This is a genomic window from Proteus sp. G2675, from assembly GCF_963886535.1.
Classification (GTDB): Bacteria; Pseudomonadota; Gammaproteobacteria; order Enterobacterales; family Enterobacteriaceae; genus Proteus; species Proteus mirabilis.
This window is the reverse complement of the sequence record NZ_CAWPCB010000040.1, coordinates 1-115,343: the sequence shown is the minus strand read 5'-3', so window position 1 is coordinate 115,343 and position 115,343 is coordinate 1. Positions and strand designations below refer to the sequence as shown.

The following is a 115,343-nucleotide window of genomic DNA, read 5'->3' as shown; positions in this document are numbered from 1 at the left end:
AATTTGAAAAAAGTGTCGATACCATCATGATTTAACGAGCTATTACCATTATACTAACCAAGCCCTTACCCTATTGATACAAAGGATATGAAGATGGAAGACAAACTACAACAAAGTGCATTGGATTTTCATGAATTCCCTAATCCTGGCAAAATCACAGTGACACCAACTAAACCACTAATAACACAACGTGACTTAGCATTAGCTTATTCACCGGGGGTTGCGGCTCCTTGCCTTGAAATTGCGGCTAATCCTTTAGCTGCGTATCGCTTTACAGCGAAAGGTAACTTGGTTGCCGTTATCTCTAATGGTACGGCTGTTTTAGGACTTGGTAATATTGGCGCCTTAGCAGGAAAACCTGTGATGGAAGGTAAAGGCGTATTATTTAAAAAATTCTCCGGCATTGATGTATTTGATATTGAAGTGAATGAAACCGATCCTGATAAATTGGTTGATATTATCGCTTCATTAGAACCGACTTTTGGTGGGATCAATTTAGAAGATATTAAAGCACCGGAATGCTTCTATATTGAACAAAAACTGCGTGAGAGAATGAATATCCCTGTCTTTCATGATGATCAGCATGGTACGGCAATTATTTCTACGGCCGCTATTATCAACGGGTTACGTATTGTTCGTAAAAATATTGATAAAGTTCGCTTAGTGGTTTCAGGTGCCGGTGCTGCTTCTATCGCGTGTATGAACCTTCTTGTCGCTTTAGGGTTAAAGCGTGAAAATATTGTTGTTTGTGACTCAAAAGGGGTTATTTATCAAGGCCGCGAAGCCAATATGGCAGAAACTAAAGCGGCTTATGCGATTAAAGATAACGGCAGTCGCACACTTGATGATGTGATCAACGATGCCGATATTTTCTTAGGGTGCTCAGGGCCGGGGGTACTGACCCAAGAGATGGTGAAAAAAATGGCACGCGACCCGCTGATCCTTGCGCTAGCAAATCCGGAGCCAGAAATTTTACCACCGTTAGTCAAAGCGGTACGATCAGATGCGATTATTTGTACCGGACGCTCTGATTTTCCTAATCAGGTCAATAATGTTCTCTGTTTCCCGTTCATTTTCCGTGGTGCGCTGGATGTGGGGGCAACCGCTATCAATGAAGAGATGAAACTTGCCTGTGTACATGCAATTGCTGAATTGGCACTGGCAGAACAAAATGAAGAGGTTGCTAGCGCATATGGCGATCAAGAACTGTCATTTGGCCCAGAATACATTATTCCAAAACCTTTTGATCCACGTTTAATTGTTAAAATTGCGCCTGCCGTTGCAAAAGCTGCAATGGATTCAGGTGTGGCAACCCGTCCAATTGAAGATTTCGCCGCTTATATCGAACACCTCAATGAATTCGTTTATAAAACGAATTTATTTATGAAACCTATCTTTGCTCAAGCGAAAAAAGAGAAAAAACGCATTGTATTGGCGGAAGGGGAAGATAACCGCGTTCTGCATGCGACTCAAGAATTAGTCACTTTAGGACTTGCTGAGCCGATCCTAATTGGTCGTCCTAGTGTGATTGAAATGCGTATTCAGAAATTAGGCTTACATATTCAAGCGGGTAGAGATTTTGAAGTTGTAAACAATGAAAACGATCCGCGTTTTAAAGAATATTGGCAAGAATATTATCAAATAATGAAACGTCGCGGTGTTTCGCAAGAACAAGCTCGTCGAGCCGTTATTGGTAATCCAACACTGATTGGCGCAATTATGGTACGTAGAGGGGAAGCAGACGGCTTGATCTGTGGAACCGTGGGAAGTTATTCGGAACATTTTGAAATATATAAAAATGTTTTTGGTTTACGTGAAGGATCTAATACTGCAGGGGCGATGAATGCACTATTACTGCCGAGTGGTAACACCTTTATTACTGATACCTATGTAAATGAAGATCCTACCGCTGAGCAACTTGCTGATATCACTATAATGGCGGCAGATACTATTCGTCGCTTTGGTATTGAGCCAAAAGCAGCATTAGTATCCCGCTCAAGTTTTGGCTCTTTTGACAGCCCATCATCTATAAAATTAAGAAAAGCGTTAGAACTTATTAAACAACGCGCCCCAGAATTAGAAATTGATGGTGAAATGCATGCTGATGCTGCTTTAGTTGAGTCAATTCGTCGTGATATTATGCCAGACAGCCCACTAAAAGGTTCAGCTAATCTGTTAGTGATGCCAACAATGGAAGCGGCGCGCATTAGCTATAACTTATTACGTGTCACTAGCTCCGATGGGGTAACGGTAGGTCCAGTGTTAATGGGAGTTGCTAAGCCTGCCCATATTTTAACGCCAATTGCATCTGTTCGTCGCATTGTTAATATGGTGGCATTAGCTGTGGTTGAAGCACAAACACAATCTCAACGCTAATCGCTAAACTGATTAAAATAACCACTTTAAGCAAAGCGCCTTTTTTAATAAAAGGCGTTTTTATTTTACGGTATCAATCCGTCAACATTAAATACAAATAATTATAACAATGATATTGATAATTATTCTTATTAATATTAATCTAAGCCTATATTAAAAATAAGTAAATATAACTATAAGGTTAATATGTTTTTTTCAATATCTAAATGGTTCTTGTTATTAGTTTCACTTATTACTGTCTGCGCATGTAGTACAGTAGAAAAAAACACCGTACCTAGTACAACTCCCGCTATTATTACATCAGCCAATATTATTGATACGCGTACAGGAAAGACAATCACAGCTAATGCGCTATTAACTCAATTAGCCAGCCAATCGCGGGTGATTGTTGGCGAAAAACATGACAATCAATATCACCATGAGATTGAGTATTGGTTAATGACACAACTTCCCAATAAACGTCCTCAAGGTGCGGTTTTATTAGAGATGTTGACGCCAGATCAGCAAAACTTAGTTGATAATACGAAAAAACGTTACTCTAGCTCACAATATTTACGTGATGAACGTTTAATGTCTGTACTCAATTGGAATAAAGGCTGGTCTTGGAAAGGGTATGGCAATCTGATTAAAGAAGGGCTACAAGCAGATTATCCATTGTTAGCGGCTAATATCGATCGCAGTGATATTACAAATGCATATAAAAACCCACCTAATATTGAAGGTGAATATTCAACGCAACCTGCTGTTCGTCAGCTTATTAGTAAAACTATTGAGCTTTCTCATGGTGGTGCACTTGATAAAACACAAATTGAAAAAATGACCGTGATCCAACAACTGCGTGATCGTGCAATGGCAAAAAGTTTATTAAATGCCCCTATGCCCGCACTGTTGATTGCCGGCTCATTTCATGCCACTAAATTAATGGGTGTACCTTTACATATTAAAGATTTAGCCCCTAATGAAACAGTCACGGTACTTATTATGGCAGAAGAAGGTAGCGATATTACCTTTGAACATGCCGATTATTTGTGGATAACTCCTGCAGCCCATCCTTGATTATTGATAATACGCATATGTTGATCTCTTCTTCCGTTAACCAAATGGCGCAATTACAGCCTTGTCGATATTCGAGCTTTATTTTATCAATAGTATTTCATTTTACTTTAGTCATTAGTTATTTCTATATCACGCAACAACGCCCGGTGATAATCCATCAACCTGCACCGGCTGTTATGCTTAGCTTAAGTGAAAACGTCCAAGCGGTGAATAAAGAAAAACAGATTGTCGGTGTTGATCAGCAAATGGCTGTCGCCAGCCAAAAAAAACAGCAACAAGAGATTGCGGAGAAACAACCCAATCTTATTATTAATGAAAATGCAGATATTTTGCTTGAAAAGCCGAAAAAAGTGCTACAAAACCAGACTTCAGTTAAGGTTGCCCCTTCAATTGCACCAACCAAACCTTCACCTATTGTCAGTGAAAATGTATCGAGCCTATCCGCGCCCTCAACAAGCCATTCTGTTGCGAAACAACAGGCTAACGATGTTTCTGCAAATTATGATAGTGATGCAAATAAAGAAGCAGATGCCTTGGCATTATGGCAAGCTAAAGCCAAAGGTCATTTAAATCGTTATAAAGCTTATCCTGAAGAAGCGAAAAGAAAAGGGCGTACGGGAGCACCTAAAGTGCGTTTTATTGTTGATGGACAAGGTTATGTCATAGCCTGCGAATTGATTAATAGCAGTGGTGTCCGCTCACTAGATAAAGAGGCACAAAGTGTTATTAAGCGTGCTCAGCCATTACCAAAGCCCCCAGAAGAACTGCTTTTTAATGGTCAAATAACAATTGAAATGGCAATTGAATTTTCCACATTGACTTTATAATCCTAACATAACAAGGAATTAAACATGTTATCCGCGACAAGAAAAACGGTGACGCAGGGATTAACAGGTGCCATGATGGCAATCTTGATCACCGCAACACCGACAATGGCTCAAACAGAGAAGGACGTTATTATGATGCCACCGAAAGCGAATAAAATCCCCCATGTGATGACAGAACATGGTGACACTCGTACTGATAATTATTATTGGCTTAGGGATGATGCACGCAAAGATAAACAAGTTATTGACTATCTTAAGGCTGAAAATGCTTATACTGAGTCAGTAATGGCAGCGGGCAAAACACTAGAAAATACGCTCTATAATGAGATGGTTGAGCGTATGGCACAAAATGATGCCTCAGTGCCTTATGACTATAATGGCTATACTTACCAAACCATTTACCAAGAAGGTAAAGACTTTCCTATTTATCAACGTAAACCAATAGGAAGTGATGGAGAATGGGAAATTCTTGTTGATGGTAATGAACGAGCTAAAGGACATGAGTTTTATCAATTAGGTGATTTAGCCATTAGTCCAGATAACAAACGTATTGCTATTGCTGAAGATAAAGAAGGACGTCGTAACTATACAGTTGCTTATAAAGATCTGACAGATAAAACATGGCAAGAGAATGTCTTAACCAATATTTCAGCGAATTTAGTATGGGCAAATGATAGCCAAACACTGTTCTATGTAGATAAAGATCCGCAAACTTTATTGCCATACCAGATTTATCGCCATCAATACGGTAGTGATAGAAAACAAGACGTGAAAATCTTTGAAGAGAATGATGATCGTTTTTATACCTGGATGGAAAAAAGCAAATCAGAAGATTATATTCTAGTCACTATTGCAAGCTCTACAACTTCTGAATATCGTTTAATTGATGCCAATGCACCAGAAAAACCCATGGTGGTTTTTTCTCCTCGCCAAGAAGGGCGAGAATATTATATCGATCATTTTAAAGGTGAATTTTATATTCGCTCTAATCATGAAAGTGAGCTATATGGTCTTTATAAAACGGCCTCTATCGATGCACCTTGGCAAACCGTAATTGCTCCTCAGCCAGAAGTAGACTTGGAAAGCTTCGAACTGTTTAATCGTTGGTTAGTGCTTGAAGAGCGCAAACAAGGTTTAGTGTCATTACGCCAAATTGATTGGAAAACAGGACAATCAACAAATATTATTTTTGATGATCCTGTCTATATGGCATGGCTAAGTGTCAATCCACAAGCTGATAGCGAAGAGTTACGTTTTGGTTATACCTCAATGACTACGCCTTCTTCTACCTATCAATGGAATATGCAAACCAAAGAAAAACAATTGCTTAAACAGCAGGAAGTGAAAGGCTTTAAGCATGATTTGTATGAAAGTGAACGTATTTGGGTAAAAGCACAAGATGGTGTCGAGGTGCCTGTATCGCTGGTTTATCGTAAAGACTTATTTAAGAAAGGCGAAAATCCAATCTTAATTTACGGTTATGGCTCTTACGGCAGCAGTATCGACCCCTCGTTTAGCTCTGCCCGTTTAAGTTTATTAGATAGAGGTTTTGTATATGCCATTGTCCATGTCAGAGGTGGCGGTGAATTAGGTAAACGCTGGTATAACCAAGGGAAAATGGAGCATAAAGTCAACTCCTTTACTGACTTTATCGACGCCACAAAATACCTTATTAACCAAGGTTATGGTGCACCCAAACATGTCTACGCGATGGGCGGTAGTGCTGGTGGATTACTTATGGGAGCCGTTATCAATATGGCACCTGAACTCTACCGTGGTGTTGTGGCCCAGGTACCATTTGTAGATGTTTTGACAACCATGCTGGATGCTTCTATTCCGCTAACAACAGGTGAATATGAAGAGTGGGGTGATCCTGCAGATAAAGACGTTTATTTCCGTTTAAAATCTTATAGCCCTTACGATAATGTTGAGGCTAAAGCCTATCCTCATTTATTGGTCACTACAGGTTTACATGATTCTCAAGTTCAATATTGGGAGCCGGCAAAATGGGTGGCTAAATTACGTGAATTAAAAACAGATAATAATTTACTTCTGCTTGAAACAGATATGAGTGCAGGACATGGAGGTAAATCCGGTCGTTTTAATCGTCTACGTGATACTGCGAGAGAATATGCCTTTATTTTAATGTTAGAGCAGCCTGATATTTATTTTAAGACACAAAATATCAAGTAATTAAACCAAGCCTTTTAAATTTTTAATGATTAACCTGTCTCTCTTTAATGAGAGACAGGGTTAATGCTATTAATTTTTATCTTATAAAACAATAATAACAATATCGTTATTTATTAAATTAAATAACTTTTAGCTTATAGAAAGCAAAGTGAGCCTATTTAAATAAAACAAAGAATAGGTTTATTATGAAAACTCAATTAACAAGGAACATACTTGGCTCTTGTATTTTATTTTCTGGTATTCATTCTCTGGTGTTTGCGGCTGAAACGGAAAAAACAGTTCAATTTAGTAGTTTAAAAGTCTCATCGGCACAAAAACAAACACCAGAGCAAAAAGCGTTAGCTAAGCCGGGGGCTTATAGCGCTATTGGTGAAATCAATAATCTTAGCTCGGTAGAACAAGCATTACGATCTACACCGGGAACTTACACCCAAATGGATGCCAGTCAGCCGGGTGTTGGGGTTAATATCCGGGGATTAAGTGGTTTTGGTCGAGTCAATATGATGATTGATGGGGTGACACAAACGATGTATAGCACGTCACCTAGCCAATATGCGCATGGTGGACAACCATACAACCAGTTTAATAGCATGATCGATCCTAACTTTATTGTGCAAATTGATATTTCTCGTGGTCAACAAGATGGTGAAAATAGTATTAATGCGTTAGCGGGGAGTGCTAATTTTAAAACAATAGGTATTGATGATGTTTTATTTTCTAATCATCGTTGGGGAATAAGAAGTAAAGCGGCTCGAGGGACTAATGGATTAGGTTATAACGGTATGGTTGCGATTGCAGGAAAACAGCCGATATTTAATCATGATGGTTATATTGGCGCTATGTTTGCCATAAGTGGACATAATATTGAATCTTCTTATAAAAATGGGGCAGGTTTTAATAGTCATGAGTTTGCAACCACTAAAGACTTTAACCAAAAGCCACATTCTGAATTAGCAAAAATATCGTTTAAACCCAATGATTCTCATGAAATAGAATTAAGCGGTCGGTTTTATAATAATAAATTTAATCGAAGAACCATAGAGAGCCAAGATTATTATGCTAAATATCGTTATACCCCGCTAAACGATCTTTTTGATAGTGAAATATTATTGAGTAGAAGCCAAGCTTCGCAAAAATTTGCCGGTGACTCTTTAATGTCATTACGCAATGGGCATGCGAAAAATATTTCCAATGCACTTGTCGCTAAAAATACCAGTCGATTTAATTATCATGAGCTGGATATGGCACTAACATTAGGCACTAAACTGATGTCGATTGATTATAATCGAGAAGTGACAGCTCCTTCGAGCGATCCATGGCAATCACAAAATATGATTGAATACAATGTATTTGCTCCGCAAGGAAAAAACGACATCAGCAGTCTTTTTTCACAAATGAAATTTGAATACGATATTTATACCCTCGCATTAAATTTAAACTATACGGATTATCATATTAAAGGATATAAACCCGCTTGTGATCCCAAAGCAGCGTGTTTCCCTGAAGGTGCGATGAATGTTAATCGCCACGAAAAAGCGTGGGAGCCGGGAGCACTCTTTTCTGCACAAATTATCCCTGAATTTGAACCATTTATCAGTTATGCCCATACGACAAGGGCACCAAACCCACAGGAAATTTTCTTTGCTAATGAAGGTGGGGCATCGATGAACCCCTTTTTAAGAAGTGAGAAAGCGGATACTTTCCAAATAGGTTTTAATAGCTATCGCCCTGATTTAATTGTTGCCGGAGACAGCTTTCGCTTAAAAGCACTTTGGTATCATACTAAAGTTAAAAACTATATTTCCAGTGATTCTTATAATGTTTGTAAAGGGGGTAAACGTTGTAAAATCGATGGCACTTTTACTGACGATGACTACAGTGGCATGGAATACGATGGAAATATCTATTTATACACAAATAGCCTTGATCCTGTCACGATGAGAGGCTATGAACTACAAGTAAACTATGATGCTGATGTATTTTATACCACACTTTCTTATAGCAATGAGCGTACCTCACAACCCACTTCTCTTGCGATGGGGGATTTTGGGCAAAGTCCTGCATCAGAGCTTCCCAAATACTACGCAACGATTGATGCTGGTGTGAGGTTATTCGATGACCGATCTCTCGAATTAGGCACCATCATTCAAATTACCGGTAAAAGTCGTAAAGCTTCAGCTGAAGGGTTTGATTTTGATACAGGCACTATTCCCATGGTCGAACAAGAAAAAATCCCTACCGTGATCAACGCGTACGCTAACTATCAAATGAATAAAAATGTGTCATTAAAATTTGCGGTACATAATCTCATGAATAAAAATTATTCAAATGCACTTGATAGAAGTAATTCAGCGCCAATTATGGATGAACAGGGACAAAATAAACAAACGGCTAGAGGCAGAAGTTTCCTGTTTGGTGGAGAAATTCGTTTTTAATATAAACGATAATATACCCTGAAAGCAGGGCGAAAGCGTTTTCTGCTATCCATCGTTACCAAGTAACACAAACGGCATCATTAAGATGCCGTTGTTATGGTTGCCATGTATGGTTTAAATGGATGACTTACTCTTGGGGGATGGTTTACGTTTAACAGATATTTTTTGTGTATTTATCACTTCACTGGTGATCCAGCCATCTTCAACACGCGTTTTTAGCGTATCACCTTTTTTAACTTGTTTCGTATTTTTCAGTACGTCACCTGAAGCAACTTCACTAATACTGTAACCACGAGAAAGGGTTGCGAGAGGACTCACACTTTCTAAACGTGAACAGCTAATTGCAAATTGTTCACGTTGACGAGCAAGCTGTTGTGAAATACTTTCTCTCATACGATAAATTAGCTGTTGTTGTTGGCGCAGTAGTGCTTGTATTTGAGGGCTTGGCTCTTGGTAATTAAGGCGTTTTTGTAGCTGAGTATGTTGATTCTGTTTTGTTTGTAGGAGGCGCTGAAAACTGGTCACTAAACGCTGTTTAGTTGCAGCCAATACATTTTGTTGGCGAGCAAGCCGTAAGTGCGGATGCTGTTGTTGTAAGCGATGATGAAGTTGTGTTAGTGCGCGTAATTTTTTTGCTAGATAATAATCCATTGCCATTTCAAGACGTTGTTGCTGTGACTGCAATTGGCGTAATAGCTCGAGTTTGTTGCGACTAATTAACTCAGCAGCGGCAGAAGGGGTTGGTGCTCTAAGATCGGCAATAAAATCAGCAATAGTCACATCGGTTTCATGACCCACGGCACTGACAATAGGAATATCACTAGCAAAAATAGCACGGGCTACGCGTTCATCGTTAAATGCCCAGAGATCTTCCAATGAGCCGCCACCTCGGCCGACAATTAGCACATCACATTCTTTACGACGGTTAGCCAACTCAATGGCATGGACTATCTGCATTGGTGCTTCCGCACCTTGAACGGCTGTGGGATAAATAATAATAGGTAATGAGGGATCACGACGACGTAGAATATTTAAAATATCGTGTAAGGCTGCGCCAGTTGAAGAGGTGATCACCCCAATTTGTTTAGCAGGTGTTGGTAGTGGTTTTTTATGAAGAGCATCAAATAAACCTTCAGCACTTAGTTTTTGTTTTAAAAGCTCAAATTGTTGCTGTAATAATCCATCACCCGCTGGTTGCATGCTTTCGACAATCAGTTGGTAATCACCACGGGGTTCGTACAGTGTGATAGTCGCACGTACTAATACTTGCTGACCATGTTGAGGGCGAAAAGTGACTTTTGTGTTTTGACCGCGAAACATCGCCGCTCTAATTTGAGCATGGGTATCTTTTAACGTGAAATACCAATGACCAGAAGCAGGTTGAGTAAAATTGGAAATTTCAGCACTGATCCAAATGCGACCCATTTCCATTTCTAATAACTGGCGAACGGTCTTATTTAGACGGCTAACAGTAAAAATATTATTGTTTATCGGTAGAGTCATGTGAGCCAGATCAAATTTTAAAACAAAGACTTAATTGACTGATACTACCTAAGTTAGCCAGAGGATCAATAAAAATTTTCAAAAAAAGCTAGAAGCAACCGATTACGGTGTGTATAATGCCGCGGCAATATTTTCCATTTCTTAAAAGCCGCCTTGGTGAGATATTGCTATGTTACGAATTAAAAAAGAAGCACTTACATTTGATGATGTTTTGTTAGTTCCTGCACACTCGACTGTCCTTCCTAATACTGCTGATTTATCTACTCAACTGACTGAAACAATTCGCTTAAATGTGCCTATGCTTTCTGCTGCAATGGATACTGTGACTGAAGCATCTTTAGCTATTGCATTAGCTCAAGAAGGTGGAATTGGTTTTATCCACAAAAACATGCCTATCGAACGCCAAGCTGAAGAAGTTCGTCGTGTTAAAAAACATGAAAGCGGTGTTGTGACGGATCCTATCACGGTAACACCAGAAACTTCTTTACGCGAAGTCCAAGCAATGACAGAACGTAATGGTTTTGCTGGCTATCCGGTAGTGACTAAAGACAATGAATTAGTGGGTATTATTACTGGTCGCGATGTTCGCTTTGTCACTGATTTAGATCAACCTGTCACTGCGGTAATGACGCCAAAAGAGCGTTTAGTTACCGTTAAAGAAGGTGAAGCGCGTGATGTTGTTATGCAAAAAATGCATGAGAAGCGCGTAGAAAAAGCCTTAGTAGTCGATGATCATTTCCACTTAAAAGGCATGATCACCGTTAAAGATTTCAAAAAAGCAGAACGCAAGCCTAATGCATGTAAAGATGAGCATGGTCGTTTACGTGTAGGTGCTGCGGTTGGCGCTGGTGCAGGTAACGAAGAGCGTATCGCCGCATTAGTGGCAGCTGGTGTTGATGTTCTTCTTATCGACTCCTCACATGGTCATTCCGAAGGGGTATTACAGCGTATTCGTGAAACTCGCGCTTTATATCCAAACTTACCTATTATTGGGGGGAATGTGGCAACCGCAGAAGGGGCTTTAGCGCTGGCGGATGCAGGTGTGAGTGCTGTTAAAGTGGGTATTGGCCCTGGCTCTATTTGTACCACTCGTATCGTAACAGGTGTTGGGGTTCCACAAATCACTGCGATTGCTGATGCTGTTGAAGCACTGAAAGATCGCAATATTCCGGTGATTGCTGATGGTGGTATTCGTTTCTCTGGTGATATTGCTAAAGCATTAGCCGCTGGAGCAGCATGTGTAATGGTTGGCTCTATGTTTGCAGGCACAGAAGAATCTCCGGGTGAAATCGAGCTATTCCAAGGTCGCTCTTATAAATCTTACCGTGGTATGGGCTCTTTAGGCGCAATGTCTAAAGGTTCATCAGATCGTTATTTCCAAACTGATAATGCAGCAGACAAATTAGTACCAGAAGGTATTGAAGGTCGTGTGGCATATAAAGGCTTACTGAAAAATATCGTTCACCAACAAATGGGTGGCTTACGTTCATGTATGGGCTTAACAGGCTGTGCAACCATCAAAGAATTAAATACCAAAGCTGAATTTGTTCGCATCAGTGGTGCGGGTATTCAGGAAAGCCATGTTCATGATGTGACTATCACGAAAGAATCGCCTAACTATCGTTTAGGTATGTAATTATTCGAGAAAGGCTTGAAAACAGAAAATGTTAACAAGCCTTTCAATTTAATGACTTTTTATTTGTTTTGGAATTCACCACAAATGACAGCAAATATCCATAATCATCGCATTCTTATCCTTGATTTCGGTTCGCAATATACACAGCTTATTGCTCGCCGTATTCGCGAAATCGGCGTTTATTGTGAACTCTGGGCATGGGATGTTACCGAAGAACAAATTCGTCAATTTAACCCCAATGGTATTATTCTGTCTGGTGGCCCTGAAAGTACTACAGAAGACAATAGCCCACGCGCTCCGGAATACGTCTTTAATGCGGGTGTGCCGGTATTAGGCATCTGCTATGGCATGCAAACTATGTCTATGCAATTAGGCGGTGATGTTGAAGTCTCAGGTGAGCGTGAATTTGGTTATTCACAAGTTGAGATCCGCGAAACCTGCGAACTGTTCCGTGATATTCAAGACTCCGTAAGTGAAGATGGCAAACCTTTATTAGATGTATGGATGAGCCACGGTGATAAAGTTACGGCTATTCCTGCTGATTTTGTCACTATTGCTAGCACTGAAACTTGCCCATTTGCGATTATGGCAAATGAAGAGAAACGTTTCTATGGTGTACAGTTCCACCCAGAAGTTACTCATACCCATCAAGGTTTAGCCATTTTAAAACGCTTTGTGTTAGATATCTGTGGTTGTGACGCATTATGGACATCCGCGGCGATTATTGAAGATACTGTTGCTCGTTTAAAACAACAAATTGGCGACGATCACGTTATTCTCGCGCTATCGGGTGGTGTAGACTCTTCTGTTACCGCATTATTATTAAATCGTGCCATTGGTAAACGCTTAACCTGTGTATTTGTTGATAATGGCTTATTACGCCTTAACGAAGCCGAACAAGTTATGGCGATGTTTAAAGGCAAATTTGACCTCAATATTATCCATGTTGAAGCTGAAGATCGTTTCTTAACTGCGTTAAAAGGTGAAAACGATCCGGAGAAAAAACGCAAAATTATCGGTCATACCTTCATTGAAATCTTTGATGAAGAAGCGGTTAAATTACCGCAAGTCAAATGGCTAGCACAAGGCACAATCTATCCTGATGTGATTGAATCAGCCGCATCTGCAACAGGTAAAGCGCATGTGATCAAATCACACCATAACGTAGGTGGCTTACCTGAAGATATGAAGTTAGGTTTAGTGGAGCCATTAAAAGAACTATTTAAAGATGAAGTGCGTAAAATCGGACTTGAGTTAGGTTTACCTTACGACATGCTATACCGTCATCCATTCCCAGGACCAGGTTTAGGGGTGCGTGTATTGGGTGAAATCAAGAAAGAGTATTGTGATTTACTACGTCGTGCTGACGCTATCTTTATTGAAGAGCTACATAAAGCCGATTTATACAATAAAGTCAGCCAAGCATTTACAGTATTCCTACCTGTCCGTTCAGTGGGTGTTATGGGCGATGGCCGTAAATACGATTGGGTAGTTTCATTACGTGCTGTAGAAACCGTAGACTTTATGACTGCACATTGGGCACACTTACCTTACGATTTCTTAGGCCGTGTTTCTAATCGCATTATCAATGAAGTAAATGGTATTTCTCGCGTGGTTTATGATATCAGCGGAAAACCACCAGCAACGATTGAGTGGGAATAAAATACCGTTTATCAGCACTAGTTGATAAAGGTTAAAAAACCAAGAGCCATCAGTATGTTACTGGTGGCTTTTTTGTTTTCTATGGTTGCTAATGGTTGACAAGAACCGAAAAAAATGACGGTATAGGAGACGGTATCAAAAAATAAATTATAAAATTAAGATACTAAAGTAGTTATGTTGCTATTGTTAGCTCTAGTCATCATCATAATTGGCAACATTATTAAATTTAAGAGTTGTAAGGAAATACCGAGTAACATCATCATGCATAATCAGATATTAAAAAAACTGCCACAAATAGAGCAAATGCATCAAATAAAACTACTTTATGTTGCTGAAAGTGGAAGCCGTGCTTGGGGCTTCGCATCAACGAATAGTGACTATGATGTACGAGGTATTTTTATACGGCCTCGCAATGCATATCTTTCAATTGATAAACCTAAAGAAACATTTGAGTGGATAGAAAATAATTGGTTTGATGTAGGAGCTTGGGATATTACGAAAGCATTGCATCTATTACGTAAGTCAAATGCTATCTTATTTGAGTGGTTACAATCACCTATTGTTTATCAACAATATGCTGGTATCCAAAAAGAATTATTTGAGTTGGCACAATTATATTATCAACCCCAAATCATTGTTCATCATTATAGAGGGATCGCAAAAGCCGTTAGTAGACATCATTTTGAAGAGAGTCATGCAAGTAAAGCGATAGATGAGCCCATAAAATTAAAAAAATATTTCTATCTCTTACGTTCACTTTTAGCTGCTTATTGGACAGTAAAAACGGGGAATATCCCACCGATGGAACTTAATCAGCTAATAAATATATTAACTACAGATGAGCAAATAATTATTCGAGAGTTAGTGAGCTTTAAAGCAGATAAAGATGAACACTTTACTTGGCTACCAACCGATAATATACAAAAACTGATCACTTTTTTATGGCAAGAAACAGCAACTCAATTAGCGAAACGCACCGTACCAGATAGTGAAATATTAAATAATTGGTTTAGGAAAATACTTGATGAAACTGACCATTGACAATATAAAGCCTTACCTTTTATTTGAAACAATTTCAGGTAGTCGTTCACAAAATTTGGCAACAGATAGTTCAGATACTGATATTAAAGGTGTTTTTTATCTACCTAAAGAGATGTTTTATTGCTCTGATTATGTGCCACAAGTAAGTAATAAAACTAATGATATCGTTTATTATGAATTAGGGCGATTTGTTGAATTACTGTGTGCGTCTAATCCTAATATTTTAGAATTATTAAATGCACCAGAGCATGTTGTTATTTATCGTCATCCATTATTTATGCAATTTAACCCAGAATGGTTTTTATCAAAGGAATGCGTACAGACTTTTGTGCATTATGCTCAAGGGCAAATAAAAAAAGCGCAAGGGTTAAATAAGAAGATCATGGATCCTATAGATAAAGAGTTAAAAACAATCCTTGATTTCTGTTATATCATTGAAGATGGAAAAAGCCTATTACTGAATAATTGGCTTAAAAAACGTTGTTGGGAGCAGCAAAATATTGGGTTGGTTAAAATCAATCATGCACAAAATCTTTATGCAGTTTTTTATGATCCAAATAGTGATTATCAAGGCGTAATAAAAAAAGATAATGCCACCGATGTTTTACTAAGCAGTGTCTCTGAAACAGCTATATTACAAGCCTATCTTAGTTTTAATAAAGACGGCTACAGTACCTATTGCAAGCAGTATCATGCTTATTGGCAATGGGTTGAGGAGCGTAATGAAGCCCGCTATCAGCAAAATATTGAACATGGACGAAGTTACGATAGTAAAAATATGATGCACACTTTTAGGTTGCTTTATATTGCATTAGGAATTGCTACTGAAAAAAAAGTCAAAGTTTGGTGTGATAACAGGGATGAATTGTTAGAAATTAAATCTGGCGCTTTAAGTTATGAAACATTATTTGAGCGAAGTAAAATATTAATAGAAAAAATTGAGCAAGCTTTTCAACAAAGTCAATTACCAGAAAAAATCAATCCCGAATTAATTAAACAAGTATTAGTGAATATTCGTAAAGAATTATATCAATAATAGAATACTATTATCCCTTACAAGGTTGTAAGGGATAAACTATTAGTTATAAATAATAAAATAAAAGTTATTTATAATCTAACATTAGGCATAAGTAATTAACTTACTAGAAGATAATCTGGATAAGCATCGGTTAATTTCATATAAATACGCTTATTTTGCGCATTTTTTCTGAAATCTTGTTTTAAACAGATCCGAGTTGCATTTTTTAACTCTGCGGGAAGATTATCACTTTCTGTAGGCGTAATAATGGAAAAACGCACTTTCTTTTTAGACCGACTTAAATTATAAGGTAAACCTAAAATACGTCTTGCGACTCTGTTTGTTTTCACAACTCACTCCTTTTTTACATGTAATATAGAGAAAGCTCGTTAATTATAACAGAAAATAACTAGGGTAAGATATCGGTTAAATTTATTCTTTAGGATAATAACCTATAAAAACCAGTTTGTTGTTTTTTTATTTTTTCGTTTGCTCATTAGCGTTTTATTGTTCATTTCTTTGACTTATAAAAAATTAATAATAATTTATTGTTTATATTTTTTCTGTGAATATAAAAATAATCTCAAAAAGAAAAGTCTTTAAAAAAGATTTAGCAGTTAAATAGTAATTAGCCTTAATATTTTACTTTGTTTATTTGTCTCATTATTGAGATTGTAAGTATTGTTTTATTTACAAAATTCTATCATTTTTATCACAAATAAGATGAAATAGCATGATAATGCAATGAAATAATCATTAATTTAGGCTTTGATGTATCCATTCTAGATAACCATGAAACCCATTTTCTATAGGGACAATAATGACTTCTGGTGTATCGTAAGGGTGCATTTTTACTAGTGTATCAATCAAAATCTGTTGTTTTGAACTCTCGCTTTTGATCATCATAAGTACCTCATTATCTTCAACAATTTCATTATTCCAATGATAGATAGATTTGATATTGGGAAGGACGTTAATACAAGCTGCAAGCTTCGCCTGTATAAGATGGTGAGCTATTTCATGGGCGACAGTTTCATTAGGAGCTGTTGAATAAGCGATAATCATATTTTTCCTCTGTATTAATGAGTCTATGGTTAATTTGTTATAGGGTAATTAACTTTAATATCATCAAAATAAAACTTTTTAAAACTTAACGCTAAGATTTCTCTTTTTAACCGAATAAAAACATATTTTCAAAAAAAACTTTCTCGATATGAGATAATTACGGCATTATTAAATGGATTTTACATATTTTCAGTTTCTTTTTGTAAAGAAAAACACCCATTTGCCGATATTAGTAGTTGTTAAATGAAATGTATCTAATTGTGTTATAAGAACATATTCAACAAAAATTGTTATTACCTTCTGCAATATCGTAAATATAAAATAAATTAATTATTAATAAGATTTATAAAAAATAGTGGGGTTTAAAATGGATAATAATTCGCTAAAAAATGCGAGTTTATTTGATAATGATCCCGTTCTTTATGCTGCATGGCTTTACTATCAGGACGGACTCAGTCAAAGTGAAGTTGCAAATATTATGAGCGTTTCTCGAGTGACTGTTGTGAAGTATTTACATCTCGCGAGAGAAAAAGGTTTCGTTAATATAAGCTTGGATTCATCAGTATTTTCTACGATTGATTATTCAATCAGAATAAAAGCAAAATTTAATCTTAATAATGTGCTTATTTTACCTGATGAAGAAAAGAATAAATCGCAACAAACATCAAATATGAATCGAGAAAGATTAGCTAAAGCAGGGGCTATGTATCTTTCTCAGATAATCAGCAATGATGATATTTTAGGTGTAGCTTGGGGAAGAACAATCCATAAACTAGGGCACTATCTCCCCACTAAAACACTAGAAAATGTCACCGTGTTACAAATGATTGGGGCTGTAGCCCCACAACCTGATTTTACTACTGCGGAATCTGCCGCTTTGATCGCCAATAAGTTTTCAGGTTGCAGTATTAATTTGCATGTACCGGCTGTAGTGTCAAATGCACGTTTGGCAATGGAGCTACAAGCAGAACCCATAATACGGCGTAATTTCTCTGCTTTAAATCAATGTAATAAAGCTTTGTTTGTAGTGGGTAATACTCAAGATGACAATCCTTTGATTACAACAGGCGTACTCACCACAAATGAGATGGCACAATATCGCGATTTAGGTGCTGTTGGTGTCATTTGTGGTCGATTCTATGATGCACAAGGTAATCCTCTGCTTTCTGATATCGACCTTAGAATTATGGGAATTAGTCTTGCACAGTTAAGACAGATCCCACAGCGTATTTTTATTGCTGGAGGCGTTGAAAATGTTGCTGCAACCATAGGCGCAATAAAAGGGGGATATGCTACAGATATTGTCATCGATGAAGTGACGGCATTAGCATTATTGGAGTTGAGTATTTAATAGTGAGATCCTCGTTTAAACGAGGATTTGTTATTAATATCGCTGTTATTTTTCATCTAGATCGCTTATCAAAATATGAGTGATTATGTATTTTTATTCTAGGTACAGAGTGATAAAAATATCTTAATAAATAAATTAGAGATGAAAAGTAAAATGATAGCTTGCTAGCACTTTGCTGTTTTTTTCTTACTAAGATCTTGCCTTAATTTCTCATACCTATCATTATATAAAAAATTATATAACGATATTGTGTTTGAGGATGTTATGAAACGCCAAGTTTTGGTAGGTTTAGGTTTTGCACTAGGATTATTTTGCCATAATAGCTTTGCTGTAGAGCTTCATCTTTATGCTGGCGCAGGATTAAAACAGCCTGTAGAGCAAGTTGTTGGTCTATTTGAAAAAGAAACCGGCAATACAGTGACTATCGAATATGGTGGTTCAGGCCAAATTCTTACACGCTTTAATCTCACTCAACAAGGTGATCTGTTTTTTCCCGGCTCTCAAGAGTATGTAGAGAAGTTAGCGAAACAAAATCAGGTGGTTAGCCAATATCCTATTGTGCGTCATATTCCTGTTATTGCTGTCAGAAAAGATAAAATCGGTGAGATCAAAACTATCACAGATCTTGCAAATAGTTCATTGAAATTAGGTATGGGAGATGCAAAAGCAATTGCATTAGGTAAAAGCGGTGAACAATTAATCGAAGCGTCAGGCCAAGGTGAGCAGTTACGAAATAAAGTGGTTGTTCGTACAGCAACCATTAAACAGTTACTTATGTATTTATTAAATGGTGAGGTTGATGCTGCCATTATTGGTTACGCTGATGCAATGAAAAACCAAGATAAATTAGTTTTATTACCCATACCTGAAGGAAGCCCCGAAGAAATTGCGACATTAGCGGTATTAAAAACTTCAACAAATCCCACACAAGCACAACAATTGGCTGATTATTTTTCTCGTCCCGAAGGAATAAAGGCTTTTACTGATTATGGTTTTCTACCTGTTATTTCAAAACCATAGATTTTTCTCACATTATTTGTATTTTTGCCACCGGCTCACAGGTGGCTTTTTTCATTTTTACAATAAATGTCATTAGTAGATTAAGAGAAGGCTTCACTGTGTATCGTTGGGCACTAATACCACTTTTATTATTATTATTTTTGATATTGGGATCACTTATTGCATTAATTTGCCAACTCTCTTATCACGAACTCACCATGGTTATTACTGATGCTGAATTTCATTTTGCCGTATTGATGTCACTGAGCACCGCGTTAACATCATTGTGTTTAGCCGTGCTCTTAGCTGTACCTGCAGCTTGGGTGATGGCAAGATCGTCATTTAAAGGACAGCGTTTTATTGATGCGTTACTCGATTTACCCTTAGTCACGCCTCCTTTGGTAATAGGTATTGGATTATTATTATTGTTAGGTCATCAAGGACCTTTAACAGGGGTTTTCCCTCAATTATCTCGTGCCCTTTTTTCTCCCTTGGGGATTATTATTGCTCAAACATATGTTGCAAGTGCAATCATTATGCGTAATAGCCTTGCGGCGTTTAAAGCTATTGATCCTGCTTATATTCAAACCGCACAGAATTTAGGATTAACACCAACAAAAACGCTTATTTTGGTTGAGATCCCACTTTGTTGGTCTGTATTAATCAGTGGTTGTATTGTGGCTTTTTCTCGAGCATTAGGGGAGTTTGGAGCAACATTAATGTTGGCAGGGGCCACACGATTAAAAACAGAAACCTTACCAATGGCAATCTATTTAAATATAGCGAGTGGTGATTTCTCGCTTGCGATAGGTTGCGCTTTAGTACTGATAGCAATTGCAATTACTCTATTGTTTGCTTTACACCGTTTACAGCGTGATAGGAAATTAGCATGTTAACCATTCACTCGTTGACTACCGGTATTTTAACCGAGGTTTCATTACACCTAGAGCAAGGGTGTTGTTTAGGGATCAGTGGCTCATCAGGTAGCGGCAAAACAACGTTACTCAATGCTATTGCGGGTTATACCGGCTATACAGGGGATATTGTTTTAGCTAACCAAAATATGAATAAATTACCTGTTTGGCAGCGCCCCTGTCGTTATTTAAATCAGCGTCTTTATTTATTCCCTTTTCTCACTGTAAAGCAAAATTTATGGCTGGCACAATATGCGGCTAAGCAAAAGCGCAGTAAAGAAAAAGAGATAGCGTTACTTGAACAGATGGGAATTGCTCATTTAGCAACACGTTATCCATCTCAAATATCAGGGGGAGAGCAGCAACGAGTTGCATTAGCAAGAGCACTCATTAGCCAACCCAAACTGTTATTAATGGATGAACCCTTTTCAAGTTTGGATTGGGAAACACGTTATCAGCTGTGGGAGCTTATTATCTCATTAAAAAAACAGCAGATAACGATGATAATAGTCACTCATGAGCCTCGTGAATTGCAAGCATTAGCAGATAAAACGCTGTTATTATCTAATGGGAAAATTGTGCAAGAAAGTAAAAACTAAAATAAAAATATGCAGATGATCACCAAGCCATCACAGACCAGTGAATAACGCGTCCCATAATTTTAACGGAGTCAATTTCTGCAAATTCATCAGGAAATTCATCTTTATTGTAGCTACGAATAATTAATTTTCCGCCTGGCTGACGGTAGAGCAATTTTATTCTAAATAATGAATCTTGTTCGATAGCATAAATACCGCCATCCACAATCCGCGTATTACCTGTATCAACGGTCACTGTTGAACCATTTGGAATAACCGGAGACATACTATCACCATAGACGGAAAAACAGATCACATTTTGTGGTGAAGCGCCATAGCGGCGTAGTGTGCTTTTGGAGAATCTCAATTTATAACCATTATGATCTTCGTTAGTACAGCAGCCATCACCAGCGGCAAGTTCAATACTTTTAAAATAACGGATCTCGACTTCATCAGCATTGAGAGGGGTATCGTTATCCCATTCACTGACTGAATGCCATTCATCTTGGGGAGGTATTTCAGAAGCGTGTGTTTGTTTATTATCCCCTTCGAGCAACCACGATAATTCACAATTTAACGCTTTTGCTAATTCAGGTAAAAAACGAGGGCGTTTGGTTTTGCCACTCTCAAGTTGTTCAATTGATTGTTGCGTTGTACCCGCCAAGGTAGCAAGCTCAGACTGTGTTAAACCTAACGCAATACGTTTGTCTTTGGTGCGTTTTGCAATAGACATGAGTGACTCCTAATACGTGTCCTTACATATTTTAAGTATAAAGAGTATACCGTAACTAGAAAACAAATTAAATTGTATTTTGTGGGGTGTTCAACGAAAAAGGGTGATTATTTTAATTGAAAGACATCATCGGCGCTATTTGGCGGTGTTAGGTATGGATTTTCATCGGTCACTTCGGGATCACGTAATACTTCACCACAAAAAATATAGAGATCGGGTCTTTTCTTTTTGAGATAGTTTAAGCGAATAGTACATTCATCCTTGGTATAAATGGTTTCTGTTACTGGAACCGCATCACAAGAATCATGCCCGCATGGACTGACTAATAAAACATAACCGACCAGCATGAGCTGTGAAGTAAACATAGCATACCCTTTTAACTATTCATGTTTGGTCATTGAAATCAGATGGCTAGATTACCTATTCATGATCCAAAATGCAGTTTCTATTTATCTTAAATTGACTTAATGGTGTAAAAAGGCGCATTGTGTCACAAAATTTCTAGTCTTTATTTGTATTTTACACCGAAATGTTATAGGTCTACTTAGAAAATCGTGTTGTCATATCATGATTAAATATTAAAAAACAAATAGATTTGTTTTATTGAGATAAACGTTATTGTAATTTTGTATCACTATCGTAACTGATTTTGCAACATACTGTCTTTGTGTGTTTTAAAATAAGCTTTGTCAATGATATGGCATTTTACCTATTTTGCTAACAGATAACTATTTTTATTGAATCTGTTAATGGCGACAGCGTGATGCGTTGCCGATCCTCTTTTTTCGAGATAAAAATACAAAAATAGAACATAAAAAAGTTTTATATGGTAATAATGTTTCTGCTCACTTTTAGATTCATTATATATTCAATATTTTTTTATAAATATAGATAGAAATATTTTACTCGATTGTTGGGAGGAATTTTTCAAATATTTTTTACTAGGATTATTCTATATTAAAAAAAATTTATGACGAAACCTATTAATGTCACGTATAATTCCGCGATAGAAAAGTTATTTTTCTATTGCACAAACATAGTTTATAAATAAATTAGTGTGTTGTATGAGATGGTTTTCCTTTTTATATAAGATGCTTATTGTATTAAATTAAATATTTATGGTGATGGTGAATTTATGTTAAAGAAAATGATGGGATTTATGTTTCTTGCGGTGGCAATGATGACATTATCTGCATGTGGTGATAAACAAGACGAAGCAGGAAAAGCCGCGGTTGAATTTATTGAAGCTGTCGCTTCCGGTGATGGTGATAAGGCTGTGTCATTAATGTATTTTGGTGATTTAGAAAAAGATCCAATGGCAGAGCAAATTACCGGCAAATTTAAAATGATCGTTGCCGAAGCGGGCAAAAAAATTAAAGAGCAAGGTGGCTTGGGTAAGGTTGAAGTAGCAAAAGTTGAATACAGCGAAGATAAAAATAAAGCCGTTGTCACACTCAAAACAGTGTTGAAAAATGGTGAAGAAAAAACAGAAAATCAAAATATGATCAAAGTTGATGGCAAATGGAAAGTTGAAGTTAAGTGATAATACGCTTTACTCTTGCATTAACTTTATACTTAGCGAGCACATTGACTGTGCTCGCTTTGCCTCATCAGTTAAAAAGTGGTGATCTGGTTTTTCGCGATGGTGATGAAGTTATTAGCGACATAATAAAGCAAGTTGATAACAGCGGGTTCAGCCACGTAGGAATGTTGTGGATAACTGAGCAAGGTATACAGGTTGTTCACTCAACACCCAGTGAACATGCTGATAGTAAAGATGGTGTTACTATCGATAGTTTGGATTTCTTTATCAGCCGTGCTAAGCCTAATTCTGTACGCTTTTACCAAGTGCGTGGAAGTGAACAAGCACGACAACAAGCGTTAGAAGCTGTTTTAAATCGAGTAGGGGAAAACTTCAGTATTCAGCAAGATAAAGGTGTTTATTGTACAGAGCTGGTGGCTGATGCATGGTTAAAAGCAGGAGTTTCTATTTCAACGGGCACACGTACATTACATATGCCGTTTATTTCTGAAAGAGCACTTATTTTTCCTGATAATATTATCCATTCCGAAAATGTTATTTTGATTGAATAAAATAAGGATAAAAGCCTTCTTCCCAAAGAATAAGTATAAATAAACCGCAAAATTTGGAAAGAAGGTTATCTTAACGGTATGGACGACAGTGAACGGCTTTAGCCTTTTCCACCTTGAAATGAAGGATAAAGTGTCATACCGCCATCAATGAAAATAGTTTGTCCAGTAATATAAGTAGATTGCTCCGATGCTAACCAAGCAGCAACATTAGCCACTGCTTCAGGCTCTGCGGCATATTTCATTGGGATCATCTCTTCTAATTCTTTGCGTAACGCATCATCTTGCATTTTTTCTTTATTTATTGGGGTATTAATAGCACCAGGGCCAATGGCGTTAATACGAATACCATAGTGTGCATATTCAAGAGCCAGTGATTGCGTTAACATTCTCACGCCACCTTTACTGGCAGCGTAACTAGCAAAAGTCGGCCATGGGATCACTTCATGAACTGAAGACATATTAATAATATTGCCTTTGATCTTATTCTCAACGAAATATTTCAATGCGGAGCGAGCCGTTAGAAAATAACTGGTTAAATTTATATCAATAATTTTACGCCAATCTTCTAAATTCACTGCATGGGAAGGGGTTTGTGTCTCAATTCCCGCATTATTGATCAGAAGATCGAGCTGACCAAAGTGGTCAATCGCTTTATAAATAAAGTTATGAGCAATTTTTTCATCACTAATGTCACCGCCAAAAATAATCGCTTTACCTTTACCATGTTTATTTAAGCTATCGGCTAATGCTTGAGCTTCATTTTCATCAGAGTGATAGTTGATAACAACGTTCATTCCTTCTTGAGCTAATCTCGTCACTACTGCTGCACCAATTCCTCGTGACGAACCTGTTACTACAGCAACTTTTCCTTGAAGATCGTGATACATACTACCTCCCATGTGCAATATCGTTATGTAAACAGCGACTGAGGATTAAGATATTTATCATTATTTAAGTATAAATACCCATAGAGTGACATTATTAGCGTTGTCACCCTATTAAGGATAGATGAACAATCATCATGGAGTGTTAAATAACGAAAAAAATTGAGAGAAAATGAATAATAAATATAAACATTTTTTTCTAGTGCTATCTTGATAATACAGGTAGTATGTTAAAAATTATTTCTTTTGTTATTTTTGAGTTATTAGGTTGTGGTTATGTAATACGCATTAAGGCACTGAAGATAAATAGTGCAAATACAGATAAATATACTCACTGAATTTTAATATAAATTTAGTAGGGTTCCTGTTACTTAATGAGTATAACACAATGAATAATCAATCAAAAAAATATGACAGAACATATCACTATCCTTTTTCACCAGGCACAACAAGCGATGATCGTATTAATGCCAATTGGTGGCAAGATATCTGCAAAATAAAGCATCTTATTCATACTGAAAAATTAGATGGTGAAAATAATTGCTTAAATCGAATGGGGGTTTTTGCTCGCTCTCATGCGACTCCGACACAATCTGCATGGACAGTACAACTACGCCAGCGTTGGCAATCCATCAGAAATGATTTAGGTAATTTAGATATTTTTGGTGAAAATCTTTATGCCATTCATTCTATTGAATACCAACATTTGGAAGAGTATTTCTATGTTTTTGCCATACGTTGTCAGGATAAATGGCTAAGTTGGGAAGAAGTGCAATTTTATGCCACTTTATTTGATTTACCCACCGTACCGGAAATCTCGCTACCAAAATCGGAAAATAAAATAGAGTTTGAAAAGAATATTATTTTACACGCACAAAAGCATAGCTCTTTTCAATCACGAGATGTGTTAACCAAGAAACCAAGTGCGATGGAAGGCATTGTCACACGAGATGCTCAAGCATTTTCATTAGATGAATTTTCACATCGGGTGTTTAAATATGTGAGAAAAGATCATGTTAAAACAGATGTGCATTGGAAACGTAATTGGAAAAGAGCGCCACTAATTTGGGAAAAAACACAGGAGTCTCATGATGCTTCATAAAAAATTACATAGCGAAATGTCATGGGAACAACTTGGTGAGTACTATAATGAAATTAGTGATATGTCCGGTGTTAGGCAAGATCCGATCCACCATGCTGAAGGTGATGTAGCTATTCATACACAGCAGGTGATCCACGCTATAAAATCACTCCCTGAATACCAAGAGCTGTCAGAAAGAGAGCAACAAATTCTATGGATTGCAGCACTTTTACATGATGTAGAAAAACGTTCAACTACCCGTGAAGAGAATGGGCGAATTATTTCGCCAGGCCATGCTCGTAAAGGAGAATTAACGACAAGACGTTTTTTATATGAAAAAGTGCCGGTTAGCTTTATTGATAGAGAACAGATTGCGGCATTAGTACGCTATCACGGATTACCTTTATGGTTAATGGATAAGCCCGATCCTAAAAAAGCCTTATTAGCGGCTTCGTTAAGAGTAGATTGCTATTTATTGGCATTGCTGGCTAAGGCGGATGTTCTGGGACGAAGCTGTGAAGATAAGCCCGCTTTATTGGATAAAATAGCGTTATTTACACTTTACTGTGAAGAATTAAATTGTTGGAGAACACCCGCACGATTTATTTCTGATGGCGCTCGATTTCACTATTTTCATAGTGAAAATAGTGTCGATCCTCACTATGAACCTTATCCTGAGCAAGGAAGTGAAGTTATTGTGCTTTGTGGACTACCGGGAATGGGCAAAGATAGTTATATTCGCCAATATTGTGCAGATATGCCTGTAGTAAGTTTAGATGTATTACGTCAGCAGCATAATATAAAACCAGATGATCGTGATGCGAATGGATGGATTGCACAACTTGCCAAAGAGCAAGCGAGAATATATTTAAGAGAGCATAAGTCTTTTGTTTGGAATGCAACAAATATTACTAAACAAATGCGTAATCAACTTATTGCTCTGTTTTATCGTTATCAAGCTAAAGTGACATTGGTATATATTGAAGTACCTTATTTGCAATGGAAAAAACAAAACAGCGCAAGAAAGGAAGCGGTTCCCGATAAAGTGATGGAAAGAATGTTGAGCAAACTGGAAGTCCCAACACCAGAAGAAGCGCTTAACGTGATTTATTGGGTTGATGGGGAAGCTCAAAATTTGATTTAAGGCTAGTTATATTAAGGTCATACAACTAAAAAAAGGGCTATTTTACTTACCATAAAATAGCCCTTAATTATTTATAACAGGTGAAACAACGTATTATGATTATTTCTTAACGTGATGAATAATATCAAAATAAACAGTATTATCCCCTTCAGTTGGGTAAATACGATAGGTATACTCATCATTATTGATGGTGATATTTTCTACATCACGAGTAAATAGTGTTTTTCCTTGTGCATCTTTGGCAACTAATGTACGCGTTTTTCCATCATTAGACATTGACCAATCCCCTTGCATTTTTTGTTTACCTTCAGGGGTAAACATAATAAAAGTGCCATTAGGATAATATTCTGCTAGGCCAAAATAATTACTGACTTGTGGATTATTAGCGTCAACTTTATTGCCTTTCTCGTCAATGGCTTGTGTGGTAACCCAAACTTTTTCTACCATGACTTTTTCATAATCATTGAGATCTTTTTGTGCTTGAGTTACGCCCTGAACTTGTTGTGTTGTGCTGGTGCTTTCAGCGGCAAAAAGAGAAGCACTAACACTTAATAATGAAATAGCAATAAGTGATTTTATTTTCATAGGTATATCCTTATGTCTTTACGTTGTGTATTTATCAGATTATTGGTGCTCAATTTATATTTATAATCTTAGACACTAAGTTTAAACATCGCTAGAAAATAAATGTGTCGGAATATGTCTGATAAATAGGTTGTTTTACAATCTATTTAGGTATTAGATATTTTAGAACACATTATTGCTGATTTTATCTTCTTGAATTTTGTGATTTTTAGTTTTTATATCTAAGTTTTTGTTTTTTGTTGGAGTTATATTTTGTATCAGTGAGTTGCTGTTAGTGCTTTAGTATTCTCAGCTATTTACAAAATAAGCCAAAGATTGACGAGTAAAAAAATAAATCAATAAATAAAGCAAGATTTTTACTTACTTTGCCTACTTAAAATAGGTTATTTATACTTAGTTTGTTCAATGACTGTTGTTATTAATGTTATCTACCTCACAAAATGAGACAATAAAAACTGCTTCTATTTTAATCATTGTGTCTGTATTTCTAATTATAAGTTGACATGATTAATTTACATTATCATTGGCTATACATTTGAATGGTAAGAAGAATTGTACTAATTTATGAACTATAAAAATGGATGATTAATTTATTTTAAGCTTTGTTCGATTCACTAAAATAGTTGGTTATTTAAACATAGTGATGATTATTTTTATTTTTGATTATTCTAATAACTCTAAATTATTATAAAATAAGGTTTTTATTTTTTATTGTTTTTTAAGTTAATTATTTAAGTTTTAAAAAACAAATAATTAATATTAGATTGTTTTATAATCAATATAGTGTTTGTTATTTTATTATTTGATTTTATTTGTGTTTTAATGAGAGGGGAGATGGCTTCTATATATTAAGTAATCTTATTACTATCATTATTTATTTCTGCTTTTTTTTGTTTTTTATTTTTGTGTTTCTGCTTTTTTTTGCTTTTAATAAATAACATATGATTGTAATCACAATCCCATAACAACTAATAAATTAAAGTTGTTGCCATAGAGGTAACATTAAATGAAAGCAGAGCGTCATAAAAAAATTGTTAATCTGATCAAAGGTCATGGTGCAGTAAAAGTTTCTGTTTTAGCAAAAGAGCTTAGTGTTACCAAAGAAACCATACGATCAGATTTAAATACATTGGCTGAGAAAGGAATAATTAAAAGATGCCATGGTGGGGCCTTTATTGAATTTGAAACATTAGACAAAGTTGCCAAAAAAGAAATCATACAATTTTTAGAATGTAATGATCAAATTGATAAAATTAATTTAGCGGGGCAGCCGGCAGTAAATAAAGTATGTGTATTAGGTTCATTTAATGTTGATATGATTAGTTATTTGCCCAGACTGCCAGAAACCGGGGAATCTTTATTGGCGAATAAATTTATCTTCTCACCAGGAGGTAAAGGATGTAATCAAGCATTAGCGGCAAGTTATGCTGATGCACAGGTGCATTTTATCACCAAAATCGGTACTGATCAGTTTAGTGATTATGCAGTAAATTTTATATCGTCATCAAGAATAAAAACATCAACGATATATCAAACTGAAAATCATCAAACTGGAACAGCATCAATCTTTGTGTCAGAAGAGAGTGGTGAAAATATTATTTCTATTTATTCAGGGGCTAATATGGATATTTCTTCTGATGAGGTAAAAATACAAAAAGATAAAATTATAGATGCCGATATAATTTTATTGCAATTAGAAACTAATATTGAAGCATTAAAGGAAATTATTTCAATCGGAAATGAAAATAATATTCCTATTATTTTAAATCCTGCACCTTACAATAAAATTATTGATAAGTTATTGCCAATGTTAGATATATTAACACCTAATGAAACAGAAGCCAGCTTATTATCAGGTATTGAAGTTGTTGATTTAGTATCTGCTAAAAATGCAGCCAATGCTATTTATCAAAAAGGTGTTAATAAAGTTGTCATTACTTTAGGTAGTAAAGGTTCATTAGCTTATGACGGTTATAAATATATTTACTCACCAGCTTATCCTGCGGTGGTAAAAAATACAGCGGGCGCTGGTGATGCTTTTAATGGTGCACTAGCAGCCTCATTAGCAAAAGGAAAGCAGTTTTCTTACGCGTTACGCTATGCATCAGCTTTTGCATCACTAGCTGTTGAGACGAGTAATGCTTCAGAAATGCCTGAAGATATTAATGTCATGCATCGCATCAATCAAACAACATATTCACAGATTGTCACTCAATCCCCTGAATAAATAATCTTTTTGAAAGAGGAAAAAAAATGAAAATCTTATTTATTGGTGAGTCATGGCACATTCATATGATCCACTCAAAAGGCTACGACAGTTTCACTTCTAGTAAATATGAGGAAGGTGCCACTTTTTTATTAAATTGTTTAAGGGAAAAAGGGGTAGCAGTTGATTATATGCCTGCACATACCGTTCAGGTCGCATTTCCTCAGACTGATGAAGAATTAGCAAAATATGATGTCATCGTGATCAGTGATATTGGTGCTAATACTTTCCTCTTGCAAAACGATACTTTCTACAACATGAAAGTACTTCCAAATGCATTAGGGCTAATTAAACAGTTTGTTGCTAATGGTGGTGGCTTATTAATGATTGGCGGCTATCTATCATTTATGGGTATTGAAGCGAAAGCAAACTATAAAAATACCTTATTGGCACAAGTGTTACCTGTTGAAATGTTAGAGGGTGACGATCGTGTGGAAGCCCCAGAAGGAGTATTCGCAACTCCAGTTAATGCAGAGCATGCCACGATAAAAGGTTTTAGTGAATGGCCGATGTTCCTTGGTTATAACAAAGTGTTCGCTAAACATAACACTGAAACGGTTTTGAATATTGGCGAAGATCCACTACTGGTGTTTGGTCAATTTGAAAAAGGAAAAACAGCTTGTTTTATGAGTGACTGTTCACCGCATTGGGGGAGCAAAGAGTTTTTAGCATGGCCACATTATGCTGATATGTGGGTCAATATTCTAAAGCAAATCGCACGTTAGTTCTTAATAACAATAGCAGTAAGAAAAGTAAAAAAGCGCGGAGATACACTCTGCGCTAATAACAAAATAACCGATTACTTGAAAAATAAAAAAGAAATCACTCATAGTCAATAATCCAAAAGGAACATCTTATGAGTACAAAAAATTTATCAACACCCTTGCTGATGGTAGCAACTGTGTTAGCAGGGATGCTATCACCAATGCAGTCTGCGGTGAATGGGCAACTGGGACATGTATTAAAAGACGGTAATGCTAGTGCAGTTATCTCTTTTGCCAGTGGTTTAGTGGTCATGTTTTTTATCATTATGTCCAAAAAACAATATCGTCAGCAATTTGCTTCTATTCCGACATTAATTAAAACACGTAAAATTCCATTATGGAACTGGTTTGCTGGCCTCTGTGGCGCAATGGTGGTTTTTTCTGAAGGAGCATCAGCCAGTGCATTAGGAATAGCTACATTCCAAACAGCATTAATTTCAGCACTGTTATTATCAGGTTTATTATGTGACCGCTTTGGTATAGGTGTGGATGAGAAGAAATACTTCACCCCATATCGTGTATTAGGTGCCGTATTAGCTGTTGTTGCTACTCTTTTTGTCGTTTCTCCACAGTGGCATTCAACCTCTTTTATTTACTTAGCTATTCTACCTTTTTTAGCGGGTTTATTAGCGGGATGGCAACCAGCAGGTAATTCAAAAGTGGCTGAAGCAACAGGTTCGATGATGGTTTCTATTACTTGGAACTTTATTGTTGGATTTACTGTTTTAACGATTGCGTTAGTAGTACGTATGGCATTAGGGCATATAACACTGGAGCTTCCTGCTACATGGTGGATGTATTTAGGTGGGCCTTTAGGGTTAATGTCTATTGCATTAATGGCTATTTTAGTACGAGGCTTAGGGTTACTGATGTTAGGTGTTGCATCAACTGCGGGCCAATTACTGGGTTCAGTATTAATTGACCTCTTATTACCTTCGTTAGGAAATACTGTTTATTTAGTCACAATCATCGGTACGTTATTTGCCTTAGTCGGCGCCATTGTTACTACCATTCCTGAGTTTAAAGCGACTAAATCAGTAAAAAGAGCAGGGGCATAATCATGAAAGGTTATATTCAAACGGTAACGGGTCCGGTTAAAAAAGCGGATATGGGGCTGACACTACCTCACGAACATTTATTTAATGATTTATCTGGCGTTGTTGATGAACCTTTTTATGAATTCTCACACGTTTTAGTAGATAAAAAAGTCAGTGCAGATATTCAGTGGGGACTAAAATACGATCCATATTGTTGTTGCGATAATATGGATAAAAAACCCATTGAAGACGTTATTTTTGAATTAAATAATTTTAAAGAGCTTGGGGGCAAAACGATTGTTGATGCTACAGGTTCATCGTCAATTGGTCGTGATATTAGAAAATTAAAACAAGTTGCAGAATTAACGGGGATTAATGTCGTTGCTTCTTCCGGCCTTTATATTGAGAAATTTGAAGGAAAACGCCTAGCTGATGATATTGATGCGATGGCAAAAATGATCGATGATGAATTAAATATCGGCATTGACGGTACAGATATTCGTGCTGGTATGATTGGCGAAATTGGTGTATCTCCTTTCTTTACAGATGGTGAAAAAAATAGTTTACGTGCCGCTGCACTGGCTCAAAATAATAACCCTTATGCCTCAATGAATATTCATATGCCAGGTTGGCAACGCCGTGGTGATGAAGTATTAGATATTCTTTTAACAGAAATGGGGTGTGATCCAGCCAAAATATCGTTAGCCCATTCAGATCCTTCTGGTAAAGATATCGATTATCAATGCAAAATGCTTGATCGAGGTGTTTGGCTTGAATTTGACATGATAGGTCTTGATATTTCTTTCCCTAAAGAAGGCGCCGCACCCAGTGTGATGGATACGGTTGAAGCTGTCGCAACCTTAATAGAAAGAGGATATGGTAACCAAATTGTATTAAGTCATGATGTGTTTTTAAAACAGATGTGGGCAAAAAATGGCGGAAATGGTTGGGGGTTTGTGCCTAATGTTTTTCTTTCATTATTAGCACAGCGTGGCATTGATAAGGCGATAATAGATAAGCTGTGTATTGATAATCCAGCTAATTTATTAGCATGAATTAATTATAACTATAAATACCCCTTGAATACATTTTGCGACACGTAAGCCCGTGTCGCTTTTTTAGTTGTTATTCTCGTGTTAGCGTAAATGATAATTTTCGATATAACGTAATGAGTGTGTGGAGCCATTAATCACTAACGAGTGTGTACGCAAATAATCGCTTTGTTCAGTGACACCGGATAATAGGTCACCGGCAGTAATTGCGGTTGCTGCAAACATAACATCCTGATGGCGCACCAATATTTCAAGTGGCAATGTAATATTAACATCAGTTCCCATGTTATGGCATCGAGAGATTTCTTGTGCTGCAATTTCTCTGTTTGTTGCATTATTACCTTTAGCAATATCGCGGGTAATAAGGCGCGCTTGCATATCACCACCTAAAGCTTTAGCAATAGCGGCACTAATTACACCTTCTGGCGCGCCACCAATGCCGTACATAACATCAATAGGATTATTAGGCATTGTGGCATATAAAGAAGCAAGTACATCGCCATCCGGCAAAGTGATGACATTAATACCTCTATTACGCAAATCAATGATAATATCGTGATGGCGCGGTTTATCTAAAATAGCTAGTGTTAACTGGCTTAATGATTTATTTAATGTTTGTGCAATAGCATCAAGGTTATATTCAAGGCAATGGTTAAGGTCGATCACACCTGCTGCTTTTTTACCGACAACCAGTTTTTCCATGTACATATCGGGTGCTTGTAAAAAACTACCTTCAAAACCTGCAGCTAAAATAGCCAAAGAATTATTTTCACCGGTAGCGACCATGCGAGTTCCATCGATAGGATCAACGGCAATTTCTATTTTTTCACCTTGGCCGTTGCCTACTGGTTCGCCAATATAGAGCATAGGTGCTTCATCAATTTCACCTTCACCAATAACAATTTGGCCATTGATATTAAGGCTATTAAGGCGCTCTCGCATGGCGGCAACTGCGGCAGCATCTGCCGCATTTTTATCTTGTTTACCTACCCATGGCATAGCCGCAATAGCAGCGGCTTCTGTGACTGATGCGATAGAATTAGTTAATTCATCATTTAATTTCATAGGGTTAATATACTTTGCAAGGTCTGTTATATTGAATAGTAGCCTTTGATGATACCCTTTTTTCAAATTTAAGTGTTAGGCTTAAATCAATTGTTTTCGCCTTCTTTTACGCTTAAAAACAAATAGAAAAAATAAAGGGTTATCGTATATTTGATAATACTATTATAACGATATTTTGTTATTAACTAGTGGTTTTTTGTTATAACTAATTAATTAACAAAGATAATTAGAAATAATAGCACAGTCTGCACACTAAACGCATTTCTTCTATAATAGATAAATAAATGTCAATGATTAGCAAATGGATGGAAAATAATGAATGTAATTGATGCAGTAAAAAACCGTCGTGCAACAAAACAGTTTGATGCTGATTTCAAAATACCACAAGAAGAGAAAAAAGCCTTACTTGAAGATGCGTTACAATATACGCCAAGTGCATTTAATCTGCAGCATTGGCGTCTTTTGGTTGTTGATGATGTTAAGCAACGTCAAGCATTAAGAAAAGTGGGTTGGGATCAGCCTCAAATAACAGACTCTGCTATGCTGATTGTTTTATGTGCAGATCTCAATGTTTGGGAGAGTGAAGTTAAAACAATTTGGCAAGATGCTACCCCGGAAGTCAGAGATATTATGTGCAGTGCTGTTGATAGTTATTATCGCAATAAACCACAAGTGCAACGGGATGAGATTATGCGTAGTGCGGGTTTGTTTGCTCAAACACTGATGCTATTAGCACAAGAGCGCGGTTTTGATTCTTGTCCTATGGATGGGTTTGATTTTGCAGAGGTAGCAAAAACGATTAACTTGCCTGAGCACTATGCTATCTGTTTAATGATTGCCATTGGTAAAGGTAAAGGAAAACCTTTTCCACGATTAGGTAAATTATCTTTTGATAAAGCGGTGACATTTGATCATTTTTAAAGTACTAAAGTGCTTCTTATATTTTATATAGGAAGTACTTTATTCTTATAATTAATTATTATTATATGTTATTAGCTTTATTTTATATTCTTTATAAATGTGTGTATGATTTTAATACATTATTAATTAATGCGGTAAGAATAATAATTTATTTATAATATCATTGTTGCGTGAATAAAAAATAAAAATATGGAAATTCTAACGATATTATAATAGCATTTGTCATTATAAATTTTATTGCCTTGATTTATTTTTAATTTTATTAAATATTTTTAAGGATTGATATCGTTGATAAATACTCTAGTAATCAGTCAAGTTGAAATATTTAGTTTAGGTATAGAAAAATTACTTTGCCAGATTAAAAAAATTAACATTCGTAAGATTATGAATGATGAAAGTGAAGCTTTTCGTTATTGCAGACAATATTCTGTCAATCTTATTATTTTTTATTCTTTACCTACTGTCTCTTTAATAGATGTAATAAAAAGAATTAAACGTTTTTCTCCCATTATAAAAATAGTGGTTATTTCGCCTAAAATAGACTCAATACTTTCCGTCACATTGCTACAGTTAGGTATTGAAGGGTTTATCGTTATAGATTCCTCTGCTGCGAATGTGCTTCAGGCCATTCGACAAATTTGTATTGGCCAACGTTATATTAGTCCAGAAATTGCTATGGATATTGCATTAACGAAAGTTCAAGCAGACTTAAATCCGCTACATCATCTTTCTGAAAGAGAGTTACAGATAATGTCGATGATTATAAGAGGGAAAAAAATAGCACAAATTGCACAAGAGCTGAATATCAGCACTAAAACAGTAAATAGCTATCGTTATCGAATGTTTAGTAAACTTAAAATCTCAGGTGATGTAGAATTAACTCATATAGCAGTTCGTTATGGGTTAATCGAGATAGAGAGTTACTTACAAAGTGGAAAACATATTTGATGCTAAAGCATTTCTAAGTCGAGTAACGAGTCAACCGGGTGTGTATCGAATGTATGACGCCTCAGGCACCGTTATTTATGTTGGAAAAGCAAAAGATCTGAAAAAACGATTATCAAGCTACTTTCGTGCTCAGGTAAATAGTCGTAAAACAGAAGCATTAGTAAAATGTATTGCCAATATTGATGTTACCGTGACACATACGGAGACAGAAGCGCTACTTTTAGAGCATAGCTATATTCAGCGTTATCAGCCTCGCTATAATGTGTTACTACGAGATGATAAGTCCTATCCGTATATTTATTTAAGTGCAGACAAACACCCAAGATTGGCGAGTTATCGTGGTGCTAAACATGCTAAAGGGGAATACTTTGGCCCTTTCCCTAACTCTTTGGCGGTGAGAGAAACATTAGCTTTAATGCAAAAATTATTTCCTATTCGTCAATGTGAAGATAGTGTTTACCGCAATCGCTCACGCCCTTGTTTGCAATATCAAATAGGCCGTTGTCTCGCCCCTTGTGTAAAAGGTTATGTCTCTGATGAAGAGTATGCACAGCAAGTCAATTATGTGCGTCTTTTTTTATCCGGCGATGACAGCCAAGTGATTGAAGGCTTAATTAAACGGATGGAAGAGGCAAGCCAAGCGTTACGCTTTGAAGAGGCTGCGCGTATTCGTGACCAAATTCACGCGGTAAGACAAGTCACTGAAAAACAGTTTGTGGCTAATATTGGCGATGATCTCGATGTGATTAGCGTGGCATTTAATGGTGCTATTGCTTGTGTGTATGTGCTCTTTTTCCGTCAAGGTAAAGTGCTTGGTAGTCGTAGTTATTTTCCTAAAGTACCGGCAAATACATCATTAGACGAAGTGGTACAAACCTTTATTGGACAATTTTATTTACAAGGCAGTGCGATCCGCACTTTACCGACAGAAATTTTGCTCGATTTTAATCTTGAAGATAAAACGATTTTAGCGGAGTCAATTTCTTCGATAGCAGGACGTAAGATCCATATCCAAACTAAACCCCGTGGTGATAGAGCACGCTATTTAAAACTAGCACGAACTAATGCAGCTACGGCATTAGCCACTAAGCAAGTTGAACAATCAACCATTTCTCAACGTTATAACTCGTTAATGTCACTTTTAGAGATGAAAGAGATAAAACGAATGGAATGTTTTGATATTAGTCACACTATGGGAGAGCAAACTGTGGCTTCATGTGTCGTATTTGACATGAATGGCCCATTAAAATCGGAATACAGGCGCTATAATATTAGTGGGATCACTCCGGGGGATGATTATGCCGCGATGAATCAAGTTTTGACTCGTCGTTATGGCAAGTCATTAGAAGAGAGTAAAATACCTGATATTATTTTTATCGATGGTGGTAAAGGGCAATTAGCACAAGCCATTGACGTATTTCAATCACTTGATGTCGATTGGGATAAATCACACCCTAAATTAATTGGTGTCGCGAAGGGGAGTGATCGTAAAGCGGGGTTAGAGACACTATTTTTTAAACCAGAAGGCGAAGGTGTGGCACTTCCTTCTGATTCACCCGCGTTACATTTGATCCAACATATTCGTGATGAGTCGCATCGTCACGCAATAACGGGGCATCGTCAGCGTCGTGCTAAGGTTAAAAACACCAGTTCTCTAGAATCGATTGAGGGGGTGGGACCAAAACGACGTCAAATGCTATTGAAGTATATGGGTGGTTTACAAGCTTTACGTGATGCAAGCGTTGAAGAAATTGCGAAAGTTCCCACAATTTCGACCGCGTTAGCAGAAAAAATTTTTAATGCGTTGAAACACTAAGTGTATTGATGCACCATATTAATAACTCTCACTTTTCTAGGTCGTGTAGAACGCTATGCAACTAAATATTCCAACTTGGCTAACTTTATTTCGTGTCGCTTTAATTCCATTCTTTGTTTTGGTGTTTTATTTACCATTTAAAGATGCTCCCCTTATTTGTGCCATTATTTTTATGGTAGCTGCCGCCACTGACTGGTTTGACGGTTTTTTAGCCCGCCGTTGGAAGCAAACCACTCGCTTTGGGGCTTTCCTTGATCCAGTTGCGGATAAGGTAATGGTTGCTACAGCATTAGTATTAATTACTGAACACTATCATGTATGGTGGATCACTTTACCGGCAGCGACCATGATCGCACGTGAAATTATCATCTCATCACTAAGAGAATGGATGGCTGAATTAGGTAAACGTAATAGTGTGGCAGTTTCTTGGATTGGAAAAGTGAAGACTACCGCACAAATGGGTGCACTTGTTGTGCTATTATGGCGTCCGACTATTGAAGCTGAGTGGTTCGGATTTGTATTGTTATACATTGCGACGGTATTAACATTCTGGTCTATGTTCCAATATTTGAGTGCTGCATGGTCAGATTTGCGTGAAGCTTGATCGAAATGACTGAAAATTCACCGAACAGTCAAAAAGATGCAAATATAGTGTTGACTAGATTCAGGAAATCAGTAGAATGCAACGCATCGAAAGGCACAACGGTTTACAGAAATAAATAAGTAAATCAGCAAGTTCGGTAAAGCGGGAATAGCTCAGTTGGTAGAGCACAACCTTGCCAAGGTTGGGGTCGCGAGTTCGAGTCTCGTTTCCCGCTCCAATCTCTTAAGAGATTGAGCAGTTGAGGCGCGTTGGCAGAGTGGTCATGCAGCGGATTGCAAATCCGTGTACCTCGGTTCGATTCCGGGACGCGCCTCCATAAATGCCCAGGTGGTGAAATCGGTAGACACAAGGGATTTAAAATCCCTCGGCCTTTAGGCTGTGCGGGTTCAAGTCCCGCCCTGGGCACCACTCCTAATTGAGAGAGTGGTGTAAAAAGACCATAAATAATGGCATTGGGTAGTAGTTAGTCGTCCTTACCAGTAAAAATTAGTTATAATTTTACGGACGCACCACAGAATTTAGCCCAGGTGGTGAAATCGGTAGACACAAGGGATTTAAAATCCCTCGGCCTTTAGGCTGTGCGGGTTCAAGTCCCGCCCTGGGCACCATATAAAATACGGACCTTAATTTAGGTCCGTTTTTTCTTCTAACCACAACGCTGATGGTTGGTATAGGAAAAGTAGTTTTAGCGTAATAAATATTGTTATTAGCTACATAAAGTTAAAACAAAAAAATGATTTAAGTTTATTTATTATGTACTTAACTAATAAATAAGTGCCAAAAATAAATAAATACAATTTAGCCCAGGTGGTGAAATCGGTAGACACAAGGGATTTAAAATCCCTCGGCCTCTAGGCTGTGCGGGTTCAAGTCCCGCCCTGGGCACCATATAAAACTTTACTACTACTTTAGTAAGTTAAAAATACTAAGCCACCCAATAGGGTGGCTTTTTGCTTTCTAAACACCTCGCTTTCACTAAACCAAGTTATAACACACCTAGAATAATTTCATAAAATGACTATCATTTTATAAAACCGTGATGTTATATTATAACAAAATGTCATGGATAGTTTTGTTTATGTGGATAGTTAATTTTAAAAATTTCTCTTGGCGAGCAGTTTCGATATTGATGTCTTTCTTTTTATTGATGACTACACCAAAAGTTTTAGCACATCCTCATAGCTTTATTGATATGCAAACAACTTTTAATACACAAGATGATAAGTTAATTGGATTAACTTTTTCTTGGGTTATGGATCCGATAACCTCAATGGATATTCTGTACGATATATATAATGCGCAACCAGAAAGTGATATTTGGAAAAAACAGGCGGCGAGATTAATGAGCAATATATTATCTCAGAACTATTTTTCCGAGTTTTATATGGATGGGAAAAAACAAAAGTTCCGTCGTATACCAAGCCATTACACTCTTATAAAAGAGAAGTTACAGGTGAAGTTTAGCTTTGATGTGCTATTTATTACCCCATTACCATTTGCTAAACATCATTTTGAACTTTTAACTTATGATCCCACTTTTTATGTCAGCATGACCTATCGTGACAATACACAGATCATATTGCCTTTAGAAATGATCGCTGATTGTAAACACAAACTGATTGAACCTTTTGCTGATGAAAGTTTAAAAGAATATGCACAATCATTAGATATCAATGGCTCTGCTGATAGTGATTTAAATTTAGGGCTCTCTTTTACACAACGAGTACAAGTATTATGCCAATAAATATAACGAAGGAAAGGGGACTACTAATTAGCTTACTCACAGTGATAGTCAGTTGTTTGTTATTGATTGCTTATTATTGGTCTGAACTAACTTATTTTAATGTTCAATGGCAAAAAGTTATCAATAGCTATCTTGCAGAATTAATGCAAGATATTAGCGAAAATAATTGGCAAGTAGGTTTTATATTAATAGGTGTTAGTTTTTTGTATGGGTTACTGCATGCTGTTGGCCCTGGGCATGGAAAAGTCATTATTAGTACTTATATTGCTACTCACCCGACCAAATTAAAACAAAGTGCGTGGTTAAGTGTCCTTGCTTCATTGCTACAAGGTACAGTTGCCATAGTTATCATTACTGTTATATTAATAATATTAAACCTATCAAGCTCTCATTTAAAAATAGCAAGCCATTACATTGAAAATAGTAGCTATTTATTAATTTCATTATCTGGCATTATTATTTTTATCCAGTCTATTCGTCGTTTATTGTCAGACTATAAAAAGCGTGCTTTTTATATTAAACAGGCAACACCTATCATCAAGCGATCTAGATATCTCTATAAACATAAAAGCAACCAAACCATCTCACAAACATCATGTTGTGGTCATAAACATGTGGTGACTTCCAATGAATTACAAGGGAATTGGTCAGCACAATTGTTGGTACTATTCGCTATTGGCAGCCGCCCTTGCTCTGGCGCATTGTTAGTATTGTTATTTTCTTATGCATTAAATATCTATCTTTGGGGAATAGCGGCTGTCATTGCAATGGCAATAGGAACGGCTTTAACCATTACTGCAATTGCATTAACAGTTTATTATATGCGAAATGTTGCTTATCGGTTTTCGGTAAAAAATACTAACTTATCTTTTAGGTATATGGCGGAGTTACTACGTCTATTAGCAGGAATATTGTTTATATTTTTAGGTATAGTTATGTTTAATAGTGCAATAACGTTAAATAGAGAAGATATAATGCCGTTATTTCGTTAATAGTTACAGGTTAATGACATGGCAATGTAAGAAAACGCAGACTTTCCTTAATAGAACGCCTGCGTTTCAAATATTAGTTATTTTGCATATTGGTATTATTTTTTTCTAACCATTTTTGCATTTGTTCAATTTCAGGGCCTTGTGCATCAATAATAGCTTGTGCTAATTTGCGCATTTCAGGATCAGTACCATACTTTAGCTCGATTTTTGCCATATCAATTGCTCCCAAATGGTGAGCGATCATTCCCTGCGCAAATGCAACATCTGCATTATCACTATTCATTCCTTTTGCCATATTTTCATGCATTTTATTCATTGAATCCATGAGCTCTTGGTTCATAGGAGAGTTACTCTGTACCACATTAGTACTCATATTCATATGTGAATTATTGGCTATTGCACCAAAAGAGAGTGAACCCATTAAAACGATGGCGATAGGTAAAACTTTTTTCATCAGTGTTCCCTTTATATTGTATGAATTATCTTTATTCTAAAGATTCCCCTTAGGGGAAGGTCAAGGTTACAACTAAAAGTTTAGAATACTTTACTTTTAATGACGTTTTATCTTATAAAGTATTATCAATATGCTTGAATAAATAATCGTTTTAATGGCTATAATGAAAACCAGATATACTTGCGATAAATCTTATTTTTAACGCATATCCAAATAATAATTAAAATCAGAATTTAAGTATAATAACTTAACAATATTTAAATTATAATAATAAATTATTTCTTATGCCAATAGGGCTACCTGTCTGCGTAATAAAATGTAAAAAATAAAAAGAATTGTAATCAATATTGAATATGAATGGCTTTAATTATATACAGATACAAAGATGATTAGTGATGTGGGGGCTTTCATGAAACAAATAATTATTATTGCAGGAGGAATTATATCATTGACTATTATGATTGCTATTTTTGTTGCAATCTTAGTTGTTTCTGTATTTAAAGAAGATACCGTTGCTGCTTGGAATAATAGCCGTAATGTTATTGAAAACTCCTCAACACAAATCAACGATATGTTTTCTTTTGTCAAAGGTAAGCGTGATGATGTCATGGCACGTTATCAATCATTAGAAAACAGTGAAAGTTGTAATCAACTCGTGTCTAAATTAGACAGTGTTGAAAAAGCACTAGCGGAAGGTAGTTTGTTACTTCCTCGGTCATCAATTGAGCAAATTTTTGCTATTAAAAATAGCCTTAATGATAGCTCATCTCCAGCCCAAAGCTTTGCCTGTGAGCAAGCTATTCAATTTATAGACAGAATTAATCCATAAGTATTAAGCTACTGTATAGTTATTCTCTTTATTTTTATAATATAGACTCTCTATTATTAGACTAACTGCAACAATAAGCCCGTGAAGATCTATTTATAATAGCATGAAATGGTTATCATTTTTTATTAATAAAAATGTGATTCAGTAACGCTATTTTTCCTTGCCGATCTCCCTTTTGCGATCCAAATAAAATGTTAACGTTAAAAAGAAGCCAATGTAGGGATTTAATTTAGCGTTATGCCTATGCTAACATAATAGGCTGATTCGTTTTAGTCAGATGTTTTTCTATTCATTAGTTTGTTTTTATCTTTACTTATCGCTTTATAAAACACACTTTATTATCTATTCTATTTAGATGTTATAAAATATAACGATGGGTATTTGCGCTTCTTTTTATGAAATTCACTGGCAGTAGTACATAAGTATCTTTTATCTATTTATAAAATTCACTGAAAAGTATTTAAACAATTATGAATATCACTACACCCAATAGCGTTAATGAAGTAAGCCGTAAAACAGCGTGGATCAGGGTAATTATTCTATCATTTGCTGCTTTCGTATTTAATACGACAGAGTTTGTACCTGTTGCATTGTTAAGTAATATTTCTGAAAGTTTTGCCATGGTGCCGGCTCAAACAGGGTTGATGATCACTATTTATGCTTGGGTTGTTGCCCTAATGTCTTTGCCATTAATGATAATGACCAGCAAAGTAGAGCGACGTAAGCTACTGATTATTTTGTTTATTGTATTTATTCTAAGCCATGTCTTATCTGGCGTGGCATGGGATTTTAATTCGCTAATTGTAGGTCGGGTTGGAGTCGCTTTTGCTCATGCTGTTTTTTGGTCGATTACTGCCTCATTAGCAATAAGAATGGCACCCCATGGTAAAAAAGCACAAGCATTAAGTTTATTAGCAACCGGTGTTGCACTAGCTACCGTGCTGGGTTTACCTCTGGGAAGGGTGGTTGGACAATGGTTAGGATGGCGAGCTACCTTTTTGGGTATAGGTGTACTGGCGCTGATAACCATGCTTGCTTTAATGCGCTATTTACCTTTATTACCAAGTGAACATTCCGGCTCGTTAAAAAGTGTCCCAATATTGCTAAAACGAGCACCATTAGTGGGTATTTTCTTACTAACGGTGATCGCAGTAACCGCTCATTTTACTGCTTATAGTTATATTGAGCCTTTTGTTATTGATATTGCAAAATTAGATGAAAATTTTGCCACTATTGTATTACTGATTTTTGGCGGTGCAGGAATTTTGGGGAGTGTGTTATTTAGTCGCTATAGTACCAAAATGCCAACCTCATTCTTATTCTTTGCACTTATTCTCTTAACCGTATGCTTAAGTACGCTGATGATGAGTAGCCAACATACACTCACATTTATTGCCTTAATCATCTTTTGGGGGATAGGCTTTATGTGTATTGCGTTAGGATTGCAGGTTAAAGTGATTGACTTAGCACCTGATGCAACAGATATCGCCATGTCGATCTACTCAGGTATCTTTAATATCGGTATTGGGGCAGGGGCTTTGTTAGGTAATCAAGTAATATTGCACGCGGGAATGCCAAATATCGGCTATGCAGGAACAGCCTTAAGTATTATTGCACTAGCGTGGTGTGGCTTTATTTTTACCCGTTATCGTGTTGCGATGGGAGGCAAACCTCGCGAAAAAAACCGGCTCCATTAAACAAAATCTATAAATAGCATTTTAAGGCATCTATTGCGCTGAATAGATGCCTTTTTTGTTGTTCTAAAATAGATATCACAGAAATATCTTGTGATAGAATTCACAAAATTGAATTTGGATCTTAGTAGGGCGAAGAAATGAATGGATTAACTTACCTAATATTAGCCATTATATCTGAAGTTATTGCAACAACGGTGTTAAAAGCATCCGATGGCTTTAGTCGATTATATCCATCTATTGTCGTCGTGGTGGGGTATTGTTTTTCTTTTTGGGCGCTATCTCAAGTTGTGAAAGTCATGCCACTGGGCATTGCATATGCAATTTGGAGCGGATTAGGTATTGTTTTAGTTTCTGTTGCGGCTGTTTTTGTCTATCAACAAAAACTCGATTTACCCGCCATCGTCGGTATGACATTAATTATTGCCGGCGTCTTAGTGATTAACTTACTTTCCAATAGCACCTCACACTAATCAGAGATAACAGAGATAATTTAGGTGTTTTTATAATGCAAAGAAAAATGAAAGCAACGTGTTTTTTGTTGATGTTGACCAGCTTTGCGTTGCTTACTGGCTGTAGTCAATCTAAACAAGCACAAAATACCACCGCTCAAGTGATTAATAGCAATAAAACGATAGCGACCACACCTTCTATTCCTTTAGAGGAACCAGCAAAAGAGACCTGTATATTTTCTGGCGGAGTGCCTGCGTTAACTTATGAATTACACGGTGGTCAAACACCCGTTTGTCAATTTGCTAATGGTAAACGTTGTAGTGAACAAGCGTTGATTGATGGTGCCTGTATTCCAGGTTAATACGCTTGGGGATATGCATAAATAAATGATAATTAGAAAAATAGGCGCTTAATGTCTGATTAAGCGCCTATTTTTGTGATGATAATAATTTATCTGCGCTCTATCTTTCTATAGCTAACAGTAGCGTATGTTAGTCTTTTTTGGAAAAAGAAGAGGTGACTTGGCTGATTAATACTAATAAACCAACAATAAAATAAGCAGAAAAGATAATTAACATCCATTGTGGCATTTCTAATGACAAGAACCGCCATTGGCTAACAGAACAATCCCCCGATGCTTGGAATACGGCAGGGAACCAATCTTGCAATGCAAACCAAGAAGGCAAGGTAACAAAGAAATCACAAGTTGCAAAAGGTGATGGATTAAGAATAAGTTGCGTATGTTCCCAAGCCAGTTCAATACCGCGGTATGAGGCATAAAGCCATAAAAAACTACCCGCCATGCGCATTAGTGTCAGTTTTGGCGAAGAAAAACCAATTAATGCGGCAACTAAGATCCCTAATACAGCAATGCGCTGATAAACACACATCACACAAGGCATTAATTCCATTCCGTACTGAAAATACAATGCCGCACCTTCAAGACCAATTGCCGTTAATGCCAGCAGTAACCATGAAAAACGACTTTGTGACCAGTGACGAAGAGCACTCAACATAACAATGTCCATGATAATATTGAAATAAGTTGTTATTCTGCCTAAAAACTAGACTAAAAAAAAGGTAAAATCTCTTATTTCACAAATATTTACATTAATAGGTGTTTTTATGAAAAAATAGGGCTTTTAAACATTAAAAGCCCTAAAAAATACTCATTTCATGATGGTTTTTTATGGAATAGCGATTAAGCCAATTTCATATAACCAATGTGTCATAGGCACGAGCCAGAATTCTACAGCCAGTAATCCTAACAGTGTCATAACGATGGTATAAGGAAGTGCCATCATCACCATACGTCCATAAGATAAGCGGATCAGCGGGGATAATGCAGAAGTTAATAAGAATAAGAAAGCCGCTTGTCCGTTTGGCGTTGCCACTGACGGTAAGTTAGTCCCAGTATTAATTGCGACACCAATATGTTCATATTGAGATTGGCTAATTAATCCTTCTTGCAATGCGCTTAATGCTTCACTGATATAGACCGTACCCACAAATACATTATCTGAAATGGCAGAAAGTAGGCCATTAAAGAGATAAAAGAGTGACAGTTGTGAAGATTCTGATGCCTGTAGAACAAATTGAATAATAGGACCAAATAGCTGTTGATCAATAATCACGGCAACAACGGAGAAGAATACTGTAAGTAATGCGGTGAAAGGCAGTGCTTCTTCAAAAGCTTTACCTAAAGCGTGCTCTTCAGTGATACCACAGAAAGTGGTGGCTAAGATAATAACAGAAAGACCAATAATACCGACCTCAGCAAGGTGTAAGGCCAGTGCAACAATTAACCAAATACCAATTAATGCTTGGATTAATAACTGGGCTTTTTCTTGTTGAGTTCGTTTTTCACTGTTCTTTTTATCGTAATCAGTGAGAACTTTACGCACTAATTCAGGTAGCTCGGCACCATAACCAAACAACTTAAAGCGCTCAACCAAATAACATACTGCAAGTCCAGCAAAGAAAACGGGAATAGTAACGGGTGACATCCTGATAAAGAAGGTGACAAAATCCCATTCTAGGTGTTTTGCAATGATCAAGTTTTGTGGCTCACCAACCATCGTCATCACACCACCTAATGCTGTACCAACACCGGCATGCATCATTAAGCTACGTAAGAAAGCACGGAATTGTTCTAAGGTCTGTTTTTTCTCTGTGCTATCAATAAAGCCATCATTGCTTAACTCTGCATCAGCCTGGTTAGAGGCAAAGTTATGGTAGATGGAATAGAAGCCTAAAGAAACACTGATCACCACGGCAATCACGGTTAAAGCATCTAAAAAAGCAGATAAAAAGGCACTAGCAAAACAGAATGCTAATGATAATAAGCGTTTAGATCGAATAGAGAGGAGTAATTTTGTAAAAGCAAATAGAAGTAATTGCTTCATAAAATAAATACCCGCAACCATAAAGACCAGTAATAAAATGACTTCAAGGTTGTTGGCTATTTCATGACCTATTTGTTTCGGCGTTGTCATACCAATAATGACGGCCTCAATAGCAAGTAATCCCCCTGGTTGTAGCGGATAACATTTTAATGCCATGGCTAAAGTGAAGATAAACTCAACAACGAGTAACCAGCCAGCAATGAAAGGGTCAACAAAGAAAAAAATCAGTGGGTTGATGATTAAAAAAGTAATAATAGCAAGCTTATACCAATCAGGGGAGTTCCCCATGAAATTTTTCAGTAATGCTTGTCTTATACTCATATCCATTATGTTTTTTATCCTCCGAATAGAGATTTTAGGCGCCTAAAATGCGCAATCTAGTCATAATACGCTCTAATCGCTGTGAAATTAAGCGTATTCGTAAATAATAAATTGATAAAACAGTGTCATGTTTTATGATGCCATTCACTATTTAGCGATGGTTGAGCTATATCAAAATTAAGCATTCTGATATTATCTTTTCTATTATTAGCAGAAAAAACGCTTCGGAAGAAATAAAAATATGGTTATTAAGGCTCAAAGCCCCGCAGGTTTTGCGGAAGAGTACATTGTTGAAAGTATTTGGAACAACCGTTTTCCACCAGGTTCTATTCTGCCCGCAGAACGTGAGCTTTCCGAATTAATTGGTGTGACAAGAACGACATTGAGAGAGGTTTTGCAACGTTTAGCTCGTGATGGTTGGTTAACTATCCAGCATGGAAAACCAACCAAAGTGAATAACTTTTGGGAAACGTCAGGTCTTAATATTCTTGAAACTGTCGCGCGTCTTGATCATGATCGCGTGCCACAATTAATCGATAATTTATTAGCCGTAAGAACGAATATCTCAGCAATTTTTATTCGCACGGCATTTAAAAATAATCCAGAAAAATCCCTAGAAGTACTGACTCATCAACTAACGACTGAAAATAGTGCTGATGAGTTTAGTGAGTTGGACTATAACATTTTCCGTGGTTTGGCATTTGCCAGCGGTAATCCTATTTATGGATTGATCTTAAACGGACTTAAGGGATTATATACCCGTGTAGGGCGTTATTATTTCTCTAATGTTCAGGCGAAAGAGTTGGCGCTATCATTTTATAAAAAATTGGCGTTGCTATGTGAACAAAAAGATACTGAGCATGTTATGGACTGCGTTCGCCAATACGGAAAAGAGAGTGGCATTATTTGGCATGAGCTTCAATCGCCACTACCTAGTGACTTAGAAGAAGTAAAACGTTAATTCATCGCGTTTATCCTGTCTTAACATCAGCATTGGATCTTATTGATCCAGTGCTGATTTTTTATTATCCAGAAAATGGTAGTAATAGAAATATGATGACTATTATTGGAGAAGTGAAAGAATAGCGGGCTAAAAACAGCAAGCCTAGTTTAACCATCCATTTTTAGGTGATACTTTAATTTGGCTATTTTTAGTAAAAAAAATTTGAAACATATCTCATCTTAATATTATATTCTGATAATGATAAGTTTTTTGGTTTTTCATAAAAATCGCATGATGGGTTTTTATTGGCTTATTTAATTTATATTTGAATAATATATTTATGTATTATTTTTATAAAAAGCGCTAAATACTCTATCAACTTGATTTTTAAATAGAATTAATAATTGCTCTGCAAAACTAACACTGTTATTACTAATTAAATGTGATTTGACTCTAAAATTTGCTTTTTTGTGGTGCTAGATGATTATTCTGTGCTGGCTTTTTGTGTATGGAATATTATTCTTATGTTATATCAATGTAAATTATTTGGAGTCTAGCCATGAAAGTGATCATCTTAGGTGGCGGCGTTATTGGTGTAACAAGTGCGTGGTACTTAGTACAACAAGGGCATGAAGTCATTGTTGTCGATAGGCAAAGTAGTGCGGCAGAAGAAACGAGTGCAGGTAATGCAGGGCAAATATCTCCGGGTTATGCAACACCTTGGGGTGCTCCGGGTATTCCATTAAAAGCAGTAAAATGGATGTTTCAAAAACATGCACCTTTAGCGATCCGACCTGATGGCTCACTGTTCCAATTACGCTGGATGTGGCAAATGCTACGTAATTGTGATGCTTCTCATTATGCGATGAATAAGAGTCGTATGGTGCGTATTGCTGAGTATAGTCGTGATTGTATCCGTCAATTACGCCAAGATACCGGTATTGAATACGAAGGACGCCAAGGGGGAACGTTACAGCTATTTCGTGATCAAAAACAATTTGATAATGCCGCTAATGATATTGCTGTATTAAAGCAAGAAGGTGTGGCTTATGAACTGCTAACAGCCGAGCAACTAAAATCAGCAGAACCCGCTTTAGAGCATGTGAGTCATAAACTTACCGGAGGATTACGTCTTCCTAATGATGAAACGGGTGATTGCCAAATCTTTACTAAGAAGCTGGCTAAAATGGCTGAAGAGGCCGGGGTTACTTTCTTATTTAATAAAGAAATAAAACACCTACTTTTTGATGGTGATAAAGTCACCGGTGTGCAATGCCATGATGGTTTATTGACCGCAGATCACTATGTTGTCGCCATGGGATCGTACTCGACTGAATTTTTGAAAAACAAAATCACAATTCCGGTTTATCCTTTAAAAGGCTATTCATTAACCATGCCTATTATTGATGCAAGCAGAGCACCAACATCCACTATTTTAGATGAAACATATAAGATTGCGGTGACTCGCTTTGATAATCGCATTCGTGTGGGCGGTATGGCGGAAGTGGTAGGTTTTAATTTGAATATTTTAAAATCACGTTGTGAAACGCTCAAAATGGTTGTTCAAGATCTCTATGAGGGTGGTGGTGATATCAGTAAAGCGACATTCTGGACAGGCTTAAGGCCAATGACGCCAGATGGTACACCGATAGTTGGGCCAACCGCATATCGTAATTTATCCCTAAATACGGGGCATGGTACATTAGGATGGACGATGGCATGTGGCTCAGGACAACTGTTAGCTGATTTAATATCAGGTAATAAAACGGCAATTGCTGCAGATGATCTCTCCGTGTTCCGTTATATCGATGGATTTAATACTAAATTGCTCCGTCCAGGGCAAAAACTTGACGCTGTTTATTAATTAAGGAGAGACGATGTCCAGACCTGCCAAAATTAGCATAAATTTAGATGCGCTGAGTCATAATCTTTCGGTGATCAAATCGAAAGCGCAGGGAAGTAAAGTATGGTCAGTGGTTAAAGCTGATGCTTATGGACATGGTCTTTCTTGTGTTTGGCCCGCATTAAGTCATACCGATGGTTTTGCCTTAATTGAATTAGATAAAGCAATTATGCTAAGAGAGCAAGGATGGGTAGGCCCCATTCTTTTGCTTGAAGGTTTTTTCAAACCAGATGATGTGTATTTATTAGAGCGTTATTCATTAACGACGGTTGTGCATGCTGATTGGCAATTTGAAGCCATTGAGCAAGCGCAATTAGAGCGGCCTATCAATATTTATCTGAAACTCAATAGTGGCATGAATCGGTTAGGTTACCGACCAGAAGACTATCAGCAAGCCATACAAAGAGCAAAACGCATAACTAATATTGGCTCTATTGTACAAATGTCCCATTTTGCCAATGCTGATACAGGGCTGAATATGGCGACACAAAAACAGATTATTGATAGCTCAATGGTAAATGATTTACCGCGCTGTTTAGCCAATTCTGCGGCTATTTTATTTGAACCACAAACCCATCATTCATGGGTTCGTCCCGGTATTATTTTATATGGTGTATCCCCCTCTGGGGTGTGGCAAGATATTGCTGATTTTGATTTGCAACCTGTGATGACCTTTAACAGTGAAGTATTAGCTATTCAGTCAGTAAAAAAAGGTGAGCAAATTGGTTATGGTAGCCGATATACCGCACAACGTGATATGAGAATTGCTGTTGTCGCTTGTGGTTATGCTGATGGTTATCCAAGGCATGCCCCAGATGGTACACCCGTTATCGTTAAAGGACATAAAACACAATTAGTTGGGCGTATTTCAATGGATATGCTTACTATTGATGTAACCGATTTGCCGGATGTTGAACATGGAAGCCCTGTTGAGTTATGGGGAAATCAATTACCGGTTGATGAAGTTGCACTGGCTTGTGGCACTATTGGTTATGAATTACTGTGCGCTATTGCACCGCGAGTGGCGGTTGAGGTGACGATAAATGTAGCAAACTCTACTTTTTCTGATCTAAATGAAAGTTGTTAATAATCACTAAACTAGAATAAGCTTAAACTTATTTTGATTTGGTGATCCTATGAGTAACGGCATTACATTGCGTGTGAAAGGAAAGGTTCAAGGTGTTGGCTTTCGCCCCTTTGTTTGGCAATTAGCACATCATTTTGGTTTATTAGGGCAGGTGAGTAATGATAGCTTAGGAGTATTGATACACTTAACATTATCGCCGCAAAATCAACACTTTATTAATGCATTAACGGCTCAATGTCCTCCTCTTGCACGCATTGAACGTATTGAACAAACACCTTATCAATGGGAGCAACTCCCCACGAACTTTACTATTGTAAAAAGTGGTGGTGGAGAAATGGATACACAAGTTGTACCTGATGCAGCGACTTGTCAGGCTTGTATTGATGAGTTGTTTGATCCACAAAATCGTCGTTATCATTATCCTTTTATAAACTGCACCCATTGCGGCCCCCGTTTTACTATTATAAAAAAAATGCCTTACGACAGGCCTTTTACCTCTATGTCTGCGTTTCCATTTTGTCCGATTTGCCAACATGAATATCAAGATCCCGCAGATAGACGTTTTCATGCACAACCTAATGCCTGTCCTGTCTGTGGACCTCATATTTGGTTGGCAGATCATCAAGGGCAACAACTTGCAATAAAAGAGCGGGCATTAACGCAAGCTTGTCAGGCGCTATTAGCGGGAAAAATTGTTGCTGTAAAAGGCATTGGTGGCTTTCATTTAGTCTGTGACGCACGCAATAGTGAAAGTGTTGCGCGTTTAAGAGCGCGTAAACATCGTCCAGCCAAACCACTTGCGGTGATGTTAACCGGGATTGAGCAGCTCCAAAAACCGGACGATAATGCCGAGTTTTACTCAAAAGTGATAGAAACATTAACCAGTACCGCAGCACCTATCGTACTTATTCCTAAAGAAATCGCCCCTATTTCATTAAGTGAACTGATTGCACCTGGATTAACAGAAGTAGGTGTTATGTTACCAGCTAATCCTTTGCAACATCTTCTCGCACATGAAACACAAATTCCATTAGTCATGACCTCTGGTAATGCGACGGGACACACTCCTGCATTAACCAATGAAGAGGCGTTAAATCAGCTTGGTGATATTGCAGAATTATTTCTAATGCATAATAGGGAGATTATACAAAGAGCGGACGATTCATTAGTGCGTATTGAAGATGATCAGTGTGTGATGATCCGCCGTTCACGGGGTTATGTACCAGATGCTATCGCATTGCCAACCACTTTTGATGCACAACCTGCAATTTTGGCTTTAGGAGGGGATCTGAAAAATGTGTTTTGTCTCTTAAAAGAGCACCAAGCTATTATGGGGCCGCATTTAGGTGATTTAGATGATTTAAGTGTGAGGCAACAATTACTGAAATCGCTCACGCTGTTTCAACAGATCTATCGTTTTACGCCCAAAGCGATTGCCATTGATGCTCATCCTAATTATATCAGCCATCAAATAGGTAAACAGCTAGCTGAACAGCAACATATTCCTGTTATAGAAGTTCCCCATCACCATGCACATATTGTCTCTTGTTTAGCAGAGCATGGACATACACAGCAACAAGGCGCAGTAATTGGTATAGCCCTTGATGGTTTAGGGTATGGACAAGATGGCTCTTTATGGGGAGGCGAGTGTTTGCTGGTGGATTATAAAAAATCCCAACGTATTGGCGGGCTACCTGCGGTTGCTATGCCGGGAGGAAATTTAGCTTCAATACAGCCTTGGCGAAATTGGTTCGCACATTTAGCTACTTTTACAAAAGATTGGCAAGGTAGTGTTATCACCCAAGCAATTCCGCTCACTGAGTTACAGATTTTGAGTAAGGCAGTGGCTCGTGGTTTAAATTCACCGCTAGCATCATCTTGTGGACGATTATTTGACGCAGTTGCTTGCTCTTTGGGATTATCACCTAAACAAATAAGCTGGGAAGGCGAAGCGGCATGCTACTTACAAAGCGCTGCGTTACAGTGTCACGTAGATCGGTATGCTGATATCATCAAGCAATATGGACATTTAATGCCTGTAAAAGATAAGCATGTTGATTTGTCCATTTTCTGGTCACAATGGGAAAGCATCACATTGAATACCAGTGAGAAGGCTTGGTTATTTCACTATTTATTAGCCGAAAGTTTGGGTGATATTGCTCTGCAAGCTGCGCAAGAACATCAGATTGATACTATTGTTTTAACAGGAGGGGTATTCAATAATATCTTACTTAAGGATCTGTTTAAGCAAAAATTAAACAATAAAAAGGTATTAACCCCTATGATATTGCCATCTGGTGATGGTGGAATTGCATTAGGACAAGCACTTATTGCCAGTCATTTTATGTAAAAAATAAAATGATTGTAATCTATTAGCTAACTTTTAGTGCACCATAACAACAGTCGTTTTTTGGTCACTGTTTTATCAAAGACAATATGGAAAATCATCGTGAGTAAAAAGAAAATTGTTATTTCTTTAGCCATAATCGCTGGATTGAGTACACCGACAGCCTTCGCGGGAGAATGGTCAATAGGGGGTTCTGTATTATCACAAGTAACACCTTATAAGGGTGCTAAATCTAAAGACTATTTATTACCTGTACCTTTGGTTAATTATCAATCTGAAAATTTCTATTTTGCGACATTAGCCGCAGGATATTATTTATGGAATTCACCGAAAGATCAGCTGTCTGTCGATGTTCACTATTACCCACAAGCATTTAAACCAAGTGACTCTGATGATGAGCAGATGAAAAAACTTAATCGTCGCCGTGATACCGTCATGGGTGGATTTACCTATAAACATCATGAGTCATGGGGAAGTTTACGAGGGATTATTTCTGGTGATCTTTTAGGTAAAAGTAATGGCATTATTGCTGATGCTGCTTACCTTTATCCTTTTGAACTAGGCAATTGGTCACTTCAACCGGGAATTGGTGCTGTTTGGGAAAATAAAAAGCAGAATCGTTACGCATATGGGATTAGTCAGGGAGAATCTCAGCGTAGTGGTTTAGCTGAATATCGACCAAATGATAGCTGGAGACCTTATGTTGAAATCTCAGCTAACTATAAGCTTGCTGAAAACTGGGATTTCTTCGCGATGGGACGAGTGGATCGCTTACCCAGCGAAGTTAAAGATAGCCCGATGGTAAATAAATCGGTAACGGCTATTTTATGGACAGGTGTCACTTATACTTTCTAACGGTAAAACGGTAAGTTAAGTTGCTTTCGATAACTAAAAGCTTCGAATTTGTTCGAAGCTTTTTTCGTTCGACAAAGTAGAGTGGCAAACTATTTTTCAGCAATATTTTTGCGTACACGTATCACAGCAGATAAACGCCCAGGATGAACATTATCCGGCTTAAGTGGACGATGAATACGAGCTGTTTCAACACATGCCATTTTACGGTAACCACCTGAGCTCATATCTTTCATTGAACTGGCGAGTTCTGCACCCGGATTCCAACAAACGACATCACTGTGATGATAATGGTGAACCTCAATAGTACGATCCCAACCATCATCATGAATAAGATTAAAATCTTCAGGTTCAGTATAAAGTCTGTCAGTACGGCCGTTAAAGCGTAGGGCTGTTTCGTCGGTATAAACTTCTTTATCCGCTACTGTGTCAATATAGTGACCACCAAGGCCTGTAATGGAAACTTTATCGATATCACTGACATTAAAATAGGAGTGTAGCGCCGCAGTGGCTTCATAGTCACCGTATGACTCTAATTCAATTTCACAGGTATCACCTAATTTAAATCGAGCAATAACAGTAAATTCATGAGGCCAATACTTTTGAGTTTGTGCACTTTCTTTGAGTGTCATGGTGATAAGCACTCCGTCTTCTTGTTCAGAATGAGCACTAAATTCCCAAGGTAAGATACGTGCAAATCCATGGCTTGGGGTTCCCGCTGAGGCAAACCAAGGCCAACAAATAGGGATACCACCACGAATAGCAACACCGGGAGTAAATAAGGCATCTTCACTGAGCCACAAAACGGGATGCGTTTGTGCGGGTTGCCATGCGATAAGATGGGCACCTTGAAGACTAATAGCCGCACGTACTTTGGGGTGAGAGATCACCAGAATAGGGAGTTCACCTAATTGGCGTCGACTTAAGTAAGGTGATATTTGTTCAATAACCGGCAAAGAAAAAATTTTCTCATTCATTATTTTATAACCTTATGTCGCGGACTATTTGAATACAATAAACTGCCGAGTAAAAAAATAAAAGAGCCACCGAAAGGGTGGCTCTAAAATCAATCTTGGCTTTCTAAACTCTAATTATTTAGAGATATGAGAAATCAGATCTAGAACTTTGTTTGAATAACCAACTTCGTTATCGTACCAAGAAACTAATTTAACAAAGTTGTCATTCAGCGCGATACCTGCTTTAGCATCGAATACTGAAGTTAATACTTCACCGTTGAAGTCAGTTGAAACAACTGCATCTTCAGTGTAACCCAGAACGCCTTTCAGTTCGCCTTCGGCAGCTTCTTTGATTGCTTCACAGATTTGAGCATAAGTTGCTGGTTTTTCCAGACGTGCAGTTAAGTCAACAACAGAAACGTTAGGAGTAGGAACACGGAAAGACATACCAGTCAGTTTGCCGTTCAGTTCAGGAATAACTTTACCTACTGCTTTAGCAGCACCAGTTGATGAAGGGATGATGTTTTGAGAAGCACCACGACCACCACGCCAGTCTTTCATTGAAGGACCATCAACAGTACGTTGAGTTGCAGTTGTTGCGTGAACAGTTGTCATCAGACCTTCAACGATACCGAATTTGTCGTTGATAACTTTTGCTAAAGGCGCTAAGCAGTTAGTTGTACAAGATGCGTTAGAAACGATATCTTGACCTGCATATGATTTGTGGTTTACACCCATAACGAACATAGGTGTGCTGTCTTTTGAAGGACCAGTCAGAACAACTTTTTTCGCACCAGCTTGGATGTGTTTACGTGCAGTTTCGTCAGTTAAGAACAGACCAGTTGCTTCAGCAACAACATCAACACCAATTTCGTTCCATTTCAGGTTTGCTGGATCTCTTTCTGATGTTACGCGGATGGTTTTACCATTAACAACGAGGTGGCCATCTTTTACTTCAACAGTACCGTTGAAACGACCATGAGTTGAATCGTATTTCAGCATGTATGCCATGTATTCTGCGTCTAACAGATCGTTAATACCTACGATTTCGATATCTGAACGTTCTTGTGCAGCACGGAAAACGATGCGGCCGATACGACCAAAACCATTAATACCTACTTTGATAGTCATATGTATTCCACCAGCTTTATTAGTGAATTAAAAAGTTGCTTCTAAAGTTACCAAAACCGCGCCAGTCGTCAAGCGGAATCGTGTCAATAATTGCAAAAAATCAATTAAAAAAACACTTTTTGCTTAAGGATTGGTCGTTTTAGATAAATATTACGCTGTGTATTATCGGGATCATTGCCGATAAATGAAGTTACCTTTGCTCCGTTATGTGAAATGTATCACATTTCAAAAACTAAAGATTACTCTCATTGATTTTAGACTATATTTTCCAGATTTGTTGTTAAATCTTTGTTATTATTTGCTGTTGTTTTAAAAAACATTTTTGTCAGTGTGAGGTGTTTATGAGCAATAATGAAAAAAAAGTGCATATTTCAAGTGATAACAATCACATTGATTTATCAAACCTCAATGAAATGCAGCATTATGTGACGCAACAGCGGGGTACTGAACCGCCGTTTAGTGGTAAATTATTACATAATAGAGAAACAGGTATTTATCATTGCTTATGTTGTTCTGCGCCTTTGTTTTATTCGGAAACTAAATTTGATGCAGGATGTGGCTGGCCAAGTTTTTATCAACCTGTAAGTGATGATGCAATTCTTTATCTTGATGATTTTTCGCATAATATGAAAAGAACAGAGATCCGCTGTCATCAATGTGGTGCTCATTTAGGGCATGTATTTAATGATGGCCCAGCACCGACAGGACAACGTTATTGTGTTAATTCTGCCTCTTTGGCATTTAGCAATACAGAAACAGGTGAAGTGCAAAAGGGCTAAACAGTTACTATTAACAATAAATTAACAAATAAAAAAACGATTCAGCTTTTGCGTGGTAATTTGATATATGGAGCAATCAATGGAAGTTAATGATTTAATTTCAATGGTCACACCTGAGATTTATCAACGTCTTTCTACCGCAGTTGAGCTAGGTAAATGGCCAGACGGCGTTGCACTCACGGCAGAGCAAAAAGAGCATTGCATGCAAATTGTTCTCTTATGGCAAGCGCAGAATAACCATAATCCGGAACATATGACGGTTGGCACAAACGGACAAATTACGATGAAAAGCAAACAAGAGCTAAAAGCGCAATTTCAAGCTGAACGTTTAGCCACATTAACACCAATGGATGATGATTAAGACGTTTTTAAATTTAAATAATGAAAGTTAGCGTAACGGTGGTGATTTATTAGTTTATTATTTTGATAAATCACCACTTTTTAGTTCTACTATTCATACAAGTAGAGAATGATAATTGCTAATCATGTTGTTTATATTATTTGTCACTTTTAAGCACTGTTACTGAATCAACTAAAACTGCCCCATGTTGTTGCATTTGATTAAATGCGAGCTGGCTATCATCTGGTTGAATATTGACACCTCGACAACCATCCATAACCACTGATACTTGATAACCCAATTGTAATGCATCTAACACGGTAAATTTAACGCAATAATCAGTTGCTATCCCTAAAATGGTGAGATGCTCGATCTGCATGCTTTGTAAAAGAGTATGCAATCCTGTTTGATATTCATGGTCATTATCAAAAAAAGCACTATAACTATCGATAAGTCGATTTTGGCCTTTATAAATAATATGACTAATTAAATCATCCCTTAATAAGGGATGAAAATCAGCGCCATGGCTATTTTGTACACAATGCACTGGCCACCAAACTTGTGGACGGCCATTTAATTGGCCAATTTCGCCAACAACAGTACCTGAATTTTTTGCAAAGCTGAGATGATCTGCGGGATGCCAATCTTTGCTCGCAATAATAGGACGCTGATGGCGTTGAAAATAATCAATAAGCCGATTTGCCGTATCTATGACAGTATCACTTTCCTTAACAGCCAATGCGCCACCGGTACAGAAATCATTTTGTAGATCAACTAATAATAACGCTGAATTTTTCACAGGAGTTACCTTTGATTAGACCTAGTCGTCATCGTTTAATGTCATTTCACCACGGAGATTTTGTTGCATTAAACGGCAGATCTCAGTATAGCTATATTGTTGACTAAGTAGATAGTGGAGTTTAGTTAACGCTGCTTCAAAAGTCATATCATAACCACTGATCACCCCAACATCGGCGAGTGCTTGTCCTGTTGCATAGCCCCCCATATTGACACGACCAGAAATACATTGTGTTAGGTTAACGACGACAATACCGCGCTCAGTTGCTTCGCGTAGCGTTGATAACAAGGCGGGATGAGAAGGGGCATTACCCACACCATAAGAGCGCAAAATAAGTGCCTTAACGGGTTGCATTAAGATATTTTTCACCACCTCATCAGAAAGTCCCGGATATATTGTTACCACACCAATTGGTTGAGGGGTAATATGATGAGCAATAAACTCACCTTTTGGCTTAGGTAATGGGTTTATTTTAAACGTTTTAATATTAATGCCTGCTTCTAATAAAGGTGCACTATTAGGAGAAGCAAAAGCATTGAAGCCATCTGCATGTGCTTTTATCGCACGATTACCACGATACAGAGTATTGTTGAAAAACAGTGCAACTTCATTAATCGGATGATGTGCAGCAATATAGAGAGCATTTAATAGGTTAGTTTGTCCATCTGAGCGTAAAGCTTCTAATGGAATTTGAGAGCCGGTGACGATAACCGGTTTTGCCAGCCCCTCAAACATAAAGGAAAGTGCAGAAGCGGTAAATGCCATGGTATCGGTACCATGCAAGATGACAAAACCATCATAGTGGCAATAATTCTCGCTAATATCATCAGCGATAGATTGCCAATCTTCAGGTGTAATATTTGATGAATCAATTAAAGGAAGGTGCTCTTTGATTGTGAAGTTGGGCATCTCTTCACGATGGAATTCGGGCATCTTAGCTAATTGGCGTTGTAAATGTCCTGATACAGGTATATAGCCGTGATCAGAATGTTGCATACCGATAGTTCCACCAGTATACACAACGTAAATGGATTTTTTTTGCATCAGACCTAACACTCTTATGAATTAAGCGATAAGAAAGAGTTGATTATAGGGGGTTTGCAGAATAAAAAAAGAAAGGGGAGACAAAAAGCACAATTGAAATACAGTAATTGATGTTTTAAATCATTATTTACACCATTTAGCAAAATAACTAAAAAATAATCAAAGGCTAAGATAATCCCGCTCATATTGAGCGGGAGCACACTTATTTATTGAATATCACCACAAGATAAACAATACGCATAGCGGTTTTGCGGATCGTTCATATTACGATAAAACTCAGTTTGTGTTTTAACTTCTTTAAATACCGGTGCAGGTAAATAGGCTTGTAATGGATCAGGAATAATGGCTTTTGCATTGGCCGATAAGCTCATTAATATTTGCTCTGATAAGCTTAATTCCGGTTTCATCCAATCAATGACTGGTTGTTTGATTTTTGCCATGGTTGCTGCTGCATTAATAGCATCATCGAAATCACCAAATTCATCAACTAATCCTACTTGTTTAGCATCAACGCCAACCCAAACACGACCTTGCGCAATACGATCAACTTGTGCCGGTGTTTTATTACGTGATTCAGCTACTAATTTCAGGAATGTTTTATAGCCACTTTCAATATTAAGTTGGAATAGCTCTGAAAAATCTTCAGGTAATTTATTGGTTACCGAAAGCCCTGCAAGAGGTGATGTACTCACGCCATCACTATGCACACCTATTGATTCTAAGCTATTTTCAAAGGTATTGATGACACCAAATATACCAATAGAGCCTGTTAATGTTGAAGGGCTAGCGATAATTTTACTCGCAGGTGTAGAGATCCAATATCCCCCTGATGCAGCCATTCCGCCCATTGAAACCACGACATGTTTTTTCTCTTGTTTAAAGGCGGCTATTTCACTGCGGATCTGCTCAGATGCAGACACACTACCACCGGGGCTATTAACTCGTAATACTAATGCTCTAATATTAGGATTTAAACGCGCTTGACGGATTTGATTAGCAATGGTTGAACCACCTGCGGAGCCAGGAATGCTTTCACCATCAATAATTGCGCCTTGAACGACCACAACCGCAATATTGCCGTCTTCGTTTTCTGGGGCGAATGCGGTGAGGTTATCAGCATAATCATAAATACTAATATTGTTAAACTGCTTAGCTTCATGATCCCATTGAAAGGTCTCTTTCATATCCGCTTCAAATTGGGCATAAGAGCTAACAGTATCGACCAATTTGCGATTAAGTGCATAAGTAGCATTATCGCCATCGGCTTTACGCAGCTCAACTATCATCTCTTTTGCACCAGGGAAAACATCTTCCTTGGTAATACTACGATTTTCTGCAACTTGCGTTAAATAATTAGACCAGAGTACGGAAACTAATCGACTAGATGCGGCTCGGGCTTCATCAGACATATTATCGCGCATCAGCGGTTCAACAGCTGATTTATAGGTTCCCACACGGAATATATGGGTATTAACTTTAAGTTTTTCTAATAGCGATTTGTAATAGAGATTACTAAAACCTAAACCATAAATACCCACAGCACCTTGTGATGCTAAATAAATTTTATCTGCATAAGAGGCTAAGTAATATTGCGGTTGGCTATAATAACCACTAATCGCATAGATAGGTTTACCTGTTTTTTTAAATTCAGTTAGCGCTTTACCAACATAATTGAGTGAAGGTTGGTCTGCCCCAGCAAATTCGTCAAGTTTTAGTACCATCCCTTTAATTTTGGGGTCAGTCGCTGCTTTGCGTAAGGTATCAACGACTTCGAATAACGAATTTTCTTGTAACTGGCTACCCGAAACACCCAAAAGCTCTCGGCTCATTTGCCCTAAAGGATTTTGGTTAGCTGTTTGGTCAACAATAACTCCTTTTAAATCAACCAGTAATGCACCTTGGTAATCGGTAGGTTTTTGCGTTTCTTGGACGATGAAATAGAGTCCTACACCCATAAAAAGTAGAAAGAAGAAAATAACGTTTAAGATTAGTTTCCTGATAAAGTTAATCGCCTGCCAACTAAATCGAAAAATAGTACCGATTAACTCCATAATTTTACTCATATTATCTCCACATCATGTAAAGCTAAAAATTAATCCTAAACAGTTATGCTAGAATTGATGGTAAAGGTTTAAGTTTCTATTATTAAAGTATTTATTTCAATATTGAGCGACTCAAGAAATTAGCTGTATAGCCACAACATACCTTATTTACATGAGAGTATGCCTTGCAGGTGAACAATAGACAGCAAAGGTCACGGCTATTTTTAGAATAAAAAACGCTAATATTCCCTACATCTCACTTCGATCCTTTAATAACAAAACTCGATTGACTACTTAGACTGCAAATATTTAAACACCATTCTAATATAGCGACTAGCGAAAGTCTGTCACGTATTTTATTGCGCTTGGGCAGTGTATTACACCTAAAAGCTAACACATTCATATTTTGAACAAACGCTCAATATTGGCTTAAGTACAATCCTATTTTAGCTAAAAATATCCGCTTAAATTTCTCGGTGGTGGTAATATAACATTTTGTTATACTGCGAATTGATAACAACTGTCTATCCCTGCTCTTAAGGGATTTTGCTACAATAATACTGACAGGAGAATACAAAAATGGATGCATTAACACTGCTTTTAAATCGACGTTCAGCGTCTCGACTGACTACTCCAGCCCCAAATAACCAACAGCTTGAAGCTATTTTACAAGCAGGTATGAGAGCCCCCGATCATGGCGCCCTTAAACCTTGGCACTTTGTCGTGATGAAAGAGGATGGTATTGAGCGTTTTAGTCAATTATTACATAAAGCGGCGGTGGTGAGTCAACTAGGTGCTGAGGTAGAAGAAAAAGCAAAAAACGCACCTTTTCGTGCACCTTTAATTATTACCGTGATTGCCAAAGTTAAAGCGCATCCTAAAGTTCCTGAATGGGAGCAAATTGTTGCGGCAGGCTGTTGTGTTCAGGCGATGCAAATGGCTGCAGTGGCACAAGGTTATAGTGGTATTTGGCGTTCAGGCTCTTGGACTCATGATCCAGTGGTAAGAGCGGGATTAGGTTGTGGAGAGCACGACCATATTGTTGGTTTCTTATATCTTGGTACTCCCGCATTGAAAGCACCTACAACGGTTTCTCCTGCTGATTTAACTGATTTTGTGACTTATTTTTAAAAGGATGACATGTTATGTCTGAAGCAATTCGTTTAACACAATACAGTCATGGTGCCGGATGTGGCTGCAAAATTTCACCAAAAGTTTTGGAAACGATTTTACATAGTGAACAGGCTAAGTTTCACGATCCCCATTTATTGGTTGGTAATGAAACGAAAGATGATGCCGCTGTTTATGATTTAGGTAATGGCACTGGAATTATCAGTACCACTGATTTTTTTATGCCAATTGTTGATAACCCCTATGACTTTGGGCGTATTGCGGCGACTAATGCGATTAGTGATATTTTCGCTATGGGGGGTAAACCTATTATGGCAATAGCAATTTTAGGTTGGCCAATTGATAAACTTGCGCCTGAAATTGCTCGTGAAGTTATCGAAGGTGGGCGAGCCGCCTGTCAAGAAGCGGGGATTTCCCTTGCTGGTGGGCATTCGATTGATGCCCCTGAGCCTATTTTTGGTTTAGCGGTAACGGGCGTTGTACCGGTGAGTAAAATTAAGAAAAACAGTGCTGCTAAAGCAGGATGCCAACTTTTTTTAACTAAACCTTTAGGTATTGGGGTATTAACTACCGCAGAGAAAAAAGGCTTATTAAAACCTGAGCATCAGGGCCTAGCTACTGAAATTATGTGCCGTATGAATAAAGCCGGTACTGATTTTTCTGATATTGAAGGGGTCACGGCAATGACCGATGTGACAGGTTTTGGTCTATTAGGTCACCTTAGCGAGATTTGTGAAGGCTCTGGATTACAAGCCACTATTCACTTTTCACAAGTACCACGATTACCTGAAGTAGAAGCGTATATAGAGCAAGGATGTGTACCGGGCGGTACTGGACGTAATTTTGAAAGTTATGGCCATTTGATTGGTAATATCAGCGAAATGCAACGTAAATTATTATGTGATCCGCAAACTTCAGGTGGCTTATTACTGGCAGTACAGCCAGAAGCCGTTGAGCAAGTAAAAGAAGTTGCTAAACGCTTTAATATTGATTTGACCTCGATCGGTGAATTAACAGAGCCGAAAGCAGGAAGAGCGTTAATCGAAGTGACAAACTAACGTAATGAGATTATTTATTGCAGAAAAACCCAGCCTTGCTCGAGCTATTGCTGATGTATTACCAAAACCGCATAAACGTGGTGATGGTTTTATTGTTTGTGGTGATAACCAGTATGTGACGTGGTGTGTTGGTCATTTACTTGAGCAGGCTGAGCCGGATGCATATGATCCGCGCTATGCGCGTTGGTCGTTAGATGATTTGCCCATTATTCCGAATAAATGGCAACTCAAACCGCGCGCTGATGTGAAAAAACAGCTAGATACGATCAACACATTACTAAAACAAGCCGATGAAGTGATCCACGCAGGAGACCCCGATCGCGAAGGGCAACTGTTAGTAGATGAAGTACTTAATTACCTTAATATTAGTGATGCTCAAAGAAAACAGGCACGTCGCTGCCTGATTAACGATTTAAACCCCGCCGCGGTATCTCGAGCAATTGATAAGCTCCGCTACAATCATGAATTTATTCCATTATGTGTTTCTGCCTTAGCAAGAGCGAGGGCGGATTGGCTATATGGCATTAACATGACACGCGCTTACACGTTATTAGGACAGCGCAATGGTTACCAAGGCGTACTTTCTGTTGGGCGAGTACAAACCCCGGTGCTGGGTTTAGTCGTACGCCGTGATGAAGAAATTGAAAACTTTGTACCGAAAGATTTTTTTGAAGTCAAAGCGCATATCGTTACTCCTGCAGATGAGCGATTTACCGCTATTTGGCAGCCGAGTGAACACTGTGAGCCTTGGCAAGATGAAGAAGGGCGTTTATTACATCGCAAATTAGCAGAGCATGTTGTTGATAGAATAGCTGGCAAGCCTGCTAATGTTACCGATTATCAAGATAAACAAGAGTCTGAAATAGCACCTTTGCCTTTTTCATTATCTGCTTTACAAATTGAAGCGGCGAAACGCTTTGGTTTAAGTGCTCAACAAGTATTAGACACATGTCAACGCTTATATGAAACGCATAAACTTATTACTTATCCACGCTCCGATAGTCGCTATCTGCCTGATGAACACTTTGCTGGGCGTCATGCGGTGATGAATGCCATTAGTGTGCATGATAATAGTCTTTTACCACAAGAAACATTAGATATTGATAAAAAGAACCGTTGCTGGGATGACAAGAAAGTAGATGCGCACCATGCCATTATTCCTACTGCGAAAACAGGTAATATTTCATTAAGTGAAAATGAAAAAAATATTTACTATTTGATCGCCCGACAATATCTAATGCAATTTATGCCAGATGCGGTGTACCGCAAATGTGTGATTGAACTCGATATTGAGAATGGAAAGTTTATTGCTAAGGCACGATTTTTAGCACAAGCCGGCTGGCGTACCTTATTAGGTAGTAAAGAGCAAGATGCGGAAAATGATGGTAGCGCCTTACCTATTGTGGCTAAAGGTGATGAGTTACTTTGTGAAAAAGGCGAAATTGTTGCCAAGCAGACCCAACCACCAAGACCTTTTACAGATGCTACGCTACTTTCGGCTATGACCGGTATTGCACGTTTTGTGCAAGACAAAGAGCTAAAGAAAATCCTAAGAGCGACGGATGGGCTAGGTACTGAAGCGACTAGGGCTGGTATTATTGAATTACTGTTTAAACGCGGCTTTCTGCAAAAGAAAGGGCGAGCTATCAACTCGACACCAGCAGGAAGAGCATTAATTCATGTTTTGCCAGATATGGCGACATTACCCGATATGACCGCTCATTGGGAATCAATATTAACGCAAATTAGTGAGAAGCAATTTAAGTATCAAGATTTTATGATGCCATTAAGTAACACACTATTTGAATTAATTACTCAAGCTAAACGTCGTCCTAATATTCAAGCGTTTAGAAACCTGCCTGCGCCTGCGCAGAATAAAAAACGTAAAGGTGCGACGAAAAAAAGTGCACAAGGGAAAAGTCGTTCAGCGCAGTCTCAATCTACGAATCGCAATATAAAGAGTGATGCTTAGTTGATTGTGTAAGACGCTAACTAATATATAAATAAACCCCACTTTTAATCTATTTAAAGTGGGGTTTATCAATAAGGGGGGAGAGGGAATTAAAGCTTAAACTCGGCCCAAACAGGTGCGTGATCGGAAGGTTTTTCCATCGCACGAATATCGTAGTCAATGCCGGTTGAAATACAATTATCTGCTAAGCAACGACTTGCTAGCAGTAAATCGATACGTAAGCCTCGGTTATCATCAAAGCCTTTTGAGCGATAATCAAACCAAGAAAATTGGTCTTCGACTTCAGGATGTTGGGCGCGGTAAGTATCGGTTAATCCCCAACCCATAAGCGTTGCTAACCACTCTCGCTCTTCCGGTAAAAATGAACATTTACCCATTTTTAGCCAACGTTTCATATTATTTTCGCCGATACCGATATCTTTATCGGTTGGGCTAATATTTAAATCCCCCATAATCAGTACGGGAGAGGAAGGCGTTAAGCTGGTGGTCAGATACTGCTGTAGATCAGCATAGAATTTTGCTTTAGCAGGGAATTTTGTCTCATGATCACGACTTTCACCTTGAGGGAAATAACCATTCATTACCGTTAATAATCCAGCGGGGGTTTCAATGTCCGCCATGATCATACGACGCTGAGCTTCTTCACCATCACCAGGGAATCCTTTACGTACCGCGACAGGTTTCGCCTTAGTTAACAAAGCCACACCATAATGGCCTTTCTGTCCATGATAAAAAACGTGGTAGCCCAAGGCACTGACAGTTTCTAATGGAAACATATCATCATGAACTTTTGTTTCTTGCAGTCCAATAACATCGGGTTGGTGTTTTTCTACAATGGCTTCGAGCTGATGAGGGCGAGCACGTAATCCATTAATATTGAATGAGACAAATTTCATGTGACTATAACCATTTATAGATTGAATAATAGGATAACTTATACTAACAGGATAATGAAATAAATGTAAGTCAGTTACATACCAATGTTAATACCTGTCATCGAGATATAATCGCGTGATATAGATAAATCGTAGCCAAATAGCAAAATGTATGGCAACTAATAATATTAATAAGTTTATGCCTAACAAAAAATATTAATTAAATAAAGTAGAAACATAAACTATTCTTTGATAGAAGAATATAAGTATTATCATTTTTTATATGTAAAGCAAAATGACAGAATAAAAATATCAATTGAATTATAAATTATATTTATAGGAGGTGAAGATAATTAAAAATAATATTTATTTCGCATGGATTTCTTTCAGTTAATATGTGTTTTATTTATATTAATAAAATTAATTTAATTGTTTTGTTTAACACAGCAAAGGAATGGTGGATTATGTTTTTTTCTCGTAAATTAGAGGCCTTTATGGCCGTCGTTGAAAATGGATCCTTAAGTAAAGCTGCTCGTGTGATGAACCGAACGACACCACCTGTAGCGAAATCAATCAAAGATTTTGAAGCCGTGCTAGGGAAGCGCTTGTTTAAGCGGGAAAAGTTTGGTATGAGTTTAACGCAAGAAGGGTTAGAACTCTATAATGATTTAAAATCACTTTATCTGCAAGAAAAAGAGATAACAAAAAAACACACATCGGGCATTATTAATAATAGCATTCATGTTTATTATGATTGGGGTAAAAGTCAATATTTAACAGCACTCTATCAAGCAGCCAATAAGAATTGTTCACATATAAATATGATGAGATTTTCGAAAGATAATTTTGAAGAGATACCAGATTATGATGGAAACACGTTAATCTTAAGCTCAGATAAAATTATTAGTGAAAAGTTTAGCTTAATACATCAAGTTAAAAATAAATATCTAGGAATATGTTGCCAACAAATGTTAGCACAAAAAGCACAAGAGAATATCAATACATTGCTAAAAGAAAATATTTGGTTATGTGATCCCGCTTTATATAAAACAGCAAAAATAAAGAAATTAGAAAATGAAATAGCGGATCAGGGTAAACCTATCAGTATTAGATTGATGGATGATTTAAACTGTTGTTTAAACTTTATTCAAACTCACCATTCGCTATTATTTACTGATGAAAACCCGATTAAAAGTGAGGATGAAAAGCAACTGTGCTTTATACCTTTAACACAAACGGAACTGATTTATAATTGTTATATCTATAAATCTAAATATCACTCGAGTATATTGAACAGGTTTGTTGATTTAATAAAAGAATTGGAATGAAAAAATAGTGAAGAGTATTGAAGATGGTGGTGGGAGAAGGATTCGAACCTTCGAAGTCTGTGACGGCAGATTTACAGTCTGCTCCCTTTGGCCGCTTGGGTATCCCACCAACATTAAATTGTCTTGCTGTCCGTGACAGCGGGCGCAATAATACCAAATACCTGAGATGTGTAAAGTGCTATTTTAAGAAAAAGCGATCAACTGCTGTAAAAATATCCGCTTTGCTTAACTGTTGTGCTATATCGTATTGATTTTAGATAGAAAGCTATAGTGATTGATTTGGATGTGTAACAAAAAATAAAAAGAGCCTGTGATAAAATAACTATCTCAGGCTCTTGTTACTTTAGGCTTGTGTCGTAGTTACACTAATTTAAAACGGGTAAGCCTACAAAATAATTGTTCTGTTGCCATAGACAAAAACACGTTGCGAGAGCACCCAATAGAGGGCGTGGCTTAGTACGTTTTTTTCTACATCCCGTCCTGCGCGCATCATATCTTCTGCTGAAAAAGTGTGGTCTACGTTTATTACATTTTGAGTAATAATAGGACCTTCATCTAAATTATCATTTACATAGTGAGCTGTGGCGCCAATAATTTTTACACCACGTTCATAGGCTTGATGATATGGGCGGGCGCCAATAAATGCCGGTAAGAAAGAGTGATGAATATTAATAATTTGATTTGGGTAATGTTGTACAAATGCGGGGGTTAATACACGCATATATTTAGCTAATACCACATAATCAGGTTTGTATTGGTCAATTTGTGCTATCAGTTTTTCATCATGCTGATCACGGGTTAACCCTTCATGACTAATGAGATGGAAAGGGATCCCAAATTGCTCAACAAGGTGTTTTAGCGTGTCGTGATTACCAATAACTGCTGCAATTTCAACATCCAGATCACCAAAAGCGCTTTTCATTAAGAGGTCACCAATACAATGGGCTTCTTTAGTGACCATAATGACGATACGGCGGCGACCGGCAGTATTAAGCTCTCGCTGTGAGCCTTGTGGAAGTGCATCATCTAAATCGGCTAAAAAGGTTTCATCATTAAAAATGCCTTCTAGCTCAGTGCGCATAAAAAAGCGGCCAGTGCGATGATCAACAAACTCATTATTTTGAACAATATTGAGCTGATGTTTATAACAAATATTAGTAATTTTTGCGATAAGCCCTTTCGCATCTGGACAAATAGTACGTAGTATTTTCTTTTGAGTATTTTGGTGTTGCATGTATGGATAAATCCTTTAATTTACTTCTGTGTTTGCAATTATTTTCTGTTGTGTTCACAACATTTTTTGTATTTACGGCCTGAGCCACAAGGACAGGGATCGTTTCGTCCTACTTTAGGCTGTACACCATCAATATAAAACCAGCAGTCGTCTATTTTTAGAAAACGAGAGCGTTCATGTAGATACTGCTTATCATCAGCATTTATTTCAATAAAGCAAGCTGAGAATTCAACAAAGGCTTCGTTATCACGAGGGTTTTCTTGTGCCGATATAATATGTAACCCTAGCCATTGTGTATTGGGAAACGTGGCGATTAACTCATCCCGTAAAGAAGGTGTACGACACGAAGGGTGCCATGTTTTGATTAGGTGATCTGCATTATGAGTCACAAAAGCACTATAGCGAGAGCGCATTAACGCTTGAGCTGTAGGGGCATTTTTTGTCCCTAATAAGTAAGGCTCACAGCACTCACTATAAGGCAATTGGCTATTGCAGGGGCATAAATTTGACAAGGTAATGTCCTGATCCATTTTTATACGACGATCCCCATCAGAAAAATAGCGATTAGGAATAATAAACGTCAATGTTGAACTAAACTAATAATGTAACGCTAAATAAACTGCAAGTGAAATGATAGTTATGGGTATTACTAATGAATAAAGCCTTAGTCGGTAAAAAAATTCTCATTATTGATGATGAGGTTGTATTTCGCACAATGCTCACTGAGTATTTTTCACACGAAAAGGCTTGCGTTTATGCGACTGACAATGGTAGCCAAGCATTGTTGTTACTTGAAGAGGGACTAAGACCTGATCTTATTTTATGTGATATCAGAATGCCTGTTATGAATGGGCCGACTTTTTTATGTCATCTAGAGCAGCGTCACTGGTCTTTTCCTGTTATTGCTATTTCATGTACTGACAACATGGCTGAAATTGATGATATGTTGCGCTTTGGCGCTCAGGACGTTTTTCTTAAGCCCGTAACTAATTTAGCTAAGTTAAAACAGAAGGTCATTGAAGTATTATGTCCAGGTTTTTTTGAGTCTGAATTAATTGCAAGGGGACAACTTGGACCTCTTTGGAATAACTTACGAGAACAGCCTCATTATATTCAATCCTTTGTTAAACAGATGCAACCGCAAGTTAAACAAATTGTCGCAGGATATAATGTTAATTATCGTCAATTAAATGATGCATCCCAAATGGGGTTGTTATTTGATATAGCGACTTTATCAAAAGATCAAATCATTTTTTACTGTGTTGACGTCTCTAATGATGAAGAAAATGGGTTACTCGTTGCGCTGCTTTTAAGGGTGGTTTTTAATCGTTTCCTAAAAGCTACTGAGAAAAGACGCTTCTTACCTAGTATGTATAACATATTGAATAAAATCAATAAAATGCTTGAGGATATGGGGGTGAGAGGATCATTCCCGCTGATTTTAGGTTATTACCACACCAAGGAAAAAAATATATTATTAGCGTCAGCAGGACTACGAGCTGAAATAAAAACAGAGAATAAAAAATATGTTTTAAATAGTGGTATACCTTTAGGAACACTACACTCTTTATATATTAACCAAATAAAGTGTGTGGGAATAGATTGGCAATGTAAAATTTGGAATCAGCACCATAAAATTAATTTAATGTTCTCACCTATACATAAACGTTAAATTTAGATTAAATAAAATCTGTTATTGCACATATATTAAACATAAATGAAGAACAATCTCAATTAAGCGATGATGCTCTGTTTATCCGTAGATATTAGCTGGTATACTCTGGCGATTATTTTTTTATATGTACCATAACATCATAGGAATATCATGGTACTTAATTTGTAGGAGAAGAGTAATGTCATCAGTGGTGCGTAAAGTAAGAAAAGCGGTGATCCCTGTTGCAGGGCTAGGAACAAGAATGTTGCCTGCCACCAAGGCTATCCCAAAAGAGATGCTACCTGTTGTTGATAAACCTTTAATTCAATATGTTGTTAATGAATGTATTGCAGCTGGCATCAATGAAATTGTGCTAGTTACACACTCTTCAAAAAATTCTATTGAAAACCATTTTGATACCAGTTTTGAATTAGAAGCTATTTTAGAAAAACGAGTTAAACGTCAGTTGTTGGAAGAAGTACAAGGTATTTGTCCAAGTCACGTTACTATTATGCAAACTCGCCAAGGAATAGCAAAAGGGTTAGGCCATGCCATTTTATGTGCAAAACCTTTGGTGGGTGATGAGCCTTTCGCTGTTATCTTGCCGGATGTTATTTTAGACCGATATAGTGCTGATCTGACTAAGGTTAATTTAAAAGAGATGCTTTCTCATTTTGAACAATCTGGCGCAAGTCAAATTTTAGTAGAGCCTGTTCCTGAAGAGGAAGTATCTAACTACGGGATTGTTGACTGCATGGGAGAACATTTACAGCCTGGCGACAGTAAACCCATTACTCGTGTGGTAGAAAAACCGAAGAAAGAAGAAGCACCTTCAAATTTATCTATTGTTGGTCGTTATGTGTTGTCTGAAAACATTTGGCCTTTATTAGCCAAAACCGCACCAGGAGCAGGGGATGAAATTCAATTAACTGACGCGATTGCAATGTTAATTGAAAAAGAGCCTGTAGAAGCTTATCACCTACAAGGGAAAAGCCACGATTGTGGTAATAAATTAGGCTATATGAAAGCTTTTGTTGAATATGGTTTACAGCACGAAGAGTTTGGCGAAGAGTTCACGAAATGGATAAAATCACTGCAAGCTTAATGTGTTGAGTAACAAAATTTAACGATTTATCTTGTTAATAGTGTCGCACTGTCATTTTAATTTTATAATGTGGTGCGGCATTTATTTATGGCTTAAAGCTTAAAAGTACTGCTATAAAAGATGATAAATTACAGTGCTAATATTGATATATATATCGGCATTGACAAGGTTAAGCGTTATGATGTTAATTGAGGTGATATTAAGCATGATAGCGTTTAGCGCAGAAATCAATTAATTGGGTTATTTGAGTATAATATGAAAATATTAGTAACAGGTGCAGCAGGATTTATTGGCTATCATTTAAGCCAGCGTTTGATAGAAATGGGTTATCATGTTATCGGGATAGATAATCTCAATGATTATTATGATGTGCGCTTAAAAGAAGCACGATTAGCTAAACTTAATCAGTTGGATAACTTCCAATTTGAGAAAATTGATATTACAGATTCAGTGAGTATTACGCAATTATTTGCTGATCACCGTTTTGATCGAGTTATTCACTTGGCGGCTCAGCCTGGCGTTCGTTATTCAATTGAAAACCCAATGGCATATATCGATGCTAATATTGTAGGCCATATTAATATATTAGAAGGTTGTCGCCATCATAACGTTGGGCATTTGATTTATTCGTCATCAAGCTCGGTATATGGTTTAAATCAAAAGCAACCTTTCTCTACAGAAGATAGTGTTGATCATCCGGTATCACTTTATGCTGCGACGAAAAAAGCCAACGAATTAATGTCTCATAGCTATTCTCATTTATATCAGCTACCCACAACAGGACTGCGATTTTTTACCGTATATGGTCCTTGGGGGCGTCCTGATATGGCACTATTTAAATTTACTAAAGCTATGTTAGCGGGTGAGCCTATCGATGTTTATAATGGCGGAAATATGACCCGTGATTTCACTTATGTCGATGATATTGTCAGTTCTGTGGTACGTTTAATTAATATTATTCCTCAACCCAACCCAAATTGGACCGTAGAGCAGGGGGAAACTTCATCAAGTTCTGCACCTTATAAAATATATAATGTGGGTAATGGGCAACCTACAAAGTTAATGGATTTTATTACAGCAATAGAAAAATCACTCAATATTAAAGCTAAATTGAACTTAATGCCGATGCAAGATGGTGATGTACTTTCAACCTGTGCTGATTGTAGCGATTTAGCTCAGACAACAGGTTTTTCACCCAACACTGCAGTAGAGTATGGTGTGAAGCAGTTTGTGGATTGGTATGTAGATTATTACCAGCAATAATCAGAGCATAGATATAATGCACAAGACAAAAAGGAGCCTTAAAGCTCCTTTTTTATTATAAAATTAACTAATTAATTTTATCAATACATTCACTATATTTGTAAAGCCCTTTTTATTTAAAAGCTTCATCAGCCTATTAAAGTTAAACGCTCGTTTAATAAAAATGACTAAACAAGAAAAATACCCTTTTAATTTTTAAAAGGGTATTTTAAATAGAGTATGCATTAAATTAGATGAGGAAATCTTCTAAAGATTTGCCTTCTTCTTCAATTGCACGTTTGATTACAGCTGGTGTACGGCCTTGGCCTGTCCAAGTTTTAGTTTCACCATTATCATCAACGTATGAATATTTAGCAGGACGTGCTGCACGTTTAGCACGACCAGTTTTGCTTGCGCCAGCAGCTTCAAGCAGGTCAGTTGGATCAATACCATCGGCAATTAATAGCTCACGGTATTTTTGTAATTTTTGCTGACGTTCTTCAATTTCAGCTTGCATTGCTTGTTCTTCTTCGCGGCGTTCATTAACAACGACTTCAAGTTTCTCAAGCATTTCTTCTAAAGTTTCTAAAGAAGTTTCTCTTGCCTGTGCACGAAGAGTACGGATGTTATTTAATATTTTTAAAGATTCGCTCATTTTCCTGGTCTCAAATAAATGTTGTTGGCTGATGTAATACTAATAATAGATTGCTATTTAAAATTCTGCAATAGCTAAATACAAACCAAACGTAAATTTTCTTTTTTTAAAACGAATATCTTTACAAAAAAATATTAAAAGTTGGGGCATCTTTCGCCAATAAAGGAAATATTAGTAATGATATACATCTTTTAACTGGTGATAGCGCTAATGTAAAAGAATAGAAAACGTTGTCTACTTTTTTATAATAACGGATTTTTTTCTAAAAATGCGCTTAGAGTAACTTTCATAGTTTAATAACTGTATATCAAAGGCGGGGTTAATATGTTAAGTACCTATTAAGGCTATTTATTTTTTAAACAAAAAATTTGCCTCATCAGTGATCCTGCGCTTTTTTCGCTATATCTTTTATAGAAATAAAGGCTATAAATAGTTGTCGTTGATAACTTCTCGTTTGTTTATGTTAAACTGCTTCCCGCGATAATACACACTATTTAAGGAGAGAGCTGATGGCTCAGCTTTACTTTTATTATTCAGCTATGAATGCCGGAAAATCAACATCTTTATTGCAGTCTTCTTATAACTATAATGAGCGAGGAATGCGAACTTTGATTTTTACGGCAGCGATAGACACGCGTTTTGCCAAGGGAAAAGTAACCTCAAGGATAGGGTTAAGTGCTGATGCATTGCTTTTCAGTGATGATATGAATATTCGTGATGCTATTTTAGCTGAAAATAATAAAGAGCCTATTCATTGTGTTTTGATTGATGAATGCCAATTTTTGACTAAAGCACATGTAGAGCAACTTTGTGAAATTACCGATAGTTATGATATACCCGTTTTAACCTATGGCTTAAGAACGGATTTTAGAGGTGAATTATTTACTGGTAGTGCTTATTTGCTTGCATGGGCTGACAAGCTCGTTGAGCTTAAAACAGTTTGTTACTGCGGGCGTAAAGCAAATAAAGTATTACGCTTAGCGGCAAATGGGAAAGTACTTTCAGACGGCGCACAAGTGGAAATAGGTGGTAATGAAAAATATGTTTCAGTGTGCCGCAAACATTATACAGAGGCTACGTTAAAAGGACGAATTGAACAGTTATAATGCAAAATTCCTCTTCTCTATTGTTAATTGGCGCGGGAATAGAGGGGGGGAAATATAATCGTCTAAATAAATGTTATCTCTTGTTATACTAAAAAAAGGTTATCTATTTTTAGAAGTTACGTTTTATATTTACTGTATTTTATAATTCATAACTGAAAATAGCATCAATAATGTAAAAAAATGTTAGTTTTTTTCTAGAAACATTTATTCGTTTTCTCCGTTTCATTATCTTTAATCAATAAAAAGGTAATCAGATATACGTAGGTTCTTTGTTTTGTGATGTAGATATTGATTTTTACAAATGTTCTAAGATGATGACATTTGATACTTCGCCATTATTTATAGTTTAATAAAACTGAATAAAGAAGAGAAAAAATGCTTGTGAGTGAAAAAATATTTCAACCATTTAATGGCTCAGGTGAAATGTTTATATCTAAATATTCATATTGGTTATGAGTAAAAAAGAGGAAACTGTGCTTAATAGACCAAATATAAACATGTGAATTACCACTAAAGTAGTATTTATTAGATAAAAAATATACAAATAGCCCCTACTTTGAATGTTATATACTGCTTAATAAGCAAAAGTGAGTTCGATAATATTTTATTGAAATTTTATTTTTATAAGTTTATTCCTTTCTTCGATAGATCAAAATCTTTTGATATTTCTCTTTTTTATGGTGTTGCGGTAAAAAGTGCTTATTAAAAAATAAGCACCTCATTTTATTACATTAATAGTGCCTACTTTTGCTCAACTCTCATTTTTGTGTGATAAACCTTATCATAAGAATAATTGTGTCGTGTGGTTTAACTCAATGAGAAATTTTAGCGTTTTCATTTCTAGGTAATCAGATATCAAGGCGCTGTAAAGCACGTTAAGCGCTTAATCACGGTTAAGTTGAATAAAGAGATGGATGTTGATAAAAATGAGGGAGAGGGCGATTGGTGCTGTTTTAGTAATGGATATCTAAAAGTGATAATCACAAGGCGGCTCTCTCATCTATCTTGCTGGACGTCATATTAAATACAAGGAAGAAAAATAAATTGAGAGATAAGGGGATTAGAACATTATTGTTATCCATTGATAGACAAAATAAAACCAGCCTTGTGGCTGGTTTTATAGTAAAGCAATCATCGAAGATTGAAGGCTAATCTGTTAATACAGAGATAGCGCTATTATTTCTTACTGCTTTTTTTCGCAGGCTTCGCTTCTTTTACCTCAGCAACAGGGTGCTCGTTAAATTCGCGGCCGTAGTAAGAATCTAATAACAGTTGTTTTAACTCAGAGATCAGCGGATAACGCGGGTTAGCACCAGTACACTGATCATCAAACGCATCTTCTGATAATTTATCCACTTTCGCTAAGAAATCACTTTCTTGTACGCCCGCCTCACGGATAGAAGCAGGGATACCTAATGAAGATTTCATCTCTTCTAACCAAGCTAACAGTTTTTCAATCTTAGCGGCTGTGCGATCACCAGGAGCAGACAGTTCTAAGTGATCAGCAATTTCAGCATAACGACGACGTGCTTGTGGACGGTCATATTGGCTAAATGCAGTCTGTTTTGTTGGGTTATCATTCGCGTTATAACGAATAACGTTAGAAATTAATAACGCATTGGCAAGACCATGAGGAATATGGAATTCAGAGCCTAATTTATGCGCCATTGAGTGACAAACCCCTAAGAAGGCGTTAGCAAATGCAATACCTGCGATTGTGGCTGCATTGTGGACACGCTCACGAGCAACCGGATTTTTAGCACCTTCATGATAGCTTGCTGGCAGATATTCTTTCAGCAATTTCAGAGCTTGCAGTGCCTGACCATCAGAATACTCATTGGCTAATACAGAAACATAAGCTTCTAATGCGTGAGTCACCGCATCTAAACCACCAAAAGCACAGAGTGATTTAGGCATATTCATCACCAGATTGGCATCTACAATCGCCATATCTGGCGTTAATGCGTAGTCTGCTAATGGATATTTTTGGCCTGTTTCATCATCAGTCACAACAGCAAATGGTGTAACTTCAGAGCCTGTACCTGATGTTGTGGTAATTGCTACCATTTGAGCCTTCACACCCATTTTCGGGAATTTATAAATACGTTTACGGATATCCATAAAGCGTAATGCTAATTCTTCGAAGTGTGTTTCTGGGTGTTCATACATTACCCACATAATCTTAGCCGCATCCATTGGTGAACCGCCACCTAATGCGATGATCACATCAGGTTTAAAGCTGTTCATCTGCTCTGCACCTTTGCGTACGACACTTAATGTTGGATCTGCTTCAACTTCAAAGAAAACTTCCGTTTCAACACCAAATTTTTTCAGTACATTGGTCACTTCATCAACGTAACCGTTGTTGAATAAGAAACTGTCTGTAACGATAAATGCGCGTTTTTTACCATCAGTTGCAATCTCTTCCAGTGCAATAGGTAAGCAACCACGGCGGAAATAAATTGATTTAGGAAGTTTGTGCCACAACATATTTTCTGCTCTTTTCGCCACGGTTTTAGTGTTGATAAGGTGTTTTGGCCCTACGTTCTCAGAAATGGAGTTACCACCCCATGAGCCACAGCCTAAAGTGAGAGAAGGAGCGAGTTTAAAGTTGTATAAGTCACCAATACCCCCTTGTGATGCCGGTGTATTGATTAAAATACGGGAAGTTTTCATTTTGTCACCAAAGTAGGCAACATGTTCAGGACAGTTGTCTTGATCGGTATATAAACAAGAAGTATGACCAATACCGCCCATTTCAACTAATTTTTCTGCTTTATGTACCGCATCTTCAAAGTTTTGTGCATGGTACATTGCTAACAGAGGCGATAGTTTTTCGTGAGCAAAAGGTTCTGCATCAGTAGTTTCTTTAACTTCACCAATTAAAATCTTAGTGTTAACAGGCACTTCAATACCGGCCATTTCTGCGATTTTCACTGCCGGTTGACCAACGATAGCTGCATTCAAGTTACCATCTTTTAAGATAATATCTTGAACAGCTTTTAACTCTTTACCGGTTAACATGTAGCCGCCGTGAGTGGCGAAACGTTCACGAACTTGTTTATAGATACTGTCTACGACGATAACAGATTGCTCTGAAGCACAAATAACCCCATTATCAAAGGTTTTTGACATCAAAATAGAAGCAACTGCACGTTTAATGTCTGCTGAGTCATCAATAACAACAGGAGTATTACCCGCACCAACACCGATAGCAGGTTTACCTGAACTGTAAGCGGCTTTTACCATTCCTGGGCCACCTGTTGCTAAGATCAGGTTAATATCATCATGGTGCATTAATGCATTGGATAATGCCACTGAAGGTTCATCGATCCAGCCGATAATATCTTTTGGTGCACCCGCGGCGATTGCAGCGTTTAACACAATTTCAGCCGCACGGTTTGTGGCTAATTTCGCCCGTGGATGTGGAGAGAAAATAATACCGTTGCGTGTTTTTAAGCTGATTAATGCTTTAAAAATAGCGGTAGAAGTAGGGTTAGTGGTTGGCACGATACCACAGATAATACCGATAGGTTCAGCAATAGTGATAGTACCGTAGGTTAAATCTTCAGACAAAATACCGCAGGTTTTTTCGTCCTTATACGCATTGTAGATATATTCTGAAGCAAAGTGGTTTTTGATCACTTTATCTTCAACGATACCCATGCCAGACTCTTCAACAGCTAATTTTGCAAGAGGAATACGGGCGTCAGCGGCAGCTAATGCAGCAGCACGAAAAATTGCATCAACTTTTTCTTGAGAAAAGTTAGCAAATTCAAGCTGAGCTTTTTTTACACGAGCAACCAGATCATTGAGTTCAGTAACGTTAGTTACAGACATAAAGAGACTCCTGATAAAATGTTAAACTTTTTAAGCAAATTAGCCGGTAAAATCATCACTAAATAAGAATAGCTCAAATCAAAATTTCTATACTTATTTAAGTCATTATTATTAGAAGCTCTAATTTGCTTAAAAAGCTAAGAAAAAACAATAACAAATACAAATATATTTTAAAAAGATCTCCTTTTTCTGAATGATGACAGCTTATCATCTTTCTAATTAATTAAAGTGATCTACATCACAATAATAGCAAGCTGACACCTTTCAGCAAGTGTTTAAATGGTAATGATAATTAATTACAAAAATAAATGGACTATTTTTTTGTTGTAAGACTCTCTAGGATATAAAATTAAATCACTAGAGTTATGGTTGTTTACTAGCGAAAAATTTAGCCAAAATAATGTTAAGTAATAGAATTAACTGGTTTATTGATTTAAAGTAACGCGCATTTTTTGGAGTTACTCTATCTTTTAGAGCATAATTCGCATGTTTATTAGCCAAGAAGGGGCTTTTCATGGGGGCACTGCTGGATTTATCCGGTTATATTAAATTTTTTGTCGGTCTTTTTGCTATTGTAAACCCGATAGGGATCTTGCCTGTATTTATCAGTATGACGAGTTATCAAACGGATGCAGGACGTAATAAAACAAACTTAATTGCCAATGGCTCCGTTGCGATTATTTTGGTTATTTCCCTATTAATAGGTGATTCGATACTGAGTATTTTTGGCATCTCTATTGACTCATTTCGTATCGCTGGGGGGATGCTGATAGTGACAATCGCAATGACCATGATAAATGGGCGTTTAGGAGAAGATAAACAAAATAACCAAGAAAAAAATGAATCAGCAGTACGTAGCAGTGTTGCGGTGGTGCCTTTAGCATTACCGTTGATGGCAGGTCCTGGTGCAATTAGCTCCTGTATTGTTTGGAGTTCACGTTGGGAAGGGGTGACTAATTTCTTAGGTCTTGCTGCGACCAGTATCTTTTTTGCTTTTTGTTGCTGGTTACTGTTTCGTAGTGCCACTTTATTAGTTAAATACTTAGGTCAAACCGGTATCAACGTTGTCACGCGTATTATGGGGTTATTGTTGATGTCGTTAGGTATTGAATTTATTGTCACCGGGTTACGTTCTATTTTTCCGGGATTATTAGTATAAGCACAGTGTAATATTACCAATAGAGCAGTATTGATATTTAATACTGCTCTTATCATTTCTCTCTTTGTTATCTTTTTTGTGGCTATTTTTAATTAATCAAGACGATGAAGCCCTTGAGAAAGCGCTTTTCTATCATAATAGCAAGTCAATTGACCCTCTTCCATTAGCGCTGCGCTATCCGACATATGTGCAATAACATCTGCATCATGGCTGACCAAAAGGTAAGTCATGTTATGTTGTTTTTTTAAGGTATTAAGCAGATTTAAAATTTCTGCTTGTACCGACATATCCAGTGCAGAGGTTGGCTCATCTAACAATAACAACTGTGGTTGCAACAGTAATGCTCTGGCTATAGCCACACGTTGACGTTGTCCACCTGATAGTTGATGTGGATAACGATAAGCAATATCGCCTTCTAAACCGACTTGCTCTAACGCTGAGGTTATTGTTGTTTTATCATAAGCAATATGATGAATTTTTAACGGCTCAATAAATGCTCGTTCTATCCGATGTTGAGGGTGTAATGAAGCATAGGGATCTTGAAACACCATCTGTATGTTACGGCGTAACTTACCTTGAAAGCGTTGCTGTGGCTTAATTGCTTGCCCTAACAACTTAATATCCCCTTGCCAATGATGTAATAATCCGGCTATAACCCGTAATACAGTTGATTTACCGCAACCAGAACGACCAATTAAACTAAAGGTTTCGCCTTGTTTAACTTGTAGATTGACACCTTTTACCACCTGCTTAATCTGTCTATTTTGTTCAAATTGAACGCGTAAATGATGAATATCAATTAGCATAAGGTGTACCTTTAAAATTCAGTGTTCTATCTAATACCGGTAATTGTGTGCCATAGGTACTCGCATTAGGGCGACAGGTCCATAAGGTGCGGGTGTATGGATGTGTGGCTTGAGGTAATGCTTTTGCCTCAAGTTCATCCACTTGCTCCCCTTGATACATGACCATAACACGATCACAATATTCAGCCACTAAAGGTAGATCATGGCTAATTAACAACAAAGCCATATCTCGTTGTGCGCATTGGGTAATGATAAGTTCTAATATTTGATGTCGTAGCTGTGCATCTAGTGCGGAAGTTGGCTCATCCGCAATCAGTACCGTTGGGTTATTAATTAGCGCTATAGCGATCATCGCGCGTTGTCCCATACCGCCCGATAATTCACCGGGGTAGCGAGAAATACTCTGTTCCGGTAATCCCACGGAAAGCAAAGTTTCAGTAATTAATGCATGTCGCTCTTTATGGGATAATTTTTGATGGAGTTTTACCGTTTCTTCTACTTGCTGATAAATGGTTTTCACTGGGTTTAATGCATAACGAGGATCTTGTAATACCATTGATATTGTTTTTCCTCGTAACTGGTTCCATTGCTTAGGAGAATAAGCGAGGAGATCGTCCCCCATAAAATGCAATTTATCAGCAGAAACTTTGCCCGGCTTACGCACTAAGCCCATTAATGAGCGTGCCGTCATCGATTTTCCTGAACCAGATTCACCCACCAGCGCTAACCGCTCTTGTCCTAACTGAAAGGAGACATTATTCACCACTCTAGCACGTGGAAAATCAATACACAGATTATCGACTTCGATTAAAGGGGCTTTATTCATGGCTTTCTCCTAATACATCGCGTAATCCATCACCCAATAAGTTAAAAGCAAGGCTACTGATTAAAATTGCCGTACCCGGAATAGCGGCCACCCACCACTGATCAAAAATAACGGGCATCCCTTCGGCAATCATTGCTCCCCATTCCGCCATGGGAGGGCGAGCACCTAGCCCAAGGAAACCTAAACCTGCTGCAGCAAGAATGATCACCGCTAAATTAAGGGCTAAACGTACAATGGCAGAAGGTAAACATAAAGGAAGAATATGCCCCCATAATAATCTAATACCGTTAATTCCCATCATTTCAGCGGCTGCAAGGTAATCACTATTACGTAAGTGTTGAATTTCACTACGGGCTTGGCGGGCATAAGCCGGCCATGCTGTAAGTGCAAGGGCTAATGCACCGTTAAGTAATCCCGGCCCTAACATGGCGACAAAGGCAAAAGCTAAAATTAAGGAGGGCATAGACATAATGATGTCGGTAAAACGCATTAAAATCCGCTCTGTCCAACCGCCGTAATAACCGGATAAAATGCCAATAAATAGCCCTAATGGTAGTGTTATCAAGGCAACAAGGCCCACCAAACCTAACATTGGGCGTGTACCATAAATTAAGCGTGAAAGAATATCGCGACCATAACTATCAGTACCTAACCAGTGTGCGGCATTGGGGGCTAATAAGCGTTGTGCAGCGTGTTGCCAATTTGGATCATAAGGCGCTAGCCAAGGGGCAAAAATGGCAATTAGTAGCAGAAGAAGCAACAATGACAGACCGATAAACGCTGAAGGTGAACGCGCTATTTTTGTTAAAAAGGAGAGTGACATTAGCGTAACCTCGGATCAGTCAAACGAATAACGATATCTGTCATATTATTAATCAGCACAAAACATAGACCAATAACAAGTGTGCCCCCCATAATTGCGGTGGTATCACCCGCAAAGAGAGCCGTTGTGAGATAACGACCAATCCCCGGCCAAGAAAATACCGTTTCTGTTAATACGGCACCTTCTAACATCCCTGTATAAGACAAGGCGATAATGGTCATCAACACACCGCGAATATTAGGTAATACATGGGTAAATAAGAGACGTAATTCGCCAATCCCTTTTGCTCTGGCGAGAGTGACGTACTCTTTATTCATCTCATTTAAACAGGCAGAGCGTGTTAAACGGGTAATAGATGCCAGAGCAAAATAGGCTAGCAGAGAAACCGGTAATATGAGATGTGATAGAGCGTTTAGAAAGGCATCTTTATCACCTGCCAGTAGGGTGTCAATCAAGGCAAAGCCGGTTACTGGCTCAATGGTAAATTGATAAATATCATCCAAACGTCCTGGGCCTGCAGTCCATTGCAATGTGGCATAAAAAATAAGGAGTAGTATTAAACCTAACCAGAAAATAGGGACTGAGCTACCTAATAGCGTTAAAAAGCGTAAGATAAAATCAAAGGGGGTGCCAACAAAACGCGCACATAACACACCAAATAAAACCCCCAAACTAGCGCCAATGACTAAGGCGACAGTGGCTAATTCTAAAGTGGCTGGAAAGGTGGCGATTAAATCATCAAATACCGGTTGACCCGTTGACGTCGCCGTACCTAAATTTCCTTGCAATAGTGCTTCTACATAGTGGAAAAATTGCATGTAGATGGGTAAATCTAACCCTAACTCATGTTTTACTTGATTATAAGTTTCAATACTGGCGTGATCACCAACAATTTGTAAAACAGGATCAACAGGGGAAAACGCAGAAAGCGTAAAAGTAATAACCAGTAACCCTAAAAGTGTTAGCGCCAATGTCAATATACCTTGAACCAAGGTAAACAACTGGCTTTTTAGGCGAGTGGATATCGTGAGTGTATTCATACGGCAACAGCCTTGAAATCGCAAAAAATAGACCACTCACAATAACATGATTGTGAGTGGCGGCAGGAAAATGATCACTTAGTGACTTTGTCGTAATAGACCATATCGGCATTTAGACCTTGAGCATAACCTTTCACGTTATCCCGTAATACAATCTGATTTTTGCCTTGGTCGATAAACACGTAAGGTGAACTGCGTTGTAGCTCTTTTTGCATTTCAGTATAAAGGGACTGACGTTTAGCCTTATCCGCTTCATTAAGGGCGACGAGTGTTTGTTTACTTAACTCAGGAATATTCCAATTATTTAACCAAGCCACGGTATTTGATTGCCCGTCATTATAGGCAAAAGCGCTAGCATTGGAGTGAGCATCAAAATAGTCGGGGATCCAAAAACGGATCGCCGCTTGGTGCTGCCTTGCTCTCACTCGGCTATAAACTTGACTACCGGCAGCAGGTAACAGATCAACCTGTACACCCGCTTGTGCAAAGCTTGCTTGAATAGATTGTGCAACGGTGATGTAAGGAACTTTGTTTTCTACATCGAGAGTAAAACGTGCATGAGTAATTCCTGCTTTTGCTAAGATATCTTTCGCTTTTTGCGGATCAAAACTAAATGGATTATCTTCTAATGCCCCCGGTAATCCCACCGGTAAGAAACTTTGGTGAATAAAATATTGCCCACACATTAAGTCATTGGTGATCCCTTTATAATCGACCAAATAGCGCGCTGCTTGCCAAAATGCCGGATTGCTAAGAAGCGGATTTCCGCTACCGGTATTAAACGCCATATAGACTTGCTCAGCAGAAGGGATATTTAAAATTTGAATGCCCGGTTTACCTGCTAATGCTGCAGTTTGGTCTGTACCTAAGTCACGGGCAATATCCGCATCGCCTTTTTCAATTAACAGACGACGTGAAGCGGGATCGGGCACATTTTTGATAATAATATTGGCTATCTTAGGCGCACCGGTCGGTGAAAGAGGGTTAGCTTCTAACACAATGGCTTGGCGAGGTTTGTAGGCACGCATTTTATAAGCACCACTACCAGCCGAATTCATTTTTAGCCAATTATTACCAAAGTCATTATTTTTAATATGTGCGGCAATCAATTTCTCATCAACAATAGAAGCGATTGGTGTAGAAAGGATGTTAAGTACCACATCAGGGCTAACATCTGCTGTCCAACGTACTTCAATCTCTTTATCACTGACTTTTTTCAATAGGGTATTAATATTATCTGCTTTCCAACCTAGCACATTTAAAATAAAAGCAGGGGATTTATTCATCGTCACTGCACGCTGGTAAGAGAAGATAATATCTTCTGGGCGTACGCTATTACCGGAGGCAAATTTTGCATCCTGTTTAATTTTAAAGACGATAGATTTTTGTTCAGGGTGAGCCTGCCAACTCTCGACTAAAATTGGCTCGTTAATTTCTGGATTGTCACGGTTAGGCTGAACAATACGTTGATATAAACTTGGTACGGTCTGAATACTTGATAATTCGTTACTTTCGGCAGGATCAAGGCTAACAATATCATCAAGGCCTTGTACTACAATCAATGTATTGGCGGGTGTTACTGCCAATACAGGGGCACTGAGAGCACCCATCACAAGTAATGATAATAATTTGGTTTTCACTTTCATTGGACGCTCCCTGAAATAGTCTCGCTTTCGTTATTATGTCAATAACTTATTAGTTATTACTTTTGGAAATTAACTTAGGCAAAATAAGCGCATTTCGCAAAGTTTTTATTACACTTATATATAACACCTCGTTATAAGCCTTTTGAATTAATTATGGTTGAGGAATAATTAATCGCAACAAACGACGAATAAAATACTACTTTGGTAGTAATATGTTGACTATTAAGTTGTATTGGCTGAATTGATTAAGCTGTATTTGATATTCATCAATATCTCTTATGAGTAGCCTCGTATTTTAACCTTAGATACCTTTAGATCTGAGGCAAAAATGAGCAAGAAAACACTCGCAATCATCGGTAACGGCATGGTTGGACACCGTTATATAGAAGAATTGATTGATAAGGGCGGCAACGAAACGTTCAATATTATCGTCTTTTGTGAAGAACCTCGTATTGCATATGATAGAGTCCATCTCTCTTCCTATTTTTCTCATCACACTGCTGAAGAGCTCTCGTTAGTTAAACCCGGTTATTACGAGAAACATCATATTGAAGTATTAGTGGGTGAGCGTGTGATCACCATTAATCGTGAAGAAAAAGTGGTGCACACCAATACTGGGCGTTGTGTTAGCTACGACAAATTGATCATGGCAACAGGCTCCTACCCATGGGTTCCTCCTATTAATGGAAACAACTCACCAGATTGTTTTGTTTACCGAACTATTGAAGATTTAAATGCGATTGAAGCTTGTGCTCGTTTAAGCCGTAAAGGGGCGGTTATTGGCGGCGGGCTGTTAGGTTTAGAAGCCGCTGGTGCGCTAAAAAGTTTAGGTATTGAAACTCATGTGATTGAATTTGCGCCAACGCTAATGGCAGAACAGCTTGATAGCATGGGAGGAGAGCAACTTAAACGCAAAATAGAGCGCATGGGGGTTAAAGTACACACAGCGAAAAACACCCAAGCGATCTTATCGACAGGGGAAAATGCGCGTAAAACATTACAGTTTGCCGATGGCTCCTCACTTGAGGTTGATTTTGTCGTATTTTCAACCGGTATACGTCCGAAAGATAAATTAGCACGCCAATGTTCTCTCGATATAGCACCACGAGGGGGGATTGTGATTAATGACTATTGCCAAACCTCAGATGCGGATATTTATGCCATTGGGGAGTGTGCTTCTTGGCATAACCAAACGTTTGGGTTAGTTGCCCCGGGTTATAAAATGGCTCAGGTGGCCGTTGATCATCTATTAGGTCAACAGACTGCATTCCAAGGGGCGGATTTAAGTGCAAAATTAAAACTACTCGGGGTTGATGTAGGGGGAATTGGTGATGCTCATGGTCGCCAAGCAGGTTGTCGTAGCTATATTTATCTTGATGAAGGTAAAGAGATTTATAAACGCCTGATAGTGAGTGAAGACAATAAATACCTATTAGGTGCGGTATTGGTTGGGGACACGGAAGATTATGGCAATCTGTTACAGTTAGCATTAAATACAATTGAATTACCAGAACATCCTGACACATTAATCTTACCTGCTCATGCTGGAAGTAAACCGGCAATCGGGGTTGATTCATTACCTGAAACAGCACAAATTTGCTCCTGTTTTGATGTAAGCAAAGGCGACATTATTCAAGCTATTGAACGAGGTTGTCATACGGTTGCGGCGATTAAAGCAGAAACAAAAGCGGGAACGGGGTGTGGGGGATGTATTCCGCTTATCACTCAAGTATTAAATGCGGAACTCACAAAACAAGGCATTGAAGTTAACCATCACCTTTGTGAACACTTTCACTATTCTCGCCAAGAGCTTTATCATCTTATTCGTGTTGAAGGGCTGAAAAGCTTTGATGAACTATTGAAAAAACATGGTCAAGGCTATGGCTGTGAAATTTGTAAACCGACCGTCGGCTCTCTGCTGGCTTCGTGTTGGAACGACTATATCTTGCGTGATGACTTAGTTGCGTTACAAGATACGAATGATAACTTCCTCGCCAATCTGCAAAAAGATGGCACTTACTCTATTATTCCACGCTCCCCCGGCGGTGAAATTACGCCAGCGGGTATTATTGCGATTGGACAAATTGCGCAAGAATACAATTTATACACCAAAATCACAGGCTCTCAACGTATGGCGATGTTTGGTGCACAGAAGCAAGATTTACCGGCGATTTGGCAGAAATTAATTGCCGCGGGTTTTGAAACAGGCCATGCCTATGCCAAAGCGATCCGTATGGTAAAAACTTGTGTAGGAAACAGTTGGTGTCGTTTTGGGGTTGGCGATAGTGTTGGATTAGGTGTCTTTTTAGAACATCGTTATAAAGGGATCCGCACGCCGCATAAAATGAAATTTGGGGTATCTGGTTGTACCCGTGAATGCTCCGAAGCTCAGGGGAAAGATGTAGGGATTATTGCCACAGAAAAAGGCTGGAATCTCTATTTTGGTGGTAATGGGGGCATGAAACCACGTCATGGCGATCTATTCGCGGCGGATTTAGATGAAGAAACGCTGATCCATTATATTGACCGCTTTATGATGTTCTATATCCGTACTGCAGACAAATTACAACGAACCTCCGTTTGGTTAGAAAGCCTAGAAGGGGGCGTTGAATATTTACGTGAGGTCATTATTCACGACAAGTTAGGCTTAAATGCACAGTTAGAAAAAGAGCTTAAAGTTTTACAAGAGCGCGTAGCCTGTGAGTGGCAAGAAACCCTTGATTCACCACAAGCATTGAAACGTTTTGTGCACTTTATTAACAATCCGATGCCCGATCCTAATATACAGATGGTAAAAGAGCGTGCTCAGCATCGTCCTGCCCGCGTGCATGAACGTATTGATATCAAAATGGTAACAGAGGAGACGCAATCATGAGTCAATGGATAGCGGTTTGCCAATTAGATGACATCACTGTGGGAACTGGCGTTTGTGCGCTGGTGGAGCAAGATCAGGTGGCTATTTTCCGTCCATACCAAGATGAACGGCTCTACGCATTAAGTAATATTGATCCCTTCGCGCAAGCGAGTGTTTTATCAAGGGGATTAATTGCAGAGCACGACAATGAGTTATATATCGTCAGTCCACTGAAAAAGCAGCATTTTCGCTTAACAGATGGTTATTGCCTTGAAGATGAGCACTATTCAATTACTCATTATGAAGTCAAAGTCGAAGGCAATACCGTCAGTGTGCGTTCGCGTCATTGATAAAACCAATAAATAGGGGAACCCAGATGGATTATTTTCCAATATTCTGTCAGCTCAACAATAAACCTTGTTTATTAGTAGGTGGCGGTGAAGTAGCAGAGCGTAAGGCACGTTTACTGATGGACGCGGGAGCGGTTATATCCGTCGTTGCACCGACATTCACACCACAATTTATGCAGTGGCAAAACGAGCAACGATTACAGTGTTTCACGGCTGAATTTAGTGTTGCTGATTTAGCTGACAAATGGCTAGTCATTGCGGCCACAGATAATGAGCAAGTGAATCAACTCGTCTATCAGCAGGCCACAGAACAACGCATTTTTTGTAACGTGGTTGACTCGCCCAAGCAAGCTAGCTTTATTATGCCCTCAGTGATTGACCGTTCCCCTATTATGGTTGCAATTTCTTCGGGAGGAAAAGCCCCAGTACTTGCACGTATCTTACGTGAAAAAATGGAACAGTGGTTGCCCAACTCGCTAGGCGCTTTAGCGCAGTTAGCAGGGAAATTACGTGAGCAAGTTAAACAACGTTTTGCCACCATGAGTGCTAGACGCTATTTTTGGGAGCGTTTTTTTGCAGATAAAGCGCTACAAGCAGAAATTGATGCAGGTAGAGATAACGGCATTCAACAACGTATCAGCACATTGCTAGCGGAAAATAACCAGCCCCAAGGGAGTGTGGTGTTGGTGGGGGCAGGCCCTGGAGATGCAGGATTAATGACTATTAAAGGGCTGCAACAATGTCAGCAAGCCGATGTCGTGGTTTATGATAGATTAGTCTCTGATGAGGTTATGCATTTAGTGCGCAGAGATGCTGAACGTATTTATGTTGGTAAACGAGCTGGTTTTCATTGTGTTCCTCAAGAGGAGATTAACCAAATTCTTATTAATCACGCTAAGGCAGGGAAAAGGGTAGTGAGGTTAAAAGGGGGTGATCCTTTTATTTTTGGTCGAGGAAGTGAAGAGTTAGAAGCTTTAATTGAGCATCAAATACCTTTTTCTGTGGTGCCCGGCATTACCGCGGCATCAGGCTGTACCACTTATGCCGGTATTCCGTTAACACATCGGGATTATGCACAAAGTGTGCGTTTTATTACTGGGCATGGAAAAGGGCTGAACGACGCACAATGGCAATGTATCGCACAAGATAACCAAACTTTGGTTTTTTATATGGGGCTAAGTAAAGCCGATTACATTCAGCAAATGTTACTTAATCAGCATATGCGTGCCACTATGCCAGTGGCAATAGTAGAAAAAGGTACACTAGCGACACAAAAAGTGGTTGTTGGTCAATTACAGCAACTAACTGAAATGGCAAGCTCAATGAAAAGTCCTGCATTAATTATTGTTGGTGAAGTCGTCAGTTTAAATCAAAAGCTACAATGGTTTGGTACGACTTTAGCCAATTAAAGCAAAAATTTTGAAGAAGTAGGCTAACGCTCAGAATATCCTTTATGGTTCATAACAACGATAAAGGATATTTTTTTGCTAATTCATCGGGATATAAATGAAAATAGTACTGATTTTAATTGCATTTCAAAAAATATATTAATTTTTAAAAACAAATAATAAAAATGTTTTTTTATTAATCTACCGTTATTTTTAGATTAGCCAGTTTCTGTCATTTAAAGACAGATTTGTTATTGTTTATAATCAAGTTGTGTGAAAAAAAACTTACACCGAACACATCATAAAGTTCTGTATCCTCGCTAAAAACCCATCTGATTATATTAATTTTGTGAGCTATGTAGGTTTTCTATCTATAAAAGTTGCGCAGTGTTAATTAAATGTTTATTTGTTGTTGTAGATAGCGTGATGAGAATTTTCTTTTTTCATAAGATAGAAGTCTACTGGGCTTAGTAAAGTTTAAGTGATAATAACACCGCACTAATTGACAAAATTCACTATAAGTGTAAAAAAGAAGAATATTGTTATTAATTTTATCTAACAATTATCTCAACATATTAAATAGCATGAAATATCTGAATATTATTTAAAAATAATTTATATGTAAATTGAGTAACCCCGCTATAGATGATTATTTATTAGGAGAGGTACCCATGAAAAAGAAAGTTATGTTAAAAATGATGTTTCCTGTCAGCATTATATCACTTGCGCTGACCTCTTTTCTTTCTCATGCGGTAATACCTCCAGAAGGTACTCTTCTTGCGAAACAACAAGATATTGTTATTAATAATGGCACTGAAGTTTCCTCCCTTGATCCACATAAAGTGGAAGGGGTACCAGAAAGTAATATTATTTTAAATTTATTAGAAGGGCTCACTTATATGGGGCCTAATGGCGAAAGTATGCCGGGGGTTGCCGCTAAATGGGAGAGCTCAGAAGACAATAAAACATGGACTTTCTATTTACGCGATGATGCGAAATGGAGTGATGGTACACCGGTTACTGCAGATGATTTTGTTTATAGTTGGCGTCGATTAACTGATCCCCAAACTGGCTCGCCTTATGCCAGTTATCTTGAATATGCCTATGTGGAAAATGTTGCAGATATTCTGACAGGTAAGAAATCCCCAGAGAGTCTAGGGGTAAAAGCAATTGATCCACATACTTTGCAAGTTACGCTCACACAACCGGTTCCCTATCTGGTGGATATGCTAAACCACACCTCATTAAAACCAGTTAAAAAAGAGATTGTTGAAAAATATGGTGTCAATTGGACTCGCCCGGAAAACTTTGTCGGTAATGGGGCGTATTTAATTGATAATTGGGTGGTTAATGAAAAAATCACTTTAAAACGTAATCCGCTTTATTGGGATAATAAAAACACCATTATTGAACGAGCGACTTTTTTACCTATTAGCTCAGAAACCAGTGATATTAATCGCTACCGTAGCGGTGAAGTTCAAATCACCAATAGCGCTATTCCTCCTACGCTTTATCGAAAGATGAAACAAGAGCAACCAGAGAATCTACATGTTACGCCTTACCTATGTACTTTCTTTTATGAGCTTAATAATAAACGTCCACCTTTTGATGATCCCCGTGTGCGTGAAGCGGTAAAATTAAGTTTAGATAGAGAAATTATCGCGGAAAAGATCATGGGGCAAGGGCAAATACCGGCTTACTCTTTTACTCCACCTTTTATTAATAATGGTAAGTTTAAACCCCCTAAATGGGCAGGTTGGACGCAACAACAGCGTCATGAAAGAGCGCGTGAGTTATTAAAAGAAGCCGGTTATGACAGCCAAAACCCATTATCGTTTACATTGTTGTACAACACATCCGATCAGAATAAGCAACAAGCTATTGCTGCCGCTTCTATGTGGAAAAAGAATATTGGTGCTAATGTCACTTTACAAAATCAAGAGTGGAAAACGACGTTAGAAAATCGTAACCAAGGTAATTACCAAGTGGCAAGGGCAACATGGTGTGCCGATTACAATGAACCAACATCATTTTTAAACTCTTTCCTCTCCACTAGCAGTCTAAATACTATTTTATATGAAAATAGTGATTATGATGCTGCATTAAAGAATGCGTTACTGGCCACTGATAATGAAGCGCGTCACCAACTGTATCAACGTGCTGAAGCCTTGTTAGACAAGGACTCCGCTATTGTACCAGTCTATTATCGTGTGAGTGTCAGAATGGTCAGTCCTAAAGTGGGCGGATTTACCGGTAAAGACCCCTTTGATTATACGGACTTAAAGCGCTATTTTATAAAGGCAGATAAATAAAACTGGTAAGTTATAACGCATCTATAGCTATATCTGATTTTAATTAGCAAAAGCAATTTAAAAAAGTACAGCATAAAAAGTACTACACAAAATATAACGGCACAAAAATGATAAAGACATCATGCAGTTAAGCATAGATAGTCAATCCGCAACAATATTTTATTTTTTTGTAAAACAATAAGTTGTGTAAAACGTTCCAAAAACACAGCGAAGCATCACAGGAAGGCCGAACAATGGCCGACTCACTAACTGGGAGTATTTGATAAGATGATAAATGTAACTAAAAAAAGTGCGCTAGCGATCGCCATTGGTACTATCTTTGGTTTTACGGCGCTCAATGCTACTGCGGCTGTTGTGCCTGATGGGGTAAAACTGGCTGATAAACAAGAGTTAGTGCGTAATAATGGCTCTGAGCCACAATCACTTGATCCTCATAAAATTGAGGGTGTACCTGAATCAGCATTAGCACGAGATCTATTTGAAGGGATCACGATTGTAGGGCCTGATGGTGAAATTCTACCGGGCTCTGCGACTAGCTGGGAAAATAAAGATTTTACCGTTTGGACGTTCAAAATTCGTGAAGACGCGAAATGGTCAAATGGTGACCCTGTAACAGCGCAAGACTTTGTTTATAGCTGGCAACGTTTAGCAGATCCGAATACAGCATCACCTTATGAAAGTTATCTACAATATGCCCATATTGTTAATATTGACGATATTATCGCCGGTAAGAAAAAACCGACGGAACTAGGTGTTAAAGCGCTTGATAATAATACCTTAGAAATCACATTATCAGAGGCCGTACCTTATTTACCTAAATTGCTAGCTCACTCCTCGATGTCGCCAGTGAATCAAAAAGTGATTGAAAAATTTGGTGAAAAGTGGACGCAACCTGCGAACTTTGTCGGCAATGGTGCTTATGTACTGAAAAATTGGACGGTAAACGAACGTATTGAATTAGAGCGTAGTCCAACCTATTGGGACAATAAAAATACGGTTATCAATAAAGTTACTTTTTTACCTATCTCATCAGAAGTCACCGATGTAAACCGCTATCGTGCGGGTGAAATCGATATGACTTATAGCAATCTGCCGATTGAATTTTTCCAAAAATTGAAAAAAGAGATCCCAGATGAATTACGTATCAGTCCATACTTATGTACTTATTATTATGAAATTAATAATGAGAAAGCTCCCTTTGACGATCCACGAGTACGTGAAGCACTAAAACTATCTATGGATAGAGATATCATCACTTATAAAGTGAAAAACCAAGGTGATATCCCTGCTTACGGATTTACACCGCCTTTCACCGATGGCATTAAAGAGAGTAAACCAGAGTGGTTCGCTTCTTGGACCCAAGAGCAACGTAATGAAAAGGCGCGCCAATTATTAGAAGAGGCGGGTTATAACAAAGCCAATCCATTAAAATTCAAGTTACTGTATAACACCTCTGATCTACATAAAAAAGTTGCGATTGCGGCCTCTTCTATTTGGAAGAAAAACTTAGGTGCTGAGGTTTCTCTTGAAAACCAAGAGTGGAAAACGTTCTTAGATACACGTCACCAAGGTAATTATGATGTTGCACGTGCAGGATGGTGTGCAGATTATAACGAACCTTCTTCATTCCTTAACATGATGCTGTCTTACAGCAGTAATAATACCGTTCACTATAAAAACAAACAATTTGATGCGTATATGAAAGAATCTTTACGCGTGAAATCGGATGATGAACGTGCAGAAATTTATCAAAAAGCAGAAGGTGTATTAGATAAAGATTCTGCCATTGTTCCACTTTACTACTACGTAAACACCCGTTTGGTTAAACCTTATGTTGGTGGTTATTCAGGTAAAGATCCACTGGATAATTTACATACTAAAGACTTGTATATTATTGCTAAATAATCGGGCGAGACCTTGCTTAAGTTAAGCGAGGTCTTTTTATCACCACGCCTGAATAGGTTTGTGTTATAGGAACGGGCAATGCTCAAATTTATTTTTCGTCGCTTTTTGGAAGCGATCCCGACACTTTTTATTCTAATAACGATTTCGTTCTTTATGATGCGCTTAGCGCCGGGTAGCCCTTTTACTGGGGAAAGGAAATTACCCCCTGAAGTTATGGCCAACATCGAAGCGAAATATCATTTAAACGATCCCATTTACAAACAATACTTCGATTATTTAATTCAATTATCGAAAGGGGATTTAGGGCCTTCTTTTAAATATAAAGACTACAGTGTTAACACTTTAGTCGGTAAAGCATTCCCTGTTTCTGCAAAATTAGGGCTATCGGCCTTTGTATTAGCGGTTATTTTTGGTGTGGGGGCAGGCGTGATAGCCGCACTGAATCAAAATACCAAATGGGATTATACCGTCATGACATTTGCCATGACGGGGGTTGTGATACCGAGCTTTGTGGTGGCGCCACTATTAGTGCTTATCTTTGCGATTACCTTACGTTGGTTACCGGCGGGAGGTTGGAATGGTGGGCAAATTCAGTACATGTTACTGCCGATGGTTGCATTATCGCTCTCTTACATTGCAAGTATTTCGCGTATCACACGTAGTTCTATGATTGAAGTTTTACACTCAAACTTTATCAGAACGGCCAAAGCCAAAGGCTTGCCAATGAAACGCATAGTGCTACGTCATGCGTTAAAACCAGCATTACTGCCAGTGATCTCTTATATGGGGCCGGCATTTGTGGGGATTATTACAGGCTCTATGGTCATTGAAACCATTTTTGGATTACCGGGTATTGGTCAGCTTTTCGTTAATGGTGCATTAAATCGAGACTACTCATTGGTATTGAGTTTAACCATTATTGTGGGTGGTTTAACCATTTTATTTAATGCCATAGTTGATATTTTATACGCCGTAATCGATCCGAAAATTCGTTATTAATAGAGACTGGAGCACGTTATGTTATCGATGAAAGAAAATAGCGAAGCTCTGGGGAATTTCTCGGAGCAGCTAGATGTTGAAGGTCGTAGTTTATGGCAAGATGCCCGTCGTCGTTTTATGCACAATAAAGCGGCGATCACCAGCCTAGTACTACTATTTTGTATTTTACTTTTTGTCATTTTCGCCCCCATGTTATCGCCTTTTGTTTATGACGATACGGATTGGGAAATGATGTCAATGCCACCTGATTTTGCCTCAGCGCACTATTTTGGCACTGACTCATCAGGACGTGACTTATTAGTTCGTGTAGCAATTGGTGGACGTATTTCACTGATGGTAGGTATTGCAGCGGCATTTGTCGCGGTGATTGTTGGCACCCTCTATGGCGCGATGGCAGGTTATATCGGTGGGCGCGTTGACTCAGTGATGATGCGTTTACTGGAGATATTAAACTCCTTCCCATTTATGTTCTTTGTTATCTTACTGGTGACCTTTTTTGGGCAAAATATCTTACTGATCTTTGTTGCCATCGGCATGGTATCTTGGCTCGATATGGCTCGTATCGTACGGGGACAAACACTTAGTTTAAAACGTAAAGAGTTTATTGAAGCGGCGTTAGTCTGTGGTGTGTCATCACGTAATATCGTCCTTAAACACATCGTGCCGAATGTATTAGGTGTTGTTGTGGTATACGCTTCATTACTGGTTCCTAGCATGATCTTATTTGAATCATTTTTAAGTTTCTTAGGATTAGGCACACAAGAGCCATTAAGTAGTTGGGGAGCTCTACTGAGTGATGGTGCAAATTCAATGGAAGTTTCTCCTTGGTTATTACTTTTCCCAGCTGCATTTTTAGTTGTCACCTTGTTTTGCTTTAACTTTATCGGTGATGGTTTACGTGACGCATTAGATCCGAAAGATCGTTAAGGAGAACATGATGACAAATTCAACAAATAAGCCATTGTTAAGTGTAAAAGATCTCTGTGTCACCTTTGGTACTCCAGATGGGGATGTAACCGCAGTAAATAAGCTCAACTTTGAACTATCTGCAGGGGAAACCTTAGGAATTGTCGGTGAATCTGGCTCTGGGAAATCGCAAACGGCGTTCGCCTTAATGGGATTATTAGCTAAAAACGGTCGTACTGCTGGAAGTGCGCATTTTAATGGTCGTGAAATTTTAAACTTACGCCAAAGTCAATTAAACAAAATGCGTGCTGAAGAAATATCCATGATATTTCAAGATCCAATGACCTCACTTAACCCTTATATGAAAGTCGGCACTCAGTTAATTGAAGTGCTTATGCTTCATAAGGGCATGAGTAAAAATGATGCATATGCGGAATCAGTTCGCATGCTTGATGCAGTAAAAATGCCCGAAGCCCATAAACGTATGGGCATGTATCCCCATGAGTTCTCTGGTGGGATGCGCCAACGGGTAATGATAGCGATGGCACTATTATGTAAGCCAAAACTATTAATTGCTGATGAGCCAACAACGGCACTGGATGTGACTGTTCAGGCACAAATCATGACACTGCTAAACGAGCTAAAAAAAGAGCTTAATACAGCCATTATCATGATCACCCATGACCTCGGGGTGGTTGCGGGTATTTGCGACAAAGTATTGGTAATGTATGCTGGGCGAACCATGGAATATGGTAATGCGCGAGATATTTTCTACCAACCATCACACCCATATTCTATTGGGTTGCTGCAAGCAGTACCTCGTTTAGATGGTGAAGATGAACGTTTGGCGACCATTCCGGGTAATCCTCCTAACTTATTGCGTTTACCTAAAGGTTGCCCATTCCAGCCTCGTTGCCAATATGCAACAGAGCAGTGTTTGAATAGTGAACCTCAATTAACACAATTTGCTCAGGGAAGATTACGAGCCTGTTTTAAAGCGGCGGAGGAGTTAGTATGAGCCAAGCCACCTTACAAGATAGAAAAGTGATCCTCGAAGTTAACGATCTAAAAGTTTATTTCGATGTACAAGATAATAAACAGTGGTTCTGGCAACCTAAAAAAAGCCTCAAAGCCGTTGATGGCGTTACCTTACGTTTATACGAAGGTGAAACCTTAGGTGTAGTAGGGGAATCTGGTTGTGGCAAATCAACTTTTGCGCGTGCCATTATCGGCTTAGTTAAAGCATCGGGTGGTACAGTCACTTGGTTAGGCCATGACTTATTAGGCATGGGCAATAAACAGTGGCGCGATGTTCGTCAAGATATTCAGATGATATTCCAAGATCCACTTGCCTCCTTAAACCCAAGAATGACGATTGGCGATATTATTGCCGAACCACTAAAAACCTATCATCCGAAAATGAAACAGGCTGAAGTGGTTGAAAAAGTCAAAGCGATGATGATGCGAGTGGGGTTATTACCAAACTTAATTAACCGCTATCCTCATGAGTTTTCTGGTGGACAGTGTCAACGGATTGGTATTGCTCGCGCACTGATCTTAGAGCCAAAACTGGTTATCTGTGACGAACCTGTATCGGCACTGGATGTTTCTATTCAAGCTCAGGTAGTCAATCTACTGAAAGATATCCAAAAAGAGATGGGATTATCGCTCATCTTTATTGCGCATGATCTTGCGGTAGTGAAACACATCTCAGATCGTGTCTTAGTGATGTATTTAGGTCATGCGGTGGAATTGGGGACTTATGATGAAGTTTATCATCACCCATTACACCCTTATACCAAAGCATTGATGTCAGCGGTGCCTATTCCTGATCCGGATAAAGAGCGTAACAAGCATATTGATTTGTTAGAAGGAGAGCTTCCTTCACCAATTAATCCACCATCAGGCTGTATTTTCCGTACACGTTGTCCGATGGCTGATGAAGAATGTGCTAAAACGCGCCCCTTATTAGAGGGAAGTTTCCGCCATGCGGTATCTTGTTTAAAAGTCGATCCGCTTTAATAAATAATAAAATTATATTAATAGGAAAAAGGGCCTGAATTTATTCAGGCCCTTTTTCTTTATATATAAAGCATATGGCTCAAAAATTTAATATTCAAATAAACTTATTTGTAATAGATTTTTTCTAAAAAATTATTTTCTATTTGATATTATCATTTTTTTAAATATGAAAAGTGTTGATAATGATGAAAATCATTTACTATCAATGAATTATGTTGTTTTTGTCGGTTTGTAATTTTAATATCAAAAGTTTTTATAGTTATAAAAATATTATTTTTTAATAAGATAAAATAATGATTAAAAAAACTTATCTAATTACAAATATCAGTACCAAAAAAAATAAATAAATATTAGTTTATATCAAGTAAAAATTTTTAGGATGAGATATAAAGGTATTATCATTAATAAAACTTATTATTGCAACTTTGTTAAAATAACATTTGAAACAAAAAAGTATAAGTTTTGTACTAACCCTATCTGTTTTAGTTTTACAGTAAGCAAAAACAATAAAAAATATTTCTATTAAAAATTAATAAAAATTTAATATGTTTTTATTAATAGATTATTATGTCTTATTTGTATCTATTTTCTCGTAATTTTAGAATTAATCACTGCCTTAAAACGACTATTCAAATCAGATAATCAATTAACTCCCTGATACAAATAAAATGAGTATATTTACCTACTCTTATTTAGTGTTTTATTATGAGGTTTTTAATTCGTTAGAAATTTTTGAATAATTGATTTTATTAATCTCATAAAGTAAATTAAATGCAAATACAGTTGAGGAAGTGAATTTTGGAAATAAATAATTTCTCATTGAATTTTGAATATATTTCAGAAAGAAAAATATTTTGTCATTCGATTGGATATGAACTTTTTCTTTTAAGGCAACGTAATTCTATGACGGGGGCTGAGTTAGGAAAATTATTGAATATCTCTCAACAACAAATTTCTCGTTATGAACGAGGAATAAATAAAATACCTATTGATATACTTTTTCACATACTAAATATATTTGATATTTCAATAAGTGATTTCTTTGAAAAGGTTTCCAAAAGAGTTATCACATTAAAATATAAAATAAAATATGATTCTGATAATAATATTCCATTCTTTGAGAATATTATTTAAATGTAAGATAAATAATATTATTAGTGGCAAGTATATTAAGTATATCAATGAATTAATTAATAGGGATTTTATTTAAAATTAAAATCCTATTTATTTAATATTTATTAAATCACCCTTATTAAGGCAGTTAACACTTTATCATATAATTAGTATATGGATTCAAATATTGTTATCTAATATAGATTTACTATTTTAATTTATAAGTGAAGTTGTTGTGTATATTTACCTGTAATGTAAAAGGAAAAGTCAATGCTTAAAAAAAAGATGTTAGTTAAAGCTCTATTTACAGTATCTGTTTTATCACTGAGCGGTGTTGCTTCTGCAGCGACTATTGTTAATGGTGGTAAAATTAATTTTACTGGAGAAATTGTTAATGCTGCATGTGTTGTTAGTACAAAATCAATAGATCAAACTGTTAATATTGGACAATATCGTACCGCACAATTTGATAGTGTAGGGAAAACAGTTGGTAATACTGATTTTTATATCAATTTAGAAGCTTGTGATACGACTGTCGCACAGAATGCCTCAGTTTCATTTTCAGGTGTAAGTGATTCAAATGATAAAACAGTATTAGCTGTAAGCAATATTACAACAGGTGGTGCGGGTGCTGCGACGGGCGTTGGTATTGAAATTACAGACCATACAGGAAAAGTGTTACCACCAGACGGCTCTGTTTTTTCTACAGCAAAACAGTTAATTGATGGATCAAATACACTTAACTTTGTTGCACGTTATAAATCTACATTAGATACCGTTACCCCTGGTCATGCTGATGCTGATGTAACTTTCAAAATGCAATATGAATAAATAAATTGGATTAATTTAAAGTATGACCTGATAAAGGTCATACTTTTATATCGAGGGAAATATGAAATATAGTTTAATATATTCTATTGTCCTATTTTTTACTCTTTCATTTACAGCCTATTCTAATGACAGGGAAAATATTTCTTTAGACGATGGTATTGTGACTTTTAAAGGGGGAATTGTAGAGCCTGCTTGTACAGTATCTTCTGAAAGTGAATATCAAATTGTTGATCTTGGTGTTATTAGTAGTAACCAATTTCATGGAGTAGGAAGTCAATCTATAAAAATTCCATTTTTTATTAAATTAATGGGATGTAATAAAAGTATTACGGATAAAGTCAGTATAATTATTATAGGTGATGTAAACAATAATGATAAACGATTATTTAGCATCACCGATCAACAAAATTCAGCTTCAGGATTAGGTGTTGCATTATTTAATGATGAAGGTGAAATAATTATTCCTAATAACTTCAATAAGTATAAATTTATTGAAGAGAATGAATTAAAACTAAAATTTAAAGCAAGTTATCTGGCAACGAAAGAAAACGTTATCGGTGGAAAAGCTGACAGCGTAGTTTGGTTTGTTTTCAATTATCAATAAATAAACCTATCATTTGAGGTTAATATGCATTTAATATCTAAACACTTTATTGCGTTATTTTTTCTCTTCAGTTTTTCATCGCTATCATATGCGGGAGGTGTTGCATTAGCTGCAACACGCATAGTCTATCCTATGGATGCAAAACAGACGTCAATTACTCTTAATAATACAGATAAAAGATTACGCTTTTTAGTGCAATCATGGATTGATGATAGCCAAGATCAAAAAAGTAATGAATTTATTGTTACACCACCACTGTTTGTCAGCAAACCAGAAAGTGAAAACAAGCTAAGAATAATTTATGCTGGTAAGGCATTACCAAATGATAGAGAAAGTTTGTTCTGGTTAAATACAAAAGCAATCCCTGAAATTGAGCGAGAAGAAATAAAAGATAAAAATATATTACAGCTAGCAGTATTATCTAGAATAAAAATTTTTATTAGACCTCAAGGATTAAATTTTAACATAGAGGATGTACCTAATAGTCTTGAGTTTAAAAAATCACAAGGAAACATAATAGTAAATAATCCTTCACCTTATTATGCGACATTAATTAATTTAGAAGCTGATAATGAACAGCTAAATAGTATTATGGTTCCTCCTATGGGAACAGTAATGATTAAAGTCAGCAAGCCTAACTATAGTCAAATATCTTATCAAACTATTAATGATTATGGTGCTAGTACACCCAAAGTAACGAAACAGATTGGTAAGTAATGCTATAACATTCATTAATGATAAGGCTTTATTATGCTAAAATCTAAAACTATATGTTTTAATTTATATATCTTTTTAGGTACATGCTTTTCTGGTGTGGTGTATGCGGATAGTTTTTTTAATCCTAACTTAATTTCAAATATTGATAATGAAGTAGCAGATTTATCTCGATTTGATAAAGGTGAAGGCCAACCTGAAGGAATGTATTCAGTAGAAATTTATGTAAACGATGAATATGTTGAAACAAAAAATTTAATATTTTATGAAAGCGATGCATCATCCGATGATACAGGCTTATTACCTTGTATAGATAATAAAACTTTGACAAATTTTGGAATAACTTTAACTGAAAATAGCAAAAAGAAATCAGAAGAGGTAGAAAGTAAAGATAGTGCTTGTGAGAATATTTTAGATAAAATAGAAAACTCAAGTGTTAAATTCGATTTTGAAGGACAAAAATTATTTTTAAGTATTCCACAAATAATGTTTAAAAATAATGTTCGTGGCTTTATCCCACCTGAAAAATGGGATAATGGAATTAATGCGTTTTTACTAAATTATAATTTCACAGGAAGAAATAGTAAGAACTTTAAGGATAACGTTGATAATAATAATTATTTTTTAAACTTAAATCCTGGTATTAATCTTGGTTCATGGCGATTTAGAAATGAAAGTTCATGGAACTATGCCAGTGGTGAAAGTAAGCAAAATAAATGGAGGAATATAAGAACATATGTACAAAAACCTATTATTCCATTACGTGCTGAATTAACCCTTGGTGACTCTTTTTCTAATGGAACCATTTTTGATAGTCTTGGTTTTAGAGGGATTAAGCTAGAATCTGATGATAATATGTTGCCTGATAGCATGAGAGGATTTGCACCTACGATAAAGGGTATTGCGAATAGCAATGCTATTGTTACAGTCAAGCAGAATGGTTTTGTTATTTATCAAATTTCTGTACCTCCAGGTGCATTTGAAATAAAAGATCTCTATGCCACATCAAGTAGCGGTAATTTAGATGTCACAATCAAAGAGAATAACGGTAAAATTACACAATTTGTTGTACCTTATTCAAATGTGCCTATTTTACAACGTGAAGGACGCTTAAAATACGAATTGATTGGAGGGGAATTTCGTAGCGGAGCAGATTATCAAGATAAACCTAATTTTGGTCAATTAAGTTTAGTATATGGCTTACCTTATAATATGACGTTATATGGAGGAAGCCAATTTTCAAATAATTATCAAGCCTATGCGATTGGTTTAGGTGGTAATCTAGGCACCTTTGGGGCGATATCAGCAGATGTAATACAGGCGAATAGTATATTGCCAAACGATGAGCATAAAAAAGGGCAGTCATTCCGATTACTTTATGCTAAATCGATTAATAGCACAGGCACTAACTTTCAAATAATGGGGTATCGATATTCAACGCAAGGCTACTATACCCTAAATGAAGTTAGTTATAAAAAAATGGCAGGGCGTGAAATAGTAACAGATAATGGAATAATAAGAGATGAGGATAACTTATCTAACTACTATAATTTAAATTATTCTAAAAAAGGGAGGTTTCAACTTAATATAAATCAGCAAATTACCAATAATAGTTCTTTGTATATTTTAGGCTCTTACCAAAACTATTGGCGCACAACTGAAACTGAACAGTTATGGCAACTGGGTTATAATGCTAATATTGATAGGATAAATTATAGTCTTAGTTTATCGAAATTAAAATCACCGGGTATGCGTGGTGATAATAAAAATGTAGCTTTTAATATATCAATTCCTCTTAATGATGTATTTAACCAACAAACTGTAAGTGACTTACATTCAAGTAGAAATAGTATGTATGCTGTTTACTCAATGAATAGAAGCGATGACAATGTTTGGGTCAATCAAGTGGGACTAACAGGAACTCTCCTTGAAGACAATAATTTAAATTATAATATTCAACAAGGATATACGCATAATGGTTCTGGTTATTCAGGAATGGTTTATGCTAATTATAAAGGTAAATATGCTAATATAGGTAGCGGATATAATTATAGTAATGATTGGCATGAGTTTAATTATAGTTTAAATGGTGGTGTTGTTGCTCATGCAGGTGGTATTACTTTAACTCAACCTTTAGGGGATACCAATATTCTTATTAAAGCAAATGATGCTAATAATATTAAAGTAGAAAATGCAAATGGTATATTAACTGATAATAATGGTTATGCTGTCTTACCGTTTGCTTCAACATATAAAAATAATCGAGTTTCATTAGATGTTAATTCATTAGAAGGAAATATTGAATTAGAAAATACGATTATTAATGTAGTTCCTACTAAAGGGGCATTGGTTGAAGCTAATTTTAAAACGAATATTGGCTATCGAGCAATGGTTACATTAAGCAAAAAAGATGGCGCTATTATACCTTTCGGTGCGATGGTTGTTGATGAAGAGCGTTCCGTAAGTGGTATTGTTGGCGATAATGGGAATGTTTTTATCTCTGGTTTAGCACCTGTTGGTAGGCTAAAAGCAAAATGGGGAAAAATGGCTGATCAACAATGTATATTTGATTACCAAATTAATGAGAAGTCATCAAAAGAAAAAGGTATCTATTTTATTTCTTCCACATGCCAATATTAAAAACAAGCATATTTACGGATTTTATTATGATTAGAATAGTATTGTTTACAATAATAGCCATTATTTCAAATAATGCAGTCGCTGTGAGCTGTGTCAGTGGTTGTAATGCGAATGAATATTCCACGCTTAGTGGACAACTATCAAAGACGGAAAATAAAGTCGGTGTTACTAAAGATGCTTCTGATATTACTTTGTCCAATCGAATTACATTAAGATGGAATGCGGGGCAAGCGCAAACATGGGCGACATATTCCAATGGTAATATTCCTAGTGCAAATACCAGCAATAATGATTGGATTTATTCTAAGATAGATGACTATATTTCTGTTGCGTTAAGAATGACTAATAATTGTAGAACAATTTATGTTCCTTATAATGTACCTACGCTAAGCTCTACTTGTGGTGCCCGTACTTATACTGAAAACGAAGAAAGCGTCGTTTCTGTAAGAAAGTATCAAACCAGAATAAAAATTGACAAGGCTATTATTTCTGGTACCTATGTAAAAAATATTTTTGTAGGCGAATTTGGTTTTTGCCAACCACAGAATTGTGCGACTAAACAAACTATCATTACAAAGCTATTTTTAAATCTTTCAATGACAGTTCCACAATCTTGCGTTATTAATTCAGGGCAAGTGTTGAATATTGATTTTGACAATATTCCTGCATCAAGTTTTAAAGTAGCAGGGAAAAAAGCCGAAGGAGTTAATACGGTTTCTAGAAACTTAAGTATTCAATGTGACAATATAGATGCCAGTGCTGATTTAACAATGCGATTACAAGCAGATTCAGTTCAAGGTAATGCTATTGTTTCTAATAATAAAAGTGTTGGCTTTGTGGTTGCTAATTCAAGTGGATCTGAATTAACACCTAATGATTTATCAAGTTTTATTCCTTTCAGACTCAACCAAAATGCTGATGCTAATGTCACGATTAATGTTTATCCCGTAAGTATTGATGGAAAAACACCAACTGAAGGCGCTGTCACATCAAGTGGCTTTCTAAGAGTTGATTTCCCTTAATTTTAATAGGCTAATATCATGAATGAGTTATTACATACTAGAAAAATAATACGCTTTCTATTATGGGGAATGCTACTTTTTAGCGGATATACAGTATTTTTTACTAAAGATGCAACAGCAGAATTAGCTAATACAAATATTGTTATAAAAGCGAACATTGTGGCAAATACTTGTAGAGTCAGCCCTGATTCGCTAAATAAATTTGTTGACTTAGGGGTTTGGGGAACAAAAGATTTTCAGCAAAAAAATACAACAGAGCCAGTAAAGTTTACACTTAACTTAACTGATTGCAGTATTGTTACTAGCGGTGTAAAAGTAATGTTTAGTGGTGATACTGACAGTAAGGATAGTACCTTGTTTAAGTTGGCAGAAAAAAATGCGGCTCAAAATATAGGTATTGCTATTTTAGATAAAAATCAGAATAAAATATTACCGGGAAAAAGTAGTATTATTTACCCTGTAGAGACAACTAATAATATTTCTCTCGATTTTTATGCGCAATATATCGCAACTAATAAGGACGTAGTTGGGGGAAGTGCAAATGGTGAAGTATTATTTTCTTTAGAATATCTGTAAATAACAAGGGAACTGTGTCGTTCCCTTTTAAATACATTTATAACTATTGGTTGTAGAGGATTATATCCATCCTTTAGTTCTAAACTCTTTTAACGTCGCGACAAAATAACTCATCTCCTCAGGGGTTCCTAAGGTCAAACGGCTCCAACCTAATGCGGGAGGAAACTCACGTCCTACCATAATATTTGCCGCTTTCATTCTCTCTTGATAAGTTTTCACATCACCTTTGACTTTATGAAAAATAAAGTTGGCGTGAGAAGGTGCATACTCGATATTTAAGGCGTTTAAAGTATCAACCACCATTTGTCGTGATACATCAATTGACTTGCGACTATATGCCACAAAAGCGTGATCTTTTAACGAGGCTAATGCGCTAACAGCACCGGCAGTATTGGTATTATCAATAGAAACGAAACTATCTACTTCACTAATTACCTCAGGGACTGCCACACCATAGCCTACCCTTAATCCAGCTAATGCATAAATTTTTGAAAATGTACGGGTAACAATCAAGTTTTTATAACCTTGAGCAACTAATGCTATCGCACTGGTAAATTCAGGTGTTGTCACAAATTCAGCGTAAGCTTCATCAATAATAAAAAAGACATTTTCTTTTGCTGAGGTGATCCAATTTGTTAATGCCGCTGTTGGTGTCAGCATTGCGGTTGGGTTATTAGGATTGCACAGATATACCATGCTAATACCATCAAATGCTTGTGCTTTTTTCTGCATGGCGGTTAAATCAAAAGCCAATGTGTTATCAACCGGCACTTTTACGATATTAACACCTAAAGGTTCAGCATAAAGTTCGGCATAATTAAACGTTGGATCAGGCACAATCAGTTGTACTGTTTTACCTGCTTTTTGCGCTTTATTCGCCATATATTGCACGGCTGCTTGTATGGTTTCAGAGGAGCCATTACCTAGAGTGATGTGTTTGTCTGATAGCTTAAATTCTTCACCTAATGCACTGATAAGTGCGCTTCGCGCATCATCTGGATAGCGAAAAGCATGGGGAAGTGCATCAATAATCGCCTGTTTGGCATTGGATGACATGCCTAGCGAGTTTTCATTAAAGTTTAACAGTAAAGGATTTTCTGCATTAAATAGCTGTTTAGGGTTTGAAGTTTCTGCGGCATAGGCAGCGCTAACAAACGAACTTAATGAAAGTCCCCCGATCACTAAGCTTGATGATGTTAAAAATGAACGACGATTCATGTGATGTTTCCCAAGTAAATTATTCTACATTTTTATTGTTTATGTAGATTACTAAAAAAACACAATAAGTAAATAAATATGTTTTAATTTTGATTATTTATTCACTACTAAGTCAGTTTTTAGGAATTAGCTTAAGCATGTCAACATGAAATAAAGTCAGAAAATAGCGATGTATTGCATAAGGTGTGTGGTGCAGGCTAATAAAAAAGGGAACCGATAAAACGGGTTCCCTTGAGAGATAAGATAGCTCAGTCGCTAATTAATTTGATTCTGGAAATGTTAATGTTGCACCGGGCGCTTCACGACTTAAGTGAATAAAGTTTAAGTGTTTTTCATATTGGTCGAGAATATCACTGATCACTTGCTCCTTGGTGTAGTCCATTAAATCGTTACCCTGTGAACCTTCCCATAAATAGGTTTCTAGCCGGTAATAATGGGATTTTCCTCGACGAGCACGATAAGTAAATGCAGGTACTGAATATTTTTGTGGCCATATTTGATAAATAAAATGCTGCTCTTGGCCTAAATCAACCACTAATTCTAAATGGTTTAAACGAGGCTCTTCTTCCAGCGGGTAAAGATTAAACGAGACATTTGCACCACGTAATGACAGCTCATTAGCCACATCTTGCATCGCTGGGGTACAAACTAAATCTAACATCCGTTGGGTATAGGTAGTACCTGGAAAATTCATCACACGACCTAGACGCTGTTTCCAGTTCATGGTGGTGTTACCATAAAGAGGTGCTGGCGCATTGGTGTTTAATGAACTGACGCGTCTAAAATCTTCTACTTTTAATGACTTATATAGTCCTGCCATAATAAAGAAAATAACAAAGCTAAAAGGTAATCCCATAATAACCGTGGTATTTTGCAAAGCAGAAACCCCGTCTGCCATTAACATACCTAATGTTAATAGACCAATAGCGATAGACCAGAATATGCGCAGCCAATTTGGGGCATCATTATTTATATCACTCAGTTGAGAAGTGAAATTACCTAAAACTAATGAACCGGAGTCTGCCGAGGTTACATAGAAAAGTAATCCTGTAATAGTCGCTACGGAAGCAGTTAAACCAAATCCCGGATAGAGTTCAAGTAAAGAATAAAAGCCTTTTTCTGGTGAGGCTAATACTGTTTCAGCAAAGGTTTGATTACCGTGGATCACTTCATAAAGTGCACTATTACCAAAGATAGACAACCATAATAGCGTGAATACAAAAGGGATGATCAAGGTGCCTATAACGAATTGACGGATAGTTCTCCCCCTTGAGATACGTGCTAAAAATAAGCCTACAAAAGGTGACCAAGCAACCCACCAAGCCCAGAAGAAAAGTGTCCAGCTATTCATCCAATCCGTCGGTCTATCAAAAGCAAAGCTATTTAGTGTCATTCCTAAGAATCGATTTACATAATCACCGACATTAAGTACTAACGCATTTAATAAAAATTCAGTATCACCAGCAAATAGGATAAATAAAATTAACCCTAAAGCGAGTAATACATTTAATTCTGAAAGAATACGTATGCCTTTATTGACGCCTGATGTGGCTGAGATCACCGCCATAATTACGGAAAGTAGAATTAAACCACCTTGTACACCTAACCCTTGCGGTAAATCGAAGAGAACTTTCAACCCATAATTAAGTTGTACTACGCCAATACCTAAGGTGGTGGCAATACCAAAAATAGTACCCAATACGGCAGCAATATCGACCGTATGACCGATGGGGCCATAAATACGATTACCAAAGATAGGATAAAGTGCAGAGCGGATGGTCAAGGGTAAATTATAACGATAACTAAAATACCCGAGTGCAATACCAATCAGTGCATACATAGACCAGCCCGTCAGGCCATAGTGGAATAATGTCCACACCATCGACTGACGGGCTGCTTCTATTGTTTCACCTTCGCCAGTAGGCGGTAGCATATATTGGGTAATAGGCTCAGCGACTGAGAAAAACATTAAGTCAATCCCGATCCCCGCGGCAAACAACATAGCAGACCAGCTTAATACACTAAATTCAGGCTTTGATTGTTCTGGGCCTAATTTAATATTACCAAAGCGAGATGTGGCAACGAAAATAACGAAAACAATGTACAAAGTTGCCGCTAATAAATAGTACCAACCAAAGGTTTTTGATACCCAACCTAGTGTTTTAATGATCCACGCATTGGCGGTACCTGTCATTAAAATAGTGAAAAAAGAGAACGCTAAAATCAGCGTTGCGGAAGCGAAAAAAACAACAGAATTGAGCTTGTCTTTCTGTGGTTTTTTTGAGCTATTAAGAGTTGTCATCAGAAATTCCAAAAATTTATTCATCTAAAAGTTAAAAGTTGCATTCTTTGCTAATCAATTGATTTATATGCAAAGATTCAAATTTTCACGATCTGCTCCTTATGTCATTTGTGAATTAATTGTGATAAACAATAGTTAATATTGATTGAATGTTCAATTAAAAAAACGTTTAATAAAAGTGTTCAATGTATTTTTTAGGTCTTGAAAACATGCCGAAGATAGGGATGCAGTCGATACGTAAACAGCAATTAATTCAGGCGACATTAGCGGTGATTAATGAGGTCGGAATGCAAGATGCCAGCATTGCATTAATTGCACGAAAGGCCGGGGTATCTAATGGCATTATAAGCCACTACTTTCGTGATAAAAATGGTTTATTGGAAGCGGCAATGCGCCATATCCAATATCAGTTAGGTTTTGCCGTCGCAATGCGATTACGTATTTTAAGCGATGCTGAGCCTAAATTGCGTATTCAAGCCATTGTCGATGGTAACTTTGATACGTCACAAACCAGTGAAACCGCAATGAAAACTTGGCTGGCTTTTTGGGCAAGTAGCATGCATCAGCCTAATTTGCATCGTTTACAAAAAGTTAATGATAGACGTTTGTACTCTAATCTCTGTTATGAATTTGGACGTGCGTTAACAAAAGATAAAGCACGCTTAGCCGCCAAAGGCTTGGCCGCTTTAATCGATGGTTTATGGCTACGTAGTGCCCTTAGTGAGGAGCCATTTTCGTTAGCAGAAGCAAAAAAAATTACTGATGAGTATATCGATATGCAACTTAATCTTTGCCAGGATAAACAGACTTAACTTACTCACTATAAAGGAGAAAATATGCAAAACCCACCGTTACACAAGCTTTATATTCATGGTGGATATGTTGATTGCGCACAACCTGAATGTGAACAATTTGCCGCAATTAATCCTGCTACAGGTGAGGTGATTGCACATTTACAATCAGCCTGTGAAGAAGATATTAATTGGGCGGTAGAAAGTGCAAAGCAAGGACAAAAAATATGGGCTGCCATGCCTGCGATGGCGCGCTCCCGTATTCTTCGACGTGCCGTGGATATTTTACGTGAACGTAATGATGAGTTAGCGCATTTAGAAACGTTAGACACCGGTAAACCCCTGTCTGAAACACGTTATGTCGATATTGTCACCGGTGCTGATGTATTGGAATACTATGCGGGTCTTATTCCAGCCCTAGAAGGGGAGCAGATCCCACTACGTGACAGCGCTTTTGTTTACACCCGTCGTGAGCCATTAGGTGTTGTTGCCGGCATTGGTGCATGGAATTATCCAATTCAAATTGCGTTATGGAAATCAGCACCTGCATTAGCAGCAGGTAATGCGATGATTTTTAAACCGAGTGAAATGACATCATTAACGGCATTAAAATTGGCTGAAATATATACCGAAGCGGGCTTGCCTCAAGGGGTATTTAATGTGGTAACGGGTGATGCCACTGTAGGGCAATGGCTAACGCAGCACCCTGATATCGCTAAAGTCTCATTTACGGGGGGGATCGATACTGGGAAAAAAGTGATGGCGAGCGCTTCTTCATCAAGCTTAAAAGATGTCACTATGGAGCTAGGTGGTAAGTCACCGTTAATTATTTTTGATGATGCCGATCTTGATACCGCAGCTGATATCGCCATGATGGCTAATTTCTATAGTTCAGGACAAGTATGTACCAATGGAACACGCGTATTTGTGCCAGAAAAGTTAAAACAAGCTTTTGAAGCTAAAATCATTGAGCGTGTCTCTCGTATTCGCGTTGGTTCACCACTGGAAATGGATACCAACTTTGGACCATTAGTCAGCTTCCCTCATCTTGAAAAAGTTTTAAGCTATATCGAGTTAGGTAAAGCTCAAGGTGCAAAACTACTTTGTGGTGGTGAACGTTTATTCGCTGGTGCATTGGCGAAAGGGGCTTATGTGGCGCCAACGGTATTTACCGATTGTACTGATGATATGAAAATCACGCAGGACGAAATCTTCGGCCCTGTAATGAGCATTTTAAGTTATCAAACAGAAGATGAAGTTATTTTACGCGCCAATAATAGTGTCTATGGATTAGCCGCAGGCTTGGTGACTCGAGATCTGACAACGGCACATCGCGTTATACATCAATTAGAAGCCGGAATTTGCTGGATCAATACTTGGGGTGAATCTGCAGCAGAAATGCCTGTTGGTGGTTATAAACATTCCGGTGTTGGCCGTGAAAATGGGCTTGTCACACTACAAAATTACACTCAAATCAAATCTATTCAAGTTGAACTTGGGGAGTTTTCATCCGTTTTTTAATCCATTCTATTTTTAATTTTAATGACTGAAACAGAGGAGATAACAATGGTCTATGACTACATTATTATCGGTGCTGGTTCAGCCGGTAACGTTCTTGCTACCCGCTTGACAGAAGATCCTGATGTTACTGTGCTGCTCCTTGAAGCTGGAGGACCGGACTACAGGTTCGATTTTCGCACACAAATGCCAGCAGCATTAGCTTATCCGTTACAGGGTAGACGCTATAATTGGGCTTATGAAACAGAGCCTGAGCCACATATGAATAACCGCCGCATGGAGTGCGGTCGAGGTAAAGGATTAGGAGGATCATCACTCATTAATGGTATGTGTTACATTCGTGGTAACGCGATGGATTTTGATGAGTGGGCCAAATTACCCGGCCTTGAAGATTGGAATTATTTAAATTGCTTACCCTATTTTCGTAAAGCAGAAACCCGAGATATTGGGGCTAATGATTATCATGGTGATAGTGGGCCTGTTAGTGTGACTACACCGAAAAAGGGGAATAATGTTTTATTCCATGCGATGGTCGAAGCCGGTGTACAAGCTGGATATCCTAGAACTGATGATCTCAATGGTTATCAGCAAGAAGGATTTGGCCCTATGGATAGAACGGTAACCCCCCATGGGCGTCGAGCCAGTACGGCACGGGGTTATCTTGACCAAGCTAAATCGCGCAAAAACTTAACTATTGAGACACATGCTACAACCGATATTATTGAATTTGAGGGTAAAAAAGCAAGTGGTGTGCGCTATTTTAAAGGAACGAATACCACGCCACAGCATGTGAAAGCACGTAAAGAAATACTGCTTTGTGCCGGGGCGATTGCATCACCACAAATCTTACAACGCTCAGGTGTCGGCCCAGAAGATGTTCTCAACGAGTTTGATATTTCGCCAGTACATGTTTTACCGGGTGTGGGGCAGAATTTGCAAGATCATCTAGAGATGTATCTGCAATATGAATGCAAACAACCCGTTTCACTTTATCCAGCGTTAAAATGGTATAACCAACCTAAAATTGGTGCCGAGTGGTTATTTAAAGGAACGGGCATTGGGGCGAGTAATCAATTTGAAGCAGGGGGTTTTATTCGCTCAAGTGAAAAGTTTGCTTGGCCAAATATTCAGTTTCACTTTTTACCAGTGGCGATTAATTATAATGGCAGTAATGCAGTGGAAGTGCATGGTTTTCAAGCTCATGTGGGGTCGATGCGTTCACCCAGTCGCGGACGTATAAAAATAACCTCACGAGATCCACATCAGCATCCAAGCATCTTGTTTAATTACATGTCAACAGAGCAAGATTGGCAAGAGTTTAGGGCTGCTATTCGTATCACGAGAGAAATTATGGCGCAACCTGCATTAGATCCCTATCGCGGTGAAGAAATTAGTCCGGGGAAAGATATTCAAACGGATGAACAGCTGGATGCTTTTGTACGTGAACGGGCAGAAACAGCATTTCACCCTTGTGGTAGTTGTAAAATGGGAAATGATGAAATGGCCGTCGTAGATGGTGCCGGACGCGTTCATGGTATAGAAAGCTTAAGAGTTATTGATGCTTCCATTATGCCCAATATAATTACTGGCAATTTAAATGCGACAACCATTATGATTGCTGAAAAAATGGCAGACAAAATTAAAGGCATTAAACCATTGCCAGCAAGCCAAGCAGATTACTATGTTGCTGGACATTCACCTGCCAGAAGAAATTAATTAACTTATCAAAACAATAGTCAAGAGGAATGAAAATTCCTCTTTTTTGTGACTGAAAGTAAAGCTTCTTTTTTCGTTATTATTTTATTTTTTTAAGTTTTATTAAATATTATTTATGTATTTTTTCATAATTAAATGATTATGAACTTTCCATTATTATCATAAATATTTCTAAAGCAATCTCCTTTTTACAATCATTTTAAATAAGTCGAGTGACTCAAGTAAAACAACCATAACATCAGGATTGATGTGAGATATATCAATTTTTTTTCTATCACCGATCCCATTAATTATCATAAACAGAGTACGAAAACGTTTGCATAAAATTTTTATGCCGATAGAATGCGTCAGATTTTTTGGCCTGGTGAAATGAATAGGGGGTTAAAGTGTCTCAGGACAACAATTATAGTCAGGGCCCGGTGCCCATATCCGCAAGAAAGGGTGGATTAGCGTTAACCTTTGTGATGTTGGGATTAACGTTTTTTTCAGCCAGTATGTGGACTGGCGGCGCTCTTGGTACTGGTCTCTCCTTTAATGATTTCTTCCTCGCAGTTCTTATCGGTAATCTTCTCCTTGGTATTTACACCGCATTTCTTGGTTTTATTGGTTCTAAAACAGGTCTCACCACTCATCTTCTTGCTCGTTACTCTTTTGGTATTAAAGGCTCTTGGCTTCCCTCATTTTTACTCGGTGGTACTCAAGTCGGTTGGTTTGGTGTCGGTGTTGCGATGTTTGCTATTCCCGTTGGTAAAGCCACGGGGATTGATATTAATCTCCTGATTGCAATATCAGGAATTTTAATGACTATCACCGTGTTTTTTGGTATCTCTGCATTAACTATTCTCTCCATTATTGCGGTTCCTGCTATTGCTATCCTAGGAAGTTACTCGGTATATCTTGCGGTACATGATATGGGAGGGCTTAATACACTAATGGCTGTGAAGCCTGCCGAACAACTTGATTTTAATTTAGCCCTTGCCATGGTGGTAGGCTCTTTTATCAGTGCCGGTACATTAACGGCGGATTTTGTTCGTTTTGGACGTAACCCTAAAATTGCCGTGATTGTCGCTATTGTGGCTTTTTTCTTAGGAAATACTTTGATGTTTGTCTTTGGTGCTGCGGGAGCGGCATCATTAGGCATGGCGGATATTTCCGATGTGATGATAGCGCAAGGTTTATTACTGCCGGCGATCATTGTATTAGGTTTAAATATCTGGACGACCAATGATAATGCGTTATATGCATCAGGGTTAGGTTTTGCCAATATCACAGGGTTATCCAGTAAAAAATTATCTGTGGTTAATGGCATTATCGGCACATTGTGTGCGCTATGGCTTTATAATAATTTTGTTGGTTGGTTAACCTTTCTATCCGCGGCGATCCCTCCTGTAGGTGGCGTTATTATTGCAGATTATCTGATGAATAGAGCGCGGTATAATCAATTCAACGCTGACAAGATGCAAAATGTGAACTGGGTAGCCTTACTTGCTGTGGCTATCGGTATTGCTGCCGGTCACTGGTTACCAGGGATCGTACCTGTTAATGCCGTATTAGGTGGCGCAATCAGTTTCGCGGTATTAAATCCAATATTAAATCGTCGTACAGCTCGACAAGCGGAGATAAGTCATGCTGGGTAAAAATATAGAACAAATTAATCATGCTCGTTTAGCTGGAAAAGAAGGTTTATGGCGCATTACAGTTAAAAATAACCAGATTGCAGCCATTGAGCCACAACCGCAAAGCGATTTTCATCCCCAAGGGTTAGATGCACAAGGTGGATTGGTTCACGCTCCTTTTGTTGAACCTCATATACATTTAGACACCACGCAGACAGCAGGGCAGCCAAACTGGAATCAATCTGGAACCTTATTTGAAGGTATTGAGCGTTGGGCAGAAAGAAAAGCATTACTCACCCATGATGATGTTAAACAACGGGCGTGGCAAACATTACAATGGCAAATCGCCAATGGTATTCAGCATGTAAGAACCCATGTTGATGTTTCTGATGCATCGTTAACGGCTTTAAAAGCCATGTTAGAAGTCAAACAAGAAGTCAAACCTTGGGTTGATTTACAAATTGTGGCATTTCCCCAAGAAGGGATATTATCTTACCCTAATGGCGAAGCATTATTAGAAGAGGCCTTGAAATTAGGTGCGGATGTTGTGGGGGCAATCCCGCACTTTGAATTTACCCGTGAGTATGGCGTGGAGTCACTACATAAAACCTTCGCATTAGCGCTGAAATACGATCGACTTATTGATGTGCATTGTGATGAAATTGATGATGAACAATCGCGTTTTGTTGAAACCGTTGCTGCATTAGCACATAAAGAAAATATCGGCTCACGGGTGACAGCAAGTCATACAACCGCTATGCACTCTTATAATGGCGCTTATACTTCGCGTTTATTTCGTTTATTAAAAATGTCAGGTATTAATTTTGTAGCCAATCCATTAGTGAATATCCATTTGCAAGGGCGTTTTGATAGTTATCCAAAACGTCGAGGGATCACCCGTGTCAAAGAGATGTTAGCGAGTGGTATTAATGTTTGCTTTGGTCATGACGATGTCTTTGATCCATGGTATCCATTAGGTACAGCAAATATGCTACAAGTGCTGCATATGGGGTTACATGTTTGTCAGTTAATGGGCTATGGGCAAATTGATAATGGATTACAACTTATCAGTCATAATAGTGCAAAAACATTGGCATTAACGGATTATGGTGTGGAAGTCGGTAATAGTGCTAACTTTATTATTCTTCCTGCTGAAAATGGTTTTGATGCTTTACGTCGTCAAGTCCCTGTACGTTACTCTATTCGTCACGGTAAAGTGATTGCACAAACCGAGCCGGCTAAGACAGAAATTATGTTAGCTAAGCCAACGCCAATTACGTATAATTGACATCCTCCACGCCCTAAAGGACGTGGATCCCTACTGCGTTCAGACTGATGTCTGAATCGCCTCGGCGGGTTCCTGCTTCGACGGGCGGTCTGACTGCACCCTCCCTCCACAGGCAAGCACGGCATGTCCTGCCGCTAAAATGTTACGTGCCCCGTTGATATCAGCATTCGCTGTATATCCACATTCAAGGCACTCGAATTGACTTTGTGACTGGCGGTTTTCCTTTGCTGTATGACCACAGCAAGCGCACTTCTGACTGGTGTAGGCAGGGGGTATTGCCAGTACCTGACCACCTCGCCAGAGCTGCTTGTACTCAAGCTGACGGCGCATTTCATACCAGCCCTGCTCCAGTATTGAGCGGTTTAAACCAGATTTAGCTTTTACGTTCCGTCCAT

At 37.6% G+C, this 115,343-nt stretch carries 97 protein-coding genes and 6 tRNA genes; 73 read left to right on the top strand and 30 right to left on the bottom strand.

The genetic code is table 11. The features are described from left to right. The first annotated feature begins 93 nt into the window (after positions 1-93). The 5 genes from maeB to AACQ49_RS15280 all read left to right on the top strand — a co-directional run bounded on the left by maeB (position 94) and on the right by AACQ49_RS15280 (position 8,887). Positions 94-2,376 carry an NADP-dependent oxaloacetate-decarboxylating malate dehydrogenase gene (maeB, locus tag AACQ49_RS15300; protein WP_004250839.1) on the top strand — a complete coding sequence of 761 codons (2,283 nt, stop codon included), beginning with the start codon at positions 94-96 and terminating at the stop codon, positions 2,374-2,376. 186 nt (positions 2,377-2,562) lie between these two features. After that, positions 2,563-3,432: a ChaN family lipoprotein gene (locus AACQ49_RS15295; RefSeq protein ID WP_004243399.1), complete on the top strand. Its 870-nt coding sequence runs from the start codon at positions 2,563-2,565 to the stop codon at positions 3,430-3,432. Then, on the top strand, positions 3,405-4,259 hold the full coding sequence (locus tag AACQ49_RS15290) for a TonB family protein (protein ID WP_242503503.1): 855 nt from the start codon (positions 3,405-3,407) through the stop codon (positions 4,257-4,259). The genes AACQ49_RS15295 and AACQ49_RS15290 overlap by 28 nt, the downstream gene beginning before the upstream one ends. 24 nt (positions 4,260-4,283) lie before the next feature. Then, positions 4,284-6,452: a S9 family peptidase gene (locus AACQ49_RS15285; RefSeq protein ID WP_004243395.1), complete on the top strand. Its 2,169-nt coding sequence runs from the start codon at positions 4,284-4,286 to the stop codon at positions 6,450-6,452. A gap of 185 nt (positions 6,453-6,637) precedes the next feature. Then, positions 6,638-8,887 (top strand): TonB-dependent receptor domain-containing protein, encoded by a 2,250-nt coding sequence (locus tag AACQ49_RS15280; RefSeq protein ID WP_049203684.1) that lies wholly within the window; start codon positions 6,638-6,640, stop codon positions 8,885-8,887. A 114-nt stretch (positions 8,888-9,001) separates the two neighbouring features. Here AACQ49_RS15280 and xseA read toward each other — a convergent pair whose 3' ends face one another. Next, a complete protein-coding gene (gene xseA, locus AACQ49_RS15275; protein ID WP_017827559.1) occupies positions 9,002-10,390 on the bottom strand; it encodes an exodeoxyribonuclease VII large subunit in 1,389 nt (462 codons plus the stop codon). Positions 10,391-10,559: 169 nt separating this feature from the next. Between xseA and guaB the strand changes: the two genes are divergently transcribed. From guaB to AACQ49_RS15255, 4 genes are all read left to right on the top strand, one after another. Continuing rightward, a complete protein-coding gene (gene guaB, locus AACQ49_RS15270; RefSeq protein ID WP_004243391.1) occupies positions 10,560-12,026 on the top strand; it encodes an IMP dehydrogenase in 1,467 nt (488 codons plus the stop codon). Between the two features lie 84 nt (positions 12,027-12,110). Further along, on the top strand, positions 12,111-13,688 hold the full coding sequence (gene guaA / locus AACQ49_RS15265; protein ID WP_004248265.1) for a glutamine-hydrolyzing GMP synthase: 1,578 nt from the start codon (positions 12,111-12,113) through the stop codon (positions 13,686-13,688). A 261-nt stretch (positions 13,689-13,949) separates the two neighbouring features. Continuing rightward, positions 13,950-14,729, top strand: a complete 780-nt coding sequence (locus tag AACQ49_RS15260) for a nucleotidyltransferase domain-containing protein (RefSeq protein WP_141192239.1) — start codon at positions 13,950-13,952, stop codon at positions 14,727-14,729. Beyond that, the gene (locus tag AACQ49_RS15255; protein WP_004250906.1) at positions 14,713-15,765 is read left to right on the top strand and encodes a DNA polymerase beta superfamily protein; all 1,053 of its coding nucleotides are present in this window, start codon (positions 14,713-14,715) and stop codon (positions 15,763-15,765) included. Before AACQ49_RS15260 ends, AACQ49_RS15255 begins: the two co-directional genes overlap by 17 nt. A 98-nt stretch (positions 15,766-15,863) precedes the next feature. On the opposite strand, the gene sra is transcribed toward AACQ49_RS15255, so the two are convergent. Both sra and cutA read right to left on the bottom strand, forming a co-directional pair. Continuing rightward, positions 15,864-16,097, bottom strand: a complete 234-nt coding sequence (gene sra / locus AACQ49_RS15250) for a stationary-phase-induced ribosome-associated protein (RefSeq protein ID WP_004243316.1) — start codon at positions 16,095-16,097, stop codon at positions 15,864-15,866. 406 nt (positions 16,098-16,503) lie between these two features. Then, entirely contained in the window at positions 16,504-16,812 is a 309-nt protein-coding gene (gene cutA / locus AACQ49_RS15245; protein WP_004243315.1) for a divalent-cation tolerance protein CutA, read from the bottom strand. Positions 16,813-17,179: 367 nt separating this feature from the next. Here cutA and AACQ49_RS15240 point away from each other — a divergent pair, with 367 nt between their 5' ends. From AACQ49_RS15240 to AACQ49_RS15225, 4 genes are all read left to right on the top strand, one after another. Continuing rightward, entirely contained in the window at positions 17,180-18,163 is a 984-nt protein-coding gene (locus AACQ49_RS15240; RefSeq protein ID WP_004243314.1) for a sugar-binding transcriptional regulator, read from the top strand. 264 nt (positions 18,164-18,427) lie between these two features. Beyond that, positions 18,428-19,183 carry a molybdate ABC transporter substrate-binding protein gene (gene modA / locus AACQ49_RS15235; protein WP_004250908.1) on the top strand — a complete coding sequence of 252 codons (756 nt, stop codon included), beginning with the start codon at positions 18,428-18,430 and terminating at the stop codon, positions 19,181-19,183. 98 nt (positions 19,184-19,281) lie between these two features. Continuing rightward, positions 19,282-20,058 carry an ABC transporter permease gene (locus tag AACQ49_RS15230; RefSeq protein WP_004243311.1) on the top strand — a complete coding sequence of 259 codons (777 nt, stop codon included), beginning with the start codon at positions 19,282-19,284 and terminating at the stop codon, positions 20,056-20,058. After that, on the top strand, positions 20,052-20,675 hold the full coding sequence (locus AACQ49_RS15225) for an ABC transporter ATP-binding protein (protein WP_012368025.1): 624 nt from the start codon (positions 20,052-20,054) through the stop codon (positions 20,673-20,675). Before AACQ49_RS15230 ends, AACQ49_RS15225 begins: the two co-directional genes overlap by 7 nt. 19 nt (positions 20,676-20,694) lie before the next feature. Here the strand turns inward: AACQ49_RS15225 and AACQ49_RS15220 are convergent, their stop codons facing one another. Together AACQ49_RS15220 and AACQ49_RS15215 are read right to left on the bottom strand one after the other, a co-directional pair. Next, complete coding sequence (locus tag AACQ49_RS15220) at positions 20,695-21,387, bottom strand: XRE family transcriptional regulator (protein WP_004243309.1); 693 nt, start codon at positions 21,385-21,387, stop codon at positions 20,695-20,697. Between the two features lie 107 nt (positions 21,388-21,494). After that, the gene (locus AACQ49_RS15215) at positions 21,495-21,752 is read right to left on the bottom strand and encodes a hypothetical protein (protein ID WP_004243308.1); all 258 of its coding nucleotides are present in this window, start codon (positions 21,750-21,752) and stop codon (positions 21,495-21,497) included. Positions 21,753-22,522: 770 nt separating this feature from the next. On the opposite strand from AACQ49_RS15215, the gene AACQ49_RS15210 reads away from it, so the two are divergent. After that, positions 22,523-22,930 carry a DUF4878 domain-containing protein gene (locus tag AACQ49_RS15210; protein ID WP_004243305.1) on the top strand — a complete coding sequence of 136 codons (408 nt, stop codon included), beginning with the start codon at positions 22,523-22,525 and terminating at the stop codon, positions 22,928-22,930. Continuing rightward, on the top strand, positions 22,927-23,481 hold the full coding sequence (locus AACQ49_RS15205; protein ID WP_036918473.1) for a YiiX/YebB-like N1pC/P60 family cysteine hydrolase: 555 nt from the start codon (positions 22,927-22,929) through the stop codon (positions 23,479-23,481). Before AACQ49_RS15210 ends, AACQ49_RS15205 begins: the two co-directional genes overlap by 4 nt. Positions 23,482-23,579: 98 nt before the next feature. Here AACQ49_RS15205 and AACQ49_RS15200 read toward each other — a convergent pair whose 3' ends face one another. Next, positions 23,580-24,368, bottom strand: a complete 789-nt coding sequence (locus AACQ49_RS15200; protein ID WP_004248258.1) for a glucose 1-dehydrogenase — start codon at positions 24,366-24,368, stop codon at positions 23,580-23,582. 385 nt (positions 24,369-24,753) lie between these two features. Between AACQ49_RS15200 and AACQ49_RS15195 the strand changes: the two genes are divergently transcribed. After that, positions 24,754-25,467 (top strand): RNA ligase family protein, encoded by a 714-nt coding sequence (locus AACQ49_RS15195; protein ID WP_004243300.1) that lies wholly within the window; start codon positions 24,754-24,756, stop codon positions 25,465-25,467. Beyond that, positions 25,454-26,590, top strand: coding sequence for an AAA family ATPase (locus AACQ49_RS15190; protein ID WP_110706606.1), 1,137 nt, complete (start codon positions 25,454-25,456; stop codon positions 26,588-26,590). The genes AACQ49_RS15195 and AACQ49_RS15190 overlap by 14 nt, the downstream gene beginning before the upstream one ends. Positions 26,591-26,689: 99 nt before the next feature. Here the strand turns inward: AACQ49_RS15190 and AACQ49_RS15185 are convergent, their stop codons facing one another. Continuing rightward, positions 26,690-27,175: a DUF4822 domain-containing protein gene (locus AACQ49_RS15185; RefSeq protein WP_004243298.1), complete on the bottom strand. Its 486-nt coding sequence runs from the start codon at positions 27,173-27,175 to the stop codon at positions 26,690-26,692. Between the two features lie 1,006 nt (positions 27,176-28,181). Between AACQ49_RS15185 and AACQ49_RS15180 the strand changes: the two genes are divergently transcribed. From AACQ49_RS15180 to AACQ49_RS15165, 4 genes are all read left to right on the top strand, one after another. Beyond that, positions 28,182-29,402, top strand: a complete 1,221-nt coding sequence (locus AACQ49_RS15180) for a PfkB family carbohydrate kinase (protein ID WP_020945784.1) — start codon at positions 28,182-28,184, stop codon at positions 29,400-29,402. Positions 29,403-29,428: 26 nt separating this feature from the next. Continuing rightward, a complete protein-coding gene (locus AACQ49_RS15175; protein ID WP_004243294.1) occupies positions 29,429-30,166 on the top strand; it encodes a glutamine amidotransferase in 738 nt (245 codons plus the stop codon). Between the two features lie 131 nt (positions 30,167-30,297). After that, a complete protein-coding gene (locus AACQ49_RS15170; protein ID WP_004243293.1) occupies positions 30,298-31,263 on the top strand; it encodes a DMT family transporter in 966 nt (321 codons plus the stop codon). 2 nt (positions 31,264-31,265) lie between these two features. After that, the gene (locus AACQ49_RS15165) at positions 31,266-32,297 is read left to right on the top strand and encodes a methylphosphonate esterase (protein ID WP_004250910.1); all 1,032 of its coding nucleotides are present in this window, start codon (positions 31,266-31,268) and stop codon (positions 32,295-32,297) included. Between the two features lie 81 nt (positions 32,298-32,378). Here AACQ49_RS15165 and glpX read toward each other — a convergent pair whose 3' ends face one another. Next, positions 32,379-33,359, bottom strand: a complete 981-nt coding sequence (gene glpX, locus AACQ49_RS15160; protein ID WP_004248255.1) for a class II fructose-bisphosphatase — start codon at positions 33,357-33,359, stop codon at positions 32,379-32,381. 315 nt (positions 33,360-33,674) lie between these two features. Here glpX and AACQ49_RS15155 point away from each other — a divergent pair, with 315 nt between their 5' ends. From AACQ49_RS15155 to AACQ49_RS15105, 11 genes are all read left to right on the top strand, one after another. Further along, complete coding sequence (locus AACQ49_RS15155) at positions 33,675-34,280, top strand: nitroreductase family protein (RefSeq protein ID WP_004248254.1); 606 nt, start codon at positions 33,675-33,677, stop codon at positions 34,278-34,280. Positions 34,281-34,568: 288 nt separating this feature from the next. Next, positions 34,569-35,228 carry a LuxR C-terminal-related transcriptional regulator gene (locus AACQ49_RS15150; RefSeq protein ID WP_049201096.1) on the top strand — a complete coding sequence of 220 codons (660 nt, stop codon included), beginning with the start codon at positions 34,569-34,571 and terminating at the stop codon, positions 35,226-35,228. Beyond that, positions 35,212-37,044: an excinuclease ABC subunit UvrC gene (gene uvrC / locus AACQ49_RS15145; protein WP_004243286.1), complete on the top strand. Its 1,833-nt coding sequence runs from the start codon at positions 35,212-35,214 to the stop codon at positions 37,042-37,044. Before AACQ49_RS15150 ends, uvrC begins: the two co-directional genes overlap by 17 nt. Positions 37,045-37,099: 55 nt before the next feature. Next, complete coding sequence (gene pgsA / locus AACQ49_RS15140; protein WP_004243285.1) at positions 37,100-37,648, top strand: CDP-diacylglycerol--glycerol-3-phosphate 3-phosphatidyltransferase; 549 nt, start codon at positions 37,100-37,102, stop codon at positions 37,646-37,648. 141 nt (positions 37,649-37,789) lie between these two features. Further along, positions 37,790-37,865, top strand: a tRNA-Gly gene (locus AACQ49_RS15135). Between the two features lie 25 nt (positions 37,866-37,890). Continuing rightward, a tRNA-Cys gene (locus tag AACQ49_RS15130) sits at positions 37,891-37,964 on the top strand. 5 nt (positions 37,965-37,969) lie between these two features. Beyond that, positions 37,970-38,056: transfer RNA gene (locus AACQ49_RS15125), tRNA-Leu, on the top strand. 113 nt (positions 38,057-38,169) lie between these two features. Further along, positions 38,170-38,256, top strand: a tRNA-Leu gene (locus AACQ49_RS15120). Between the two features lie 193 nt (positions 38,257-38,449). Further along, positions 38,450-38,536, top strand: a tRNA-Leu gene (locus AACQ49_RS15115). Positions 38,537-38,726: 190 nt separating this feature from the next. Beyond that, positions 38,727-39,392 carry a DUF1007 family protein gene (locus AACQ49_RS15110; RefSeq protein WP_036907901.1) on the top strand — a complete coding sequence of 222 codons (666 nt, stop codon included), beginning with the start codon at positions 38,727-38,729 and terminating at the stop codon, positions 39,390-39,392. Further along, a complete protein-coding gene (locus tag AACQ49_RS15105) occupies positions 39,383-40,384 on the top strand; it encodes a nickel/cobalt transporter (protein WP_041701154.1) in 1,002 nt (333 codons plus the stop codon). The genes AACQ49_RS15110 and AACQ49_RS15105 overlap by 10 nt, the downstream gene beginning before the upstream one ends. Before the next feature lie 73 nt (positions 40,385-40,457). On the opposite strand, the gene copM is transcribed toward AACQ49_RS15105, so the two are convergent. Continuing rightward, positions 40,458-40,838 (bottom strand): CopM family metallochaperone, encoded by a 381-nt coding sequence (copM, locus tag AACQ49_RS15100; RefSeq protein ID WP_049197407.1) that lies wholly within the window; start codon positions 40,836-40,838, stop codon positions 40,458-40,460. 409 nt (positions 40,839-41,247) lie between these two features. Here copM and AACQ49_RS15095 point away from each other — a divergent pair, with 409 nt between their 5' ends. The 4 genes from AACQ49_RS15095 to AACQ49_RS15080 all read left to right on the top strand — a co-directional run bounded on the left by AACQ49_RS15095 (position 41,248) and on the right by AACQ49_RS15080 (position 44,175). Beyond that, entirely contained in the window at positions 41,248-41,667 is a 420-nt protein-coding gene (locus AACQ49_RS15095; protein WP_135050041.1) for a hypothetical protein, read from the top strand. A 470-nt stretch (positions 41,668-42,137) separates the two neighbouring features. Beyond that, positions 42,138-43,364 carry a sugar transporter gene (locus tag AACQ49_RS15090; RefSeq protein ID WP_004248248.1) on the top strand — a complete coding sequence of 409 codons (1,227 nt, stop codon included), beginning with the start codon at positions 42,138-42,140 and terminating at the stop codon, positions 43,362-43,364. A gap of 137 nt (positions 43,365-43,501) precedes the next feature. Further along, a complete protein-coding gene (locus AACQ49_RS15085; RefSeq protein ID WP_004243278.1) occupies positions 43,502-43,834 on the top strand; it encodes an SMR family transporter in 333 nt (110 codons plus the stop codon). Positions 43,835-43,869: 35 nt separating this feature from the next. Next, complete coding sequence (locus tag AACQ49_RS15080) at positions 43,870-44,175, top strand: putative hemolysin (protein ID WP_004250912.1); 306 nt, start codon at positions 43,870-43,872, stop codon at positions 44,173-44,175. A 130-nt stretch (positions 44,176-44,305) separates the two neighbouring features. Here the strand turns inward: AACQ49_RS15080 and dsbB are convergent, their stop codons facing one another. Both dsbB and nhaB read right to left on the bottom strand, forming a co-directional pair. After that, the gene (gene dsbB, locus AACQ49_RS15075) at positions 44,306-44,830 is read right to left on the bottom strand and encodes a disulfide bond formation protein DsbB (protein ID WP_004248244.1); all 525 of its coding nucleotides are present in this window, start codon (positions 44,828-44,830) and stop codon (positions 44,306-44,308) included. Between the two features lie 171 nt (positions 44,831-45,001). After that, complete coding sequence (gene nhaB, locus AACQ49_RS15070) at positions 45,002-46,546, bottom strand: sodium/proton antiporter NhaB (RefSeq protein WP_004243275.1); 1,545 nt, start codon at positions 46,544-46,546, stop codon at positions 45,002-45,004. A 235-nt stretch (positions 46,547-46,781) separates the two neighbouring features. Between nhaB and fadR the strand changes: the two genes are divergently transcribed. The 5 genes from fadR to AACQ49_RS15045 all read left to right on the top strand — a co-directional run bounded on the left by fadR (position 46,782) and on the right by AACQ49_RS15045 (position 53,675). Continuing rightward, the gene (gene fadR / locus AACQ49_RS15065) at positions 46,782-47,501 is read left to right on the top strand and encodes a fatty acid metabolism transcriptional regulator FadR (RefSeq protein ID WP_004243274.1); all 720 of its coding nucleotides are present in this window, start codon (positions 46,782-46,784) and stop codon (positions 47,499-47,501) included. 541 nt (positions 47,502-48,042) lie between these two features. Further along, positions 48,043-49,347, top strand: a complete 1,305-nt coding sequence (locus tag AACQ49_RS15060) for a D-amino acid dehydrogenase (protein WP_004243273.1) — start codon at positions 48,043-48,045, stop codon at positions 49,345-49,347. Between the two features lie 13 nt (positions 49,348-49,360). Continuing rightward, entirely contained in the window at positions 49,361-50,473 is a 1,113-nt protein-coding gene (gene alr / locus AACQ49_RS15055; protein ID WP_036918459.1) for an alanine racemase, read from the top strand. A gap of 49 nt (positions 50,474-50,522) precedes the next feature. Beyond that, on the top strand, positions 50,523-52,823 hold the full coding sequence (hypF, locus tag AACQ49_RS15050; RefSeq protein WP_135091589.1) for a carbamoyltransferase HypF: 2,301 nt from the start codon (positions 50,523-50,525) through the stop codon (positions 52,821-52,823). Positions 52,824-52,922: 99 nt separating this feature from the next. Continuing rightward, complete coding sequence (locus AACQ49_RS15045; RefSeq protein ID WP_004248240.1) at positions 52,923-53,675, top strand: MipA/OmpV family protein; 753 nt, start codon at positions 52,923-52,925, stop codon at positions 53,673-53,675. A gap of 89 nt (positions 53,676-53,764) precedes the next feature. Here AACQ49_RS15045 and AACQ49_RS15040 read toward each other — a convergent pair whose 3' ends face one another. Further along, a complete protein-coding gene (locus tag AACQ49_RS15040) occupies positions 53,765-54,649 on the bottom strand; it encodes a D-hexose-6-phosphate mutarotase (RefSeq protein WP_004243269.1) in 885 nt (294 codons plus the stop codon). 114 nt (positions 54,650-54,763) lie between these two features. Next, positions 54,764-55,759, bottom strand: a complete 996-nt coding sequence (gapA, locus tag AACQ49_RS15035; RefSeq protein ID WP_004243268.1) for a glyceraldehyde-3-phosphate dehydrogenase — start codon at positions 55,757-55,759, stop codon at positions 54,764-54,766. A 341-nt stretch (positions 55,760-56,100) separates the two neighbouring features. Between gapA and msrB the strand changes: the two genes are divergently transcribed. Together msrB and AACQ49_RS15025 are read left to right on the top strand one after the other, a co-directional pair. Further along, positions 56,101-56,538: a peptide-methionine (R)-S-oxide reductase MsrB gene (gene msrB / locus AACQ49_RS15030; protein ID WP_004243267.1), complete on the top strand. Its 438-nt coding sequence runs from the start codon at positions 56,101-56,103 to the stop codon at positions 56,536-56,538. A 79-nt stretch (positions 56,539-56,617) separates the two neighbouring features. After that, positions 56,618-56,899 (top strand): YeaC family protein, encoded by a 282-nt coding sequence (locus tag AACQ49_RS15025; protein ID WP_004248238.1) that lies wholly within the window; start codon positions 56,618-56,620, stop codon positions 56,897-56,899. A gap of 136 nt (positions 56,900-57,035) precedes the next feature. Here the strand turns inward: AACQ49_RS15025 and pncA are convergent, their stop codons facing one another. From pncA to sppA, 3 genes are all read right to left on the bottom strand, one after another. Then, the gene (gene pncA, locus AACQ49_RS15020; protein ID WP_036971749.1) at positions 57,036-57,677 is read right to left on the bottom strand and encodes a bifunctional nicotinamidase/pyrazinamidase; all 642 of its coding nucleotides are present in this window, start codon (positions 57,675-57,677) and stop codon (positions 57,036-57,038) included. Between the two features lie 21 nt (positions 57,678-57,698). Beyond that, positions 57,699-58,721: an asparaginase gene (gene ansA / locus AACQ49_RS15015; RefSeq protein ID WP_004243262.1), complete on the bottom strand. Its 1,023-nt coding sequence runs from the start codon at positions 58,719-58,721 to the stop codon at positions 57,699-57,701. A gap of 206 nt (positions 58,722-58,927) precedes the next feature. Further along, entirely contained in the window at positions 58,928-60,784 is a 1,857-nt protein-coding gene (gene sppA / locus AACQ49_RS15010) for a signal peptide peptidase SppA (RefSeq protein ID WP_004248232.1), read from the bottom strand. Positions 60,785-61,342: 558 nt separating this feature from the next. Between sppA and AACQ49_RS15005 the strand changes: the two genes are divergently transcribed. Genes AACQ49_RS15005 through AACQ49_RS14995 form a run of 3 tightly spaced genes read left to right on the top strand, consistent with a single transcriptional unit; the run spans position 61,343 to position 64,924 of the window. Next, entirely contained in the window at positions 61,343-61,894 is a 552-nt protein-coding gene (locus tag AACQ49_RS15005) for an NAD(P)H nitroreductase (RefSeq protein WP_004243260.1), read from the top strand. Between the two features lie 14 nt (positions 61,895-61,908). Beyond that, a complete protein-coding gene (selD, locus tag AACQ49_RS15000; protein ID WP_004243259.1) occupies positions 61,909-62,952 on the top strand; it encodes a selenide, water dikinase SelD in 1,044 nt (347 codons plus the stop codon). 4 nt (positions 62,953-62,956) lie between these two features. Continuing rightward, on the top strand, positions 62,957-64,924 hold the full coding sequence (locus AACQ49_RS14995; protein WP_004250914.1) for a DNA topoisomerase III: 1,968 nt from the start codon (positions 62,957-62,959) through the stop codon (positions 64,922-64,924). A gap of 89 nt (positions 64,925-65,013) precedes the next feature. On the opposite strand, the gene xthA is transcribed toward AACQ49_RS14995, so the two are convergent. After that, on the bottom strand, positions 65,014-65,820 hold the full coding sequence (gene xthA / locus AACQ49_RS14990; protein ID WP_004248228.1) for an exodeoxyribonuclease III: 807 nt from the start codon (positions 65,818-65,820) through the stop codon (positions 65,014-65,016). Positions 65,821-66,263: 443 nt separating this feature from the next. Between xthA and AACQ49_RS14985 the strand changes: the two genes are divergently transcribed. Then, positions 66,264-67,127 (top strand): helix-turn-helix domain-containing protein, encoded by an 864-nt coding sequence (locus tag AACQ49_RS14985; protein WP_004248225.1) that lies wholly within the window; start codon positions 66,264-66,266, stop codon positions 67,125-67,127. A gap of 24 nt (positions 67,128-67,151) precedes the next feature. Here AACQ49_RS14985 and AACQ49_RS14980 read toward each other — a convergent pair. The 3 genes from AACQ49_RS14980 to AACQ49_RS14970 form a co-directional block, all read right to left on the bottom strand. Next, a tRNA-Tyr gene (locus AACQ49_RS14980) sits at positions 67,152-67,236 on the bottom strand. A 276-nt stretch (positions 67,237-67,512) separates the two neighbouring features. Further along, positions 67,513-68,361, bottom strand: a complete 849-nt coding sequence (gene purU / locus AACQ49_RS14975) for a formyltetrahydrofolate deformylase (RefSeq protein ID WP_004243254.1) — start codon at positions 68,359-68,361, stop codon at positions 67,513-67,515. Positions 68,362-68,399: 38 nt separating this feature from the next. Beyond that, positions 68,400-68,891, bottom strand: a complete 492-nt coding sequence (locus AACQ49_RS14970; protein ID WP_004243253.1) for a YchJ family protein — start codon at positions 68,889-68,891, stop codon at positions 68,400-68,402. 122 nt (positions 68,892-69,013) lie between these two features. Here AACQ49_RS14970 and rssB point away from each other — a divergent pair, with 122 nt between their 5' ends. From rssB to AACQ49_RS14955, 3 genes are all read left to right on the top strand, one after another. Next, positions 69,014-70,033, top strand: coding sequence for a two-component system response regulator RssB (gene rssB / locus AACQ49_RS14965; RefSeq protein WP_012368013.1), 1,020 nt, complete (start codon positions 69,014-69,016; stop codon positions 70,031-70,033). 181 nt (positions 70,034-70,214) lie between these two features. Next, positions 70,215-71,120: a UTP--glucose-1-phosphate uridylyltransferase GalU gene (galU, locus tag AACQ49_RS14960; protein ID WP_004243251.1), complete on the top strand. Its 906-nt coding sequence runs from the start codon at positions 70,215-70,217 to the stop codon at positions 71,118-71,120. A 255-nt stretch (positions 71,121-71,375) separates the two neighbouring features. Further along, the gene (locus AACQ49_RS14955; RefSeq protein ID WP_017827788.1) at positions 71,376-72,383 is read left to right on the top strand and encodes an NAD-dependent epimerase; all 1,008 of its coding nucleotides are present in this window, start codon (positions 71,376-71,378) and stop codon (positions 72,381-72,383) included. 229 nt (positions 72,384-72,612) lie between these two features. On the opposite strand, the gene hns is transcribed toward AACQ49_RS14955, so the two are convergent. Then, entirely contained in the window at positions 72,613-73,017 is a 405-nt protein-coding gene (gene hns, locus AACQ49_RS14950) for a histone-like nucleoid-structuring protein H-NS (protein WP_004243249.1), read from the bottom strand. Between the two features lie 509 nt (positions 73,018-73,526). Here hns and AACQ49_RS14945 point away from each other — a divergent pair. Beyond that, entirely contained in the window at positions 73,527-74,123 is a 597-nt protein-coding gene (locus AACQ49_RS14945) for a thymidine kinase (RefSeq protein ID WP_004243248.1), read from the top strand. Positions 74,124-75,299: 1,176 nt separating this feature from the next. Here the strand turns inward: AACQ49_RS14945 and adhE are convergent. After that, positions 75,300-77,963: a bifunctional acetaldehyde-CoA/alcohol dehydrogenase gene (gene adhE, locus AACQ49_RS14940; protein ID WP_004243246.1), complete on the bottom strand. Its 2,664-nt coding sequence runs from the start codon at positions 77,961-77,963 to the stop codon at positions 75,300-75,302. Positions 77,964-78,477: 514 nt separating this feature from the next. Here adhE and AACQ49_RS14935 point away from each other — a divergent pair. Further along, positions 78,478-79,122: a YchE family NAAT transporter gene (locus tag AACQ49_RS14935; RefSeq protein ID WP_004243244.1), complete on the top strand. Its 645-nt coding sequence runs from the start codon at positions 78,478-78,480 to the stop codon at positions 79,120-79,122. Positions 79,123-79,214: 92 nt separating this feature from the next. On the opposite strand, the gene AACQ49_RS14930 is transcribed toward AACQ49_RS14935, so the two are convergent. From AACQ49_RS14930 to AACQ49_RS14910, 5 genes are all read right to left on the bottom strand, one after another. Continuing rightward, on the bottom strand, positions 79,215-79,928 hold the full coding sequence (locus tag AACQ49_RS14930) for an ABC transporter ATP-binding protein (RefSeq protein WP_004243243.1): 714 nt from the start codon (positions 79,926-79,928) through the stop codon (positions 79,215-79,217). Next, positions 79,918-80,754: an ABC transporter ATP-binding protein gene (locus tag AACQ49_RS14925; protein WP_020945759.1), complete on the bottom strand. Its 837-nt coding sequence runs from the start codon at positions 80,752-80,754 to the stop codon at positions 79,918-79,920. Before AACQ49_RS14925 ends, AACQ49_RS14930 begins: the two co-directional genes overlap by 11 nt. Then, on the bottom strand, positions 80,747-81,577 hold the full coding sequence (locus AACQ49_RS14920) for an ABC transporter permease (protein ID WP_004243239.1): 831 nt from the start codon (positions 81,575-81,577) through the stop codon (positions 80,747-80,749). The genes AACQ49_RS14925 and AACQ49_RS14920 overlap by 8 nt, the downstream gene beginning before the upstream one ends. Next, the gene (locus AACQ49_RS14915) at positions 81,577-82,617 is read right to left on the bottom strand and encodes an ABC transporter permease (protein ID WP_004248219.1); all 1,041 of its coding nucleotides are present in this window, start codon (positions 82,615-82,617) and stop codon (positions 81,577-81,579) included. Before AACQ49_RS14915 ends, AACQ49_RS14920 begins: the two co-directional genes overlap by 1 nt. Positions 82,618-82,691: 74 nt before the next feature. Continuing rightward, positions 82,692-84,257, bottom strand: a complete 1,566-nt coding sequence (locus AACQ49_RS14910) for an ABC transporter substrate-binding protein (protein ID WP_337247160.1) — start codon at positions 84,255-84,257, stop codon at positions 82,692-82,694. Positions 84,258-84,591: 334 nt separating this feature from the next. Between AACQ49_RS14910 and nirB the strand changes: the two genes are divergently transcribed. The 16 genes from nirB (at position 84,592) to AACQ49_RS14830 (ending at position 104,499) form a co-directional block, all read left to right on the top strand. Next, positions 84,592-87,138, top strand: coding sequence for a nitrite reductase large subunit NirB (nirB, locus tag AACQ49_RS14905; protein ID WP_161779140.1), 2,547 nt, complete (start codon positions 84,592-84,594; stop codon positions 87,136-87,138). After that, complete coding sequence (gene nirD, locus AACQ49_RS14900; RefSeq protein WP_004243234.1) at positions 87,135-87,467, top strand: nitrite reductase small subunit NirD; 333 nt, start codon at positions 87,135-87,137, stop codon at positions 87,465-87,467. Before nirB ends, nirD begins: the two co-directional genes overlap by 4 nt. Positions 87,468-87,493: 26 nt before the next feature. Continuing rightward, on the top strand, positions 87,494-88,876 hold the full coding sequence (cysG, locus tag AACQ49_RS14895; protein ID WP_004250932.1) for a siroheme synthase CysG: 1,383 nt from the start codon (positions 87,494-87,496) through the stop codon (positions 88,874-88,876). A gap of 650 nt (positions 88,877-89,526) precedes the next feature. Then, the gene (locus AACQ49_RS14890) at positions 89,527-91,167 is read left to right on the top strand and encodes an ABC transporter substrate-binding protein (RefSeq protein WP_004248216.1); all 1,641 of its coding nucleotides are present in this window, start codon (positions 89,527-89,529) and stop codon (positions 91,165-91,167) included. A 267-nt stretch (positions 91,168-91,434) separates the two neighbouring features. Beyond that, positions 91,435-93,072 (top strand): oligopeptide ABC transporter substrate-binding protein OppA, encoded by a 1,638-nt coding sequence (oppA, locus tag AACQ49_RS14885; protein WP_004248215.1) that lies wholly within the window; start codon positions 91,435-91,437, stop codon positions 93,070-93,072. 78 nt (positions 93,073-93,150) lie between these two features. After that, on the top strand, positions 93,151-94,071 hold the full coding sequence (oppB, locus tag AACQ49_RS14880; protein ID WP_004243230.1) for an oligopeptide ABC transporter permease OppB: 921 nt from the start codon (positions 93,151-93,153) through the stop codon (positions 94,069-94,071). A gap of 18 nt (positions 94,072-94,089) precedes the next feature. Continuing rightward, positions 94,090-94,998, top strand: coding sequence for an oligopeptide ABC transporter permease OppC (oppC, locus tag AACQ49_RS14875; RefSeq protein ID WP_004243229.1), 909 nt, complete (start codon positions 94,090-94,092; stop codon positions 94,996-94,998). A gap of 7 nt (positions 94,999-95,005) precedes the next feature. After that, positions 95,006-95,995: an ABC transporter ATP-binding protein gene (locus AACQ49_RS14870; RefSeq protein ID WP_004243228.1), complete on the top strand. Its 990-nt coding sequence runs from the start codon at positions 95,006-95,008 to the stop codon at positions 95,993-95,995. After that, positions 95,992-96,999 carry a murein tripeptide/oligopeptide ABC transporter ATP binding protein OppF gene (gene oppF / locus AACQ49_RS14865; RefSeq protein ID WP_012368006.1) on the top strand — a complete coding sequence of 336 codons (1,008 nt, stop codon included), beginning with the start codon at positions 95,992-95,994 and terminating at the stop codon, positions 96,997-96,999. The genes AACQ49_RS14870 and oppF overlap by 4 nt, the downstream gene beginning before the upstream one ends. Before the next feature lie 798 nt (positions 97,000-97,797). Further along, a complete protein-coding gene (locus AACQ49_RS14860) occupies positions 97,798-98,133 on the top strand; it encodes a helix-turn-helix domain-containing protein (protein WP_012368005.1) in 336 nt (111 codons plus the stop codon). A 249-nt stretch (positions 98,134-98,382) separates the two neighbouring features. Then, positions 98,383-98,943 (top strand): type 1 fimbrial major subunit FimA, encoded by a 561-nt coding sequence (gene fimA / locus AACQ49_RS14855; RefSeq protein WP_004243225.1) that lies wholly within the window; start codon positions 98,383-98,385, stop codon positions 98,941-98,943. A gap of 61 nt (positions 98,944-99,004) precedes the next feature. After that, the gene (locus AACQ49_RS14850; RefSeq protein WP_129623539.1) at positions 99,005-99,547 is read left to right on the top strand and encodes a fimbrial protein; all 543 of its coding nucleotides are present in this window, start codon (positions 99,005-99,007) and stop codon (positions 99,545-99,547) included. Positions 99,548-99,571: 24 nt separating this feature from the next. Further along, the gene (locus tag AACQ49_RS14845; protein WP_004243223.1) at positions 99,572-100,264 is read left to right on the top strand and encodes a fimbria/pilus periplasmic chaperone; all 693 of its coding nucleotides are present in this window, start codon (positions 99,572-99,574) and stop codon (positions 100,262-100,264) included. Between the two features lie 33 nt (positions 100,265-100,297). Beyond that, positions 100,298-102,901, top strand: a complete 2,604-nt coding sequence (locus tag AACQ49_RS14840) for a fimbria/pilus outer membrane usher protein (RefSeq protein ID WP_155289897.1) — start codon at positions 100,298-100,300, stop codon at positions 102,899-102,901. Between the two features lie 26 nt (positions 102,902-102,927). Beyond that, the gene (locus AACQ49_RS14835; protein WP_004248210.1) at positions 102,928-103,923 is read left to right on the top strand and encodes a fimbrial protein; all 996 of its coding nucleotides are present in this window, start codon (positions 102,928-102,930) and stop codon (positions 103,921-103,923) included. Positions 103,924-103,941: 18 nt separating this feature from the next. Then, entirely contained in the window at positions 103,942-104,499 is a 558-nt protein-coding gene (locus AACQ49_RS14830; RefSeq protein ID WP_132587827.1) for a fimbrial protein, read from the top strand. A 60-nt stretch (positions 104,500-104,559) separates the two neighbouring features. Here AACQ49_RS14830 and AACQ49_RS14825 read toward each other — a convergent pair whose 3' ends face one another. Together AACQ49_RS14825 and AACQ49_RS14820 are read right to left on the bottom strand one after the other, a co-directional pair. Next, positions 104,560-105,717 (bottom strand): pyridoxal phosphate-dependent aminotransferase, encoded by a 1,158-nt coding sequence (locus AACQ49_RS14825; RefSeq protein ID WP_049218512.1) that lies wholly within the window; start codon positions 105,715-105,717, stop codon positions 104,560-104,562. 259 nt (positions 105,718-105,976) lie between these two features. Beyond that, positions 105,977-108,019 (bottom strand): choline transporter, encoded by a 2,043-nt coding sequence (locus AACQ49_RS14820; RefSeq protein ID WP_161779139.1) that lies wholly within the window; start codon positions 108,017-108,019, stop codon positions 105,977-105,979. Between the two features lie 209 nt (positions 108,020-108,228). Between AACQ49_RS14820 and betI the strand changes: the two genes are divergently transcribed. The 5 genes from betI to AACQ49_RS14795 all read left to right on the top strand — a co-directional run bounded on the left by betI (position 108,229) and on the right by AACQ49_RS14795 (position 114,948). Then, on the top strand, positions 108,229-108,831 hold the full coding sequence (gene betI, locus AACQ49_RS14815) for a transcriptional regulator BetI (RefSeq protein WP_004248206.1): 603 nt from the start codon (positions 108,229-108,231) through the stop codon (positions 108,829-108,831). Positions 108,832-108,855: 24 nt separating this feature from the next. Further along, positions 108,856-110,331: a betaine-aldehyde dehydrogenase gene (gene betB / locus AACQ49_RS14810; protein ID WP_004243216.1), complete on the top strand. Its 1,476-nt coding sequence runs from the start codon at positions 108,856-108,858 to the stop codon at positions 110,329-110,331. A gap of 45 nt (positions 110,332-110,376) precedes the next feature. After that, on the top strand, positions 110,377-112,044 hold the full coding sequence (betA, locus tag AACQ49_RS14805; RefSeq protein ID WP_004250946.1) for a choline dehydrogenase: 1,668 nt from the start codon (positions 110,377-110,379) through the stop codon (positions 112,042-112,044). Positions 112,045-112,430: 386 nt separating this feature from the next. Next, on the top strand, positions 112,431-113,681 hold the full coding sequence (gene codB, locus AACQ49_RS14800; protein WP_004250947.1) for a cytosine permease: 1,251 nt from the start codon (positions 112,431-112,433) through the stop codon (positions 113,679-113,681). Further along, a complete protein-coding gene (locus tag AACQ49_RS14795; RefSeq protein ID WP_017827793.1) occupies positions 113,671-114,948 on the top strand; it encodes a cytosine deaminase in 1,278 nt (425 codons plus the stop codon). The genes codB and AACQ49_RS14795 overlap by 11 nt, the downstream gene beginning before the upstream one ends. A 39-nt stretch (positions 114,949-114,987) precedes the next feature. On the opposite strand, the gene AACQ49_RS14790 is transcribed toward AACQ49_RS14795, so the two are convergent. Continuing rightward, on the bottom strand, positions 114,988-115,343 hold a 356-nt coding region (locus AACQ49_RS14790), incomplete at its 5' end, for an RNA-guided endonuclease InsQ/TnpB family protein (RefSeq protein WP_161779138.1).

What these genes read in the sequence shown, in the direction of transcription:
- dsbB (WP_004248244.1), bottom strand. Translation starts at nt 44,830, where the DNA reads ATGTTGAGTGCTCTTCGTCACTGGTCACAAAGTCGTTTTTCATGGTTA.
- cutA (WP_004243315.1), bottom strand. Translation starts at nt 16,812, where the DNA reads ATGATTATCGCTTATTCAACAGCTCCTAATGAAACTGTCGCCCATGAA.
- oppA (WP_004248215.1), top strand. Translation starts at nt 91,435, where the DNA reads ATGATAAATGTAACTAAAAAAAGTGCGCTAGCGATCGCCATTGGTACT.
- purU (WP_004243254.1), bottom strand. Translation starts at nt 68,361, where the DNA reads ATGCAACACCAAAATACTCAAAAGAAAATACTACGTACTATTTGTCCA.
- AACQ49_RS15095 (WP_135050041.1), top strand. Translation starts at nt 41,248, where the DNA reads ATGAAACAAATAATTATTATTGCAGGAGGAATTATATCATTGACTATT.
- hypF (WP_135091589.1), top strand. Translation starts at nt 50,523, where the DNA reads ATGAGTAACGGCATTACATTGCGTGTGAAAGGAAAGGTTCAAGGTGTT.
- AACQ49_RS15040 (WP_004243269.1), bottom strand. Translation starts at nt 54,649, where the DNA reads ATGAATGAGAAAATTTTTTCTTTGCCGGTTATTGAACAAATATCACCT.
- AACQ49_RS15165 (WP_004250910.1), top strand. Translation starts at nt 31,266, where the DNA reads ATGAAAGGTTATATTCAAACGGTAACGGGTCCGGTTAAAAAAGCGGAT.
- oppB (WP_004243230.1), top strand. Translation starts at nt 93,151, where the DNA reads ATGCTCAAATTTATTTTTCGTCGCTTTTTGGAAGCGATCCCGACACTT.
- AACQ49_RS15085 (WP_004243278.1), top strand. Translation starts at nt 43,502, where the DNA reads ATGAATGGATTAACTTACCTAATATTAGCCATTATATCTGAAGTTATT.
- AACQ49_RS15280 (WP_049203684.1), top strand. Translation starts at nt 6,638, where the DNA reads ATGAAAACTCAATTAACAAGGAACATACTTGGCTCTTGTATTTTATTT.
- AACQ49_RS15220 (WP_004243309.1), bottom strand. Translation starts at nt 21,387, where the DNA reads ATGTCTATTGCAAAACGCACCAAAGACAAACGTATTGCGTTAGGTTTA.
- AACQ49_RS15215 (WP_004243308.1), bottom strand. Translation starts at nt 21,752, where the DNA reads ATGTTTACTTCACAGCTCATGCTGGTCGGTTATGTTTTATTAGTCAGT.
- AACQ49_RS15090 (WP_004248248.1), top strand. Translation starts at nt 42,138, where the DNA reads ATGAATATCACTACACCCAATAGCGTTAATGAAGTAAGCCGTAAAACA.
- guaB (WP_004243391.1), top strand. Translation starts at nt 10,560, where the DNA reads ATGTTACGAATTAAAAAAGAAGCACTTACATTTGATGATGTTTTGTTA.
- modA (WP_004250908.1), top strand. Translation starts at nt 18,428, where the DNA reads ATGAAACGCCAAGTTTTGGTAGGTTTAGGTTTTGCACTAGGATTATTT.
- rssB (WP_012368013.1), top strand. Translation starts at nt 69,014, where the DNA reads ATGAATAAAGCCTTAGTCGGTAAAAAAATTCTCATTATTGATGATGAG.
- nirB (WP_161779140.1), top strand. Translation starts at nt 84,592, where the DNA reads ATGAGCAAGAAAACACTCGCAATCATCGGTAACGGCATGGTTGGACAC.
- AACQ49_RS14850 (WP_129623539.1), top strand. Translation starts at nt 99,005, where the DNA reads ATGAAATATAGTTTAATATATTCTATTGTCCTATTTTTTACTCTTTCA.
- nhaB (WP_004243275.1), bottom strand. Translation starts at nt 46,546, where the DNA reads ATGGATATGAGTATAAGACAAGCATTACTGAAAAATTTCATGGGGAAC.
- xseA (WP_017827559.1), bottom strand. Translation starts at nt 10,390, where the DNA reads ATGACTCTACCGATAAACAATAATATTTTTACTGTTAGCCGTCTAAAT.
- fadR (WP_004243274.1), top strand. Translation starts at nt 46,782, where the DNA reads ATGGTTATTAAGGCTCAAAGCCCCGCAGGTTTTGCGGAAGAGTACATT.
- maeB (WP_004250839.1), top strand. Translation starts at nt 94, where the DNA reads ATGGAAGACAAACTACAACAAAGTGCATTGGATTTTCATGAATTCCCT.
- AACQ49_RS15080 (WP_004250912.1), top strand. Translation starts at nt 43,870, where the DNA reads ATGCAAAGAAAAATGAAAGCAACGTGTTTTTTGTTGATGTTGACCAGC.
- AACQ49_RS14825 (WP_049218512.1), bottom strand. Translation starts at nt 105,717, where the DNA reads ATGAATCGTCGTTCATTTTTAACATCATCAAGCTTAGTGATCGGGGGA.
- guaA (WP_004248265.1), top strand. Translation starts at nt 12,111, where the DNA reads ATGACAGCAAATATCCATAATCATCGCATTCTTATCCTTGATTTCGGT.
- AACQ49_RS15185 (WP_004243298.1), bottom strand. Translation starts at nt 27,175, where the DNA reads ATGAAAATAAAATCACTTATTGCTATTTCATTATTAAGTGTTAGTGCT.
- betA (WP_004250946.1), top strand. Translation starts at nt 110,377, where the DNA reads ATGGTCTATGACTACATTATTATCGGTGCTGGTTCAGCCGGTAACGTT.
- AACQ49_RS14970 (WP_004243253.1), bottom strand. Translation starts at nt 68,891, where the DNA reads ATGGATCAGGACATTACCTTGTCAAATTTATGCCCCTGCAATAGCCAA.
- gapA (WP_004243268.1), bottom strand. Translation starts at nt 55,759, where the DNA reads ATGACTATCAAAGTAGGTATTAATGGTTTTGGTCGTATCGGCCGCATC.
- AACQ49_RS15180 (WP_020945784.1), top strand. Translation starts at nt 28,182, where the DNA reads ATGAAAGCAGAGCGTCATAAAAAAATTGTTAATCTGATCAAAGGTCAT.
- selD (WP_004243259.1), top strand. Translation starts at nt 61,909, where the DNA reads ATGTCTGAAGCAATTCGTTTAACACAATACAGTCATGGTGCCGGATGT.
- AACQ49_RS15210 (WP_004243305.1), top strand. Translation starts at nt 22,523, where the DNA reads ATGTTAAAGAAAATGATGGGATTTATGTTTCTTGCGGTGGCAATGATG.
- fimA (WP_004243225.1), top strand. Translation starts at nt 98,383, where the DNA reads ATGCTTAAAAAAAAGATGTTAGTTAAAGCTCTATTTACAGTATCTGTT.
- AACQ49_RS15240 (WP_004243314.1), top strand. Translation starts at nt 17,180, where the DNA reads ATGGATAATAATTCGCTAAAAAATGCGAGTTTATTTGATAATGATCCC.
- AACQ49_RS15225 (WP_012368025.1), top strand. Translation starts at nt 20,052, where the DNA reads ATGTTAACCATTCACTCGTTGACTACCGGTATTTTAACCGAGGTTTCA.
- AACQ49_RS14840 (WP_155289897.1), top strand. Translation starts at nt 100,298, where the DNA reads ATGCTAAAATCTAAAACTATATGTTTTAATTTATATATCTTTTTAGGT.
- AACQ49_RS15255 (WP_004250906.1), top strand. Translation starts at nt 14,713, where the DNA reads ATGAAACTGACCATTGACAATATAAAGCCTTACCTTTTATTTGAAACA.
- AACQ49_RS14920 (WP_004243239.1), bottom strand. Translation starts at nt 81,577, where the DNA reads ATGTCACTCTCCTTTTTAACAAAAATAGCGCGTTCACCTTCAGCGTTT.
- betI (WP_004248206.1), top strand. Translation starts at nt 108,229, where the DNA reads ATGCCGAAGATAGGGATGCAGTCGATACGTAAACAGCAATTAATTCAG.
- pgsA (WP_004243285.1), top strand. Translation starts at nt 37,100, where the DNA reads ATGCAACTAAATATTCCAACTTGGCTAACTTTATTTCGTGTCGCTTTA.
- hns (WP_004243249.1), bottom strand. Translation starts at nt 73,017, where the DNA reads ATGAGCGAATCTTTAAAAATATTAAATAACATCCGTACTCTTCGTGCA.
- AACQ49_RS15105 (WP_041701154.1), top strand. Translation starts at nt 39,383, where the DNA reads ATGCCAATAAATATAACGAAGGAAAGGGGACTACTAATTAGCTTACTC.
- AACQ49_RS14955 (WP_017827788.1), top strand. Translation starts at nt 71,376, where the DNA reads ATGAAAATATTAGTAACAGGTGCAGCAGGATTTATTGGCTATCATTTA.
- AACQ49_RS14820 (WP_161779139.1), bottom strand. Translation starts at nt 108,019, where the DNA reads ATGACAACTCTTAATAGCTCAAAAAAACCACAGAAAGACAAGCTCAAT.
- oppF (WP_012368006.1), top strand. Translation starts at nt 95,992, where the DNA reads ATGAGCCAAGCCACCTTACAAGATAGAAAAGTGATCCTCGAAGTTAAC.
- AACQ49_RS15155 (WP_004248254.1), top strand. Translation starts at nt 33,675, where the DNA reads ATGAATGTAATTGATGCAGTAAAAAACCGTCGTGCAACAAAACAGTTT.
- AACQ49_RS14915 (WP_004248219.1), bottom strand. Translation starts at nt 82,617, where the DNA reads ATGAATACACTCACGATATCCACTCGCCTAAAAAGCCAGTTGTTTACC.
- alr (WP_036918459.1), top strand. Translation starts at nt 49,361, where the DNA reads ATGTCCAGACCTGCCAAAATTAGCATAAATTTAGATGCGCTGAGTCAT.
- galU (WP_004243251.1), top strand. Translation starts at nt 70,215, where the DNA reads ATGTCATCAGTGGTGCGTAAAGTAAGAAAAGCGGTGATCCCTGTTGCA.
- betB (WP_004243216.1), top strand. Translation starts at nt 108,856, where the DNA reads ATGCAAAACCCACCGTTACACAAGCTTTATATTCATGGTGGATATGTT.
- ansA (WP_004243262.1), bottom strand. Translation starts at nt 58,721, where the DNA reads ATGCAAAAAAAATCCATTTACGTTGTGTATACTGGTGGAACTATCGGT.
- AACQ49_RS15285 (WP_004243395.1), top strand. Translation starts at nt 4,284, where the DNA reads ATGTTATCCGCGACAAGAAAAACGGTGACGCAGGGATTAACAGGTGCC.
- xthA (WP_004248228.1), bottom strand. Translation starts at nt 65,820, where the DNA reads ATGAAATTTGTCTCATTCAATATTAATGGATTACGTGCTCGCCCTCAT.
- AACQ49_RS15110 (WP_036907901.1), top strand. Translation starts at nt 38,727, where the DNA reads ATGTGGATAGTTAATTTTAAAAATTTCTCTTGGCGAGCAGTTTCGATA.
- AACQ49_RS15190 (WP_110706606.1), top strand. Translation starts at nt 25,454, where the DNA reads ATGATGCTTCATAAAAAATTACATAGCGAAATGTCATGGGAACAACTT.
- cysG (WP_004250932.1), top strand. Translation starts at nt 87,494, where the DNA reads ATGGATTATTTTCCAATATTCTGTCAGCTCAACAATAAACCTTGTTTA.
- AACQ49_RS14830 (WP_132587827.1), top strand. Translation starts at nt 103,942, where the DNA reads ATGAATGAGTTATTACATACTAGAAAAATAATACGCTTTCTATTATGG.
- AACQ49_RS14995 (WP_004250914.1), top strand. Translation starts at nt 62,957, where the DNA reads ATGAGATTATTTATTGCAGAAAAACCCAGCCTTGCTCGAGCTATTGCT.
- AACQ49_RS15025 (WP_004248238.1), top strand. Translation starts at nt 56,618, where the DNA reads ATGGAAGTTAATGATTTAATTTCAATGGTCACACCTGAGATTTATCAA.
- AACQ49_RS14985 (WP_004248225.1), top strand. Translation starts at nt 66,264, where the DNA reads ATGTTTTTTTCTCGTAAATTAGAGGCCTTTATGGCCGTCGTTGAAAAT.
- AACQ49_RS14845 (WP_004243223.1), top strand. Translation starts at nt 99,572, where the DNA reads ATGCATTTAATATCTAAACACTTTATTGCGTTATTTTTTCTCTTCAGT.
- AACQ49_RS15200 (WP_004248258.1), bottom strand. Translation starts at nt 24,368, where the DNA reads ATGTATCACGATCTTCAAGGAAAAGTTGCTGTAGTAACAGGTTCGTCA.
- AACQ49_RS14935 (WP_004243244.1), top strand. Translation starts at nt 78,478, where the DNA reads ATGGGGGCACTGCTGGATTTATCCGGTTATATTAAATTTTTTGTCGGT.
- AACQ49_RS15175 (WP_004243294.1), top strand. Translation starts at nt 29,429, where the DNA reads ATGAAAATCTTATTTATTGGTGAGTCATGGCACATTCATATGATCCAC.
- AACQ49_RS15060 (WP_004243273.1), top strand. Translation starts at nt 48,043, where the DNA reads ATGAAAGTGATCATCTTAGGTGGCGGCGTTATTGGTGTAACAAGTGCG.
- AACQ49_RS15195 (WP_004243300.1), top strand. Translation starts at nt 24,754, where the DNA reads ATGAATAATCAATCAAAAAAATATGACAGAACATATCACTATCCTTTT.
- sppA (WP_004248232.1), bottom strand. Translation starts at nt 60,784, where the DNA reads ATGAGTAAAATTATGGAGTTAATCGGTACTATTTTTCGATTTAGTTGG.
- AACQ49_RS15295 (WP_004243399.1), top strand. Translation starts at nt 2,563, where the DNA reads ATGTTTTTTTCAATATCTAAATGGTTCTTGTTATTAGTTTCACTTATT.
- AACQ49_RS14925 (WP_020945759.1), bottom strand. Translation starts at nt 80,754, where the DNA reads ATGAATAAAGCCCCTTTAATCGAAGTCGATAATCTGTGTATTGATTTT.
- AACQ49_RS14945 (WP_004243248.1), top strand. Translation starts at nt 73,527, where the DNA reads ATGGCTCAGCTTTACTTTTATTATTCAGCTATGAATGCCGGAAAATCA.
- adhE (WP_004243246.1), bottom strand. Translation starts at nt 77,963, where the DNA reads ATGTCTGTAACTAACGTTACTGAACTCAATGATCTGGTTGCTCGTGTA.
- oppC (WP_004243229.1), top strand. Translation starts at nt 94,090, where the DNA reads ATGTTATCGATGAAAGAAAATAGCGAAGCTCTGGGGAATTTCTCGGAG.
- msrB (WP_004243267.1), top strand. Translation starts at nt 56,101, where the DNA reads ATGAGCAATAATGAAAAAAAAGTGCATATTTCAAGTGATAACAATCAC.
- AACQ49_RS14930 (WP_004243243.1), bottom strand. Translation starts at nt 79,928, where the DNA reads ATGCTAATTGATATTCATCATTTACGCGTTCAATTTGAACAAAATAGA.
- AACQ49_RS14835 (WP_004248210.1), top strand. Translation starts at nt 102,928, where the DNA reads ATGATTAGAATAGTATTGTTTACAATAATAGCCATTATTTCAAATAAT.
- AACQ49_RS15005 (WP_004243260.1), top strand. Translation starts at nt 61,343, where the DNA reads ATGGATGCATTAACACTGCTTTTAAATCGACGTTCAGCGTCTCGACTG.
- copM (WP_049197407.1), bottom strand. Translation starts at nt 40,838, where the DNA reads ATGAAAAAAGTTTTACCTATCGCCATCGTTTTAATGGGTTCACTCTCT.
- glpX (WP_004248255.1), bottom strand. Translation starts at nt 33,359, where the DNA reads ATGAAATTAAATGATGAATTAACTAATTCTATCGCATCAGTCACAGAA.
- nirD (WP_004243234.1), top strand. Translation starts at nt 87,135, where the DNA reads ATGAGTCAATGGATAGCGGTTTGCCAATTAGATGACATCACTGTGGGA.
- AACQ49_RS14870 (WP_004243228.1), top strand. Translation starts at nt 95,006, where the DNA reads ATGATGACAAATTCAACAAATAAGCCATTGTTAAGTGTAAAAGATCTC.
- AACQ49_RS14890 (WP_004248216.1), top strand. Translation starts at nt 89,527, where the DNA reads ATGAAAAAGAAAGTTATGTTAAAAATGATGTTTCCTGTCAGCATTATA.
- AACQ49_RS14795 (WP_017827793.1), top strand. Translation starts at nt 113,671, where the DNA reads ATGCTGGGTAAAAATATAGAACAAATTAATCATGCTCGTTTAGCTGGA.
- AACQ49_RS15170 (WP_004243293.1), top strand. Translation starts at nt 30,298, where the DNA reads ATGAGTACAAAAAATTTATCAACACCCTTGCTGATGGTAGCAACTGTG.
- AACQ49_RS15260 (WP_141192239.1), top strand. Translation starts at nt 13,950, where the DNA reads ATGCATAATCAGATATTAAAAAAACTGCCACAAATAGAGCAAATGCAT.